This window comes from Micromonospora sp. NPDC047730 (assembly GCF_043204765.1).
In the GTDB taxonomy this organism is placed as follows: domain Bacteria; phylum Actinomycetota; class Actinomycetes; order Mycobacteriales; family Micromonosporaceae; genus Micromonospora.
The window spans coordinates 112,955-228,297 of the sequence record NZ_JBIDCU010000010.1; the positions used below are offsets into that span (position 1 = coordinate 112,955).

Annotated in this window: 85 protein-coding genes and 1 pseudogene (2 of these 86 running past the window's edge); 34 read left to right on the forward strand and 52 right to left on the reverse strand. The window is 72.4% G+C overall.

Annotation, left to right across the window (positions count from 1 at the left end; genetic code table 11):
- Positions 1-127 carry the start of a DUF2064 domain-containing protein gene (locus ACGF5G_RS22840; protein WP_393265824.1) on the reverse strand. Its footprint begins 548 nt before the window's first position, so the window shows 127 of its 675 coding nt (coding positions 1-127); its start codon is at positions 125-127; its stop codon lies off the left edge, out of view.
- The gene (locus tag ACGF5G_RS22845; protein ID WP_393265826.1) at positions 124-798 is read right to left on the reverse strand and encodes a glycosyltransferase family 2 protein; all 675 of its coding nucleotides are present in this window, start codon (positions 796-798) and stop codon (positions 124-126) included. Before ACGF5G_RS22845 ends, ACGF5G_RS22840 begins: the two co-directional genes overlap by 4 nt.
- Before the next feature lie 144 nt (positions 799-942).
- Between ACGF5G_RS22845 and ACGF5G_RS22850 the strand changes: the two genes are divergently transcribed.
- Positions 943-2,412 (forward strand): hypothetical protein, encoded by a 1,470-nt coding sequence (locus tag ACGF5G_RS22850; RefSeq protein WP_393265828.1) that lies wholly within the window; start codon positions 943-945, stop codon positions 2,410-2,412.
- Positions 2,413-2,509: 97 nt separating this feature from the next.
- Here the strand turns inward: ACGF5G_RS22850 and ACGF5G_RS22855 are convergent, their stop codons facing one another.
- Positions 2,510-3,571 (reverse strand): NAD-dependent epimerase/dehydratase family protein, encoded by a 1,062-nt coding sequence (locus ACGF5G_RS22855; protein ID WP_393265831.1) that lies wholly within the window; start codon positions 3,569-3,571, stop codon positions 2,510-2,512.
- 286 nt (positions 3,572-3,857) lie between these two features.
- Between ACGF5G_RS22855 and ACGF5G_RS22860 the strand changes: the two genes are divergently transcribed.
- The 4 genes from ACGF5G_RS22860 (at position 3,858) to ACGF5G_RS22875 (ending at position 6,997) form a co-directional block, all read left to right on the forward strand.
- Entirely contained in the window at positions 3,858-5,198 is a 1,341-nt protein-coding gene (locus ACGF5G_RS22860) for a molybdopterin-dependent oxidoreductase (protein WP_393265833.1), read from the forward strand.
- Positions 5,191-5,625: a hypothetical protein gene (locus ACGF5G_RS22865; protein WP_393265835.1), complete on the forward strand. Its 435-nt coding sequence runs from the start codon at positions 5,191-5,193 to the stop codon at positions 5,623-5,625. The genes ACGF5G_RS22860 and ACGF5G_RS22865 overlap by 8 nt, the downstream gene beginning before the upstream one ends.
- 293 nt (positions 5,626-5,918) lie before the next feature.
- Entirely contained in the window at positions 5,919-6,431 is a 513-nt protein-coding gene (locus ACGF5G_RS22870; protein ID WP_393266057.1) for an FBP domain-containing protein, read from the forward strand.
- Positions 6,431-6,997, forward strand: a complete 567-nt coding sequence (locus ACGF5G_RS22875) for a TetR family transcriptional regulator (protein WP_393265837.1) — start codon at positions 6,431-6,433, stop codon at positions 6,995-6,997. The genes ACGF5G_RS22870 and ACGF5G_RS22875 overlap by 1 nt, the downstream gene beginning before the upstream one ends.
- Before the next feature lie 124 nt (positions 6,998-7,121).
- On the opposite strand, the gene ACGF5G_RS22880 is transcribed toward ACGF5G_RS22875, so the two are convergent.
- From ACGF5G_RS22880 to ACGF5G_RS22940, 13 genes are all read right to left on the reverse strand, one after another.
- The gene (locus ACGF5G_RS22880) at positions 7,122-7,976 is read right to left on the reverse strand and encodes an SMP-30/gluconolactonase/LRE family protein (protein ID WP_393265840.1); all 855 of its coding nucleotides are present in this window, start codon (positions 7,974-7,976) and stop codon (positions 7,122-7,124) included.
- 78 nt (positions 7,977-8,054) lie between these two features.
- Complete coding sequence (locus ACGF5G_RS22885) at positions 8,055-8,993, reverse strand: GNAT family N-acetyltransferase (RefSeq protein ID WP_393265842.1); 939 nt, start codon at positions 8,991-8,993, stop codon at positions 8,055-8,057.
- Positions 8,990-9,829, reverse strand: coding sequence for a fumarylacetoacetate hydrolase family protein (locus tag ACGF5G_RS22890; RefSeq protein WP_393265845.1), 840 nt, complete (start codon positions 9,827-9,829; stop codon positions 8,990-8,992). The genes ACGF5G_RS22885 and ACGF5G_RS22890 overlap by 4 nt, the downstream gene beginning before the upstream one ends.
- A 74-nt stretch (positions 9,830-9,903) precedes the next feature.
- A complete protein-coding gene (locus tag ACGF5G_RS22895) occupies positions 9,904-10,992 on the reverse strand; it encodes a hydroxyacid dehydrogenase (RefSeq protein WP_393265846.1) in 1,089 nt (362 codons plus the stop codon).
- Entirely contained in the window at positions 10,976-11,983 is a 1,008-nt protein-coding gene (locus ACGF5G_RS22900) for a dihydrodipicolinate synthase family protein (protein WP_393265848.1), read from the reverse strand. The genes ACGF5G_RS22895 and ACGF5G_RS22900 overlap by 17 nt, the downstream gene beginning before the upstream one ends.
- A 2-nt stretch (positions 11,984-11,985) precedes the next feature.
- On the reverse strand, positions 11,986-13,008 hold the full coding sequence (locus ACGF5G_RS22905; protein WP_393265850.1) for an NAD-dependent epimerase/dehydratase family protein: 1,023 nt from the start codon (positions 13,006-13,008) through the stop codon (positions 11,986-11,988).
- Between the two features lie 8 nt (positions 13,009-13,016).
- A complete protein-coding gene (locus ACGF5G_RS22910; protein ID WP_393265851.1) occupies positions 13,017-13,919 on the reverse strand; it encodes a carbohydrate ABC transporter permease in 903 nt (300 codons plus the stop codon).
- On the reverse strand, positions 13,916-14,818 hold the full coding sequence (locus ACGF5G_RS22915) for a sugar ABC transporter permease (protein WP_357692896.1): 903 nt from the start codon (positions 14,816-14,818) through the stop codon (positions 13,916-13,918). Before ACGF5G_RS22915 ends, ACGF5G_RS22910 begins: the two co-directional genes overlap by 4 nt.
- 96 nt (positions 14,819-14,914) lie before the next feature.
- Positions 14,915-16,150, reverse strand: a complete 1,236-nt coding sequence (locus ACGF5G_RS22920; RefSeq protein WP_393265854.1) for an ABC transporter substrate-binding protein — start codon at positions 16,148-16,150, stop codon at positions 14,915-14,917.
- Positions 16,151-16,173: 23 nt separating this feature from the next.
- The gene (locus tag ACGF5G_RS22925; protein ID WP_393265856.1) at positions 16,174-17,436 is read right to left on the reverse strand and encodes a Gfo/Idh/MocA family protein; all 1,263 of its coding nucleotides are present in this window, start codon (positions 17,434-17,436) and stop codon (positions 16,174-16,176) included.
- 38 nt (positions 17,437-17,474) lie between these two features.
- The gene (locus tag ACGF5G_RS22930) at positions 17,475-19,658 is read right to left on the reverse strand and encodes a hypothetical protein (protein WP_393265859.1); all 2,184 of its coding nucleotides are present in this window, start codon (positions 19,656-19,658) and stop codon (positions 17,475-17,477) included.
- Between the two features lie 32 nt (positions 19,659-19,690).
- The gene (locus ACGF5G_RS22935) at positions 19,691-21,793 is read right to left on the reverse strand and encodes a hypothetical protein (RefSeq protein ID WP_393265860.1); all 2,103 of its coding nucleotides are present in this window, start codon (positions 21,791-21,793) and stop codon (positions 19,691-19,693) included.
- Between the two features lie 256 nt (positions 21,794-22,049).
- A complete protein-coding gene (locus ACGF5G_RS22940) occupies positions 22,050-22,865 on the reverse strand; it encodes an IclR family transcriptional regulator (protein ID WP_393265863.1) in 816 nt (271 codons plus the stop codon).
- A gap of 240 nt (positions 22,866-23,105) precedes the next feature.
- On the opposite strand from ACGF5G_RS22940, the gene ACGF5G_RS22945 reads away from it, so the two are divergent.
- The 4 genes from ACGF5G_RS22945 to ACGF5G_RS22960 are packed head-to-tail and all read left to right on the forward strand — an operon-like array spanning position 23,106 to position 27,335.
- Positions 23,106-24,488, forward strand: a complete 1,383-nt coding sequence (locus ACGF5G_RS22945) for an aspartate aminotransferase family protein (RefSeq protein WP_393265864.1) — start codon at positions 23,106-23,108, stop codon at positions 24,486-24,488.
- Positions 24,488-25,675 (forward strand): mandelate racemase/muconate lactonizing enzyme family protein, encoded by a 1,188-nt coding sequence (locus ACGF5G_RS22950; RefSeq protein WP_393266060.1) that lies wholly within the window; start codon positions 24,488-24,490, stop codon positions 25,673-25,675. The genes ACGF5G_RS22945 and ACGF5G_RS22950 overlap by 1 nt, the downstream gene beginning before the upstream one ends.
- Entirely contained in the window at positions 25,672-26,514 is an 843-nt protein-coding gene (locus tag ACGF5G_RS22955) for an amidohydrolase family protein (RefSeq protein ID WP_393265866.1), read from the forward strand. Before ACGF5G_RS22950 ends, ACGF5G_RS22955 begins: the two co-directional genes overlap by 4 nt.
- The gene (locus ACGF5G_RS22960; protein ID WP_393265868.1) at positions 26,511-27,335 is read left to right on the forward strand and encodes an SDR family NAD(P)-dependent oxidoreductase; all 825 of its coding nucleotides are present in this window, start codon (positions 26,511-26,513) and stop codon (positions 27,333-27,335) included. The genes ACGF5G_RS22955 and ACGF5G_RS22960 overlap by 4 nt, the downstream gene beginning before the upstream one ends.
- A gap of 79 nt (positions 27,336-27,414) precedes the next feature.
- On the opposite strand, the gene ACGF5G_RS22965 is transcribed toward ACGF5G_RS22960, so the two are convergent.
- Complete coding sequence (locus ACGF5G_RS22965) at positions 27,415-28,059, reverse strand: LuxR C-terminal-related transcriptional regulator (RefSeq protein WP_393266062.1); 645 nt, start codon at positions 28,057-28,059, stop codon at positions 27,415-27,417.
- Between the two features lie 41 nt (positions 28,060-28,100).
- Positions 28,101-29,441: a sensor domain-containing protein gene (locus ACGF5G_RS22970; RefSeq protein ID WP_393265871.1), complete on the reverse strand. Its 1,341-nt coding sequence runs from the start codon at positions 29,439-29,441 to the stop codon at positions 28,101-28,103.
- 311 nt (positions 29,442-29,752) lie between these two features.
- Between ACGF5G_RS22970 and ACGF5G_RS22975 the strand changes: the two genes are divergently transcribed.
- The 3 genes from ACGF5G_RS22975 to ACGF5G_RS22985 all read left to right on the forward strand — a co-directional run bounded on the left by ACGF5G_RS22975 (position 29,753) and on the right by ACGF5G_RS22985 (position 33,397).
- Positions 29,753-30,559, forward strand: a complete 807-nt coding sequence (locus tag ACGF5G_RS22975; RefSeq protein WP_393265874.1) for a hypothetical protein — start codon at positions 29,753-29,755, stop codon at positions 30,557-30,559.
- 331 nt (positions 30,560-30,890) lie between these two features.
- Entirely contained in the window at positions 30,891-32,156 is a 1,266-nt protein-coding gene (locus ACGF5G_RS22980) for a sensor histidine kinase (RefSeq protein ID WP_393265877.1), read from the forward strand.
- The gene (locus ACGF5G_RS22985) at positions 32,153-33,397 is read left to right on the forward strand and encodes a S8 family serine peptidase (protein WP_393265878.1); all 1,245 of its coding nucleotides are present in this window, start codon (positions 32,153-32,155) and stop codon (positions 33,395-33,397) included. The genes ACGF5G_RS22980 and ACGF5G_RS22985 overlap by 4 nt, the downstream gene beginning before the upstream one ends.
- A gap of 27 nt (positions 33,398-33,424) precedes the next feature.
- Here the strand turns inward: ACGF5G_RS22985 and ACGF5G_RS22990 are convergent, their stop codons facing one another.
- The 7 genes from ACGF5G_RS22990 to eccCa form a co-directional block, all read right to left on the reverse strand.
- Positions 33,425-33,829, reverse strand: a complete 405-nt coding sequence (locus ACGF5G_RS22990; protein WP_393265880.1) for a hypothetical protein — start codon at positions 33,827-33,829, stop codon at positions 33,425-33,427.
- Complete coding sequence (locus tag ACGF5G_RS22995; RefSeq protein ID WP_393265883.1) at positions 33,826-35,145, reverse strand: alpha/beta hydrolase; 1,320 nt, start codon at positions 35,143-35,145, stop codon at positions 33,826-33,828. The genes ACGF5G_RS22990 and ACGF5G_RS22995 overlap by 4 nt, the downstream gene beginning before the upstream one ends.
- A complete protein-coding gene (locus tag ACGF5G_RS23000; RefSeq protein ID WP_393265886.1) occupies positions 35,136-36,374 on the reverse strand; it encodes a WXG100 family type VII secretion target in 1,239 nt (412 codons plus the stop codon). The genes ACGF5G_RS22995 and ACGF5G_RS23000 overlap by 10 nt, the downstream gene beginning before the upstream one ends.
- A gap of 64 nt (positions 36,375-36,438) precedes the next feature.
- Complete coding sequence (locus ACGF5G_RS23005) at positions 36,439-36,762, reverse strand: hypothetical protein (RefSeq protein WP_393265888.1); 324 nt, start codon at positions 36,760-36,762, stop codon at positions 36,439-36,441.
- Positions 36,763-36,875: 113 nt separating this feature from the next.
- Positions 36,876-37,178: a WXG100 family type VII secretion target gene (locus tag ACGF5G_RS23010; RefSeq protein ID WP_350705957.1), complete on the reverse strand. Its 303-nt coding sequence runs from the start codon at positions 37,176-37,178 to the stop codon at positions 36,876-36,878.
- A 25-nt stretch (positions 37,179-37,203) separates the two neighbouring features.
- Positions 37,204-37,464: a WXG100 family type VII secretion target gene (locus ACGF5G_RS23015; RefSeq protein ID WP_393265891.1), complete on the reverse strand. Its 261-nt coding sequence runs from the start codon at positions 37,462-37,464 to the stop codon at positions 37,204-37,206.
- 268 nt (positions 37,465-37,732) lie between these two features.
- Positions 37,733-41,683 (reverse strand): type VII secretion protein EccCa, encoded by a 3,951-nt coding sequence (gene eccCa / locus ACGF5G_RS23020; RefSeq protein ID WP_393265893.1) that lies wholly within the window; start codon positions 41,681-41,683, stop codon positions 37,733-37,735.
- A gap of 188 nt (positions 41,684-41,871) precedes the next feature.
- Here eccCa and ACGF5G_RS23025 point away from each other — a divergent pair, with 188 nt between their 5' ends.
- Genes ACGF5G_RS23025 through eccD form a run of 5 tightly spaced genes read left to right on the forward strand, consistent with a single transcriptional unit; the run spans position 41,872 to position 47,927 of the window.
- Complete coding sequence (locus tag ACGF5G_RS23025) at positions 41,872-42,624, forward strand: WXG100 family type VII secretion target (RefSeq protein WP_393265895.1); 753 nt, start codon at positions 41,872-41,874, stop codon at positions 42,622-42,624.
- Positions 42,625-42,657: 33 nt separating this feature from the next.
- Complete coding sequence (locus tag ACGF5G_RS23030; RefSeq protein ID WP_393265898.1) at positions 42,658-43,776, forward strand: hypothetical protein; 1,119 nt, start codon at positions 42,658-42,660, stop codon at positions 43,774-43,776.
- A gap of 3 nt (positions 43,777-43,779) precedes the next feature.
- On the forward strand, positions 43,780-46,188 hold the full coding sequence (locus ACGF5G_RS23035; protein WP_393265901.1) for a WXG100 family type VII secretion target: 2,409 nt from the start codon (positions 43,780-43,782) through the stop codon (positions 46,186-46,188).
- Between the two features lie 57 nt (positions 46,189-46,245).
- Positions 46,246-46,548 (forward strand): YbaB/EbfC family nucleoid-associated protein, encoded by a 303-nt coding sequence (locus ACGF5G_RS23040; protein ID WP_357692936.1) that lies wholly within the window; start codon positions 46,246-46,248, stop codon positions 46,546-46,548.
- A gap of 29 nt (positions 46,549-46,577) precedes the next feature.
- On the forward strand, positions 46,578-47,927 hold the full coding sequence (gene eccD / locus ACGF5G_RS23045) for a type VII secretion integral membrane protein EccD (protein ID WP_393266065.1): 1,350 nt from the start codon (positions 46,578-46,580) through the stop codon (positions 47,925-47,927).
- Here the strand turns inward: eccD and ACGF5G_RS23050 are convergent.
- On the reverse strand, positions 47,924-48,949 hold the full coding sequence (locus ACGF5G_RS23050) for a type VII secretion protein EccE (RefSeq protein ID WP_393265904.1): 1,026 nt from the start codon (positions 48,947-48,949) through the stop codon (positions 47,924-47,926). The two genes, eccD and ACGF5G_RS23050, sit on opposite strands and share 4 nt — an antisense overlap.
- A gap of 179 nt (positions 48,950-49,128) precedes the next feature.
- Here ACGF5G_RS23050 and eccB point away from each other — a divergent pair, with 179 nt between their 5' ends.
- Entirely contained in the window at positions 49,129-50,571 is a 1,443-nt protein-coding gene (gene eccB, locus ACGF5G_RS23055) for a type VII secretion protein EccB (protein ID WP_393265906.1), read from the forward strand.
- Positions 50,572-50,600: 29 nt separating this feature from the next.
- A pseudogene (locus tag ACGF5G_RS23060) lies at positions 50,601-51,119 on the forward strand (response regulator); the annotation flags it as partial.
- Here ACGF5G_RS23060 and ACGF5G_RS23065 read toward each other — a convergent pair.
- The gene (locus ACGF5G_RS23065; RefSeq protein WP_393265909.1) at positions 51,094-53,187 is read right to left on the reverse strand and encodes a heavy metal translocating P-type ATPase; all 2,094 of its coding nucleotides are present in this window, start codon (positions 53,185-53,187) and stop codon (positions 51,094-51,096) included. The pseudogene ACGF5G_RS23060 and the gene ACGF5G_RS23065 sit on opposite strands and share 26 nt — an antisense overlap.
- Before the next feature lie 65 nt (positions 53,188-53,252).
- Between ACGF5G_RS23065 and ACGF5G_RS23070 the strand changes: the two genes are divergently transcribed.
- The gene (locus tag ACGF5G_RS23070; RefSeq protein ID WP_357458084.1) at positions 53,253-53,597 is read left to right on the forward strand and encodes a metalloregulator ArsR/SmtB family transcription factor; all 345 of its coding nucleotides are present in this window, start codon (positions 53,253-53,255) and stop codon (positions 53,595-53,597) included.
- A gap of 333 nt (positions 53,598-53,930) precedes the next feature.
- Here the strand turns inward: ACGF5G_RS23070 and ACGF5G_RS23075 are convergent, their stop codons facing one another.
- Positions 53,931-55,079 carry an RNA-guided endonuclease InsQ/TnpB family protein gene (locus ACGF5G_RS23075; RefSeq protein WP_393265912.1) on the reverse strand — a complete coding sequence of 383 codons (1,149 nt, stop codon included), beginning with the start codon at positions 55,077-55,079 and terminating at the stop codon, positions 53,931-53,933.
- A 24-nt stretch (positions 55,080-55,103) separates the two neighbouring features.
- Here ACGF5G_RS23075 and tnpA point away from each other — a divergent pair, with 24 nt between their 5' ends.
- A complete protein-coding gene (gene tnpA / locus ACGF5G_RS23080; RefSeq protein WP_393265914.1) occupies positions 55,104-55,535 on the forward strand; it encodes an IS200/IS605 family transposase in 432 nt (143 codons plus the stop codon).
- 38 nt (positions 55,536-55,573) lie between these two features.
- Here the strand turns inward: tnpA and ACGF5G_RS23085 are convergent, their stop codons facing one another.
- Positions 55,574-55,924, reverse strand: a complete 351-nt coding sequence (locus ACGF5G_RS23085) for a hypothetical protein (protein ID WP_393265916.1) — start codon at positions 55,922-55,924, stop codon at positions 55,574-55,576.
- 204 nt (positions 55,925-56,128) lie between these two features.
- The gene (locus tag ACGF5G_RS23090) at positions 56,129-56,500 is read right to left on the reverse strand and encodes a hypothetical protein (protein ID WP_393265918.1); all 372 of its coding nucleotides are present in this window, start codon (positions 56,498-56,500) and stop codon (positions 56,129-56,131) included.
- Positions 56,501-56,833: 333 nt separating this feature from the next.
- Between ACGF5G_RS23090 and ACGF5G_RS23095 the strand changes: the two genes are divergently transcribed.
- Positions 56,834-58,396: an alkaline phosphatase D family protein gene (locus ACGF5G_RS23095; RefSeq protein WP_393265920.1), complete on the forward strand. Its 1,563-nt coding sequence runs from the start codon at positions 56,834-56,836 to the stop codon at positions 58,394-58,396.
- Positions 58,397-58,569: 173 nt separating this feature from the next.
- Here the strand turns inward: ACGF5G_RS23095 and ACGF5G_RS23100 are convergent, their stop codons facing one another.
- The 4 genes from ACGF5G_RS23100 to ACGF5G_RS23115 all read right to left on the reverse strand — a co-directional run bounded on the left by ACGF5G_RS23100 (position 58,570) and on the right by ACGF5G_RS23115 (position 66,486).
- Positions 58,570-61,569, reverse strand: coding sequence for a family 16 glycoside hydrolase (locus tag ACGF5G_RS23100; protein WP_393265923.1), 3,000 nt, complete (start codon positions 61,567-61,569; stop codon positions 58,570-58,572).
- Between the two features lie 1,082 nt (positions 61,570-62,651).
- A complete protein-coding gene (locus ACGF5G_RS23105) occupies positions 62,652-62,810 on the reverse strand; it encodes a hypothetical protein (RefSeq protein WP_393265925.1) in 159 nt (52 codons plus the stop codon).
- Between the two features lie 200 nt (positions 62,811-63,010).
- Entirely contained in the window at positions 63,011-63,382 is a 372-nt protein-coding gene (locus tag ACGF5G_RS23110; RefSeq protein WP_393265928.1) for an ArsR/SmtB family transcription factor, read from the reverse strand.
- Positions 63,383-63,678: 296 nt separating this feature from the next.
- Positions 63,679-66,486, reverse strand: coding sequence for an ATP-binding protein (locus ACGF5G_RS23115; RefSeq protein WP_393265931.1), 2,808 nt, complete (start codon positions 66,484-66,486; stop codon positions 63,679-63,681).
- 169 nt (positions 66,487-66,655) lie between these two features.
- On the opposite strand from ACGF5G_RS23115, the gene ACGF5G_RS23120 reads away from it, so the two are divergent.
- On the forward strand, positions 66,656-67,246 hold the full coding sequence (locus ACGF5G_RS23120) for a dihydrofolate reductase family protein (RefSeq protein WP_393265933.1): 591 nt from the start codon (positions 66,656-66,658) through the stop codon (positions 67,244-67,246).
- Between the two features lie 33 nt (positions 67,247-67,279).
- A complete protein-coding gene (locus tag ACGF5G_RS23125) occupies positions 67,280-67,759 on the forward strand; it encodes a cupin domain-containing protein (protein ID WP_393265936.1) in 480 nt (159 codons plus the stop codon).
- 35 nt (positions 67,760-67,794) lie between these two features.
- Here ACGF5G_RS23125 and ACGF5G_RS23130 read toward each other — a convergent pair whose 3' ends face one another.
- The 3 genes from ACGF5G_RS23130 to ACGF5G_RS23140 all read right to left on the reverse strand — a co-directional run bounded on the left by ACGF5G_RS23130 (position 67,795) and on the right by ACGF5G_RS23140 (position 72,443).
- A complete protein-coding gene (locus ACGF5G_RS23130) occupies positions 67,795-70,056 on the reverse strand; it encodes a hypothetical protein (RefSeq protein ID WP_393265938.1) in 2,262 nt (753 codons plus the stop codon).
- Between the two features lie 159 nt (positions 70,057-70,215).
- On the reverse strand, positions 70,216-71,541 hold the full coding sequence (locus tag ACGF5G_RS23135; protein WP_393265941.1) for an alkaline phosphatase PhoX: 1,326 nt from the start codon (positions 71,539-71,541) through the stop codon (positions 70,216-70,218).
- A gap of 185 nt (positions 71,542-71,726) precedes the next feature.
- On the reverse strand, positions 71,727-72,443 hold the full coding sequence (locus tag ACGF5G_RS23140) for a TetR/AcrR family transcriptional regulator (protein WP_393265944.1): 717 nt from the start codon (positions 72,441-72,443) through the stop codon (positions 71,727-71,729).
- 113 nt (positions 72,444-72,556) lie between these two features.
- Between ACGF5G_RS23140 and ACGF5G_RS23145 the strand changes: the two genes are divergently transcribed.
- Entirely contained in the window at positions 72,557-73,540 is a 984-nt protein-coding gene (locus ACGF5G_RS23145) for an NAD(P)-dependent alcohol dehydrogenase (protein ID WP_393265946.1), read from the forward strand.
- A 118-nt stretch (positions 73,541-73,658) separates the two neighbouring features.
- Here the strand turns inward: ACGF5G_RS23145 and ACGF5G_RS23150 are convergent, their stop codons facing one another.
- The 5 genes from ACGF5G_RS23150 to ACGF5G_RS23170 all read right to left on the reverse strand — a co-directional run bounded on the left by ACGF5G_RS23150 (position 73,659) and on the right by ACGF5G_RS23170 (position 79,507).
- Positions 73,659-74,285: a response regulator gene (locus ACGF5G_RS23150; protein ID WP_393265949.1), complete on the reverse strand. Its 627-nt coding sequence runs from the start codon at positions 74,283-74,285 to the stop codon at positions 73,659-73,661.
- Positions 74,282-75,553: a sensor histidine kinase gene (locus tag ACGF5G_RS23155; RefSeq protein ID WP_393265951.1), complete on the reverse strand. Its 1,272-nt coding sequence runs from the start codon at positions 75,551-75,553 to the stop codon at positions 74,282-74,284. Before ACGF5G_RS23155 ends, ACGF5G_RS23150 begins: the two co-directional genes overlap by 4 nt.
- A gap of 9 nt (positions 75,554-75,562) precedes the next feature.
- Positions 75,563-76,006 (reverse strand): ABA4-like family protein, encoded by a 444-nt coding sequence (locus tag ACGF5G_RS23160; protein WP_393265954.1) that lies wholly within the window; start codon positions 76,004-76,006, stop codon positions 75,563-75,565.
- Positions 76,003-76,935 carry a hypothetical protein gene (locus ACGF5G_RS23165; protein WP_393265956.1) on the reverse strand — a complete coding sequence of 311 codons (933 nt, stop codon included), beginning with the start codon at positions 76,933-76,935 and terminating at the stop codon, positions 76,003-76,005. Before ACGF5G_RS23165 ends, ACGF5G_RS23160 begins: the two co-directional genes overlap by 4 nt.
- A gap of 172 nt (positions 76,936-77,107) precedes the next feature.
- Positions 77,108-79,507, reverse strand: coding sequence for a beta-galactosidase (locus ACGF5G_RS23170; RefSeq protein WP_393265959.1), 2,400 nt, complete (start codon positions 79,505-79,507; stop codon positions 77,108-77,110).
- A gap of 117 nt (positions 79,508-79,624) precedes the next feature.
- On the opposite strand from ACGF5G_RS23170, the gene ACGF5G_RS23175 reads away from it, so the two are divergent.
- From ACGF5G_RS23175 to ACGF5G_RS23195, 5 genes are read left to right on the forward strand one after another with little or no spacing between them, the layout of a single operon-like run.
- On the forward strand, positions 79,625-80,656 hold the full coding sequence (locus ACGF5G_RS23175) for a LacI family DNA-binding transcriptional regulator (RefSeq protein ID WP_393265962.1): 1,032 nt from the start codon (positions 79,625-79,627) through the stop codon (positions 80,654-80,656).
- Positions 80,653-82,326 (forward strand): ABC transporter substrate-binding protein, encoded by a 1,674-nt coding sequence (locus ACGF5G_RS23180; protein ID WP_393265965.1) that lies wholly within the window; start codon positions 80,653-80,655, stop codon positions 82,324-82,326. The genes ACGF5G_RS23175 and ACGF5G_RS23180 overlap by 4 nt, the downstream gene beginning before the upstream one ends.
- 60 nt (positions 82,327-82,386) lie before the next feature.
- On the forward strand, positions 82,387-83,382 hold the full coding sequence (locus tag ACGF5G_RS23185; RefSeq protein WP_363703593.1) for an ABC transporter permease: 996 nt from the start codon (positions 82,387-82,389) through the stop codon (positions 83,380-83,382).
- Positions 83,383-83,413: 31 nt separating this feature from the next.
- A complete protein-coding gene (locus ACGF5G_RS23190) occupies positions 83,414-84,343 on the forward strand; it encodes an ABC transporter permease (protein ID WP_393265968.1) in 930 nt (309 codons plus the stop codon).
- A 1-nt stretch (position 84,344) separates the two neighbouring features.
- A complete protein-coding gene (locus ACGF5G_RS23195) occupies positions 84,345-86,231 on the forward strand; it encodes an ABC transporter ATP-binding protein (protein ID WP_393265970.1) in 1,887 nt (628 codons plus the stop codon).
- A gap of 82 nt (positions 86,232-86,313) precedes the next feature.
- Here the strand turns inward: ACGF5G_RS23195 and ACGF5G_RS23200 are convergent, their stop codons facing one another.
- From ACGF5G_RS23200 to ACGF5G_RS23215, 4 genes are all read right to left on the reverse strand, one after another.
- Positions 86,314-87,852, reverse strand: a complete 1,539-nt coding sequence (locus ACGF5G_RS23200; protein ID WP_393265973.1) for an alpha-amylase family glycosyl hydrolase — start codon at positions 87,850-87,852, stop codon at positions 86,314-86,316.
- Positions 87,849-89,729: a xylan 1,4-beta-xylosidase gene (locus ACGF5G_RS23205; protein ID WP_393265975.1), complete on the reverse strand. Its 1,881-nt coding sequence runs from the start codon at positions 89,727-89,729 to the stop codon at positions 87,849-87,851. Before ACGF5G_RS23205 ends, ACGF5G_RS23200 begins: the two co-directional genes overlap by 4 nt.
- A 2-nt stretch (positions 89,730-89,731) precedes the next feature.
- Positions 89,732-91,588: a xylan 1,4-beta-xylosidase gene (locus tag ACGF5G_RS23210; RefSeq protein ID WP_393265977.1), complete on the reverse strand. Its 1,857-nt coding sequence runs from the start codon at positions 91,586-91,588 to the stop codon at positions 89,732-89,734.
- Between the two features lie 235 nt (positions 91,589-91,823).
- The gene (locus ACGF5G_RS23215; protein WP_393265980.1) at positions 91,824-94,271 is read right to left on the reverse strand and encodes a hypothetical protein; all 2,448 of its coding nucleotides are present in this window, start codon (positions 94,269-94,271) and stop codon (positions 91,824-91,826) included.
- 278 nt (positions 94,272-94,549) lie between these two features.
- Here ACGF5G_RS23215 and ACGF5G_RS23220 point away from each other — a divergent pair, with 278 nt between their 5' ends.
- Complete coding sequence (locus ACGF5G_RS23220) at positions 94,550-95,473, forward strand: ROK family protein (protein ID WP_393265983.1); 924 nt, start codon at positions 94,550-94,552, stop codon at positions 95,471-95,473.
- Positions 95,470-96,171 (forward strand): N-acetylmannosamine-6-phosphate 2-epimerase, encoded by a 702-nt coding sequence (locus tag ACGF5G_RS23225; protein ID WP_393265985.1) that lies wholly within the window; start codon positions 95,470-95,472, stop codon positions 96,169-96,171. The genes ACGF5G_RS23220 and ACGF5G_RS23225 overlap by 4 nt, the downstream gene beginning before the upstream one ends.
- A gap of 145 nt (positions 96,172-96,316) precedes the next feature.
- Here the strand turns inward: ACGF5G_RS23225 and ACGF5G_RS23230 are convergent, their stop codons facing one another.
- The 3 genes from ACGF5G_RS23230 to ACGF5G_RS23240 are packed head-to-tail and all read right to left on the reverse strand — an operon-like array spanning position 96,317 to position 99,418.
- Entirely contained in the window at positions 96,317-97,726 is a 1,410-nt protein-coding gene (locus tag ACGF5G_RS23230; RefSeq protein WP_393265988.1) for an ABC transporter substrate-binding protein, read from the reverse strand.
- A gap of 22 nt (positions 97,727-97,748) precedes the next feature.
- Positions 97,749-98,579 carry a carbohydrate ABC transporter permease gene (locus ACGF5G_RS23235; RefSeq protein WP_393265990.1) on the reverse strand — a complete coding sequence of 277 codons (831 nt, stop codon included), beginning with the start codon at positions 98,577-98,579 and terminating at the stop codon, positions 97,749-97,751.
- Positions 98,576-99,418: a carbohydrate ABC transporter permease gene (locus tag ACGF5G_RS23240; RefSeq protein ID WP_393265993.1), complete on the reverse strand. Its 843-nt coding sequence runs from the start codon at positions 99,416-99,418 to the stop codon at positions 98,576-98,578. The genes ACGF5G_RS23235 and ACGF5G_RS23240 overlap by 4 nt, the downstream gene beginning before the upstream one ends.
- Positions 99,419-99,637: 219 nt before the next feature.
- On the opposite strand from ACGF5G_RS23240, the gene ACGF5G_RS23245 reads away from it, so the two are divergent.
- The gene (locus ACGF5G_RS23245; RefSeq protein ID WP_393265995.1) at positions 99,638-99,847 is read left to right on the forward strand and encodes a hypothetical protein; all 210 of its coding nucleotides are present in this window, start codon (positions 99,638-99,640) and stop codon (positions 99,845-99,847) included.
- A 166-nt stretch (positions 99,848-100,013) separates the two neighbouring features.
- Here the strand turns inward: ACGF5G_RS23245 and ACGF5G_RS23250 are convergent, their stop codons facing one another.
- The 3 genes from ACGF5G_RS23250 to ACGF5G_RS23260 form a co-directional block, all read right to left on the reverse strand.
- Positions 100,014-100,496 (reverse strand): hypothetical protein, encoded by a 483-nt coding sequence (locus ACGF5G_RS23250; RefSeq protein ID WP_393265998.1) that lies wholly within the window; start codon positions 100,494-100,496, stop codon positions 100,014-100,016.
- Positions 100,497-101,051: 555 nt separating this feature from the next.
- Positions 101,052-102,920 (reverse strand): AMP-dependent synthetase/ligase, encoded by a 1,869-nt coding sequence (locus ACGF5G_RS23255; RefSeq protein WP_393266001.1) that lies wholly within the window; start codon positions 102,918-102,920, stop codon positions 101,052-101,054.
- Positions 102,921-102,958: 38 nt separating this feature from the next.
- Positions 102,959-104,143, reverse strand: a complete 1,185-nt coding sequence (locus tag ACGF5G_RS23260) for a hypothetical protein (protein ID WP_393266003.1) — start codon at positions 104,141-104,143, stop codon at positions 102,959-102,961.
- An 898-nt stretch (positions 104,144-105,041) separates the two neighbouring features.
- Between ACGF5G_RS23260 and ACGF5G_RS23265 the strand changes: the two genes are divergently transcribed.
- A protein-coding gene (locus ACGF5G_RS23265) for an amino acid adenylation domain-containing protein (RefSeq protein ID WP_393266006.1) crosses the window boundary here: on the forward strand, positions 105,042-115,343 show its 5' portion. The gene runs 3,864 nt beyond the window's last position; the window shows 10,302 of its 14,166 coding nt (coding positions 1-10,302); the start codon lies at positions 105,042-105,044; the stop codon falls past the right edge of the window.

Sequence of the window (115,343 nt, forward strand, 5' to 3'; positions counted from 1 at the left end):
CGTCCAGGGTGTCGCGCAGCGCGGCGGCGGCCAGCTGGGCGGCCTGGACCGGGGTCGCCGGTGGGCAGAGCCGGGTCTTGACCCTGCCCGGCACGGGGGCCTTGGCGACCACCAGCAGCACGGTCACCGGGGGCGCTCCACGGTGCGCAGCACGGCCGCGAAGTCCCGGGTGGCACGCAGGGTGCCGCGGAACGAGCCGGAGACCTTGGAGCGGGTGCCCGTGGCACGCGGGGCGTACGCGACGTCGAGTTCGTGGATGCGCCAGCCCGCGGCGGCGGCCCGGATCAGCAACTCCAGCGGGTAGCCGAAGGCCCGGTCGGTGACGCCGAGACCGAGCAACGCCTCCCGACGGGCCACCCGCATCGGGCTGAGGTCACGCAGCGGCACCCCCCGGTGCCGCAGCAGCGCGGCGACCAGCGCCGTTCCGGCCCGGGCGTGCCAGGGCCAGACCCCGACACGGACCGGCCGGCGACGGCCGACGGCCAGGTCGGCGCTCCCCCCGGCGACCGGGGCGACCAGGGCGGGCAGCTCCCGAGGGGAGAACGAGCCGTCGGCGTCCAGGACGCACACCAGTTCGGTCTCGGCGGCCTCGATCCCGGCGTGCACGGCCGCGCCGTACCCCCGACGGCGCTCATGGACCACCCGGGCGCCGTGCCGGGCGGCCACCTCGGCCGAGGCGTCTCGAGACCCGTTGTCCACCACGATCGCCCGGTATCCGGGCGGCAGCGCGGTCAGCACGGCGGGCAGCGCGGCGGCCTCGTCCAGGCACGGCAGCACCACGTCGATCGGTGTCGGCATACCCCCGACGCTAAGTCCGCGCGGGGCCACCCGTTCCGCGTTCGGCCTTACGGAACGCCTACCGAACAGGCACTTCTTACCATCCGGTGACGTACCGACGACTCGGCTGACAGGGGGCGGGGCAGACCGTACCGTCCGGTCGACATGAGACCCGGTGCCACACTTTCCCGCTCGCCCGTTTCCGACCGCGTCCCGGCGCGCGACGGGGGCGACCTGGTCGTGCTGGGCGTCGAGGCGGCGCTGCTGGCCACGGCCGTGGTGATCGGCGCGGTGCTGAACCATCGGGGTGTGGACCTGCACGCCGAGGCCGCGCCGCTCTACGCCACCTGGCGGCCGCACCTGGGCTGGGGCACCCCGGTCGCGCTGCTGGTGGCCGCGGCCGTGCTCGGGCCGGGGCTGCGGTGGGCCCGAGCGGCCCGGTGGGGCCCGCTGCTGTTCGCCGGCTACCTGGCGGCGGTGGCCTGGACGCTCGCCCTGGCGCTGGTGGACGGCTGGTCGGCCGGGCTCGCCCGGCGGCTCACTCCGCAGGCGGAGTACCTGCACGAGGTGCCGCGGGTCACCGATGTCGGGCGGATGCTGGTCGGTTTCACCGACCGGATCCTCGACTTCCAACCGGACTCGTGGTCCACCCACACGGCCGGCCATCCGCCGGGAGCCCTGCTGCTCTTCGTCGGGCTGGACCGGATCGGCCTTGGCGGCGGGACGGCGGCGGCGTTGGCCTGCGTCCTGGTCGGGGCGACCGTGGCGGTGTCCGTGCCGGTCACGCTGCGGGCGCTGGGCGCGGGCGAGGCGGGTCGGGCGGTGCTGCCGTTCCTGGTGCTGCTGCCGGGGGCGGTCTGGGTGGGCGCCTCCGCCGACGGTGTCTTCACCGGTGTGGTCGCCGCCGGTTTGGCCCTGCTGGCGGTACGCGGGCCCGCGATCGCGCTGGCCGGCGGGCTGCTGCTCGGCTTCGCGCTGTACCTGTCGTATGGCTTCGTGCTGGTTGCGCCACTGGCCCTCGCGGTGCTGGCGTTGCGGCCGGCGCGCCGGCGCGGCGCGATGTTCGCCGGTGCGGCCGGGGTGGCCGCGGTGGTGGTGGTGTTCACCGTCGCCGGCTTTCAGTGGTGGCGGGGGTACGACCTGGTGGTGGAGCGCTACTACCAGGGCTGGGCGGCCAACCGCCCGTACGGCTACTGGGTCTGGGCGAACCTGGCGGCCCTGCTGCTCGCCGCCGGACCGGTGGCCGGGCCGGCGCTGCGCCGCGCACTGCTCGCGGCTCGGGCGGGCCGAGGGGCGGTGACACGGGTCGGAAGTGGTCCGTCGGTCCCGTTGGCCAGCGGCCCGGAACCGGGTGGTTCGGCGGTGCGCGGCCTCGTGCGGCACCACCGGCTCGTCGCACTCGCGTGGCGGGCCCGCGAACCGACCATGCTGCTGCCGGCCGCCGCCGCGCTGGCGGTGGCCGCCGCCGACCTGTCCGGGATGAGCAAGGCCGAGGTGGAGCGGATCTGGCTGCCGTTCGCGGTCTGGCTGCTGGTCGCCGTCGCGCACCTGCCCGCGCCGGCCCGGCGTTGGTGGCTGGCGGGGCAGGCGCTGACCGCCCTCGCCGTGAACCACCTGCTGTTCACCGTCTCCTGACCGAACGCCGACCTCGTCGGGGAACGGGTGGGGCTGCGAGCCGGGACGGTCCGCCGGCGGAGTCGCCGGGCGGGCGGGCGGCGGGTGCGGTGGGTGGTCAGACCGCCACGGCGGCGGGCTCGCGCAGCGGGTCGGTGGCGAAGGCAGTCACCCCGTCGACGAAACCGACCCGGGCGGCATAGCCGAGCAGTTCGCGTGCGCGAGCGGGGTCGGCCACCACGTGCCGCACGTCCGCGGCCCGGGCCCCGCCGACCACCACCGGCGCCGGCCCACCCATCGCCGAGGCCAGGGTGGCGGCCAGGTCGCCGACGGTGTGCGGCTCGCCGGAGCAGACGTTCACCGGCACCAGGCCGTCCGGGGTCGGCGCGGTCAGGGCCAGCAGGTTCGCCCGCGCCACGTCGGTGACGTGCACGAAGTCGCGCCGCTGCCGGCCGTCCTCGTAGACGCGCGGCGGCCGGCCGTCCGCCAGCGCCGACCGGAAGATCGACGCGACCCCGGCGTACGGGGTGTCGCGGGGCATCCGGGGACCGTAGACGTTGTGGTAACGCAACGCCCACACCCCGCCCCCGGTCTGCCGACCCCAGGCAGCGGCGAGGTGCTCCTGCGCCAGCTTGCTGGCCGCGTACGTGCTGTGCGGCTCCAGCGGGGCATCCTCGGGCACGAGTGCCGGGGTGAGGGTGCCGGTGCACTCCGGGCAGGTGGGGTCGTACCGGCCGGCGGCCAGGTCGGCCGGGTGCCGCGGGGCGGGCCGGACGACGCCGTGCCGGGCACACACGTAGCGCCCCTCGCCGTACACCACCATCGAGCTGGCCAGCACCAGGCGGGACACTCCGGCCCGGTGCATCGCGGCGAGCAGCACCGCCGTGCCGTAGCCGTTGTGGCTGGCGTAGTCGGGGGCGTCCGACGGATCCAGCCCGTGCCCGACCATCGCCGCCTGGTGGCAGACGGCGTCGACCCCGCTCAACAGGTCGTCGAGGAGCCCTGGGTCCCGGATGTCCCCGACCACCGGGTCGTGCCGGCGCGACCATTCGGGTAGGGCGCCCCCGTGTGCCTGCGGCAGCAGCGCGTCCAGGCACACCACGTGGTGCCCCTCGGCGACGAGCAGGTCCGCGACCTGCGATCCGATGAATCCGGCGGCGCCGGTGACGAGTACGCGCATTCCCGTCACGCTAGGTCAGACCGGTGGCCCCGCGGGCCGGTTCCGGTCGGACGTCAGCCTTCCGTAAGGGCCCTCGGTGATGCGGACCGGCGGTGAGCTTCGGTAATGCGGCAAAGCCCGCCGGCGGGTGGTGCTGCCGGTTAGCGTGCTGCACGAGGGCCCGCCGCGCCGGGCTCGACGACTCGCCGCCAGGAGAAACGTGCCCGCCGACCCGCCGCCAGACCCGCCTCCGGGGCCCGACCCTGGCGGGCCGACGCGGGCGTCCGGCCGGCCCGAGCCCTCCGCCGTGCCACCCCGGCCGTCCGCCGGGACAACAGACAGCCAGGGGTACGCCTACCCGGCGCGGCTGTGGCGGGCGCTGGACCGGCACCGCCCACCGGGTGCCGAGGCGGCCGCCGACGCCTGGCGCAGCCCGGTACGCGGCCCGTGGCTGACCTCGGTGTTCGGTGCCGTCCTGCTCGCCGCTCTACCGCTGGTGATCATCACCGGGCTGTTGGACTGGATCGCCTACGGTCCCCGCCTCGGCCAGGCCTTCCCCCGCGACGTGGGCTGGCTGCACCCGCCCGTCTTCGACTGGCCGACCCGCCCGGCCTGGCTGTTCCGGGTCACCCAGGGCCTGCACGTGACACTCGGCATCGTGCTGGTGCCGGTGGTGCTGGCCAAACTCTGGTCGGTGGTGCCGAAGCTGTTCGACTGGCCGCCGGCTCGATCGACGGCGCAGGCGGTGGAGCGACTGTCGCTGTTGCTGCTGGTCGGCGGGATCCTCTTCGAGATGGCCACCGGCCTGCTCAACATCCAGTACGCCTACCTGTACGGGTTCGACTTCTACACCGCGCACTGGTACGGCGCCTGGGTCTTCACCGCCGCCCTGGTCACCCACGTGGCGATCAAGCTGCCCCGGATGGTCTCCGCGCTGCGCGGTCCGGGCTTCGCGCGTACCCCGTCGGCCGGGACCCGACCGGAGCCGCCGGACCCGGACGGTCTGGTTGCCCGGCGCCCTGGTGCGGCGACGATGAGCCGGCGCGGTGTTCTGGCCCTGACCGGGGGCGGCGCGCTGCTGCTCGCGGCGCTGACCGTCGGGCAGAGCCTGGACGGCGTGCTGCGCCGCACCGCGCTGCTGCTGCCTCGGGGCCGGCGGCACGGCGACGGGCCGAACGGCTTCCCGGTGAACCGCAGCGCTGCCGCAGCGGGCATCCAGTCCGCCGACACCGGGGCGAACTGGCGGCTCAGCGTGCGGGGCGGCGGCCGCAGCGTGGAGTTGGACCGGGACGTCCTGCTCGCGATGGCCCAGCACACCGCGGACCTGCCGATCGCCTGCGTCGAGGGCTGGTCGACGGCGCAGACCTGGACCGGGGTGCGGCTGCGCGACCTCGCCGCCCTGGTCGGCGTGCCCGGGTCCGCCCCGGCGCGGGTCCGGTCGCTGGAACGGAGCGGCCTGTTCCGTCAGGCCCGGTTGCAGCCCAACCAGGTACGCGACCCGGAATCGTTGCTCGCCCTGCGGGTCAACGGTGTCGATCTGTCCCTCGACCACGGCTACCCGGCGCGGATCATCGTGCCGGCACTACCTGGCGTGCACTGCACCAAGTGGGTCCGGGAGATCATCTTCGAGGAACGTGCCGATGGTTGAGTTCCGGCGCGGCTACGGCGCCGCGCCCTGGCACCTGCTGCTCCTGCTCGGCTGTTTCGCGGTGACGGGCTGGATCGCGTTGCGGCTGTCCGGGGAACCGGCCGCGGGCCGGATGCTGCTCTGGTTCCTCGGCGCGGTCATCGCCCACGACCTGTTCCTGTTCCCGGTCTACGCGTTGATCGACCGGGGGCTGCGCGCCGCCCCGGGGCACCGAGGCGCACCGTCGGCGCTGAACCACGTGCGGGTGCCCGCGCTTGCCGCCGGGCTGCTGCTGCTCGTCTACCTTCCCGGCATCCTCGGCCTCGGCGACGAGACGTACACAGCGGCGACCGGCCTGGCCCCGCGACCGCTGCTGGCCCGCTGGCTGGCGATCAGCGGGGCGCTCTTCGCCGCCAGCGCGGCGCTCTACGCGTTGCGGCGGCGCTGACCGTTCCGCAGGCCAGGCTTCGCCGACCTCTGGCGACTGGGCTCGCGACGCCAGGCCAGGCTTCGCCGGCGTCTGACGACTGGGCTCGCGACGCCCTGCGACCTCGGTGGTGCTCGGGGACGCGGCAGGTGGACGGGGACTCGGCGCGGGGGGTCGATGAGGCGGGCGCTCCGGCTGCTGGCGAAGGAGTTCGGACGGCGGATCGCACCGGAAATCGAGTGGACAGGGAACTTGTATCGAGTTACAAGTTGTAAGCATGTACAGATTTACTGGGAGGTGACGTCGTGCGGGTCATGAGCCGGGACGAGGTGCGCGGTGCGATCGCGAACCTGGACGCGGTCGAGAGCAAGGTGCGTCTGCCGGCCTGGTTCGACGAGGTCGCGTGGGGCAAGCTCGACTACCTCGGGTGGCGAGATCCCCGAGCGCCATTGCGGGCCTACCTGGTCACCGACATCGACGGCACGGCGTCGGGCGCCCTGCTCCGCCAGAGTCCGAGCCGGGCCGAACTCGGCGGGCGAGCGGTCATGTGCTCGCTGTGCCACTTCATGCGGCGCTTCAACGAGGTCGCCCTCTTCTCCGCGCCGCGCCCCTCCGCGGACAAGCGCCAGCGGCTGAGCACGCTCGGCATCCTCGTGTGCACCGACCTCGACTGCGCCACGAAGGTGCACAGCGCGCCCGTCCTCGGACCGCTCGACCCACCGGTTGACGAAATCATCCGGGCGCGCAGGGATGGGCTGCGGATGCGTACCGTCGCGTTCCTACGCTCGGTGTCGAGCACTCCGAGAACCGTACGAGGGAGGCGATGATGGCGTACCTGGCGCGTGCGGAGCGGCGCCGCTCGATCGTCGAGGCGGCGGCCGCCGTGGTCGAGCGCGACGGCCTGAGTGCGGTGACGGCGAGAATCGTGGCGGACGAACTTGGCGGGTCACCGGGCCAGATCCATCACCACTTCGCGTCAACCGACGAACTCGCCGCCGAGGCCTGGCGGCACTACGCCGCGCAGCAGATCGACGAGTACGAGCGCGACGTCGACGGCCTCGACGCGTACGACGCGCTCGTGCTCTTCTTCGCCGACCTCGTGAGCACCGACGGGGACGGGCACGCGCTGGCGCGGTGGGCCGAGGCGGGCGCACACGCGCAGCAGCGTCCCCTCGTCGCGAGGAGCTACGTCGAGACGCTCTCCCGGCTGACCGACGTCCTCGCCTCGGTCCTGGCCGGGGACTCCGAGGCCGCGCAGGCGCGAACGGCCGCCTGGCGGATCCTCATGCTCGGAGTCGGGCTCGCCGGGCTCACCCGCATCACCGAGGACTCACCCGTGCCGGCTCGTGACGTCATGCTGTCGGCGATCGGAGCAGAGACGGGCCGACGCTGAACCACACCCGTTCCTTGCCGGCGACCGTGACGCGCTGGTCGCCGACGAGCGCCCCCTGGCGATCAGCGGCGGGTGGTCACCTGTACCGCGAGACGTGGCGCGCGATCGGGGCTCGGCGCCGCTGTCAGCCCGCGAAGGTGTGCTCGGGGAACCCCGGCACCTCGGGTCGGATCCGGAACAGTGCCCCCGCCGGGGAACGGTCGTCTGCCGACAGGCCCTGGCGGGAGGTGGTGATGTAGAGGTCAGCGTGGTCGGGGCCGCCGAACGCGCACGCGGTGGGGCGCCGAACCGGCAGCTCCACGACGGCGGTGAGGCGGCCGTCCGGGGCGTACCGGTGGACGACGCCCCCATCCCACAGGGCGACCCAGACACCGCCCTCGACGTCGAGGCAGAGCCCGTCCGGCGTGCCCGCGTCGGGCGGCACCGCGACCATCGGCCGTCGGCCGTGCAGCTCGCCGGTGGCCAGGTCGAAGGCGAAGGCGTCCATCCGGTGGGTGGCCGAGTCGACATACCAGGCGGTCCCGCCGTCCCGGGTCCAGGCCAGGCCGTTGGAGACGGTGAGCCCGGTGAGCACCGTCTCGACGGCACCGCTCGGGCTGAGCCGGTGCAGCGCGGCCCGACCCGGCGCGGCGTCGTACGCCATCGAGCCGCAGTAGAAGCGCCCGAGCGGGTCACATCCGCCGTCGTTCATCCGGATCGACGGGTCCGACCAGAGCTCGGGCAGCAACTCCACCGAGTCGTCCCCGAGCAGCGCGAAGCCCCGCTCGACGGCGGCGACGAGGCCACCGCCGGATCGCGGGCGCAGGGCCGCGACCACCGGGGCGACGTGCCGGCGGCTGACCGCCCCGGTGACCGGGTCCAGCGCCAGGATGTCCCCGACCAGCATGTCGACCCAGCGCAGCCGCTGGTCGTCGGGGCACCACACCGGCCCTTCGCCGTGTCCCGCGACCGCCGGGGTGACCTGTTCCGCGACGACCATCGAACCTCCCTGGTATGCCGTACGTGGCGTGGGCTGCCCCATGTCACCGTCGCCGACGGGGTGCGGCTCGTCCGGTGTTCACAGGTAGTCGGCCGGCCAGTGGAAGGCCCCGGCCGCGCCGGTGATCGCGGCCAGGTGATCGGGCGCCGCGTGGATCGGCCGGACCATGCCGGTGGTGTCGGCCTCGGTCACCGGATCGGCCAGGAGACACGGTAGTGCCGCCTCGATCGCCGGGTCGGCCGGCAGCCGGGCCACACAGTGCCCTACGCCGCGTTCGGCGGCGGTGCGGGCGACGGCGCTGAACAGGGCGCGCAGGGCCTCCGGCCGGTCAGGCCAGGCAGCGGACTCGACCACTCGGACGCGCCCGGGAGACCACTGCGCGGCCAGGTAACCCGCCGTCCGGCCGCGGTGCCGGGCCACCAGCATCTCGGTGGGTGGGGCGTACCAGACGGGCACCCGGAGCCGCCAGTCGTCGGCGTCCCGCACGGTGCTCAGCGGCCGGTGGGCGTTGAACGACTCGTGCACCGGGGCGAGTTCCGCCCAGTCCACCGGGGACTGTGCCCGCACGGTCCAGTCCGGTGGCAGGGGGACGCCCGCCGCCGGTCGACCGCTCGGGTGGCGCAGGGTGAACGTGCGGTAGCCGCTGCTCAGGTAGACGCCCGGTGTGCCGGTGAACAGCAACGACCAGGCGCAGCCGTCCGCCGCCATCGCCGCGACGGCCAGGTCGAGCAGGCGGCGGATGTGACCCCGCCCGCGTGCCTGGACCCGGGTGGCGACGTTGGCGATCCCGCCGACCAGGTCGACGCCGCCGGCGGCGTCGCGTACCCGGCGGGGCAGGTAGTAGGCGGCGGCGACGACCGCTCCGGCCTCCACCGCGACGAACGTGCGTCGGAAGCGGTCGCGGTCGTGGGCGTAGAGCCCGGTCACGTGCGCGTCCGTGAACGCCTCGGCCCACGTGGCGTAGAGCGACGGTACGTCCGCCGGCGTGGCCGAACGGTACTCGACGGGGGCGGTCACGCCGACGCGAGCACGTTGCGCTGCCGGCCGAGCCCGTCGATCGCCACCTCCATCACGTCGCCGGCCGCCAGGTAGGGGAACCGGCCGGACAGCGCCACCCCCTGCGGGGTGCCGGTGTTGAGGACGTCGCCCGGTTCCAGCACGGTGAACTGGGACAGGTGCCAGATCAGGTACGCCACGTCGAAGATCATGTCGGCCGTGCGCGAGTCCTGCCGAGGCTCGCCGTTGACCCACGAACGCAGCCGCAGCGCCTGCGGGTCGCCCACCTCGTCCGGCGTGACCAGCCACGGGCCGAGCGGGTTGAAGGTCTCGCACGACTTGCCCTTGGACCACTGGCCGCCGGGATCCGCGAACTGGTAGTCCCGTTCGGACACGTCGTTGGTGACCGCGTACCCCGCCACGTGGGCCAGCGCCTCAGCCGGGGAGTCCAGGTAGCGAACGCGTCTCCCGATCACCACGGCCAGTTCCACCTCCCAGTCGGTCCTCGTCGAGCCACGCGGCACCAGCACCTGGTCGTACGGGCCCACCACGGTGTTCGGCGACTTGTGGAACAGGATCGGCTCGCCGGGCGGGGCGACTCCGGACTCGGCGGCGTGCGCGCTGTAGTTCTGCCCGATGCAGAGCACCGCCCCGGGCCGGGCGATCGGGGCGCCGATCCGCTCCCCGGTCACGTCGAGCAGCGGCAGCGGCCCCGCCGCTCGGACGCGCTCGACGGGGTCCGTGGCGAGGAACGCCGCGTCGATGTCGGCGGTGATCCCGCTCAGGTCGAAGTGGTTGGCGCCGTCGAACAGCACCGGCCGCTCGGCGCCGACCGGGCCGATTCGCATGAACTTCATGATTTCCTCTCTGCCGACAGCGGGCCGCGGGCGGGCCCGGGTCGATCGCGTACGGGTCGGGTGCGGGACCGGGGTCAGCCCGTGCGGGCCAGCATCTCGGGCGTCACCGCGTGGGCGAGGGGTCGACCGGTCACATGCCGGATGATCTCGTCGACGACGATCTCGCCCTGCCGTCGGCGACCCTGCACGGTACCGGCGGCCTGGTGCGGGGTGAGCAGCACGTTGGGCAGCGCCCGCAGCGGGTGGCCGGTGGGCAGCGGCTCCTCGTCGAAGACGTCCAGCGCGGCGTCGATCCGGCCGCGGGACAGCTCCGCGACGAGCGCCGCCTCGTCGACCAGCCAGGACCGGGCGGTGTTGACCAGCCCGGCGCCGTCGGGCAGCAGCGCCAGCTCGCGGGCACCGAGCAGGTGCCGGGTCTCCGGCAGGGTCGGCGCGTGCAGCGCGACGATCCGGCTGCCGGCGAGCAACTCGTCCAGGCCGACCAGCCGGGCGCCGAGCGCCGCGACGTCCGCCGCGGTCAGCGTCGGGTCGTACACGCTGACCTCCGCCCCCAGGGCCCGGACCAGCTCCAGGTACGCCCGCCCGGTGCGGGACGCGCCGACGACGCCGACCGGGCAGCCGAGGATCTCGTGCCGGGGTGGCGCCTGTTCCGCCCGGCTCCAGCTCGTGCCGCCGCGCAGCGCGTGGTCGAAGCGGGGCGTCTGGTGTAGCAGGGCCAGGGTGAACGCGAGCGCGACCTCGGCCACCGACCGGGCCATGCCCTGCCCCGCCTGGGTGACCGTGATGCCGCGGGCGAACACCTCGGGGGTCACGAACGGCTTGACCGACGCGCCGGTGTGCGCGATCAGCCGGAGCGCGGGGGAGCGGTCCAGCAGGGCCGCGTCGAGCCGAGGAACGCTCCAGGAGGTCACCAGCACCTCGGCCCGGGCCAGCAGCGGCGCCAGGTCGGTGCGGGTGAGTGCCGCGTGATCGTCGACCAGCGTGGCGTCGGTGACGGTGGTCAGCCGGTCACCGACCCGGTCGGGGAAGAACTGGGCGCGCAGTGTGGCCGGTACGGACACCACGGTGACCGGGCGGTGCCCGGCGGGGAGCGTGGTCACGGGCCGGCCGTCCGGCGCCTCGGGCCTGCCGGCCGCCCCGGGGGGCTCACCGGAGCCAGTCATCGCGACGCTCCGCGACGAAGTCGTCGTCCGTCAGCCACGGGTAGGCGATGGTCACCCGGGTCAGCTCCTCGGCCTGGCCGGGCGACAGCCCCTCGGCCGGGTCGAGGCACCACACCCCGTCGAGCAGCCCCTGCCGGCGCAGCACCTCGTGAACCCCGGCGATGCAGCCGTCGAAGTCGTTCGCCGCGTCGAACACCGCCGCGTTCGCGTCCGTGAGCGCCGCCGCGCGGGCGGTCAGCTCCGCCAGCGCCGCCGCGTCGCCCGAGCGGGCCGCCCGCACCCGGTCGAACATCGCCACCGCCGCCCGGGTCCACACCGCCCACTGGCCGAGCAACCCGCCGACGAACCGGCGGCCGGCGAACTCGCCGAGCAGGTCGCCGAGGATGTGGTCGTCGTTGCCGGTGTACAGGGCCACCTCCGCGCCCCGGTCGGCGGCGGCGATCCCGCGCACCGCCTCCAGCGTGCGGTACCTGTCGAACGGGGCCAGCTTCACCGCGACCACCGACGGCAGGTCGGCGAACGCCCGCCAGAACGCCGGGGACAGGCGCGGGCCGCCGATGGCCGGCTGGAGGTAGAAGCCGATCACCGGCAGCACCTCGCCGACCGCGCGCGCCCGCTGGAGCAGGTACGCCTCGTCGGCGCCCGGCACGACGGGGGACAGCAGCACGGCGTGGTAGCCCAGCCCGGCCGCCAGTTCGGCTTCGGCGACGGCCTGGACGGTGGGTCCGCACGCCCCGGCGACCTTCACCATCGGCCGGCCGGCCTCGGCGTCGACCGTCTCCGCGGCCATGGCGAGCACCGGCCGCAGCAGCCCGGCCTCCCGGACGGCGAACTGGGTGGTGTGCACGCCGACGGCGAGTCCGCCCGCCCCGGCGGCCAGGTAGTAGCGGGTCAGCGCTCGCTGCCGTCGCTCGTCGAGGCGACGGTCGGCGGTCAGCGCCAGCGGGTGCGCCGGGATGACGGTGCCTTCGCGCAGCAGTTCCAGGGACACGGTCAGAACCTCCCGTCGCGGACGGCGAACTTGGTGGGCTTGCCGGAGGTGGGCAGCCCGGCGGCCAGCCAGTCGGCCTGCCAGTCGATCAGGGTGCCCAGCGGGACGTCCGGGTAGCCGAACAGCGCGTGGCAGCGGGTGGCGTCGTTGAGCAGCGCCGTGGGCGCCTCGGTGCCGGCGTACGTCACCGGCTTGCCCAGGCGCGCGCCGAACCGGGCGGCGATCCGGCGCACCGGCGCGGTCTCCGGGCCGGTCAGGTTGAGGGTGCACACGTCGGCGGCGGCGTGCCGCAGCGCCCGCAGGGCGACCTCGTTGGCGTAGCCCTGCCACACCACGTTGACGTGGCCGGTGGTGACGTCGACCGGGCCGCCGGCCAGCACCGCCTGCCCGATGTCGGCGAGCACCCCGTAGCGCAGGTCGACGGCGTAGTTGAGCCGCAGCACCGCGACCGGGGTGCCCCGGGTCGCGGCGGCGTGCGCGAAGACCTGCTCGCGGCCGAGGCAACTCATCGCGTAGTCGCCGACCGGGCCGGTCGGGTCGGTCTCCACGCAGCCGCCGGAGGTCACCGGCACCATCGGGTAGACGTTGCCGGTGGAGAACGCGGCGATCCGGGCGGCCGGGTAGCGGCGGGCCACCGCGGCGGGCAGCACCGCGTTCACCATCCAGGCCAGGTAGGGGGCGGTGGCGGTGCCGAACTTCGCGCCCACCATGAAGATCACGTCGCGGGCGTCGGGCAGGCCGCCCAGGTCGCCGTCGCCCAGCAGGTCGAACGACACCGGCTCCACCCCGTCGGCGGCCAGCGCGTCGGCCGCCGCCCGGTCCGACCAGCGCGACACCGCGTACACCCGGTCGCCGGTGCGGCCGGCGGCGTCGAGCCCCCGGCGGGCCAGCCGGCACAGCGACGGGCCCATCTTGCCCCCGGCGCCGAGCACCACCAGGTCGCCGGAGTCGCCGGCCAGGTCGGCGACGAGCGCCGCCGACGGCCGGGCCAGCCGGTCCTCCAACTCGGACTCACTGTTGAACACTGGTCTTCTCATCCCTTGATTCCGGACATCGTGACGCCCTCGGTGAAGTACCGCTGGCCGACGAGGTAGGCGGCGAAGATCGGCACGAACGCGACGACCGAGCCGGCGAGCATGACGTTGAGCGGCACGTTCTCCTGCTGGAGGGAGGCGATGCCGACGGTGAGCGTGCGCATGTCCCCGCTCTGCCCGATGATCAGCGGCCAGAGCAGGTCGTTCCAGTGCCACAGGAAGACGAACACGCCGAGGGTGGCCAGGATCGGCTTGCACAGCGGCAGCACGATCCGCACGAACATCCGCCACTCCGACGCGCCGTCGATGCGCGCCGCCTCGAACAGTTCGTCCGGCAGGCCCTGGATGAACTGCCGCATGAGGAAGACCGCCTGCGCGTTCGCGAGCGTCGGCAGGATCAGCCCCCAGTAGGTGTCCACCCCGCCGACCTTCGCGATCAGGATGAAGGTCGGGATGAGGGTGACGTGGTAGGGCACCATCACCATCGCCAGGAACGACCAGAACATCGTCTCCCGGCCGGGAAAACGCTTCTTCGCGAACGCGTACCCGGCCATCGCGGCGAGCAGGAGCACCGCGACGACGCTGACCACCGAGTAGATCGTGGTGTTCAGCAGCCACCGCAGGATGTCCCGCGAGTCGAGCACGGTGGCGTACGCGTCGAGGTCGATCGGCCAGGGCAGCAGGCTGCCGGGGAACTCGACGGCAGCGGTCGGCTTCAGGCTCAACACGACCATCGCGTAGAACGGGAACAGGGTGACCACGCTGGCGACGGCGAGCAGCACGTACCGCAGCGCGGTGCCGGCCGGTCCGGGCTGCAACGCCCGGTACGACCGACGCCGCCGCTTCGCCGGCGGGGGTGGCGTGGTGGGCGCGGGCGTGGGGGCCGTGCTCGTGGCGGTCACTTGTTCCTCCCGAGGGCCAGCCGCTGCACCAGGGCGACGACCAGGGTCATCACGAACAGGGCCACCCCGATCGCGCTGGCGTAGCCGAGGTCGAAGTACTTGAAGCCCTGGTCGTACAGGGCCATGACGAGGGTGTAGCTGGCGCGGGCCGGGCCGCCGCCGGTCATCGCGTACACGAGGTCGAAGACCTGGAAGGAGGCGGTGGTCTCGATCACCAGCAGGAAGAACAGGACCGGCTTGAGCTGGGGCAGCACGATCCAGCGGAACCGCTGCCACGGGCCGGCGCCGTCGGTGAGCGCCGCCTCCTCCTGCTCTCTGGGCAGGTCCTGGAGCCGGGCCAGCACGATCAGCATGCCGTACCCGAAGTGTGACCACACGCCGACCAGCGCCAGCGCCGGCACCACCAGCGCGCTGGAGGCCAGCCACGAGTCGTCGGGCAGGCCGAGCCAGCCCATGATCCGCGACCACGGGCCGTCGGAGGAGAACACCCAGGAGAAGACGGTGGCGACCAGGACCAGGCTGGTGACCACGGGCAGGAAGAACACCGACCGGAAGAAGCCGACGCCGCGGAAGCCGCGCCGGACCAGCAGTGCCAGCCCGACCGACACGGCCACGGTCAGCGGCACGTACAGCAGGGTGTAGACGACGGTGACCCGCAGCGACTGCCAGAACACCGGGTCGTCGACCAGGTGGCGGGCGTTGTCCAGCCCGGTCCATTCGGCGTCGCCGCCGATCGTGTACTCCATGAAGCCGAGCACCAGCCCGGCGATGGCCGGGCCGAAGCGGAACGCCAGGAACAGCAGGAACGCGGGGAGGACGAAGAGCAGACCCCATCGTGCCTCGCGCCGGGCGATCACCCGCCGGGCCCTGCGGGCCGGCAGCTGAGCAGGTACGGCCATCTCGCCATCCTCTTCGCGGGTACGGACCGGCCGACGTGGCCGGTCGAGTGGTGCCCGGCCCGCCGCCGCGACGCGGCGACGGCGGGCCGGTGTGGGTCAGAGCAGCGCGTCGGCGGCCTTGGCCGCGTCGGCGAGGGCCTGCTCGGGGGTCTTCTTGCCGATCAGCGCGGCCTGGATCTCGGGGCCGAGCACGCCCATCACCTCGCGGCTCTTCTCGTTCAGCGAGCCGACGGTCATGCTCGGCAGGGTCTTCTCCAGCTCGCCGTTGACCGGGTCCTGGGCGTAGAGCGAGCCGGCGGACTTCTTCGTGGAGAAGTAGCCGCCCGCCGTGTCGTACGCGGTGGCCACGGACGGCTGGGTGGCGAAGGTGATCCACTCGCCGGCGGCCTTCTTGGCCTTGCTGCCCTTGAGCATCGACAGGCTGCCCACCGCGCCGTAGCCGACGCTCTTGACGTCGGTCAGCGGCGGGAAGATCTTGATGTTCTCCTTGCCCCAGAACGTCTCGACGTCGGCCGGGACGTGCTGCCAGGTGCAGGCCACCTTGTTCTTGGCGACGTTGGTCTGCTCGAAGGCGGGGATGTTGGTGAGCAGGTCCTTCTCCACGTAGCCGCCGTCGACGAGCTGCTTGAGGAAGGTCAGCGCCTTGACGCCCTCGGGGCCGTCGAACGCCACCGACTTGCCGTCGGCGCCGAACACGTCCCCGCCGGCCTGCCACAGCAGGGGGTAGAAGGACTGGTTCAGGGTGGCGTTCGGGTCGGCGTAGTAGTTGGTCACGTCGAAGCCCTTGGCCTTGAACGTCGGCGCGAGGGCGAGCAGGTCCGCCCAGGTCTTCGGGTACTCGGTGACGCCGGCGGCGGCGAACACCTTCGCGTTGCACATCAGCGGGTTGGCACTGGTCAGGATGGGCGCGCCGAGCATCTTGCCGTCCTGGGTGACCGCCTCGCGGAGGTTGTCCAGGTAGTCGGCCTTCGCGTCGGCCGGCAGGTACTCGTCGACCGGCTCGATCATCTTGCCGAACTTCCCGAGCTGGTCGGGGATCAGGTAGACCACGTCGGGGCCCTTGCCGCCGGCGATCGCGGTGGTCAGTGACTCCTCCCGCTTGGCCCACGGGAAGATCTCGACCTTCACGTCGACGTTCGGGTGGTCGGCCTCGAACGCGGCGACCTGCTTGTCCCAGAAGCCCCGGTGGGTGGCCTCGTCCGGGATCACCGGGTAGATCCACATGGTGACGTTCTGCTTGTCGCCGCCGGCGTCGGACCCGCCGCCGCACGCGGTGAGCAGTCCGGCCGCCAGCGCGGCGACCGCGACCGGCGCGAACCTACGAACTCGCATCTGTCCGTTCCTCTCTGAATGGTTCACTGCGCGGGCACGGTGACGACCGTGCCGGTGTGCCGGGCCGCCTCGGCGGCGAAGACCGCGAGGTGGCTGGCGAGGGTCTCGTCCAGTCCGGACCGGATGTGCCGGCCGTCGCCGGTGGCGACGGCGCGCACGAAGGCGTCCATCAGCCCGGTGTCGCCGCCGCCGTGGTCGTCGGCGGCGGTGGACCCGCCGACCGTGCCGGCGTCGAGGACCTCGATCCGGTCGGTGCGGAAGTCGTGCACCCGGACCCGTTCGCCGTCGCCGGAGAGCGAGCCGTGGGTGCCGAACAGTTGGGTCTGGCGGTGGGTCTGTTCGGTGAAGGCGGCCATGGTGAAGGTGGCGGTGACCCCGCCGGTCAGCTCCATCGCCACGACCTGGTGGTCGACGACGTCGTTGTCGCCGGCGTAGACGCAGCGTCCGTACGGGCCGGTGCGCAGCGCCTCGACCAGCGCGGCCTCGTCGGTGCCGTCGGTGACCACGCTGACCGGCCAGACTGGCCCGTGCTCGCGCAGCACCGGCAGGTACAGCTTCGGCGCCGAGTACGGGCAGTCCGGCTCGACCGGGCAGTCCAGGCACCGCTGCGCGGCGCCGGCCGGGGCCTGGTCGGGCCGGAAGTGGCGCAGCCCGCCGAAGCTGGCGACGCGTTCGATGCGCCGCCCGGTGACGTAGCCGAGCCAGTCCAGGTCGTGGCTGGACTTGGCCAGCAGCATCGGGGTGGCCAGGTCCTCCCGCCGCCACGGGCCGCGCACGTAGGAGTGGGCGTAGTGCCACCAGCCGACCGGTTCGAGGTGCTGGACGCTGACGATCTCGCCCAGCACCCCGCTGTCCACCACCCGCTTCACCAGGTCCGTGTAGGGGGTGTAGCGCAGCACGTGGCAGACGGCGAACAGCACCCCGGTGGCGCGGACCGCGTCGACGATCTCCCGGCACTGGTCCGCCGTCGGCGCGAGCGGCTTCTCCACCAGCAGGTGCCGGCCCGCCTTGGCGAACGCGACGGCCGGCTCCACGTGCATCCGGTCCTGGGTGGCCACGACGACCGCGTCGGCCGGCGCGTCCGCCGCCAGCAGGTCCCGCCAGTCGGCGTACGCCGCCGCGCCGGGGTGGGCGGCGGTGATCAGCCCCCGCTGGTGGGGGCGCGGGTCGGCGACCGCGACGAGCCGCGCGCGTGCGGGGTTGGCGGCCACCCACCGGGCGTACGTCTGTCCCCGGTTCCCGGCGCCCACCAGCGCCACCCGCACCGGCCGGTCCTGCTGTTCCACCTGTTCCTCGCTTTCTCTCGCGCTCGCCGTCGCCGCGCTCAGACCGTCAGGTTTCCGGCGTCGCGCACCCGGGGCGAGGCGGCGGGCAGTTCCCGGGCCACGCCCTCCTCGACGCACCCGGTGTGGTGCAGGTACGACCCCTCGCCGAAGCCGGCGTCGGCCAGCCGCAGCTTCCCGCCGGTGAACTGCGCCCCGACGGCGGAGTACCGGTTGGTGCCGGCGTCGACGCTGACGTGGGCGGTGCCGGCGTCGACGGTGCTGCTGCGGTAGCCGCCCAGTTCCCACCGCACGACGCCGGTGGCCGCGGCGCGGGACAGCAGCGCCTTCGCCGCGTTCGTCCCGCTGAACACCGCCCCGGATCCGACGCTGATCCGCTGGTCGGCGGCGCCGGCGAGGCGGATGCCGGTGTCGGTGAACGTGCCGCCGGAGAGGCGCAGGTCGGCGGACTTCACGGTGACCGGCGCGGCGTCGGGGGCGCCGACGAACGTCACGTCGGTCAGGTGCAGCCGCCCGGTGCCGCTGAAGGTGTGGCCGTCGACCCCCCGGAGGGTGGTGCGGACCAGGTGCACCGGGGTGGTGACGCTGGCCTGCACCACGTCGGTGCCGGCCGTGGCGAGGGTGAAGGAGCAGCCCTCGACGACGTTCGGCCGCTGCGACCGGGTGGACTGCTGGGAGATGATCAGCGTGTCGTCGGCGGAGCAGCCGCGCAGTTGCACGCCGTCGGCGTTGACCCACATCATCCCGGAGCCGGCCAGTCCGGTCTTGCGGATGACCTGCACGTCCTCCAGGGTCAGGTCGGTGACCTTCACCCGGGCCACGAACCAGGAGCAGACGTGCTTGCGCACGGTGATCCGCTTGGCCGCCGAGCCCCAGGCCGCTCCGGAGTTGGCGAAGGTCATCAGCCCGGAGTTGCCGGTGTAGACGAGGTCGTGCTCGTACTGGCCGTGGGTGACGAACGGACCCTGGTCGTCGCCGTCGCCGTGACAGTTGGTGACGTAGCAGTACGCCGAGGCGGTCCAGTCGTTGAGGTGCCGGGCGTTGGAGGTGCGGCAGTCCTCGACGTGCCCGTACAGGCAGTAGATCTGCTGGGTCAGGTAGCCCGCGCCGCCCCAGGTGACCGAGGTGGGGTTCTTCAGGGTGCACCGGGTGGTGTGGAAGTACGTGCACCAGCGGCGCATGATCACCGGCCAGAACGTGCCGGTGGCGTCGACGTCGGCGACGTCGCAGTGCACGGCGTACTCGTACGCGATCGGGTGGGAGCCGGTGTACTGGTCGGCGCCGTTGCCGGTGAACACCAGGTCGCGTACGTGCACCCGGCTGACCGGCTCGACCCGGGTCCAGGTGAGGGTGCGCCCGGGGGCCAGCTCCCAGCCGTTCTTGTAGTTGACCCGGATGTGGGTGCCGTCGACGATCTGGGTGACCTGGACGAGCTTCTGCAGCTCCTTCTCCCAGCGGCCGGCGAGCTGGTTGACCTCGACGGCGTACCACTGGCCGACGGCGAACGCACCGGAGTCGGCGACCTGGAAGGAGTCCCAGCCCTCCCGGACCGTCTCGGTCAGGGTGTGGGTGCGCACCTCGTCGGTGACCTTGCCACGGAAGAACAGCACGGCGGCGAACGGGTCGTCGCGGCCGGCGTCCTCGATCCCGTCGGTGGACATGGTGTGCCCGCCGAAGTCGAGCACGAGGTCGCTGCGGGTGAACCGGTGCCGCTTGACGAAGCGCAGGTCGGAGTGGGCCTCGATGCGGTGCACCGACGGGTCGTTCACCATGGCGTCCAGCGCGGCGTCGGCGGGGGTCTTGGCGTCGAAGACGCCGAAGTGCCGGAACTCGACGACGCCGTCGTGCAGCTGGAGCCAGCGGCCGGGCCCGGGCCGGTCGCCGTGCGGGTCGAGCACGGTGCCGCCGTTGCCCGCGGCGGTGCTGGCCGCGTTCCAGCGGACGAAACGGGCGCCGCCGTCGCCGGCGGCGTAGTGCCCGTCGACGTGCACGACCCGCCCGTCCTGCAGGGTGCCGGGATTCAGGGCGAGCAGGGCGGCGACGGTGCCGACGTGCAGGACCGCGTCGAGGCCGGGGGCCAGGGGGTTCGCCGTGCTGTCGGGCTCGGGGGCGGCGGACGCGGCGGTGGCGGGGGCGAGGGTGAGGGCGGCGCCGGCGAGGGCGAGCCCGCCGACCCCGGTGGCGCGCAGCAGGGTGCGGCGGGAGGTCGGTTCGGAACGGTCCATGGGGGTATCTCCTCTTGCAGGGGCCGAGGCGATCAGAGGGTGAGGTTGTCGCCGGTGGCGACGCGGGCGGAGTCGGCGGGCAGTTCGCGGGCGACCCCCTCCTCGACGCACCCGGTGTGCAGCAGGGTGGAGGCGGCGCCGAAGGCCGCGTCGGCGAGCGCCAGCCGCCCGCCGGAGAAGCGGGCGCCGACGGCCCGGTACCGGTTGACGCCGGTGTCGATGCGCACGTGCGCGGTCTCCGCGTCGGCCGCCGCGCTGCGGTAGTCGCCCAGCTCGATCCGGACCGCGCCGGTGCCGGCGGCCCGGGTCAGCAGCGCCCGGCGGGCGTTGCTGCCGGTGACCACCGCGCCGCCGTCGACGACGAGGCGCTGGTCGCGGACGGCCGACAGCTCGATGCCGGTGTCGGTCAGGGTGCCGCCGCGTACCACCACCTCGGCCGCGCCGATCAGCAGCGGCGCCGCGCCCGGCGCCCCGGTCAGCGTGCAGTCGGTGAAGTGGACGGGGCCGGCGCCGCGCATGATCGCGCCGTCCAGGCCGCGGAAGGTGGTTCGGACGAAGTGCACCGGGTTGCTCACCGGGGTCTGCACGATCACCGTGCCGGCGGGCTGGTCAAAGTCGCAGTCGGCGACGACCGTGGGCCGGCGGGAACGGGTCGAGCGCTGGGCGATGCTCAGCGTCCGCGCCGAGCAGCCGCGCAGCTGCGCGCCGTCGGCGTTGACCTGGAGCGTGCCGGCCGGGTCGAAGGTGGAGCGGGCGACGACCCGCACGTCCTCCAGGGTCAGGTCGGTGATCTTGGTGCCGGCGACGAACCAGGAGCAGACGTGCCGGCGGACGGTGATCCGCTTGGCGCTGATGCCCCACTGGCCACCGCTGTTGGCGATGTCCATCAGGCCGGAGTTGCCGGTGAAGACGAGGTCGTGCTCGTACTGGCCGTGGGTGGTGAACGGGTTGCCCCCGGCGTCGTCGCCGTCGCCGTGGCAGTTCTCCACGGTGCAGTACGCCGAGGCGGTGAGGTCGTTGAGGTGCCGGGCGTTGGAGCTGCGGCAGTCCACGACGTGCCCGTACAGGCAGTAGATCTGCTGGGTGAGGTAGCCGGCACCGCCGTACATCACGGTCGGCGGGTTCTTCAGGGTGCAGTCGGCGGTGGTGAAGTGGGTGCACCAGCGGCGCATGATCACCGGCCACCAGGTGCCGGTGGCGTCGATGCCGGAGACGTCGCAGCGCACCGCGTACTCGTAGGCGACCGGGTGGGAGCCGCTGTACTCGCGGTCGTCCGGCCCGGACCCGGGGTACTCGCCGGTGAAGGCGACGTGGCCGAGGAAGACCATGTTGCGCACGTGGGCGCGCTGGACCGGCTCGACCCGCCGCCAGGTGATCGTGCGTCCGGGCTCCAGCGCCCAGCCGTTGAGGTAGCCCACCCGGATGTGGCTGCCGTCGACGATCTGGGTGACCTGGACCATCTTCTGCAGTTCGCGCTCGTCGGCGCCGGTGAGGGCATTGCTGGTGGCGGTCCACCACTGGCCGACGGTGAAGCGCCCCGAGTCGGGCACCGGGAACACGTCGGTCAGCTCGGGCACGGTCTCGGTGAGGGTGTGGGTGATCGTCGTGTCGGTCACCGCACCCCGGAAGTAGAGCACCGCGCCGAACGGGTTGTCGTGGGTGTTGCGCTCGATGCCGTCGGTGTGCACCGTGTGCCCGGCGAAGTCCAGCTCGATGTCGCTTCGGCCGAAGGTGTGCCGCTTGACGAAGCGCAGGTCGGTGTGGGCCTCGATCCGATGGATCGCCGGGTCGGCGACCATCGCGTCCAGCGCGGCGTCGGCGGGGGTGTCCCGGCCGAAGATCCCGAACATCCGGAAGTCGCCGACCCCGTCGTGCACGGCCGACCACCGGCCGCGCCGGTCGCCACGCCCGCCCGGGTACGGGTCGTGCACGGTGCCGCCGTTGCCGGCGGCGGTGCTGGTGGGGTCCCAGCGCAGCAGCATGCCGCCGCCGTCGCCGGGGGTGTGGTAGCCGGCGACCCGTACCAGCGTGCGGGCCGTCAGCGCGGCGGGGGTGAGGTCGGCCAGGTCGGCGACAGTGTCGACGCGCAGGACCTGGTCGTGGGGGGTGGGAACGGACGTGCCAAGTAGACCCATGGAGAGCCTCAACCTTCGCGGTCCCGCCGGCCGGCGGGTGCGCCGGACGGCGGTGCTGGGGGGTCTGCGGCCGCCGTGAGGCGCCGCAGGACGGGGGGAAGGTCGGGCAAACGCGCGAGGCGCGCAGGCGGCGGAGCTGCTGACCGGAACGCCCGGTGCCGGGGCTGCGGCACGACGGGAGCCAGCTGGTTCGCCCGAGACGGTCGCGGCCGGGCCGCGACGCTGGCGGAACGTTAAACAGCAGGTGAACCCGCTGTCAAGGGGTCTGCTCCGCCGGGACGTGGCCGAGCCGGACGGAGATGGCGTCGGCGGCCTGGCGCACCTGTCGTCCCAGCTCCTGGTATCGCCAGCTGGGCAGGCCGAGCTTCAGCCCGGTCACGCTGATGGCTCCGCAGCACGCGCCGGTGTGGTCGCGCAGGGCGCTGCCGATGCAGAACACCCCCTCGGCGTCCTCCTCGTCGTCGAGGGCGTACCCGGCGCGGCGGACGTCGGCCAGGTGGGCCAGCAGGGAGTCCAGGTCGCAGATGGTGTGGTCGGTGCGCCGGGGCAGCCCGACGCGGCCGATCAGCTCGGCGACCTGCGGTGGGGTCATCTCGGCCAGCAGGGCCTTGCCCAGCCCGGTGCAGTGCGGCAGCTCGCGCGTGCCCATCCGCAACTCGATCTGGATCCGCTCGCCGTTGCTGACCTGGTCGACGACGACCGCGTGCGCCCCCTCGGGGACGGCCAGCCGGGAGCTGAGCCCGGTGTCGCGGGTCAGCCGGGTCAGCACCGGGCGGGCGATGTCGCGCAGCGAGAGCTGCTCCTGGGCGCGGACGCCGAGGCGCGCCAGGGACATCCCGAGCCGGTAGCGCCGATTCATCCCCTCGCCGTCGTCGGCGGCCAGGCCGTGGTGGCACAGGGTGTGCAGGGTGGCGAACGCGGCGCTCTTGGACAGGCCGCAGGCGCGGGCGACGTCGGTGACGCTGAGCCCGTCGCCCGGGGTGGCGGCGGACAGCGCCTCCAGCACCTCGGCCGCGCGGCTGACGCTGCGCACCAGGTAGCGGGAGCTGTCCCCGTCTTCGGTGGTGGTCATGGTCCTTCTTTCGGGCAGGGGGAAGCCGAACTGTTCGCCAAGGCCGAACAGCGTAACAAAGCTGTTCGAGATTTGGCATCCCGGCGTGTTGACCGTGGCGAACAAGCGTGCTTAGTATGCCGAACATCGTTTGGCAATGCCGAACAGTGTTCAGAAACTTCGAAATGTTCCTCCTGCGGCGGACACCCCGCGGCGCCGCGACCGGGCTGGGTCGCCGCGCCGCACCGATGAGGAGAAGGTGTGAATTCACGATCGGCCCCGACCGGTGCCACGCTCGCCGAGCGGGCGCGCCGGGTCATCCCCGGCGGCGTCAACAGCGGACAGCGCAGCATCCCCGGCCTCACCGAGCTGGTGATCGCCCGGGCCTCCGGAGCGCACTTCTGGGACGCCGACGGGCGCCAGTACACCGACTACCACGCGGCCTTCGGGCCACCCCTGCTCGGTCACAACGACCCCGACGTCAACGCCGCCGTCACCGAGGCCGGCAGGCGGCTGGACCTGTGCGGCGTGGCCGTCACCGACGGGGAGGTCCAGCTCGCCGAGACCCTCGCCGAGCTGGTGCCCAGCATCGAGAAGGTGCTGCTCACCAGCACCGGCAGCGAGGCCACCTTCCACGCCCTGCGGGTCGCCCGCGCCGCCACCGGCCGGCGCCTGGTGGTCAAGTTCCAGGGCTGCTACCACGGCTGGCACGACTCGGTCAGCCTCAACGTCATCTCCGCCCCGGACAAGGTGGGCGTGGCCGACCCGATCTCCACCGGCATCCTGCCCGAGGTCCTCGACGCCACCCTCGTGCTGCGCTTCAACGACGTGGCCGCCGTCCGGGCCGCCTTCTCCGCGCACGGCGACGACATCGCCGCCGTCATCGTCGAGCCGGTGCCGCACAACGTCGGCTGCCTCCTGCCCGACCAGGAGTTCCTGCGCACCCTGCGCGAGGAGTGCACCCGGGCCGGCAGCGTGCTCGTCTTCGACGAGGTGATCACCGGCTTCCGGCACGACCTCGGCGGCTGGCAGAAGATCAGCGGGATCACCCCGGACCTGACCACCCTCGGCAAGGCCATCGCCAACGGCTACCCGATCGGCGCCCTGGGCGGCCGGGCCGACCTGATGGACCTGTTCAGCACCCACCCCGGCGCGCCCGCGTTCTTCGCCGGCACCTACAACGGCCACCCGGCCGTGGTCGCCGCCGCCATCGCCACCCTCGGCAAGCTGCGCGCCGAGCCCGTGCACGAGCACGTCTACCGGCTCGGCGAACGGGCCCGCGCCGGCATCACCGAGGTCCTCGCCGACCTCGGCGTCCCCGCCGTGGTCACCGGCCACGGCTCCGTCTTCGTGACGTACTTCATGCCCGGCCCGGCGCCGCGCAGCTACGACGACCTGCTGCGCAACGATGCCGGCATGTTCATCGGCTACCGTCGGCGGATGCCCGAGCACGGCATCTTCGAGCTGCCGCTGAACCTCAAGCGCAACCACATCTCGTACGCCCACACCGACGCCGACATCGACCACCTCGTCGACGCCACCCGGGCGGCCGTCCGCGACACCCTCGCCGCCGGCGGGGTGACCGAGCTGGCCGGCACCGCCACCATGGGTGGCGCGACCCCCACCGGGGGAGGGCGGCGGTGATGCTGACCGTCGACAAGACGCGCCCGGTCGGCCCGGCCGGGCGGATCAGCCGGGTGGAGACCCTCACCCTCGGCACCGCCTGGCGGGACTTCTCCTACGTACGGGTGCACACCGACGCCGGGCTCTCCGGCGTCGGCGAGATCACCCACCCGTACCGGGCCCGGGAGACCTGCCAGCTCGCCGAGGCGATGGCCGGGCGGCACCTGATCGGCGCCGACCCGTTCGACGTCGAGGAGATCTGGCTGCGTATGTACCAGGGCGACTTCCTGCGCGGCGGCGACGTCGGCGGGATCGTCGTCTCCGGTGTCGACCAGGCCCTCTACGACATCATGGGCAAGGCCCTCGGCGTGCCCGCGTACCGGCTGACCGGCGGGGCCTGTCGCGACCGCGTCCGGGTCTACGCCAACGGCTGGTACACCGGCGACCGGGAGCCCGCCGCCTTCGCCGAACGGGCCGTCGCCACCGTCGCCAAGGGGTACACCGCGCTGAAGTTCGACCCGTTCGGCGCCGGTCTCGGCGAGCTGTCCCGCGCCGAGCTGCGCCGCTCGGTCGACATCGTCGCCGCCGTCCGCGACGCCGTCGGGCCCGAGACCGAGCTGTTCGTCGAGGGCCACGCCCGTTTCGCCATGCACACCGCCGCCCGGCTCGTCCGGGAGCTGGAGCCGTTCGACCTCGGCTGGTTCGAGGAACCGCTGCCGTGGACCCACATCGAGCGGTACGCCGAGCTGCGCGCCCGCGCCACCATGCCGATCTCCGGCGGCGAGCACTTCCACAACCGCTACGAGTACGCCCGGCTGTTCGCCACCAACGCGGTCGACATCATCCAACCCGACCTGTCCATGGCCGGCGGGTTCACCGAGGTGCGCAAGCTCGCCGCCATCGCCGACCAGCACGCCATGGTGGTCGCCCCGCACAACTCCAACTCGCCGCTGTGCACCACCGCCTCGGTGCATGCCGTCCTCGGGATACCGAACTTCAAGATCCTCGAGACGTTCGACGGCCTGTTGGAGGAGTACGTCTTCGACGCCGTGCGCGGTGCCCTGCCCGTGGTTGACGGGCACATCGACCTGCCCACCGCGCCCGGCCTCGGCGTCGAGCTGGTCGACGAGGTGTTCGTCGAGCACCCGCCGAGCCACGGCTTCTGGAACATGTTCGCCGAGGGTTGGGAGAAACGGGACCGCCGATGATCGTCGACGTGCACTCGCACCTGTTCGACTGCCCGGACCACGTCGGCGACCCGTTCGCCGCCGAGGCGGCCCGGGCGCACGGCGGCGAGGTCGACCTGACGGTGCGGTGGTCGGAGTACGCGGCCACCGCACCGGAGGACACGAAGACGATCGTGGTCGGCGGCAAGGCCCGCCGCTCCGGGCTCTGGGTCGACGACGCCGCCGTGGCCGCGTACGTCGCCGCCCAGCCCGACCGGCTGCTCGGCTACCTCGCACTGGACCCCACCCAGCCCGGCTGGCGCGACGAGCTGGAGCACGGGCACCGCGACCTCGGCCTGCGCGGCATCAAGCTGATGCCGATGTACGCCGGGTTCGACCCCGCCGACCCGGCCTACGACGACCTGTACACGTACGCCGTCCGGCACGGACTGCCACTGCTCGTGCACACCGGGACCACCTTCGTCTCCACCGCACCGCTGCGCTTCGCCCTGCCGGTGCACCTCGACGAGGTGGCGATCCGCCACCCGGAGCTGCGGATGGTGCTGGCCCACCTCGGCCACCCGTACGAGGGGGAGTGCATCGCGGTCATCCGCAAGCACCGGCACGTCTACGCCGACGTCTCCGCGCTGCACTACCGACCCTTCCAGCTCTGGCACAGCCTCCGGCTCGTCCAGGACTACGGGGTGTGGCACAAGCTGCTGTTCGGCAGCGACTATCCCTTCACCACCGTCGACGCCTCGATCGAGGGGCTGCGGGCGGTGGGTCGGGTGCCCGGCATCCCCGGCCTCGACCCGCTCGACACCGAGCAGATCGAGCAGCTGATCCACCGCCCGTCGCTCGACCTGCTGGGGTTGACATGACCGCTGTCCCGCCCTCCTTCGACCTGTCCGGCCGGCTGGCCGTGGTGACCGGTGCGGCGCGCGGGCTCGGGGCGGCCTTCGCCACCGGGCTCGCCGCCGCCGGCGCCGACGTCGTGGTCGTCGACCGGCCCGGCGTCGACCTCGGCGCGGTCGCCGCCGCGATCACCGACCGCGGCCGCGCCTGCCACCCGTACGCCTTCGACCTGGCCGACACCGAGGCGATCGCACCCTGGGTGGACGACCTGCGGCGCGCCCACGGGCCGGTGCACGTCCTGGTCAACAACGCCGGGGTGGCCCGGCTGGAGCACTTCAACGAGATCACCGTCGCCAACTGGCGGGAGGTGATGCGGGTGAACGTGGACGCCGTCTTCTTCCTCGCGCAACGGGTCGCCGAGCACATGATCGCCGACGGGGTGGCTGGCCGCATCGTCAACGTCTCCTCGAAGAACGGGCTGATGGCCGAGGCCGGACTGGCCCACTACAACGCCTCCAAGGGCGCCGTCGAGCTGCTCACCCGGTCGCTCGCCGCCGAGCTGGGGTCGCACGGCATCACCGCCAACACGATCGCTCCCGGGATGATCGCCACCCCGATCGACGGTGAGTTCTCCCTGGACCGGCAGGCGTTCGAGGCCGCCTGGGAGGAGCGGATCCCCCTGCGCGGCGGCTACGGTACGCCGGCCGACTGCGTCGGCGCGCTCCTGTTGCTCGCCTCCGAGGCCGGCCGTTACATCAACGGCACCCACCTGGTCGTCGACGGGGGAGTGCTCGCTGACCAGATGCCCCGACTGCGGTTCATGCCGCCGTACCGCAGCACCCTCTGAGGGCGCCGAGACGCTCGCGGGCCCGGCCGGCGTACGGGGTGGGGCAGGCCGCACCGAGGAGGGTGCGGACGGGCCACCGTCAGGCCCTGAGGTAGGCAAGGACAGCGAGCACCCGGCGGTGGTGGGCGTCGTCAGGCGGCAGGCCGAGCTTGGCGAAGACATTGCCGATGTGCTTTTCCACCGTGCTGGCGGAGACCACCAGCCGCTCGGCGATGGCCGTGTTGGAATGACCTTCGGCCATCAGCGCCAGGAGCTGCCGTTCCCGCGTGGTCAGCGCCCCCAGGGCGTCTTTCCGGCGCTGCCCGGCCAGCAACTGCGCAACGACCTGCGGGTCGAGCACCGTCGCGCCCCGGGCGACGCGATCCAGGGCATCCAGGAACTCCTCGACCCTGGCGATCCGGTTCTTCAGCAGGTACCCGACCGCACCGGAGCCGTCCGCGAGCAGATCGCCGGCGTAGGACGCCTCCACGTACTGGCTGAGCACCAGCATGGGGGCGCCGGGCAACTGTGAGCGGGCGGTGATCGCGGCGCGCAGGCCCTCGTCCGTGTAGGTCGGCGGCATCCGCACATCGACGATCGACACGTCCGGGCGGTGTCTGAGCACCGCCTCGACCAGGGCCGGGCCATCACCGATCGCGGCCACCACCTGGTGACCGTCCTCGGCGAGCAGGCGGACCAGGCCCTCGCGCAGCAGTACCGCGTCGTCGGCCAGGACGATCCGCAGCGGACCGCGGGCCGCGCGGCCCGGTGGTGGTTCGTGCGGGTTCAGCAGCACGGCAGTTCCGCGGTGATCGCCGTCGGGCCGCCGTAGGGACTGGTGACCCACAGCCGGCCGCCGACCGCGTGTAGCCGGTCTTCCAACCCGCACAGCCCGTGTCCCTTGTCCAGCGCGGCGCCGCCCACCCCGTCGTCCGTCACCCAGACCCGCAGGGTTCCCGCACTGTGGCGCAGTCCGATCGCACACCGGTCGGCGTGGCTGTGCTTGGCCACGTTGGTCAGGGCCTCGGCGATCACGAAATACGCGGCCGTCTCGACCGCAGCGGCCAGCCGGCCGTTCAGGGGGTCGGCATCGAGCTCGACCGGTACGGTCGAGCGCGCGGCCAGGGCGGTGAGCGCCGCGCGCAGGCCGCGGTCGACGAGGATCGGCGGGGCGATGCCACGCGACAGGGCCCGTAGCTCGTCCAGCGCCTCCTCGGTCTGGACGATCGCGTCGGCGAGCGCCGCGCGGACGGCCTCCGGCCTGCTGTCGAGGTGGTGCTGGGCGCGACCCAGTTCCATCGCCAGGCGGACCAGCCGCTGCTGGGGCCCGTCGTGGATGTCGCGTTCGAGCCGTCGCAGCGCGGTCGCCTCGGCCGTCACCGCGGCGACGGTCCGCGCGTGGGCGATGTCCCGCTCCTGCTCCAGGCCGCTGATCCGGCGGTGCGACGCGGACGCGTCAGACAGCAGCGTCTGCCCCAGTCCGGCCTGGGCGGCGACGCACGCCCGGGTCACCAGCGGCAGGGTGAACAGCAACAGCAGGCCGACCGCGGTCCCGAAGGCGAGCCGCTCGGTCGGCGACGTCAGTCCCAGGGTCAAGGCGATGTGGGACCGGGGGCTGCCCACGGTCAGGGTCGTGGGCCGCATCGGCCCGGCGGACGAGTAGGGGCTGCGCAGGGCGGAGGTGCCGGCACCGAGTCCGACGAACCACCACAGCACCGTCACCACTGAGGTGACCAGGGCGACAGGGAGCACCGCCACCGCGTGCGCCACGCCGAGCCACAGCCCCGGGCCGGAGGCGGTGGCTGTCTCCTTCGGTCTCCGCCGCTGGCCCACGCCCTTCACGCCGACGGCCGGGGAACGCACCTTGGCGATCCGCCACCGTTCCACGTCGGCGAACCACCGCACCAGCGCCAAACCGCCGGCCACGACCGGTGACCGGCCCGGCAACAGCAAGCCGACCGCTCCGATACACAGACCAGTGAGCACCAGCAACAGGCCAGCCGCGGCGGTCACCGGCGCGGTGAGCAGGTACAGCGACTCCACGACCGTGCGATGCCCCATCCGGAAGACGAACCTGACACCCGACCGCCACCGACGCCAGACCGCGGAGGGGAACGACGCGGTCATAGCCCCAGCCTATTCCCCACCATCGAGCGCACGCCGATCCGCCTTCAGGTCGACCATCTTCCCGATGGAGGTGACCCGGTGCCGGTCTGGCTGTGGTCCTCGAAGACCAGGACGCAGAGCACCGGTGTGGGGCCGTCCCGCCCTGCCCGGAGAGGTGGGGCAGGCCCCACCCCCAAGTGTCCGGCGTGCCCCCGTGACCGGGCGACCGCCGGTGCGAAATGGTGATCGCAATGAATCGAGCCGAAGGAATCTCCTTGCGTAGTCCCGCATACCCGTCGCGATCCGTAGGCGTCTCCGGTCGCACCCTCGCTGTGCTCGTCGCCCTCGCTGTGGCGCTCGTCGCCGCGTTCGTCGTCGCCCCGCGCACGCTGGCGGCGAGCGGGTCGGGCGGCGGCTTCGCCGAGAGGCGCGACCTCGTCGAAGCCCTGGGCGAAGAATTCGTCAAGTATTGGCGTTCCGGCGAACGGGACCTTTCCCCGGGTTTGCAGAGGGTTGTCGATTACTGGTTCCGTTACCACCTGGCCAAGGCCGTGATCGCTGCGATCTTGCTGATCGTGCTCGTCGCACTCGGCCTGCTTCTCTGGAAGGCATTCCTGAGGGCCGGCGGTATCGGGGCGGGAAGGAGGGCCGCCCTCGCGTCCGGCGGCGTCCTTGTCACGATGCTCGCGCTGTTCTCGTTGGCGATGGTGATGGCCAACGTGCAGGGTGCGGTAGCGCCCTACGCCTCGCTGTTGCCGATGCTGGCGTCCGGCGGAACCGACGGAGAGCTCGCCGATACGCTCGATCAGGTCAGGCAGCGACTGGCGGACTCCCTGAGCGCGGGTGATCGGACCCCACCGGCCCTCGAGGTGATGATCAGCGACTTTTCTCGATATCACGTGGCGATGGCCGTGGTTGCTGGGATCGTGGCGGCCGTCCTCGTCGGCACGAGCGTGGTGTCGTGGAGGAGGTTTGCGAGAACAGGGCCGTCCGACAGGCGAACGAGGCGTGTGTTGGGGTCCTTCGGGGTTCTCTCGGCGTTGTTGTCGCTGGTCGTGATCGTTGTCATTGTGGCGAACACGACCACCGCGGCGGACCCGGCGCCGGCGCTCCTGGCCTTCTTCGACGGCGGATGGTGATGCACCTCGTGGGCGATCAGCCGCACGCTCTTCCGCGAGGAGTGGAGATTCGGGTGTGCTGGCCGGGTGGTTCGGCTGGTGTCGGAGTTCTGCCACTACACGGCTCAACTGCCCTTGGCTGGGGGGCGAACGCGGCTCGCTGATCTCGTCCGATCACGGGCCCGGGCGCCATTCGAGGTCGGCCCGGATCAATGCGCGGCCAACTCTTGCCCCGAAGGTCAAATGTCGGGAAAACTGGCCATGATCCTCGTGGGCCAGTCGCGACGCGCGGTCCGTGATGTGGACAAGGAGCTGACACGTGGGCATTGGTCGGCGCAGCGCGGGAGGGTCCGTGACAGTCGACAGTGTCGCCATGCCGGCCATGGTGTTCACGCTGCTGACCCGCGCCGCCGTGGCGGGGGTCGCATTCCCGCGCCGGCCTCCGATGTGGACGCCGGCGGCCGTCGCGGAGGGTTTCGGCCCGGTCGACGGCACCGCCGCTGCCGTGCTGCATCGCCAGACCTCGCGTTGCCTGCTGCTCGGTGCTCTGGCATACCGGGTGTGCGTCCTGCCCGTCGCCATGGGCCTGCTCGTGGTGCGCGGGGAGCCGGTGGCACTGGTTGCTCTGCTGCCGATCGCGGCCCTGCTGCTGGCCGCCAACGTCGCGGCGATCGTCACGGTCCACCGGCGGTCGACGGTGGACCTCGAACGGGTACGCGGGGCCGTGCTGGTCGACCTCGCCGTGGCGTACGGGGTGAACGTGGTGGGAAGTGCGGTGGTGCCCCACACCGAGGTGTTCTGGTCGTACCTGGCCGGTGCCGTGGTTCTGGTGACCGGCGCGTACGGGCTGGTCGGTGGCGTGCTCGCGGTGCTGCTGTCGATGCCGGTCCAGTTGGCGACGGCCGCGTTCGGCGCCGCCGCGGACAGGGAAGCGCTCGCCGGCCGGGCCGGGTGGCTCGGATTGGCGGTGGTGGTCGCGTTGGCGGCGCTCGTGATCTGTGGGCTGAGTCTGCACCTGACCATGTCGTACGGGATTCAAGCCGGTCGGGAGGCCGAGCAGGCCCGGTGGCTGCGGTCGCTGCACGACACGGTGTTGCAGACCCTGGAGGCGATCGCCCTGCACAGCGCGGCGGATGAGACGGCGTCAGCGGTGCAGCTCGCCCAGGTGCGGGCCACCGCCCGGGTCCAGGCCGCTCGGCTGCGCAGGACGCTCGACGATCCCGGTGGCGGCAGAGACAACCCGCTCGCCGACGGGTTGGCCGAACTGGTGGAGGAACTCGCGGGGCGCGGGCTGCGGGTGGAGTTGGCGGTGGCCGCCGGCGCCGGCAGCCGGATGTCCGGCCCGTACCGGGATGCGGTCCTCGGTGGGGTGCGGGAGGCTCTGGGCAACGTGGCCAAGCACGCCGGGATCAGTGACGCGGTGGTCCGCGCCGACGAGGAGAGCAGCGACCTGGTCGTGGTGGTCCGTGACCACGGCTGTGGCTTCGATGTCGCCGGCCGACCCGGGTTCGGCATCCGGGAATCGATCGTGGGCCGGTTGCGCGAGGTCGGCGGCAAGGCGACCGTGGAGTCCTGGCCCGGTCGCGGCACCCGGGTGACCCTGCGGGTGCCGGCATGATCCGGTTGGGCGGTCCCAGGCGCGGCGTCGGCACGGCGGCCAGGCCGGGGTCGGCTGGCTCGCGACCCGCTCTCGGCGCGCTGGCGGGCGTCGTCGGCGCGCTGGTCGGGGCGCTGCCGGTAGCCGCACCGGCCAGCTACGGGGCGCCGGCCGGCTGCGCCAGCCCGGTGGGAGTGCACACCGCCGGCACCCCGTGGGCGATGGAACTGCTCGGGCCGCGTCGGGTGTGGCCTCTGAGCACGGGTTCCGGGGTCCGGGTCGCGGTGCTCGGCACCGGCGTCGACGCCCGTAACGCACAGTTTCGCCCAGGTCAGGTCGAGGAAGGTCGGGACGTCCTGGCCAACCGCGACGGGGCCACCGACGACTGTGACGGCCGAGGTACCTTCGCCGCCGGCCTGATCGCCGCCCGGCCACACGACAAGACCACCTTCGCCGGTCTGGCTCCCGGCGTGTCCGTGCTCCCGGTTCGCTACACCCAGACCACCAGGCAGGGCGACGGGGCCGTCGACCCCGGCCGGCTCGCCGCCGCCATCGACTTCGCGGTCACCGCCCGCGCCCGAGTGATCTACGTGGTACTGCCGGCGACCAGGAACAGCGCCCAGTTGCGGGACGCCACCGCACGGGCGATCGCGGCCGACATCGTGGTGGTGTCGCCGGCCGCCTCCGGCGCGCGGAACCAGGGTGCGACCAGCTACCCGACCGCCCTGCCCGGGGTGCTGGCGGTCGGTGCCTTCGGGCCGGACGGCGCGGTGGCCTCTACCGAATCCGGTGACCACATCGGGGTGGCCGCCCCGGGAAGACAACTGGTGAGCCTCTCCGCCGGGGCGGACGGTCGGCTGGGACACTCACCCACGGTCGACGATCCGGCCTACGCGGCGGCGTACGTGGCGGGCACGGCCGCGTTGCTGCGGTCCTACCGGCCGGAACTCAGCGCCGCCGAGGTGGTGCGGCGGATCGAGTCGACCGCGCACCGGACCGCGGTTGACGGGCAACACCCGCAGCTCGGCTGGGGAATGGTGGACCCGTACCGGGCGGTGGCCGCCGAGGGTGTCGAGGATCCGCCGGGAGCCGTGGGCGCGAGCGCGCAGCCGGTCGCCGCGGCCCGTGCGAACCCTGGTCCCCGCGTGGATCCGTTGGTGCTGCCGCTGGCGTCGGCGGGACTCGGGGCGGCGCTGCTGCTCGGGATCGGCACGGCCGTGGCGCGTCGAGGCCGGGCCCGCGGTTGGCGTCCCGGCGGCTGACCGGCCCCACCCGTGGTGCGGCTGGCGCTACGGCATCTCGGTCGGTACGCAGCGGCTGGAGCCGCCGACCACCACGTCGCCGGTGCCGTCCCGGGAGATGTGTACGCCGAGGTTCGCCCCGTCCCGCTGGAACTGGTAGGCCACCTCGGACTCGCCGCTGCGGTCGGTGGCTCGCCAACCGTCCGCGCTCAGCTCCGGCACCACCTCGGTCAACAGGATCTCGACGGCGCCGGGCGGGACGGGAACCCGGAGGTTGTATTCCCAGCGCACCGACTCGCTCGGTACGCCGGCCGGCCGGAACGGGTCGCAGTCGAGCTGCTCGTCGCGGCTGATCCGGGCGTCGGCGCCGAACCGCGCGGCGACCGCGTGCAGCACGGCCCGCAGCGGCCCCGCCACGGCGGCCAGCGGCTCGTAGTCGATCGGGCTGGTCATGGCGTCGACGGTACCGTCACCACCGGGCCGCCGGTGAACACCTGGTACATGTTCCACCACGCGTCACTGTGGTAGGTCAGCACGTCGGAGTGCGCGGAGGTGCCCTCCAGCGGTCGGCCGTCGGGGTAGTTGCCGGTCTCCAGCCGGACCACACCGGGGAACTCGTCGGGGTCGGCCCCGTGCCCCCAGTTGAAGATGTTGATGTCCCGGACCCAGGCGATCGGGTCGCCCGGGGCGGTCATCGAGTAGCGCTGCACATCGGGCTGGGCGGGGCGCAGGTCCTCCGGGCCGTCCACGCGGTGACCCATGCCCGCCGACTCGATGTGCAGGACGCGGTTGGCGTCCAACCCGTGCTGCTCGGCGGTGCCGACCACGGCGCCGCCGTACGAGTGGCCGGCGAAGGTGACCTGCACGTCGTTGCCGGCCGCGGCGGAGCCGGCGATCTCGGCACGCAGCTCACGGGAGAAGTCGGCGAGCCGGGGACCGAGGTCGTCGGCGTAGCTGGCCGACGGGGCCTGCGGGAACAGGTTGGAGGGCAGGTCGCCGTCCATCCAGGTGACCATGGCCAGGTCCCGCCGGGGGGCGGCGTCGACGAAACCGGCCGCCGCGTCGCGGTACCGCTCGAAGTTGGCCAGCTCGGAGAAGGTGCCCGGAACGAACACGGCGACGTTGCGGGTGCCGGCGTCGATGTCGCCGACCAGCTCGACCATCGATCCGTCACCGGACGGGTCGAACGAGAGGATCTTGCGGTGCTCGGCGATGACGTTCTCGTACAGTTCGATGCGCGCCTGCGACCGGGTGATGGTCTCCTGTAGACGGTGGTCGACGACCGGGTCCCCGGTGAGCTGGGCCTGATAGCCGGCGAGGCGCTGCCGTTCGGCGGCCAACTCGGCGGTGATCGCCGACCGGTTGGCCGCGATCCGGGTGCCGAACGGGGCAGTGCCGGCGGGCGCGGCGGCCCCGGCGGCGGCCAGGGTGGTGCCACCGGCCAGACCGCCCAGTAGCTGTCGGAATGCCTGGCTGACCTGGGTGTCGCCCTGCCGGTAGTTGGTCACCGCGGCGGTCACCCCGGTGGCCAACCGCCGGGTCTGCGTCGCCGCCGACTCCAGCTCGGTGCTGCTGAGCTGCAGGCTGTTGCCGTGTGCCTGCATGGCGCGTTGGGACTGCGGCACCAACCCGAACGCCTGGCCGTCGATGGCTTGCGCGGTGAGCTGCCCGCGGATGGTGTTCAACCGGTCGGCGCTTCCGGTGAGCTCGGTCGCCGCGGCGTCCAGTGCGGTCGGGACGGCTCGGAATCCGGCGCTGGTCACCTCCATGACCGGTTCCCAGGCTGGTCCGACTCAGGCTCCTCGCCGATCACCGCCGGCGTCACCACCGACTGCTCGCCCCACACGTCTTCGGTCTCGACCAGCCAGGGTGGGATGCGTCGGCCGCCGGCGGCGTCGCCCGCGCCCATCGGGGCGAAGGGCATCGCCGGCATGAAGCCGCCGGCCATGCCCTTCGCCGCGGCTACCCCGGCGGCGGCCCCGGCGGCTCCGGCGAGCCCGCTCGCCGTCGGGCCGCCGGCCTGACCGGCCAAGGACTGGTTCGCCACCGGCGACATGTCGACGCCGCCTCCGCCGCCACCCACACCGCCACCCACACCGCCACCCGCGCCGCCGGCGGAGATCCGGGCGCCGCTGCCGGCGGCCCTGTCGTTGGCCGTGGCCGCGGGGGCGGTGTCCTTCTTCTCGTCCTTCGGCTTGGCCCCCAGCCCAGGCGGCACGGTGGCGAACCGCCCGCCGAGCGCGGCGGCGGCCGCGGCCAACCCGGCGGTGAACATCGTGCCGAACAGCGGCCGGGGTTGGGTAGCCGGTGGTGTCGCGTCCGGGTCGACGGGTGCCTTGTCCGGGTCGACCGGTGTCTCGGCCGGTACGGACGGCAGGCCGCCGCCGGTCTGCGGATCCAGCGGTGGGGCTGGCGTGACCGGCGGTGGCTCCTCGATCGGTGTGCCGGTGGCCGGCCGGGACGCGGCGCTCGGGGTGACCGGCATCGCGTCCTCGGTGGTGACGTACTCGGTGGCGAGGGTGGACATCACCTGCACCGCCTGCTGGTGGGCCGCGTTCGAGGCGGCCTGTGCCCGCTGCTGGGCCTGGACCTCGGCGACCGCCTCGGCCTGGTGCTGGCGCAGCGTTTCGACCGTGCTGGCCGGAGTGTCCGCGGGTACGACCAGGGGCGTGGTCGCGGCGGCGACCACGGAGGGGGCGAGATCGGGTACGGCGACCGGGGCGGGCATCGACTTCTGGGCCGTCGTGAGCGCCTCGGCGGAGGAGTAGGCCAGGTCACGCACCGTGAAGGCGGTGCTGGCCACCTGCCGGATACCCGAGGTCAGATCATTGATCATTAACTTGTACTGTCGGGCGGCGCCGCCGTCCCACCACTGCTCGAACTCGCGGAGCTGGCGCTCGATGTCGCCGGCGCGCTCGTGCAGCGCGGTGCCGGCGGCTCCCCAGCCCTCCGCCGCCTCGGTCACCGACTTCGGTTCGCCGGCGTGCAGCATTCGCATGAGTTCGTGATGGCTGTACTGGCTGAAGTCGCTACGTGCCCGACCGTGTCCACGCGGCATCGTGTCAGTCCCTTCCGTGTGCCCGGAAGGACGTGGCGACGCCGATGTCGTAGTCGGCGTACCCGTCCGCGATCATGCGGGTCACGTCGTTGGCGAAGGCGATCGCCTCCCGCACGGTGTGCAGCAGTTCGTGCATCTGTTCGGCGGCGGCCCGGTGCCGCTCGGCCAGCGACGCCGCCTCGCCGAAATCGCCGAGCCGGACCGGCCGGATGCGCAACTGGCCGAGGCCGTCCGTCGGTCTGCGCATCGCCTCCAGTTGGTCCTCCAGCTCGCGGGCGAACGCCAGCAGCGATTCGAGGTGGACCCGGAACGACTCCTCGTGGGACATCGTCGCGCTCTCCTGTCTCGGAGCTCGGCTGAGAACAACGCCGGCCAGCGGGGCGGCGGCGTCGGGTGGAGGCGGATTCCGCCCCACCCCACGCCGCCGCTGATCGCACCGGCTCAGGCGAAGAAGCTGGTGTTCCTGTTCTCCAGCGCCAACTGGGTGTCGTGCGCCTCGTTCACCTTGCCGGAGAACTGACCGATCACCGCGATGATGTCGGCCAGGGCCGCGCGCAGCCGCGTCTCGGACTGCTCCGCGGCCTGACCGGCGGCACTGCCGGAGGCGTACCAGGTCTGCTTGATCGGGGCCAGGCTGCTCTGCAGCTGTTCCACGTGGCCGTTCAACGCCTGGGCCTTCACCTGCAGCGAGTCGGCGGCGGCCCGCAGCGCGCCAAATTCCACATTGATTACATCGGCGGTCATCTCACATCACCCCTTTCCGGGCAGGTTAGGCACCGGCCAGCCGGCTGAGTACGGGGCTGCCCTCGCCCACGGCGCCGGTGAGGCCCCGCAGGGAGTCGGCGGCCGCCGTGTCACCGGTGTTGTAGTTGCGGAAACTCTCGTTGACCAGACCGGACATGGTCTGCAGCTCCCGTGACGCAACCCGCATGCTCTCCTGCAGCCGGCCTTGCAGCTGCCAGAAAGCGGTGGCCTGGTTACCGGCGTACCGGCTCAGTACCGACACGAGTTCGCTCTCGAGTTGTGCCATGCTCCGAGCCGTGTTGGTGGCGGCTTCGTCGAACCCGCTGACCGCTCGCGTCATCGCGGCGGCATCACTCTGGTATCCGGGACTGGCCACGTCGGGTCACCTCCTCTTGGCAGGGTCGCGCGCCGACTCGCGGCGCCGTACACGCTGGGGATGCTATGCATCCGTCACCCTTGGTAGTACGGCACAAGTACCCGTCGCCGACACGGCACTATTACCCACAGGGACCCGGCGGCCGGGGCCGCCGGGTCCCTGCGTCGACCGGTTCGGATCAGGCCGGGTCGGTCTGCGCCCAGGCGAGCTGCACCAGCGACACCCCGGTCCGCCGGTCCACCAACTGCCCACGTCCGGGCGGCTGTTTGCTGGGCTTGACGTCGCCCAGCAGCGCGCCCTCGTCGCGGGAACCGGAGAGCAGCAGGCCCGGTGTGCCCAGGTCGCGTAGCCGCTGCACGACCGGCTCGAACAGGCTTCGGCTGGCGCCGCCGGACCGGCGGGTGAGCACCAGATGCAGGCCGACGTCCTTGGCCTGGGGCAGGAAGTCCAGCAGGGGCGCGAGTGGGTTGCGGCTCGGTGACACCACCAGGTCGTAGTCGTCGACGAGGACGAACAGCTCGGGGCCGCTCCACCAGCTGCGCTCGCGCAACTCGGTGGCGGTCACCTCCGGACCGGGCAGGCGTCGCCGCAGTCCCTCCGCGGCCTCGGCGACGAGCTGCTCGAGCACCGGCTCACTGCCGGCGTAGCCGAGCAGGTGCGGGCCGGCGAGGGCGTCCACCAGCCCGCGCCGGTAGTCGGCGACGATGACCGCGGCCTCGGCCACCGGATAGCGGGCCGCGATCTGCTGGGCGAGCACCCGCAGCAGCCCGGTCTTGCCGGACTCCACGTCGCCGAAGGCGATGAAGTGCGGGTCGGCGTCGAAGTCCACGTAGGCCGGTCCCAGGTCCGCCTCGGCCAGCCCGATCGGGATCCGCCGGTCACCGGGAACCGGCCCGGGCAGGTCGGCGGCCGGCACCAGCCTGGGCAGCAACCGCACCTGCGGAGCGCGTGGGCCGTGCCAGCTCGCGTCCACCTGCTTGACCAGGTCGCTCGCGCCGTCGGGCAGGTCGCTGACCGTGTTGCGGCCGTCGATGCGCGGCAGCCCGCCGAGGAAGTGCAGCTTGTCGGCGGTGAGCCCGCGTCCCGGAGCCCCCTTCGGCACGTCGGCCGCAGCCCGCCGGTCGTACGCCGAGTCGGCCGGGTCGCCGAGGCGCAGCTCGACGTGGGTGCCGATCAGGTCGCGCAGGGCCGGTCGGATCTCCATCGCCCGGTTGGCCGACAGTACGACGTGCAGGCCGAACCCGAGGCCGCGGGCGGCGAGCGTGGTGACCGACTCGTCCAGCGGCTCGAACTCCTGGCGCAGGGTCATCCAGCCGTCGACGACGAGGAACACGTCGCCGAACGTCCGCCCGTCCGGGCTGGGCGGTGGGCGGCGCCGGAAGTCGGAGATCGAGTCGATGCCGTGCGCGGCGAACGACTGCTCCCGCTCGGACAGCAGGCCGGTCAGCTCGGCGACGATCCGGCGGACCCGTTCGGTGTCCATCCGGTTGGCGTAGCCGCTGACATGCGGCAGGCCGGCGAGGGTGGCCAGGCCGCCGCCACCGAAGTCGAGCAGGAAGAACTGCGCCTCGGTCGGGGTGTGGGTGAGTGCCAGCGCGGTCACCAGGGTACGCAGCAGGGTGCTCTTGCCGCTCTGCGGTGCGCCGAGCACGAGCGCGTGCCCGGCCGCCCCGGACAGCTCCGCCCACAGCAGGTCCCGACGCTGCTCGAACGGCTTGTCCACGATGGCCAGTGGCACGGTGAGCTGCCCGTTGCCGGCCCAGCCCACCGGGGTCAGACCACGCTGCGGATCGACGCCCAGCGGCGGCAGCAGCTGGTCCAGGGCGGGCGGTTCGGCCAGCGGCGGCAGCCAGATCTGGTGCGCGGCGGGCCCGTTGCCGAGCAGCCGGCCGACCATGGCGCTCAGCACGGTCTCGCCCTTGGTCGCCGCAGTGTCGGGGCCGTTCGCCGGTGCCGGTGCGCGTACCGGCTCGGCCAGCGCCAGCGGGGCGAGCCCGAACGGCAGCACCCGCCGCTCGTACGGGATCTCCTCGGCCACGGCGGCGGTCTGCTCGGGCGGCAGTTCGCCGGAGACGTACGCGGCCTTGAACCGTTGCAGGGTGGTGGTGTCCCACTTCAGGTACGCCGAGCCCGGTACCGGCGGCAGCTCGTACGCGTCGGACACCCCGAGCACCGCCCGGCTCTCCGCCGCGGAGAAGGTGCGCAGCCCGATCCGGTAGCTCAGGTGGCTGTCCAGGCCGCGTAGCCGCCCCTCCTCGAGCCGTTGCGAGGCGAGCATCAGGTGCACGCCGAGACTGCGGCCGAGCCGACCGATCATCACGAACAGGTCGATGAACTCGGGCCGGCTGGACAGCAGCTCGCTGAACTCGTCGATGATCACCAGCAGCGAGGGCAGCGGTTGCAGCGGCGTGCCCTCGGTTCGGGCCCGCTCGTAGTCGCGTACCGAGGCGTAGTTCCCGGCGGCCCGCAGTAGTTCCTGGCGGCGGACCAGCTCGCCGCGGAGCGCGTCGGCCATCCGGTCGACCAGGGTCAGGTCGGCCGCCAGGTTGGTGATCACCGCGCAGGTGTGCGGCAGGCCGGTCATGCCGGCGAAGGTGGCGCCACCCTTGAAGTCGATCAACGCGAGGTTGAGCGTCTCCGAGGAGTGGGTCGCGGCGAGCCCGGTGACCAGGGTGCGCAGCAGCTCGCTCTTGCCGGACCCGGTGGCCCCGATGACCAGCCCGTGCGGGCCCATGCCCCCCTCGGCCGACTCCTTGAGGTCCAGGTCGACCGGGCGCCCGTCGGGATCCACCCCGATCGGGATGCGCAGCCGATCCCGGGCCGACCGGGGGCGCCAGGTGACCGTCGGGTCGAGCCGGCGCGGGTCGCCGATGCCGAGCAGGTCGGCCAGGCCGAAGGTGGTGGACAGCGGTTGCTCGCTGGCCGCCGCCGTGCCGGTGTGCAGCGCGGTGAGCTGCCGCGCGACCACCTCGGCGCCGGCGACGCTGAGCCGGTCGGGCACACCGACCAGCGAGACGCCGTCCGGGGTGCGCATGCCGAGCCGACCTTCGGAGATCACCAGATCGAGCGCGTCAGCGCCACCACCGGACCCGCCGCCGATCTCCAGCAGGGTGGTGCCGGCCAGGCCGTCGGGTGGGGCCAGCCCGGCATCGGGCAGCGTGCCGGCCCCGTCGAGCACGATCAGCAGGTGCGGTGCCTCGGGCCGGGCGCCGGGTCTGAACGGGCCGCGGGCCGCCGGGTCGGCCGGATCGTCGGCCAGTAGCGCGGCCAACTCACTGAGGGTGGGCGCGACCAACCGGGTCGGTCCACTCGCGTCGGCCCGGCCCGGATGCACCGCGTGGGGCAGCCACTTCAGCCAGTCCCAGCCGTCCTGCCGGTCCGGCCCGACGCAGGCGGCGACGCGCAGGTTGTCCGGGGAGTGGAAGGTGACCAGGTGGGCCAGCAGGGCCCGGGCGAGGGCCAGGATCTCGGGGCGGTCGCCGGCCAGGGTGACCCGCTGGAAGGAACGTAGGGACACCGCCACCGGCAGCCCGCCGACGGTCGCGTAGGTGCGGATGAAGTGCCGCAGCGAGGTGGACGCCACCGGATCGAGGTCCTCCAGCGGGGCGGTCTGCGGCGCCCGCAGCGCGGTGGCCAGCCGCTGCGGCCCGGTGCCGACCCGGACCCGGCCGAAGTCGGGATCGGTGCGGGCCCGTTCCCAGAGCCGCTCGGTGCCGGCGAACGACCACAGGTCGGCCGGGTCGGGCAGCGCCGCCAGGGCCGTCTCCCGTTGGCGGACCGCCACCTCACGGACCTGGCCGCGCAGGCCGCCGAGGTAGCGCAGGTAGTCGCGTCGCTCGTCGTTGATCTGCGCCTTCTTCGAGGCGCCGCCACGGGACAGGCTCATGATCAGCATGCCGGCCATGGCGCTGATGTACAGGGCGCCGAAAACCCAGGTCATCGCCCCGCCGGACCGCCCGATGTAGACGAACGACATGGCGCCCATGCCGAGCATCATCGGCAGCATGAACATCAGTTGCATGCCGGCCTGGCCGGACCCGCGGGGCAGGGCGGGCGGGGACTGCAGCATGATCTCGCCGCGTGGTGGTTCGGGCAGTACAGCCCGGCGGCGGAAGGTGTCGGCGGACATCCGGCGGTGCCTCCTCGGCCCGAAGGATCAGGACCCGTGGTCACTTTGACAGAGCAGGTAGTGGGTAGTTTTGCCGTTTAAGGGCTCGCGCGCACCAACCTACGATGACCCGCAACGATCCGGGAACCGCCTCAGCGCGGCCGAGTTGCCCGGCCCGGCGTGGGCGATCTGGCGGGAAGGTGCGAACGATGACGACAGGCTCGTCGTACAACGTGCGGCCGGATGCCGTACGTGGAGTGGTCGGCAACGTCGTCGGCATTCTGCTCCAGGCGTACAGCACGGTGATGGAGTTGGAGCGGCTCACCCTCGCGCCGACGTCGTTCGCGAAGCTGGGCTCGCCGGTCGCGTCGGCGAACATCGCGATGCAGGGGCAGGTCGTCGGCACCATGCGGACGCTGCTGCAACTGCTGCAGGAGATCAACGACCTGGTGCACCGCAGCGCCAACGACTACGACGACGCGGACCGGGCGGTCGCCGCCGCGTTGGGCGGGGCGCCCTCCGGCACCGGTGCGGCGCCCAGCGCCGCCCTCGCCGGCTACGCGATAAACGACAGCGCGGGCGCGGCGGGGGAGCCCGGGTCGGTCGGCAACATCCTGGACTACCTGGGCCGGGCGGGGCTCGGTGAGCTTTCGGCCCGGCCCCTGACCGAGGTGACCTTCCGCGACGCGCGGGACTTCGCCGACTGGCTCGACCGTAGCCCGGCCAACCAGGAACGGGTCGGCCTGTTGGCGGTCTACTCCGGCAGTGGGCGGGACGTGTCCGGTCTGGTGCACCCCGGCGACGTGGTGGTCGTTCAGCCCGTCGTCGGTGACGGTGGCCCGGTCATCGGTGTCGCCGGCGCGGGCGGCCAGCTCTACAACCACGGAGCGGTCGGCTCGGCGGCGGAGTTCGGACGCGTCCGGGTCTACCGTCCGATGACGGATGCGACCTCGCTGTGGTGAACCCCGACGGCCTGAAGCCGAGAGAGGTGCGTCGTGTTTGACATCCCCAACTCGGGCGCGATGGACGCCGCCGCCGGCGGTCGCGGGCCCGGCACCGTCGCACTGCCCACGATCGTGGGCGGTAACCCGCAAGCCATCCTTGCCCACTCCGCGGCGTTGACCGCGCGGGTGGCCCGGCTGGTCACTCTGTTGGCCGACCTGGAGCGGGCCCGCGAGCAACTGCGTGAGGTGTGGTCCGCCGGGTCGGCGAGCGACTCCGTGGTGCAGAAGCTGAACAAGTCCTTCGCCAGCTTCCAGCAGATCATCGAGACCGTGTACGCCGGCGTTCGGGAACTCGAGGGTGCCGCCGCGCAGTTGACCACCGCGCAGACGGCCTACCGGGCAGTGGTCAGCGCGGTCAACCCGACGGTGGCCGCGCTGATGTCCAATCCGTACACCCGGGCGGCCGGCCGGGCCCTGGCGGTCAGCACCACCGGGATCCTCAAGGCGTTCCTCACCGGTATCGGTGGCATCCTCACCGCCATCGGGGTGACCAACCTCGGCCAGATCCTGACCGGTCTGGCCACCATCGTCGGCCAGGTCGAGCAGTTGTTCTCGAAGAACAACGACGGCGGCTCGGTGCCCGCTCCGGCGCTGCCGGCCGGGAGCGCGGGCAACCCCGTGCTCGCGCCACCACCGATGGCCAGCGTCGCCACCGGCGCGGGACAGGTGGCCCTGGGCGGCAGCTACGGCACCAGCGGCTACGGCATGCCGTCGTTCACCGGCGCGGGCTACCCGGCCGGCGGTTCGATGAGCAACTACCTGCCGCCGGCGCTCGGCACCGACCAGTGGATCGCGGTCCAACCCGGTCAGCCCTCGCTCCCCAACGGTGCGGCGCCGGTGACGATGACCCCACAGGGTCCGGTGCAGACCCTGCCGATCCCACCGGCCGCGCCGGTTGACGGGCCGGCGTCGTCCGCCCCGTCCGGGCCCGACGACGACGGCGACGACGACGTGACGATCACGGCCAGCAAGGGCGACATGACGTTGACCGTCGAGGTGCCGGTGGACACCGGACGCGCGTTCGACATCGAGGTCACCGCCAGCTCCGGTGGGCAGAGCGTCAACGCCGACATCAGCGTCGGCGCCGACGGCTCGATCAAGGTGGACTGACCGATGACCGGCGTCTCTCCCGCTCTGGTCGGCCACACCGTCAATCTGTCGGGCGCGCTGTCCTGGCTGCTCTCCCGGTACGCCACGGTGCTCGCCGAATACCGCCGGCAGATGACCGGCGACCCGGCCGGGCTGCGGGCCGTGGCCCACTCCTATCTGGCGATCGCCGACCAGGCGGCGGGCGTCTCCGGCGAGCTGGTCCGGCGCCGGACCGGGCTCTCGGCGCAGTGGCACGGCTCGGCGTACGACGCGTTCGGCGCCGCCGCCGGCCGGGTCACCACCGGGCTGGACGGCACCGAGGCGCGGCTGCGCCGGCACGCCGCCGCGCTGGAACGCGCAGCCGGCGGCCTGGAGGCCGCCGCGAGCACCGCCGACACGGTCATCGCCCGGTTCCGAGCCAACGCCCAGCTGCTGGTGGCCGCCGCCGGGGCGGTGCCGAGCAGCCAGGTCTCCGTTCTGCTCGGGCACGCCCGGAACATCGGTGAGCAGGCGTTGGGTGCGATGCGCGGGGTGTGGGACCGGCTTGGCGTGGTGCTGGCGCAGGTCGCCACCGAGCTCGGCGGGTCGCACCCGGTCGGGGCCGCCGGTCCGGCCGCCGCGGCCGGCGCCGACGGACGTCTGGCGGGAGAGAAGGTGCGGGCCGCGCTCGCCGGCGACGCCTCGCCAACGCAGTTCCGCCAGAGCATGGCGCAACTCGCCGTGATCACCGACCGGGTACGCGCCGGCCAACCACCGTCCGCCGCGGACAAGGCCTTCCTGACCTCGTTCTACGGCGCGCTCGGCGACCGGGTGTTCGACCTCCCGGGCTACGTCAACGCCACGGAGCACCGCTACCAGACCAGTCTGTTCGGCATTTTCGGCGAGACCGCCCCGGGCTTCGCCCCCGCCGACCGGCAGGAGATGCTGCGGACCGTCGGCAACGGCATCCTCACCCTGTCGCAGGACCCGGCCGACCTGCCTGCCGCGGTCCGCGACCTCGTGCACACCCCGGCGGCCACCGAGACCAACATCGGCACCAACTCGTTCGGCTTCACGCACGAGGTGCCGGCGACGCCGGGCCGCGCACCGTTGACCGGGGTGCTCGGCGAGACGGTCTACACCAACCGGCTCGACGTGCCCCGCTACGCCCAGTGGGAGGCGCTGTCGCAGCTGACCGGCGCGGCCGACCGGGATCTCGTCGCCGGAGCCGACTACTCCGCCGCGGTGACCCGTCGGGTCGGCGAGATGGCCGACGTCACCCAGCGGCTGGACGACCTCTCCCGGCACAGCCCCGACCAGCCCGGGTACTACGTGTCGACCGACGACGCGGTGCTCTGGGACAAGCCCCGGGTGGATGCGACGATGACCACGCTGCTCGACGTGTCCACCCGGAACCACGTCGCCGACGCGGCGCTGGCCAGCGACGGCGAGACACTGCGCCGACTGGCCGGCTTCGGGTGGGCGGACGACGGCAGCACCGCGGGCCGGGTCGTCGACTGGATCGGCGCCGGAACCGCCGATCCCGCCGAGCACGACCTGGCCCGCGGTGCCTACGTCAACCTCACGCAGACGATGACCGACCCGGCGTCGTACCCGCAGACCCTGGCCGCGATGCGGGAGAACCCGCACTTCGCCGAGGCGGTCGCCCGAGCCACCGTGCCGAACCTGGATCTGTACGCCCAGCCGCTCGACGGGTTGGACACCGATCCGGCGGCGCAGCGCCTGGGCAGCACCGACGCCCGGCACATGCTGATGCTCGGTCAGGTCACCCAGGACGGTCGTGACGAGATCAGCGCGGCGGCGGACCTGTACCAGGAGTACCTGCTGCGCCAGGCCGACGCCGGCACGATCCCGATGGAACAGGCGGGCCGGTACGCCGGCAACGTCGACGGCCTGACCAACGCCGCGGCCGCCAACGCGATCTGGTACGCCAACGTGCAGGACGCCGAGCAGGCCACCCGTACGGCGCAGGAGGCGTACGCCCGGCAGGTGGCGATCGCCAACGCGGTCAAGGACGTGGTCGGGTTCGGTGTCGGCAAGTTGCCGGAGGTCGGCGGGTTCGCCGGCTTCGCCTTCGGGCAGGCGGCCGACGTCGTCACCGGTGCCCTGCAGGCACCCGCCCCGGTGCATCCACAGAGCGTGCCCACCGACGTGTTCCACCACCCGCAGTTCACCGGCAACGGGACCGTCTACACGGCGGCCGGCGACCTCGCCAGTTTCGAGCTACGCAACGGCGGATCGGCCCCGACCGTACCGGTTGGCGCGCTGCATGGCGCGGCCGCGGAGGAGGCCGTACGGTGGGCCCGGGCCGACCCGGGCCGGGCCGACTACATGGACGCCTACACCACCGCCGCGCAGTACGTGTATCTCGCAAACCTTGCGACTCATACCCGTGAGTCGATCCAATACGACGTGCAGGGGCGGCGGCCGTAGTCCACTGGCGGGCCACGGCACGGGCGGGTAGCGGTGACACCGGAGGGAAGACGACAGATGGAACCGGCGATCGAGGATCTGCTCGCCCAGGTGCGTGAGCAGCAACAGCGGATCGAGGAGATCCAGCGCTCGGTGGCGACGATGGAGCTGACCGCGTACGCGGGCAACGGCGACGTCACCGTGAAGCTCAAGGGTGACGGCCGGTTCACCGAGGTGACCATCGACCCGCAGGTGCTGCGCCGCTACGACGCGCACACCCTCGGTCAACTCGTGCTGGAGGCGGTGAACGACGGCCTGGCCAAGCTGGCGGCGGCCAACGAGGCGAGGTACGCTCCGCTGCTCGGCGAGGCGCAGCAGTGACCACTGCGGTTGCCCCTCGACGGGTCACCGTGGTAGCTCCCCACGCCCGTCTCGACGTGTCGTTGCCGATCCAGAGCACGGTGGCGGAGCTGCTTCCGCAACTGGTCCGGCTGCTGGCGACCAACGCCGACCGGGCCGATCGGGCCGGCGGGGTCGGCTGGGAGCTGCGTCGTTTCGGCGCGCCGCCGTTGGACGGTGCGGTCACCGTCAGCGGCGCCGGGGTGCGCGACGGCGAGGTGCTCTACCTGGACACGGTCGACCGACGGGCCACCCCGATGCTCTTCGACGACGTGGTGGACGCCATCGCGAGCGCCGCCGCGGACCGGCCCGGAGTGTGGCGGGCGGCGGCGTCCCGAAAGGTCGGCGGTGCGGTCGCCACGCTGGCCTTCACCGCGGTCGCGGTCGCGGTCGGCTTCAGCGGGCTCGCCGCGTCGACCGTCGCGCTGCTCTCCGGCATCCTGGCCCTGATACTGCTGCTCGCCAGCGGAGCGTTGTCGCGGGCGTTCGGCGAGCGAGGTCTGGGTGCGGCGGTGGCCGCCGGTGGCGTACCGGCCGCGATGATCGGCGGGCTGGCGGCGATCGGTGGCCTGGGCACGGCGATGGAGCTGACCGCGAGTCGACTGGCGCTGGCCGGCGCGGCGGCCACTCTCTACACGGCGGTGGCCGCCGTGGTGGTGGCGGAGCAGCGGTTCGCCGCCGCCGCGGTGGCTGCCGCGGTGGGTAGTCTCGGCGCGCTCGCCGACCTGCTCACCGCCTCCTCGCCCGCTTCGGTCGCGGCGGTCACCTGTTGCGTGGCCGTGGTGGCCAGTCCGGCGCTGCCGATGCTCGCGCTTCGGCTCGGCCGGCTGCCGCTGCCCGGGGTCCCCACCGACATGGAGGCGTTCCGCGGGGACGAGCGGCCCACGCTCGGGCCCGAGGTGGTCGCGGACACCGAGGCCGCCGAACGGATCCTGACCGGTCTGCTCTGCGGCTTGGCGGTCATCGTGGCCGGTTGCGCCGGGATACTCCTGTGGAGCGGTGGTCGCTGGGCGTGGGCGCTGGCCGGTCTGGCCGGCGTAGCGCTGTTGCTCCGCGCCCGAGCCTACGTCGGCGTCGGCCAGCGGGCCGCCCTGTTGCTGGCCGGTGCCGCGTCGGTGCTCGGCCTGACGGCACGGGCCAGCCTGGCCGGCGGGCCCGGAACGCGGTTGCTCCTCGCCGGGCTGCTCCTGGTGACCGGAGTGGTCTGCGGGACGTACGCGGTCCGGGCCGCCGCCAAGACACCGTCGCCGTACTGGGGCCGGCTGCTCGACGTGGTCGAGTTCCTGGCGCTGCTCAGTCTGGTGCCGGTGGCGGGCGCGGTGCTCGACATCTACGGCGCGGCACGCGCATGGGGCGGCTAACCCACTGGCAGGCCAGCCAGCGGCAGCGTGGCCCAGGCCGCCTCGGCATGCGCCCCGTCCAGTGGGACCAGATCCCGGTCGAAGCCGGCGGTGGCCTTCCCGACCGCCTCGGCGACCGCCTCCCGGGCTGGTCCGGCGGGCACCCCGAGCCGGATCAGCGCCGTGCTGCGGGTGCCGCCGCCGCGTTGCCGGTCCCACCGTACCGACACGGCACTGACCAGCGCCGGTGTGGCGGCGTGCCGGCGAAGCAGCGCGGCTGTCTCGCTCAGGCTCCGGGCGGCTCGGCGTGGCCGGAAGCAGACCTGGTGCAGCATGCCCAGCGACCAGTAGTGCCAGGTCTCGGTGCCCGGATCGTCCGCGCGCCGCGGATCGACACCGAGCACGGCGGCCCACGCGTCGCGCAGTTGACCGCCGTCGAGCGCGGTGACCTGGTGCCCGCCGGCGCGCAGCTCGGCGGCGAGCCGCAGCGCGGCGGTGCCCGCGGCACGTACCGCGCCGATTCGGCCGCCACCGCGGGCCCGTACCGCCCGGGTGGCCGTCTCGGGGTCGAGCCGGATGGCGATCCAGCGCGCCGCGTTGCCGGTGCCGGGCGAGGTCCAGTCGACCAGTTGCGCGCCGGCCAGCGGCAGATCGGGGTCGTCGTAGCGGGACAGCAGCCGGCGCAGCAGGTCGTCGAGGTCACCGTCGGGTTCGACGCGCAGCAGCGCGCTCCACGAAGTGCCGTCACCGGCCAACCCGATCCGGTTACCCGCCCGGTCCGCGTCGGTCCGGGTCCGCAGGCCGGGCAGGGCCGGCAGGGCATTTCCGGCGCGGCGCCGGAACCGGTGCCGGACCACCACCCAGTCGGACAGCCACCGGCCGCGCCAGCGCACCCCGGTAGCGAGCACCACGCCCGCCGCCACCCCGGTGAGCGTGCCGCCGGCCGCGTCGGACGGCCCGCCGGCCGCGACCGCACCCAGCACCGCGGTCTGCCAGAGCATCAGCCGGCCGACGCCGAGCCCGCGCAGTGTGCGCGGTCCCACCGGTGGTACGGGCATCGGCGGCGCACTCCGCTGCTGTGTGGAATCGAGGGGCGGTGCGGTGGCCGGTGCGGCTGGCGGCATGGCTCGGCTCCTTGGGCTCGATCTCGTCGGCGATCCGTACCTTCTATCCGTAGTTCTAGTGCACCGGGCGTGCACCGCACCATGGCGGGGACGAACTGATGTGGACACAGCGGGACCAACTACAGGCGTACCAGTTCCTTCGCCGCCGGCTCGTCTCGGCGCTGCAGGTCGGTGACGCCAACCACCCGGTGTCGCCGAGTCGCCGTCTGGTCATCGGGTGCGCGCTCGGCGCGGCGGTCGCCCTGTTGGTGACCGCCGGCTTCGGTGTGTACGGCTTTCTGCGGCCCGGGGCGAACACCGACTGGCGCAAGCCCGGCCAGGTGGTGCTCGACAAGGACACCGGAGCTGCGTACGTGATGGGCACCGACGGGCTGCTGCACCCGATGCTCAACTACGCCTCCGCGCGGCTGCTCGCGGGCGGTGACGGCACCGCCACCAGCCGGGTGTCGAGCAAGTCGCTGGCGCGTGCCCCGCGCGGCGTCCCGCTCGGGATACCCGGCGCGCCGCCGTCGTTGCCGGGCCGGGATCGGCTGACGACGGGGCCGTTCACCGTCTGTGCGCAGACCGCCGACGGCCGGCCGGCGGGCACCGCGCCGGTCACCACGGCGCTGGCCGGGGTTCCGCCGGTGGGCGTCGAGGTGGACGCGGCGACCGCGTTGCTGGTCGCCGGCCCGGACGGCACCGAGCACGCGTTGGTGGCCGGTCGCCGGCACCGGATCACCGACCCGGCCACGGCGGTAGCCCTCGGCTACGACGCGGTACGCCCGCTGCCGGTCAGCGCGGCCTGGCTGAGCGCGGTGATCGCTGGCCCGGACCTGCGACTGATCACGGTGGCGGGGGTAGGCGCCGCGGGGCCCCGGATCGGCGACCGGAGCACCCGGGTCGGCCAGGTGCTCGCCGCCACGACCGTCGGCACCGAACCCCGCTACTACCTGGTCCACGCCGACGGACTGCTGCCGATCGGGCAGACCGAGGCGGCGCTGGTGCTCGGCAATCCGGCCAACCGCGCGGCGTACCCGGGTGGCGCGGCGCGCGAGATTCCGGTGACGCCGGCCGACGTGGCGCAGTCGCGGCCGGTGGCCGGTAAGGCCGCCGACTATCCGGCCCGACTCGCCCCGCCCGCCGAGGCGCCCCAGGAAGGGGCCGCGGTGTGCGCGACGGTGGACGGCGATCGGGCGGTGGTCAGGCTGGGCGCCACCACCGGCGTGCCGGCCGGGGCGGAGCCGTTGGCAGCCGGCGGTGGCACGCGGGCCGACAGAGTGTTCGTACCGGCCGGCCGGGCCGCGGTGGTGCGCGAGCGACCGACGCCGCAGGCCGCCCTCGGCACCGTCTTCCTCCTCACCGACCAGGGCGTACGGTATCCGGTTCCGGACGGCGACGCGCTCAAGGCGCTCGGGTACGGGACGGTTCGGCCCACGCCGGTGCCACCGACCGTGCTGGCGCTGTTCCCCGTCGGCCCCGTGCTGGACCCGGCCGCCGCCCGACGGCCAGCCACGCCGGGCGTCACCACCCCGGCCGCCGGCGCGGGGGAGCCCCGGTGACCGGCGTGCCGACGATCGAGGTGTCGGTGGTGGAGGACCACCCCCTCTATCGGGCCGCGCTGGTCCGGGCGCTCGGGGACGCACCGGATGTCCAGGTCAGGGTGACCGCCAAGTCGGTGGAGGAGTTCGCGGCGTACCGGCAGCCCGGCGGGGGAGTGGCGATCCTCGATCTGCGGCTGCCGGGGGTACGCGACGCGGCGGCGGTGGTCGCGGTCACCGGGATGGGCCACCGGGTGCTGGTGGTGTCCGCGCACGGTGACCAGTCCGACGTGCTCGGGGCGATCGCCGCCGGGGCCCGTGGCTACCTGACCAAGGACGCCGACGCCGACGAGATCCTCCGGGCGGTACGGGAGATCGCCGCCGGCAACACCTACGTGTCGCCGACCCTGGCCTCGATCCTGCTGGACTCGTCCCGGGGACGGCAGCCGCTGTACCGGGTGCCGTTGTCCGACCGGGAACGTCAGGTGCTGTCGCTGCTGGCAGCCGGCGAACGGGACCAGGACATCGCGGAGGCGTTGGCGATCAGCGTCCGTACCGTCCGATCCCACCTCGACCGGATCCGGGAGAAGACGGGGCGCCGTCGGCGGCCGGAGCTGACCCGGCTGGCCATCGAGGAGGGTATCGCCGCACCGGCACAGAACCGCTGACGGTGCGAGCTGCCCGCTTCCAGGCGGCGCGGCGGAGCAGGCGGAGCCCGTTGAGGCCGACGATGATGGTGGAGCCTTCGTGGCCGGCCACGCCGAGCGGCAGGGGCAGGGTGCCGATGAGGTCCCAGGCGACCAGGACGGCGATGAAGGTTCCGGCGATGGCGAGGTTCGCGAGGACGAGCCGGCGGGCGCGGCGGGCCAGTTGGATGACGGCGGGCAGGGTGGCGAGTTCGTCGCGGGTGATGACGGTGTCGGCGGTGTCGAGCGCGAGGTCGGCGCCGGTGCGTCCCATGGCGATGCCGGCGTGGGCGGCGGCCAGGGCGGGGGCGTCGTTGACGCCGTCGCCCACCAGGATCACGCGGTCGCCGTGGTTTTCCAGTTCGCGCACCGCGGTGACCTTGTCCTGGGGGAGCAGGCCGGCGCGAACGTCGGTGATGCCGACCTCGCCGGCGAGCCGTCGGGCGGCGCGTTCGTTGTCGCCGGTCAGGAGCAGCGGGCGCGCCCCGGTCACAACGGTGAGTTGCGCGACCGTTGCGGCGGCGTCTGCGCGGAGCTTGTCGGCGAGGCCCAACACGCCGACCGGTTCGCCATCGACCTGGACCACGACCGCTGTTCGACCCGCCTGCTCCAGCTCGTCGACGATGGCGCGTAGTGGGTCGTCATGGCTCTTGAGGAGTCCGACGGGGCTGCCGACGTCGACCTGGTAGCCATCGACGTGGGCGGTGACGCCGCGCCCGGGAGTCGAGGTGAAGGCGTCCGACGGGGGTAGCGGGAGCTGCGCATCGCGGGCGGCTGCGACCACAGCGCGGGCGAGGGGATGCTCAGACGAGCTTTCGGCAGCGGCGGTCAGGGCCAGCAGTTGGTCTTCGGTGAGGCTGGCGTGGGGCAGGAGCCGGATGTCGGTCAGGTGCGGGGTGCCTTCGGTGAGGGTGCCGGTCTTGTCGAAAGCGATCCGCGTGGCGGTGGCGAGTTGTTCCATCACCACGGCGGACTTGACCAGCACGCCGTGCCGGCCGGCGTTGGCGATCGCGGACAGCAGCGGCGGCATGGTGGCCAGCACCACCGCGCACGGGGAGGCGACGATCATGAAGGTCATTGCGCGCAGCAGCGTCGGTTGGAGCTCGGCACCCAGCGCCAACGGGATCACGAACAGGGCGATCGTGGCGGCGACCATGCCCACGGAGTAGCGCTGTTCGATCTTTTCGATGAACAGCTGCACGCGGGCTTTCGTCGCGCTGGCCTCGGCGACCATGGCGACGATCCGGGCGATGACCGTGTCGCCGGCCGGACGGGTCACGCGGACGCGGAGCGCACCCGTGCCGTTGAGGGTGCCGGCGAACACCTCGTCACCGGGATGCTTGTCCACGGGCAGCGGCTCGCCGGTAATGGTGGCCTGGTCGACCTCGCTCGCGCCGTGGGTGACGTCGCCGTCGGCGCCGATCCGCTCGCCGGGGCGAACCAGGATGACGTCTCCCACCTGCAGGTCGGCGGCTTCGACGGTCTCCTGACCGGTCGCGGTGAGGCGGGTGGCTGTGTCGGGCGCGAGGTCGAGCAGGCCGCTGACGGAGTCCTCTGTGCGTTTGGTGGCGACAGCTTCCAGCGCGCCGGAGATGGCGAAGATGACGATGAGCAACGCCCCGTCGAGAACCTGCCCGATGGACGCCGCGCCGACCGCCGCCAGGACCATCAGCAGGTCAACGTCGAGCTTGCGCTCGCGCAGCGCCCGCAGGGCCGCCCAGCCCGGCTCCCACCCGCCAGCGACGTAGCAGGCCAGGTACAACGCCCACCACGCCCAGCTCGGAGCGGGGGACAGTTGGGTCAGCAGACCCAGCCCGAACAGGCCGGTCGCTGCGACAGCCGAGCGGACCTCCGGCAGCGACCACAGGGCAGTCCGCCGCTGGCCAGCTCGACGCGTCGGGACCGGATGCACGGGCTGGGCGGTAGACGGGTTCTCAACGCTCGTCGTCACCCAGGCATCTTATGTGCGCAGTTACGCAGATACGCAAGCAGTGGGATGGTCGGTATGCTCAGGCCATGCACACGTCGCTGCCCGACTTCGACATGCCCAACGAGGAGCAGGTGCATCTGGCGGCCGAGACGTTCCGGCTCCTGGCCGACCCCACCCGGATCAAGGTCCTCTGGGCGCTCTTGCAGGGCGAATCGTCCGTCGCCTGCCTCGCTGAACTGGCCGGAGCGGCCCCCACGGCAGTCAGTCAGCACCTGGCCAAGCTCCGCCTCGCCGGGCTGGTCAAGGGACGTCGCGAGGGAACGTTCGTCTACTACTCCGCCGCCGACGAGCACGTTCGGCGGCTACTTCGGCAGGCCCTGTTCCACGCCGACCACATCGACCGCAACCTGTCCGAAGCGCCGACCGCGTAGCCGAGTAGCCACGCGAGTAGCCGAGGCGGTGGCTTCCGCCGGATGGCTTCGGACGCCGGCGAACCGCTCTACCTGCACAAGACCAGCTTGACGAAGCCCGGTCGGTCGAGGTCGAGGCGAACCGAGCCAGGAGGCGAGGGGGCTCGGCTGGCTCGGTCAGCGGCGATAGGTCAGCTCGAAGTCGAGCCGCCAGTCGACACCGTTCTCGGACGTCTCCCATTGCCCGTCGATGGTGTCGCCATCCGGGCTGAGCGTGCAGGTGAAGCGTTGGGTCAGCTTCTCGGCCTTGAAGGGGCCGAGCTTGCAGATCGTGTTCGATGCTGGCTGTATCGGTCACGCCGCGTTCGGCAGGCTGACTGCTGCCCAGTCCGTAGCACCGCGTGTGGCGATGTTGCGGGCTGCGTTCACGTCGGCGTGCTCAGCGAAGCCGCAGGACGTGCATCGGAAGGTGGATTGGTTGGGGCGGTTGGCTTTGGTGGTGTGCCCGCAGGTGGAGCAGCCCTGCGAGGTGTACGCCGGGTCGACGTGGACGAGGGCCAGCCCGACCCGGGCTGCTTTGTAGGCGATGAACTGGCCGAGTTGGTGGAACGCCCACGTGTGCAGTGTGACCCGCTGGGGCCGTCGGAGCCGTACCCGGTCGCGGATGCCCGTGAGGTTCTCCAGGGCGATGCCGCGGTCGGTGCGTTCGGCCTCGGTCACGATCTGCTTGGCGATGCGATGGTTGGTGTCGGCCGCGAACCGGGCTTCCTTGCGGCGGCGGGCCTTCAACAGCCGTTTGGCCGATTTGGTGCCGATGCGCTGGAGTTTGGCCCGTAGCCGCTGGTTACGGTGACGCACCCGGTTCAAACCCTTGCCGCAGTGCCGGGTCCCGTCGTTGGTGGTGGCGATGTTCGCGATGCCCAGGTCGACGCCGAGGAACCCGTCAGGCTCCTTCACCTCAACATCAGGGATGTCGCAGGTGGCGTACAGGTACCACTTGCCGTCACGGTGCACCAGATCGGATTCGCCCTTGCGGTGGGCGGACAGCACCGCGTACTGCTGCGCGGAGCAGCCGAATCGGATACCGGCCTGCCGCCCCGCGATGGTCCAGATGGAGACCGTGCGGGAGCGCATCTGCCAGGACAGACAGCGGTCGTCGAACGGCTGCGCGGCGTCCCGACGGAATCCGATCGGCTTCGCCTCGGCGTTGCGGCGGCGTTTCGACCCGGGCTTACCGAGATTACCGGCACGAATGTTGGCGTTCAGGGTGGCGTACGCGCCGGCGACCTTACGGGCAACATGGATCGCCGGCTGAGCCGACAAGCCCAGGGCCTTCAAGCGGCCGTAGGTAAGCCGCTGGAGCGCCTGCTTCGCGTGGATTCGCCGCTGGAACGCCTCCATCGAGGCGAAATTGGCGGCCTTGTTGCACAGGCTCAGCGTGTTCCGCAACGCCGCCTCCTGGCCAGCGTTGGGGAACAGGCGGACCTGCACAACAATTTTCACGTCCACAATCTAGCATTCTTGTCTATGTCACCCCGATGGACCCCAGATCCGAATGTCCGCCGCGGTCGGAGCGTCGTGCACAACCTGCACGTGCATCTTGTCTTCGTCACCAAGTATCGGCGGGACGTGCTCGATGACGCCATGCTCACCCGGTGCGGGCACATCATGGCTGACGTGTGCGCCAAGCTCGGTGCGGAACTGCGGGAGTTCAACGGCGAAGACGACCACGTCCACCTCCTCGTCCACTACCCGCCGAAGCTACCGATATCGACCCTGGTCAACAGGCTCAAGGGCGTCTCCGCGCACTACCTTCGGCAGGAGTTCACCGGCCGGATCAACCGGCACATCATGCACGGCCACCTGTGGTCGCCGTCGTACTTCGCTGGATCGTGCGGTGGGGCACCCATAGCCGTCATCCGCGAGTACATCGAGAACCAGAAACGTCCAGGCTCGTGACGCGATTCCTCCTGGCCCTGAAGGACCGGGATTCCTCGCTAGGCCACGTTGAAGCCGGGGGCGTCCCGCGTCAGCCGCCAGACGCCGTCGGCGAAGGACATCCGGTAGACCCGATGCACGCCGCGCGCGTCGGTGTACAGCATGGTGAACTCCTCGCCCGCGTCGTCGAGCCCGATCAGCGACGTCGTGGGCAACGGGTTGTTCTCTCGCCAGGCTTGCGGTGCGCTGGCCGGCGGCGGCTCGGCGTCGGAGAACTGCCGCAGGAACTTGCCGTCCTCGACCCAGGAGAAGTTCGTCCACCCGGCACCGAGGCCGTGGACCTTCGGCTGCACCGTCCACCGGCCGACGAGCGCGTCGAGTCGCGCGAGCGCGGGATGCCGCTCCGTCATGTCCGTGCCTCCTTCTCTTGGCGACAGCCCTCACGGTAACCGCGAAGGCGCCAGAGCTTCAGCTCCGCGCAGTCCGCCCGGCCGGCCCGGCCGGGCCCCAGCTGTTGGTCGATGGACAGCGGCATGTACCGCCACCAGGGTGCCGAGGGCGTCACCACGACGGTGACGCCCTCGGTCAGCGGATGCATGGTGTTGCTTGCGGTGCTACGGCTTGCAGCTTTGGTATGCCTTCCGGAAGCCGGATTCGCTCGCCGCGTCCTGCACCGCAACGAACTCGCCGTCACCGAACCCCCACCCGGCCGGCGCGCCCGTCGAGGAGTCCGTCACCCACAGGTCGCGGCCGTCGTCGCAACGGAATCCCCCGACGACGTGGACGCCGCCAGCACGGTCGACACATCCGCGTTCGGCCTCCGCTTGTTCGATCTTCTGACCTGGTTTGAAGAGGTCGCTGCACGCAAGCAGGGCGGGCGTGTTCGGTGCCGACGCAGGAGAGGTGCTGCTGTCTCCGTCTTCGCCGCATCCGGTCAGGACGAGCAGTACGACAGCGGCGGCGGTAAGTGTGGGCGTGCGGATCATGGCGGGCACCATACAGAAATCGGCCGAGGATCGCTGGCCCTCTCGGCGCGCCCCACTAGCCGAACGGCGGACCCGAATCCCGTCCGAGGGCAGGTCTTCGCGGCTTGGAGCGATTCCTCGATCCTCCAGCGGCGACCGACCACCGACACGAGAACGTTGCGCGACCGTTGTCGGCTGTCACCGCTTGGCGAGCGACGTGACCAGAAATCCCCACATCAGAATGCGTTCCGTTCACCACTCGTTCCCGGGAGCGTCAGGCCGGGCCGTTGGGATGTCGAGGAACAGATGCCCGACCTGTCCGGAAGGCAACGCCTCATGTCACAATCCCCACTCATGCTGCCCCGACGTCGCTTTCTCGCTCTGGGCGGTATCGCCGCGGGCGCGGCGGTCCTCGCCGCCGAGCCGGCTTCCGCGACGTCCACCGCCTCGGACAGCCGGGTCGCCCTGCCAGGCTACGTGTTCACGCTCGGTGTGGCGTCCGGCGACCCGACGTCCGACGGTGTTGTGCTCTGGACCCGCCTGGCACCGGACCCGCTCGCCCTCGACGGGCTCGGCGGGATGCCTGATCGCCCCGTCCTGGTGCGGTGGGAGATGGCGGAGGACGAGAACTTCCACCGGGTGGTGCGTCGCGGCGTCGAACGCGCCACGGCCGACTGGGGGTACTCGGTGCACGCCGAGGTGCACGGCCTGCGGCCGGACCGCGGGTACTGGTACCGGTTCCGGATCGCCGACCAGGTCAGCCCGGTGGGCCGTACCCGCACCGCACCGCGCCCCGGGACCGCGCTCCAGTCGCTGAGCTTCGCGTTCGCGAGCTGCCAGGCCTACACCGATGGCTACTTCACCGCGTTCGAGCACATGGCCCGCGAGAACATGGACCTCGTCGTCCATCTCGGCGACTACATCTATGAGGGCGGCGGCGCCGGCTCGATCGGCCGCGCCCACTACCCGGCCGTCGAGACGTTCTCCCTGACCGACTACCGGATCCGGTACGCCCAGTACAAGCTCGACCCGTCGTTGCAGGCCGCGCACGCCGCCGCGCCCTGGGTGGTGGCGCCGGACGACCACGACGTGGAGAACAACTGGGCCGGCGACCACTCCCAGCCGGACACCGAGCCGGACCAGGACCCAGCCGTGTTCCGGCTCCGCCGGGCCGCCGCGTACCAGGCGTACTACGAGAACCTTCCCCTGCGGGCGTCGTCGATGCCGCAGGGCCCGGAGATGCAGGTCTACCGGCGCCTGCGGTTCGGCGACCTGCTGCAGCTCGACGTGCTCGACACCCGGCGGTTCCGTGACCGGCAGCTCACCGACGCGTCGCTGCGCTGGGACCCGAAGCGGCAGATGCTCGGCGCCGAGCAGGAGGCATGGCTGCTGGCCGGGCTCGCCGCGTCCACCGCACGGTGGAACGTGCTCGGCAACCAGATCTTCGCCATGGAGGCCGACCACACCGCAGGCCCGGACGAGCGGTACGGCATGGACACCTGGGACGGGTACGCCGCCGCACGCCAGCGGCTCTTCGACGGCGTGGCGGAGCGGAACGTCGAGAACTTCCTCGTCGTCACCGGTGACGCCCACCGCAGCGTGGCCGCCGATCTCAAGCTGGACTTCTCCGACCCGGGGTCGCGGACGATCGGCACCGAGTTCCTCGGCACGTCGATCAGCTCGGGCGGCAACGGGACCGACCACGACAGCCTCGGCGTGACCTGGCTGGCCGAGAACCCGCACATGAAGTTCCACAACTCCCAGCGTGGGTACCAGATGTGCCACCTGGGCCGTGACGAGATGCGCACCGACTACCGGGTGGTGCCGTTCGTCAACGCGCCGGGCGCGCCGGTGTCGACGCGGGCGAGCGTCTACGTGCAGAGCGGACGGCCCGGGGTGGCGCACGTGTCCGCGTGACGGTGTGATCCGAGCGTGGCGGGCCGGGCCGACGGCTCGGGGTCGTCGGACCGGCCTGCCGCTGGGCTTCAACGCGAACGGCGACCCGCGCCGTCGAGGTGGCTGCTGCGGCCGCCAGGCGGGCGGCCGGGCCGGCGAACCGGTCCCGGCCGTCCGCATTCTGGCCGCTGGAACTACAGGTCGAGCGGCTCGATCCAGATGTTGCGGTATTGGACGGGGTTGCCGTGGTCCTGCAACCGGATCGCGCCCGTCGCCGGGCCCTCCGGCCGGTTGCCACCTGTCGGTCCGAGAATCTCGACGTCGTCGTGCACCGTGACGCCGTTCCACACGACGGTGACGCGCGCGTTCTGGACCTTGTTGCCGGCCGCGTCGTAGCGGGCCTGCCGGTAGACGATGTCGTACGTCTGCCAGGTCTGGGGCGGCAGCGCCGCGTTCACGTCGGGGGCCTTCTGGTTGTAGATGGCCGCTGCGTCGTTGTTCTTCGGCGGGTCGATGCCGAACGAGTCCAGCACCTGGATCTCGTAGCGGTCCTGTAGGTACACGCCGCTGTTGGCGCGCGCCTGGCCGGTCACGTCCGGCGGGTACAGCGGCAGGTTGAACTCGACGTGCAGGCGGAAGTCGCCGAAGGCCTGCAAGGTGCGCAGGTCCCCGTTGCGCACCGTCATGGCGCCGTCGGCAACCGTCCATCCGGGTTCGCGCCCGTCGCTGTGTTGCCACTCGGTGAGCTCGCCGCCGTTGAACAGCGTGATGCGCTCGCCGTGCGGCCGGACGGCGAGCACGTCGAGGTTCACGTGCCCGGAGTCCGCGGCCTCCTTGCGGTACTCGACCAGGTTGCGCCCCTTGTCCAGGCGCACGGTGGTGGTGACGGTGCCCCACTCCTTCCAGGTCACCGTGGAGGGAAAGACCGTCTGCTCCACCCGTTCACCGTTGACGTACAGGCTCAGCTGCTTCTCGCCGGAGTAGGGGTTCGGGCCGTTGCTGTAGCGCATCGCCAGGTCGTACGTCCCGCTCTCCCGCACGTCCGCGGAGATGCTGGTCGACGAGCCGTTCTGGGCGAACCCGGCAGCGAAGCCGGCGCCGGAGTAGGCGGCGTGGTCGGTCGCCATGGCGACAGCGACCGTGCGGCCCTCCTCGGCCTCGAAGAAGGTCTGTGGCTGCACCACGCGTCCCGGGATCTCGTTGAGCGTGTACCAGGCCTCAGTGTTCCACAGCTCCTCGCCGCCGGCGGAGGAGAACGGACGCGGGGAGCGCACGTGCACCACGCGGTCCTCCTTCAGGCCCGGGATCCGCAGCTTGACGGTGCGACCGTCGGCCGACAGCTCGGCCTTGGCCACCCTGAGCGTCTCCAGCTCGAGCTTGGGCCCGCCGTACTGGCTCGTCGCGCCGTAGCGCCACTGCGTCACCTGGTACGCGTCGGCGAGCTTCTGCGCGGTCTCGGCCGACAGCGGCTTGGTGTACTCCAGCTCGAACCCGACATGCGACGCGCGCATCTGCTTGACCTCGAAGACCGAGGTGCCGTTGGGCGTGAGCTTCTGCAGGCCGTACGTCAGCTTGCCCTCCTGACCCCAGTTGCCGCCGGCGCCCAGGCCTCCCACGTAGAGCGCGCCCTCGGGGCCGAGGGTGACCTCGTTGATGCCGGACTCCAGTCCCTGCGTGTGCCGGAACACCGCACCCTGGTACTGCCCCTCGACCTTCTCGAGGAACACTCGCTGCAGGCCGCCGTAGGTCACGTCGCCGACGACCAGTTGCCCCGCGTACGGGCCCTGCTTCAGCAGTACGGGAGTGGAGGGCGAGTTTCCGATCTCGTTCTGCGGAAGCCAGACGACGGGACGCGTCACCGGCTTGTCGTCGAACCGACCCGTGGGCGTCGTGTAGTGGTTGTAGAACGCTCCCTGCTGGATTTCGACCAGCTTGGACGCCGGCAGCCAGCCCCCCTGGTTGTCTGTGACGAAGACCTCCCCGCGTGGACCCCAACCGATCCCGTTCGGAGTGCGCAGCCCCCCGGCGACATACGTGATCTCGCCCGTCGCGGCGTTCACCTTGATCGAGGTGCCGCGGTCCGGCGCGGGCTGGGGCACGGTGGTGGCGCCGCCATAGTTGATGGCAACCGACAGGTTGAGATAGAAGTACCCGTCCCGGTGGAGCAGGCCGAACGCGAACTCGTGGAAGTTGCGGCCCCACGGCCAGGTCGCAACCGTCCGGTGGTCATCCGCGACGCCGTCGCCGTCGGTGTCGCGCAGGGCCGTCAGCTCGTGCTTCTGGCTGACGTAGACGGTCCCGTCGACCACCGCCACCCCCTGGGGTTCGCGCAGTCCCGCCGCGAACTTGCGGTAGGTCACCTGCTCCGGGCCGCTCTTCCCGGTGACGCCCTCGACCACGTAGACCTCGCCGGTCGTGTTGTCGGTGCCGCCCCAGGTGGAGATGACCAGGTCCCCGTCGGGCATGAAGTCCATGCCGGTGACCTGCGGCTGGAAGCCCTCGGGGCGCAGGTCGGTGAGGGTGTACCCCGGGTGCACCCGGTCGAGGGGCAGGCCGTCGCCGGCCGAGTCGGTTGCCCCCTCGCAGTACTTCCAGCCAGGGGCGGTGACGCGTACGACGCCTGCGTCGGTGCTCAGCGCGGAGGTCGGCACGAGTTCGAAGCCGTCGGCGCCGGGGCGCCGCCACTCGAGCCGCAACACCTGCCCGCCGCCGTTGTCGAAGAACTCGACGAGCAACGGGTGCAGGCCGGCGCTCAAGTTGATCGATCCCTCTCGGGAGGTCTCGCCGTGCAGGCCGTCGTGGTCGACGACGAGCTGGTCGCCGATCGTCAGGCGTGACCCGTCGTCGCTGGTGAGCCGGAACGTGTAGTCACCGTCGGTGGGCACGGCGAGGTTGGCGATCACGTGGCTGATGAACCGGTCGGACAGGCCGAACTCGTCCGTAGCGGTCCAGTTGATCTGCGGCATGAGCTTGTCGACGTTCGGCGTCTGCGCGGGCTTCAGGGTGCACAGCGCCGACAGCGGGACACCCATGTCGTACGAGCGCAGGGTGACGCCGGGTTCCTGCGGCGGGAGATCGGCGGTGGCGGGTGCGGCGGTGGCCGGAGTGACGGGGGCCGCGGCGAGCAGGGTCGCCACCGCGGCAGCTGCGGCCGCGAGCGCGGCTCGACGCCGCCGTTGTTTCGGTGCGGTCATGGTTCCTCCTGGTGGGTGCGGCTCCCCTGCGGGAAGAGCGGTCAACTTTCTCCCCTGGGCCGGTCGATGCGCTCCCGCGAGACAGAAGATCGATGGGTGACGTTAGCACTTTCCATCGATTTATCGGAACTTTTGAATGGAGGATGTGAAAGTCGGCCTCAGGCGTGATCGTCGGGTCGTGGTTGCGGCTCAACGGGGTGGTCATGATCTGGGTGCCGCAGAGTTGCCGCAGGGCCGCGCGCAAAAGCGCGGCCCCACTCGTGCAACGGAACTTTCCCGGCGTCCCGGACGCCGACAGGAGGTCCACACCCACCGCCGCCGAAACGGTCTTTCGGGATCAAGGCACCGCACAAGCGCGGCGCCAGCTGCCCGCGCTCGGCCCGCTGGCGGCCTCCGGCGGGCACCGGCCGCTCGCGGCTAACGGGGCTCCGGCTACGCCCCGGGAGCCATGATCGCGGCCTCTATGCGCAGTCCGATGCCTGTGAGGACAAGGAGCCCGGCGAGGAAGTGCGGCTCGGCCATTCCTGAGTCGCTGGAGATCGTGAGCACGGAGATCAGCAGGCCCGACAGCAGTGCGGTAGTGCCTACCACTCGCGTGGTGGCAGCCCGCCGAGATCGAAGGTCCATGGCGGGACCGTACCGGGAAGTTCGGGCTGATCCTCGTCGCGTTCGGCTGAGGAAGAACGCGCCGACCGCGTCGGCGGAGGTGCCGAAGATCGCCACGGCGCCGGCCGGACGGGAGCCACGGACGGCGGCGGCGACCACGCCGGTGCCGCGGGCGGCACGCAGGGCGGGCCGGGTGTTGAGCCGGGCGTCGTCTTCACGTTCCTGCCGCGACGGATGGGCGCCGTCGGGGGCGGGTGCTGGGTCATGGCCCCGCCGGGCGGGTCACGTCTGTTCGGACGCCCGTACTGACCGCGCGGGGGCGGTACCCCTCGTGCCCGCACCATGCCCGAGGGTGGCCGGTGAGGTGTGTGTCGGGAGTCTTCGGTGGGGCGGTAGGGAATCCGGAAAACGATCAGTCGAGAACCGCGAGCGGTGCCGGCCCGCCTTTCAGCGGGTGCCGGCACCGCTCGCGTCTGTCACCGCTTGGCCTGGTGTTTGGCCATCTGGGGCTGTTCGCCCCTGCCGACTTTCCGCAGTGCCTCGCGCAGCTGCTCCTCGGTCATCTTGGAGTTACCCTCGATGCCCGCGTTGTGCGCCTGCTGACGGAGTTCGTGCAGCCGTTCCCGGTCACCCATGTCGGCCTCCCCGTGGTGCGTGGCGCGGGCGGCTCCGCGCGCCACTCCGCTCGTCGTCTTCCCGGGCCGGCCGTGCGCAAACGGCCTCAGTCGGTGCCCTGCCCGCCGGGATGCTCCGGTGCCTTGCGACGGCACTGCGGGTGATGCCCACCGGATCGTCCTGCCAGCGTTCTACGACGGCACGGTCCTCGACAGTGCCGTCAGCGGGCCTTCTTCGTCGCCCGCTTGCGGGGCGGCGTCAACAGGTCGGCTATCGCCGCGATCGCGGACGGCACCAGGCGGTAGTACGCCCAGACGCCGCGCTTCTCGCGCTCGAGCAGGCCGGCCTCGGTGAGGATCCGAAGGTGATGACTCACGGTCGGCTGGGAGAGATCAAGCGGCGCGGTGAGGTCGCTGACGGACGCCTCGCCCTCCGGAGCGGACTGGATCAGGCTGAGCAGTCGCAGTCGGGCCGGGTCGGCGAACGCCTTCAGCACTCCCGCGAGCCGCTCGGCATCGGCACGCTTGATCGGCTCACCAGCAAGCGGCGAGACAGCAGGCATGGCAGTTTTCGCAGTTCCCACGCCTTCCATCGTTCCACCAACACCATCGATAGGCTGGTGGAATCGCGATCAGTACCCCGATGGCGGTCGCGAGACCGGTTGGGAGGGAAGCTGGGGGCGGGGCAGCGAGCGTGCCGTCCTGGAGCCGCGCGAAAGGGCCGCTGCTGCCGGGCTGGCCGAACCCCTGGACGGGGCGGCCATCCGGCCGGACCCGGACGTCGGCGTCCGCGTCGTCGGGGCGGAGCAGCCCGAGCTGATCGGCCTGTTCGACTCGCCACCGCCTGGCCGATCTCGTCGGCGGCGAATCGCCGGCGCCGGCGCCGTGCTCACCGGCGGGTCAGCTCGGCCAGTTCCGCACGCCCCTCAGCCACGCGGGCGGGGAGCAACAGCAGGGTGCAGGCGCGTTCGAACCGGGCGCCGTTGCGCTCCCAGGCCTCGACCGAGGCGGCCAGCACGTCCTCGTCGTGGTGCAGCCGCCCCGCCGCACGGGTGAGGCAGGCCACCGCCCAGTCGTTCTCCGCGCACACCGCTGCCGCCGTGGCGAGGCGTTCGGCCGCGTCCGGCAGTCCGGCGACGACGGCGAGTTCGGCCGCGGCGGCCCGCGCGTACGGCTCGTACCTGCTCTGCGGGTAGTCGCCGAAGGCGCGCTCGGTCAGCGCCGCCGCCTCGCCCAGCCGACCGGTGTGCACGGCGACGCGCGCGTCCACGAAGGCGAGGAACGGGACCAGGCTGGGCAGGTGCTCGGCGTCGGCGAGGCCGGTGACCTGAAGCGCGCGGCCCCGCCACCGGCTGAAGCTCTCGCCGTCGCCGAGCAGACCGTGCGCGAGCGCGGCCGCCAGGATGACCGGCGACAGCCAGGGCGCGGGCGGGCTGCCCGCCCGTTCCCAACCGGCCCACATCGCGCCGGCATGTCGCACCGCCGCCGCGAACTGCCCGGTGAGGGCGAGAGCCGGGATCAGCTTGCTCGCCGAGGCGTACGGGTGGTTGCTCACCAGGTCGTCCTGCTGCACGCGGTGGGCCGCGGCCAGCGCGGCCCGCAGGTCTCCGGCCGCGATCGCGTAGGTCGCCGCCATGTGCAGCGCGTCGACGATCTCCGGACCGGCGTACGGGTCGTCGCGCGGCAGCGTGGGCAGCAGGGCGATTCGCTCACCAGCCACCCGATGCGCCTCGCGCAGCCGTCGGGCCTTGGTGGCGGCCGCGCTCACCGCCTCCAGGCCGGCGCTGACCAGCACAGGGTCGCCGACGGCCCGGGCGGCCGCGACCGCGGCCGCGGCGAGGTCCGGATCCGGGTCGCGCCATTGCCCGCCAGCGGCCCATGCCGTCGCCAGCGCGAGGCAGGCCGCCACCGCCGGCCGGTGCGGTGCCCCGTCGGCGGACGCCTCGTTGAGCAGGTCGCGTAGCCGCTGCTGGGGTATCTCGGCGGCCGGCTCCGAGCTGAACCGGTTGGCCAACTCCACCGCCCGGGCCAGCGCGACGGCCCGGGCGTCGCCGTCGCCGGCCGCGCCGGCCCGTTCGGCCGCGGCCAGCAACTGTCGGAAGGCCCGTGGGCTGGAGTTGGTGACGATCACGACGCAGTCGGCCGCGCTGCGCAGGTCCCGCGCGGCGGCGTCCGGGGAGGGAGCGTGGGCGGCCGCGCGCTCGAAATGGCGGGCGGCTTCCAGCAGAAACCGGTGCGCGTACGCGAGGCGCCCGAGTGCGCGGGCCAGTTGGTGGGCGAGCGGGCTCGGCCCCGGCGGGCAGTTCGCCAGGGCGGCCCGGAGGTCGTCGGCGACGGCGTGGAAGTCGTCCCGCCAGTCGCCGACCGGCCGGCCCGCCGACGGGGCCTGCGGCCGGTCCCCCGTTCGCGGGTGCCCACGCGGCCGGTCGGCCAGCCGCCGCTCCAGGCCCGCCGCCGTCGCCGCGGCCCAACGCAGGTGCCGCTCGCGCAGCGCCGGCTCCTCGCCGGCCCCGGCGAGCCGCTCGGCGGCGAAAGCCCGGACGATCTCCAGCAGCCGCCACCTGCTCACCGCCCCCCGCTGGTGGACGACGAGGCTCTTTTCCACCAGCCGGCCGAGCAGGTCGGCGACCGCACTGTGCTCGGCGGTCTGGCTGACCGCCGCCGTAGCGGCCAGGTCGAAGCTCCCGACGAATACCGCCAGGCGCCGGAACAGGGCACGTTCCTCGTCGTCCAGCAGGTCGTGGCTCCAGCCGATCACCGCGCGCAGCGAGCGATGCCGCCCGTCGGCCCCGCGCCCGCCGGCCAGCAGGCGCAGCACGTCGTCCAGGGCGGCCAGCAGGCCCGCCGCGCCCAGCGACGCGCTGCGAGCGGCGGCCAACTCGATCGCCAGCGGCATCCCGTCGAGCCGGGTGCAGAGTTCGGCGACGAGCGCCGGGTCCGCGCTGAAGTCCGGGTCGACCGCCCGGGCCCGGTCGTGGAACAGGGCCACCGCGTCGGTCGCCGGCGGCAGCGGGGCCACCGGGACGACCTGTTCGCCGGGTACGGCGAGCCGCTCCCGACTGGTGGCCAGGACGGTCGTGTCCGGGCAGGCCGAGAGGATCCGCTCGACGAAGCCGGCCACCGGGTCGAGCAGGTGCTCGCAGTTGTCCAGCACGAGCAGGGTGCGGCCTTGGCCGAGGCGCTCCGCGATCGCGGCCAGCAGCGGCTGCTGCGCCCGTTCGGTGACCCCGAGCGCGGTCGCCACGGCCTGGGCCACGAAGTCGTCCCGGACCGGTACGAGATCGACGAACGCCGTGCCGAGCGGGAACGACCGCGCCGCCGCCGCGGCCACCACGCACGCCAGCCGGGTCTTGCCGACCCCGCCCGGGCCGACCAGGGTCACCAGCCGGTGGTGTTGGAGGGCGGCGAGGATCGTGTCCCGCTCGGGACCGCGCCCGACGAACGCCGTACGCGGGTCGGGTAGCCCGGCGAGCGGGCCGGTCGGCGCGGCGCCGCCCGGCGGCGGCTCGGCGAGTGCCGCGAGGTCGAACCGGTCGGCGACGCCGTACTTGCGCAGCAGCGACGACACGTGGCTCTCCACCGTGCGTACCGAGATGAACAGCCTCTCGGCGATCTCGGCGTTCGACAGGCGGAGCCTCAGCAGGGCGAGTACCTCCGCCTCGCGCTTGGACGGTCGGTCGATTGCGGTCGAGGACACGCGCCATTGTCCCGCACACCCGGGCACGGGGGCGTCCGTGCCGGCTTTCGGTACCCGAATCCGTGGCCGCCACGGATGTCCGGCGGCCCGGGCCGGGCGCACGCTGGTCCCCGGAAACAGCGAGCCGGTGCCGAGAGGCCCGGCCGGAACGAGCGGAAGGACCGGAACAATGACTGACACGAGCGCCGCGCCCATGAGGAAGGTGATCGCCTCGACGTACCTCTCCCTCGACGGGGTCATCGCGAACCCGCACCTGTGGATGCTTTCGTACATGACCGAGGAGGGGCAGCGGTACGCCCTGGAGCAACTGTTCGGCAGCGACGCCCTGCTGCTGGGGCGCGCCACGTACGAGGGGTTCGCCCAGGCCTGGCCGAGCATGCCGCGCGACGAGGCCGGCTTCGCCGATCGGATGAACAGCCTGCCGAAGTATGTCGTCTCGACGACCCTGCAACGCCTCGACTGGCACAACTCCACCATCATCGCCGGTGACGTCGCCAAGGAGGTCGCGGAGCTCAAGCGGCAGCCCGGCAAGGACATCCTGATGTACGGGTGCGGCCGGCTCGCCCGCACCCTGCTCGACAACGACCTGCTCGACGAACTGCGGTTCTGGCTGCACCCGGTCTTCGTGGGCGACGGGCGGGTGGAGAACGGGGACCTGCTGTTCCGCGACGGCGGTGCGGCGAACCTGAGACTCGTCGGACAGACCGAGCTCAGCTCGGGCGTCGTCATCTTGCGCTACCAGCCGGCGGAGAAGCGGTAGCGCCGTCCGGAACCACCGGTTGAAGGAGAGCACATGACGTACCCCCCACCGCGGTACCTCGGCGCCACGGGTGAGGTCAGCGCGACGTACCGCACGGCCGACGCCGCACCAGAGTTGCGCTACGCCAACGGCGGCTCGGCGCACTACCTGGCTACCGGCGCCACGACGAACGGTCAGTTCGGCCTCTACCGCTGGGACATGGGCCCGACACCGAGCGGCCCGGCCCCGCACTTCCACCGCTCCATCTCCGAGTCGTTCTACATCCTCGCCGGCTCGGTACGGATCTACGACGGCAGCCGCTGGATCGACACCGAGCCGGGCGATTTCGTCCACGTGCCGGAGGGCGGGGTGCACGCGTTCCGCAACGAGTCCGGCTCGCCCGCGTCGATGTTGCTGCACTTCGCGCCGGGCGCCCCCCGGGAGGGCTACTTCGAGGGGCTGCCCGGGCTGGCGGCGCTGAGTGAGGAGGAACAGACCGAGTTCTTCCTGCGCCACGACACCTACTGGATCTGAAAGGAGAGAGTTCCACGATGCACCCGAAACTCCGTTCACGGGGATGTTGGTAGCGAGGGACTGCTGCTGGCCGATCGATCGGTGAGGTCACGTACGGCCGCCTGGTATTGCGGTTGCGTGTGGTACGGCCAGTGGCGCTCGACGGGCGGTGGCACGGTGTCGGCCGGGTCGATGGTCACGGCGTGGGGGTCGCGGAGCCGCAGGTCCACCGATTCGGCTGCCGGGGTGTCGCATGGCGGCTCTGTGCCCCCGCGGTCGAAGATGGGTCCACCGATCGGGTCGGTGTCCCGCCAGAGGTTGCGCCACCGCCAGTCGAGTCGCTCGCCCAGGTCGCACAGCGCCTGCTGACCGAGGTAGGCCGGGTAGAGGCGGGCGTAGATGCGGCGCAGTGGGGAGCCGTGGGTCAGCAGGGAGACCCTGGGCAGGGCGGTCGGCGGCAGTTGCAGGACGGTGGCTGCGGCCAGGACCGAACCGTGGCTGTGTCCGGAGATGACCACGGGGCCCTGCGCGGCGAGCGCGGCGACCCGCTTGGTCAGTTCGGGTACTGCCCGGGCGGCGTAGCAGGGGGGCGCGAAGGGGTGGACGGTGCGGGGCCAGAAGGTGCCCAGGTCCCACAGGACCGCCACGAGGCGTCGGGTCTCGGCCGACCGGTACGAGCGGAAGCCGAGGACCATGAGGCTGATCACGAGCAGGCTGATGACCCAGATCGCCACGTCGGTGACGTGAGCGACGAGCAGGCCGGTTCCGTCGCGTTGGCCGCTGAGCTTTGCCGCAAGCTGGGTGGGACCGATCCCGATCAGGTCCAGCGCGATGGTGGCCAGGCCCAGCGAGGAGATCAGGAAGAACGTGACCAGTATCGGGGCCAGTTCCTCGGTCACGTGCGACTTGGCGACGGTCTCCCGCACGAGGCGTAGCCGGGGCGCCGCGTCGAGGGGCACCTGCGGGTAGTCCTGTGCGACGACGCGCTCGGCCAGGGCCCGCCGCCGGCGGCGACTGAGCAGGAGCGTAGCTGTGGTGATTCCGGTGATGATCAGCAGCGCGGTGAGTCCGGCGAGGGCGGCCCACCAGTACGCGACGGGCGGCTCCAGGGGGCCGAGGACGGGTGGGTTCGGCCGGACCGGATTGGGCATGTGACCGCGGTCGAGGTAGTCGGCGACCCGGAAGACCAGGGTGGCGGTGAAGGCTGCGGCGACGCTGACCGACAATGCCGCCACGACGGGCGTGCCGAGTCCGCGTACGAACGGGCGGGTCCCGGTCGGCTGCGTCCACTGGCGTGCGAACGTGACGACGGCGATCGCCACGAGCAGGATGCCCTGTGCCGCGACCAGGCCGCCGGTGCTGCCCTCGTAGCCCGGCAACTGCCTGATCACGGGCTGGGCCGTGCGGGTGAGGGCGGCGTAGCCGAGGCTCAGGACGGTCACCCCGGCGATGGCTGCCCACAGCGGGCGCAGGAGGCGACGGGCCTGCGCGGGGCTGGTCGGCACGGGCAGGCAGAGCAGCACCGCGCAGAACGCCACCAGGGCCGCGGCGGCGGCAAACAGCAGCAGACCCAGCCGATTTCGCCCGCCGTCCGGCAGGGAGGCGAGCAGGCTGGCGTCGAGCGTGCCGGCGCTGATCCCGACGTGGATCTGGCGAAGCCAGGCGGTGACGCGCTCGTCGTCCCAGAACCCGCGGGTGGTGAGGCTCTCGGTCATCTCCGAGGCCGGTGGCTCGGCCGAGGCCGGGCCGAAGCCCTCGAACGCCCGGGCGGAGCGCGCGCCGATCGCCCAGACCAGGCGGAGTGCGAGCAGTGGGATGAGCGACAGCACGGCCAGGCGCGGGCCCATCGGCAGCGTGGCGAGCCAGGACAGATAGGGCCGGCCGGCCCGGCACTCGACGTACGGCACGCACTGCCAGCCGACGAGGTTCAGCGTGACGCCGATGATCGAGAGCGTGAAGGCGGCGGTGAGGGTGCCGGCGAGCAGGCGGCACAGCGCGCCGAGCAGACCGAACCGGTCGGTTGGCGTCGGGCGCAGCCAGATCGCGAGGTTGCTCAGCATGAACGGCAACAGCAGCAGCATGGACGCCGTGCGCACCGCGGCGCCGGCCGTCAGCGTGCCCCAGCGGTACGCCTCGACGGCGACCCCGGCGGTGGCGCCGCCGGCCGCGCCGACTCCCGGCCGGGGCCGATAGAACCCCGCGTGCCGATCCCCGGCGACGCGCACCACGATCGGGTGGTCGAGGATCTTCTCCGCCGACGCGCCGGACACCCCGTGCACGCGCAGCTCAACGGTCTCGTGTCCGGGTGCTGTGCCCACGCCGTTCAGGGTCACAAAAAGTGACGCCGCCCGCTGCCGAACATCGATCACCGGAAGGTGGTGGCCGCGATTCCGGGCTTGGGAGATCCGTGCGGGGTTGTCCGGATGTTCCCGGACAACCCCCGTGCGGCTACCCGCCCTTCCGGCGCGATCAGCGCATCAGAGCGAACCGTTGCGCCAGGGGCCCGTGATGGCGAACGTGATACCGGGGCTCTGCGCGTTGACGAACATCCAGTTGCCGTTCTTCGGATCGAAGGTCGACCCGGCCCACTCGGAACCGGCGTAGTCGCCGGGGGCGACCGACTTGCCGGGGATCCCGCCAGCCGGGATCACGACCTGGTTCAGCGCGAACGGGAAGATCTCGCCGTCGGTGGTCAGGCCGTGCAGGTATTCGCCCTCGCTGCCGTCCTCGCAGAGCACGATGCCACCGCGCGGGCTGACGCAGATGTTGTCGGGGTTGTTCAACACGCTGGCATCCGGCGACGCGAAGAGCACTCGCATCGTCTCGGCCTGCGGGTCGTACTCGAAGACCTGGCCCTGGCCCTTCGGCCCGCCGCTGGTGGACACGATGTAGACCCGGTCGTTGCCGTACCAGGCGCCCTCGAGCCGCTTGAACACGGCGGCACCGAGTGCGGCGCCCTGCACCGCGGGGCGGGTCTCGCCCGGGGCGTAGTCGGGGTTGGGCACCGTGACCCAGGAGGTCCGGTACTCCACGCCGGTGCCGTCGGCGTAGGTCGAGTAGGACGATCCGTCCGGGGTCCGCACGACGAGCATCTGCAGTTCGCCGCCGGCGGACAGTTCGCCCGCCTTGTTGGGCAGGTAGCGGTAGAACCCGGACGGGGTGGCGTCCTCGGTCAGGTACACGATCCCGGTCCTCGGGTCGACCGCGACCGCCTCGTGGCTGAACCGCCCCATCGCCCTGATGGGACGGGGGTCACCCTTGCGGTCGTAGGGGACCTCGAAGACGTACCCGTGGCGAGTGCCGTCCGGGGCGATCTCGGTGGTCTCCTCGCAGGTCAGCCAGGTGCCCCAGGGTGTCGGCCCGCCGGCGCAGTTGCGGATCGTGCCGGACAGGCTGCCCCAGGACTCGAGGAACTTGCCCTGGTCCGGGTCGAACACCAGGTTGGAGGTGCCGCCACCAGCCGCCGGGTTGTACGCCGGTGTGGTGAACGCACCGGTGTAGCTGCCCCGCTCGTGGTTGCGGACCAGCGCGATCTTGCCGTCCGGGCGGCGGAACGCGGCCATCCCGTCGTGCGAACCCGGGGTTGCCACGCCGTCCGACATCAGGTCGCCGGTCCAGCCGTAGCTGATGTACTCGAAGCCCTTGGGCAGGGCCAGCAACTCCAGCCCGGTGGTGTGGTCCCTGGTCGGGTAGAGCGGACCGTAGTCGGGGCTGGACGGGCGCTTGCTCATCGGTGCCGCGCCGGCGGTGCGCGCACCGAGAGCCTCCAGGGGACCGAGCGCGGCGAGTGCGGCTGCGGTCACGAGGCTACGCTTGAGAAGGCCGCGACGGGCCAGACCCGGATCGATGTGCTCTGTCATGGATGTTCTCTCCCTCTCAGGTCAAGTCGCGAGCACGCTATCGACGGCGGGTCACGCCCACGCCCAACAAGTCGAGAACCATGCGTGAATTGCTGGCCCTGCCAGCCGAGCCAGAACCGCTGACCGTCTCACCGGGGTCGGCGCGACGACGTCCAGCCCTGCTGGTGCAGCCGTTCGATGCCGTCCAGCAGCAGGTCCAGCGCGAACTCGAACTCGAACTGGTCGTCGCAGCCCTGCCCCACGACCGACGCGTCGTCGTGGGATGCCGCCCCGGCGATCTCGGCCAGGTGCGGGAATCGGGCCGCGACCTCCGGTGGTAGGGCCGCCGGCGGGTCCGGGTCGGTGATGCCGGACCGGCCGGCGCGCCGGGACGCGTCGAACAGTTCCTGGCTGAAGCCCAGGATCCGGCTGCCCATCGCGTGCATCACGTGGTGGGCGAGGTCGGCGGAGAACCCGCCGGCCCGCAACGTCCCGACCACGGAGTCGAGGTAGGCGAGGATGGCCGGCGTCGCCATGTTCCGCGACTCCATCGCGAGCGGCGCCCAGGGGTGGCGCCGCAGCACCTGCCGCGCCGAGAGGATGCGCCCGCGGAGCACGCGCTTCCAGTCGGTGCCGGGCACCGGCGGATCGATTTCGCCGACGACCACGTCGATCATGCCGTCGAGCAGTTCGTCTTTGTTGGCCACGTGCTTGTAGAGGGCCATCGGCACGACGCCCAGATCTTGGGCGAGGTTGCGCATGCTGAGGGACTCGATCCCGGCCTCGTCGGCGAGCGCGACGGCGGCGCGCAGGACGCGGGTCCTGCTCAGCGGCGTCCGGCGCAGCGTGTCAGCCTGCTCAGCCATCTCGGTCCTCGTCTTCCGGCGACGGTTGAAACCATAACCGCCTTGACGGGTGTACGGCGTACACCTACGCTGCTTCCATAAGGTGTACGCCGTACACCGGGAGGGGAGGGAAGATGAAGGCGATCGTCCAGGACCGATACGGCCCGCCGGAGACGCTCACGCTCGCGGACGTCGACGCGCCGGTGCCGGCCGCCGACGAGGTGCTCGTGCGGGTCGAGGCTGCCGCGCTCAACGCGTACGACTGGCATGTCATGCGTGGCGATCCACGGATGGCGCGGTTGGCCATGGGCCGACCGGGGCCCCGGGCGCGCATCCGTGGCCGCGACTTCGCCGGCCGGGTCGAGGCCGTTGGCGCCCACGTTCGACAGGTGCGCCCGGGTGACGCCGTCTTCGGTGACCTCGGCGACGCCAACGGCGCGTTCGCCGAGTACGTGTGCGTGCCCGAGACCCTGGTCGCGCCGAAGCCGGCGAACCTGACGCCGCAGCAGGCAGCCGCCCTGCCGCTGGCCGGTGTCACCGCGCTCATGGGACTGTGCGACGTCGGGCAGGTCGAGCCCGGCCACCGCGTTCTCATCAACGGCGCCTCCGGCGGCGTCGGCACCCTGGCCGTCCAACTGGCCAAGGCGCTCGGCGCGACCGTGACCGGGGTGTGCAGCACCCGCAATGCCGACCTGGTCCGCTCCCTCGGTGCCGACCACGTCGTCGACTACACCCGCGACGACTTCACCCGCGACGCTCGCCGCCACGAGGTCGTGTTCGACCTGGTCGGCAACCGCTCACTCACCGCGCTCCGGCGGGCGCTGACCCCGACCGGGACGCTGGTGCTCTCCGGCGGCGGCGTGTACCGCGGCGGCAGTCTCGTCGGACCGGTCTGGCTCCTCGCGCGCGGGCGGCTGCTGGCACCCTTCGTTCGACACCGCATCGTCACCCTCACCACGGCACCCAGCCGGCAGCACCTCGACACGCTCCGCGCCCACGCCGAGACCGGCCGCCTCACCCCGGTCATCGACCGGACCTATCCGCTCCACGAGGTGCCCCGAGCCATCCGGTACCTCGAAGGTGAACACGCGCGGGCGAAAGTGGTCATCACCATCTGACTCGATGGCTGGTGAGTCGCTTCAGGTTGTGACCCTCACCAGGGAATGAGGTCGTCCACGCCGTAGTGGGCCCTCGGGCCGCAGGCGTCGCATGCAGGTCAGGCGCGCCGGCCCTGACTCAGGCGTCGCGGGCGAACAGGGCCAGGCGTACCCGGTTGGGGCTGCCGGTCTTGGTCATCAGGCTGGTGATGTGGGTCTTGACCGTGGTGACGCCGATGTGGAGCCGTTCGGCGATCTCCGTGTTGGAGAAACCTTCGGCGACCAGGTTCAGCACGTCCTGCTCCCGGGTGGTCAGCCCGTCGACCGGCCGAGGCGTCTCGGCGCGGGCGTGCACCGCGCGTTGCACGAGGCGCCGCAGCACCTCCTGGCTGAACGGGCTGTCCCCGGCGGCGGCCCGGCGGACGCCGTCCAGCAGGTCGGCCGGGGGTGCGTCCTTGAGCAGGAATCCGCAGGCGCCAGCGGTCAGGGCCGGGTAGAGGTGGTCGTCGTCGCCGAACGTGGTCAGTACCACGACGCGGGTGGCGGGGCGGTCGGCGAGGATGCGGCTGGTCGCGGTGATCCCGTCGACGCCGGGCATGCGCAGGTCCATGACGACGACGTCGGGTATGAGCCGCGCGGCGAGGAGGATCGCGTCGCGGCCGTTGTCGGCCTCGCCGACGACCTCGATGTCGGTCTGGGCGTCGCAGAGCATGCGCAGACCCGCGCGGATGAGGTGCTGGTCGTCGACCAGCAGGACGCGGATCATGCCGGCTCCGCCGCGCGCGGCCCCGCCGGGGCCTCGCGTTCGTGCGGCACCGACGAGGCCGGCGTGGCGGCGGGGGAGTGGAGAGCGGGCGCCGGCGCGGTGGCTGCGGCCGGGAGGATGGTACGCACCCGCCAACCCGCGCCCGCCGGCCCGGCCTCCAGTTGGCCGCCGAGGACCTCGACGCGTTCGCGCATGCCGGTGATGCCGTGGCCACCGATGGAGGGCACCGGCGCCGGCACCCACCCGCCACCGTCGTCCGACACCTCCCAGTGGACGGCCCCGTCGACCACGCCGACCGACAGCCGGGCCAGCGCGGACGTGCCGGCGTGCTTGGCCACGTTGGTCAGCGCCTCCTGGGTCAGGCGCAACACCGCCAGACCCCGAACCGCGTCGAGCGAACCGATCGCCGGGTCGATGTCGGCCTCCACGGTGACGCCCGCCTGGCGGGCCCGGTCGACGGCCGCACCGAGGGCGGCCGGAAGCGCCGACGGCTCGATCGCGGTCAGGGCCGCATCGCCGCGTACGCCCTCGGGGTCGCGCAGGACCGCGACCAGCCGGCGCAGGTCGGCCAGGGCCGCGCTCCCCGTGCCGTGCACGTCGTCGAACACCTCGTGCACCCGCGGGTCCAGATCGGTCAGCACATGCCGCGCGACGCCGACCCGCAGCACCATCGACGCCACGTGGTGCGCGACCACGTCGTGCAGTTCCCGGGCGATGGCGCTGCGTTCGTCGGCGCGCGCGGCGCGGCTCTCCGACTCGCGCCGGCGCTGCTCCGCCGCCGCCCGTTCCTGCGCCTGCCGGGCGAGCTCCCGGGTGGTCCGGATGACCAGGCCGAGCAGCAGCGGCACGCCGACCTCCACCAGCAGCCCGAAGACGCCGGAGAGGACCCGCAGGAACGGGTCGCCGATCGAGTCGGTCAGGTCGACCACGGTCAGCAGCCCGGCGGCCAGCCAGATGGTCCGCGGTCGGCGCGCCCGCATGGTCAGCTCGAGCAACGCCCAGCTGGCGCCCACCTGGTTGATCACAACGTCGTCGATCAGGCCGATCGCCACCGCCAGCAGCGCCGTCTGCACCACCAGGTTCACCACGGGCCGGCGGTGCAGCACCGGCGCGACGGCGAACGCGGCCACGGCCAGGACCCACTGCATGGCGGGCGTGTTTCCGCTGGCCGGGTTGCCGAGGAGCAGGTAGCCGACGCCGCTCAGGTCGAGTAGCAGCATCCGCACGAGCGTGTCGCGCGCGTCGAACAGCCGCCCCACCCACCTCACGGCGTCAGCCTAGGCGCTGCGGCTCGGGGCGGGAACATTGCTCGTCCACCTGGTCCGGATGCCCAGGTAGGCGGCCAGGCCGAGCGGCCCGAGCAGGATCGTCAGCACCAGCACCGGCGCCATGACCAGTGACGGGACGCCGCGTTCCCGGCTGTCGAGCCACGCCCACCGGCCGACGAACAGGTCGAATGCGATCATGTGCGCCCAGGCCGCCGCCGCGCCGTCGTCGGTGCCCAGCAGGTCGCGTATGCCGGTCAGGGTCGGGGACGCGACGGCCGGCAGCACCTCGGCGAGCGCCGGGATCACCAGGATCGCGTAGATCGCCAGGACCGGCGCCACGATCAGCGGCGACCTGACGACCCGGCCGGTCACGGACCAGTGCGGCAGCAGGATCATCAGCGCCCAGAACGGCGCGGCCACCGCGAACGTCAGGGTGAACAGCGTCCCGGTCATGCGGCCAGCACCAGCTCCGGTCGGCGCCGACGGGCCGCCACCACGCCGGCGCTGGCCACGGCGGTGGCCACCACCAGGGCCGCCGCGGCGGTCAGGGTGAGCGCGTCCGGCCGCAGCAGCGGCTGCCCGCGCAGCGCCTGCCAGGTGAGCAGGAGCGTGAGCGCGCCGTACGCGCCGCCGGCGACGACCAGCAGCCGCGCCCGGGTGCGCTCGTCGAGTCGCGTGTCGGCGAACCGGGCCAGCAGCATGGCCAGGATCGGCAGCGCCTGCAAGGCGTGCAGCCCCACGAAGTGCCCGATCCGCAGGTCCCCACCGGTGGTGCTCCACCCGACCAGCGGCAGCCCCGGCCCGCCGTCCGGCACGGCCACGCTGTGCGCCCCGGCGACCCCCTCGATGCTCTGGGCCTGGTCGGGCAGCGCCATCGGTATCGCCACCAGCATGCCGAGCAGCGTAAGGCCGAGTGCCCACCCGATCGCGGTTTTGCCGGCCCGGTTCGAGATCGGCTGCCGGAGCAGCACGATCCCGATGACGACGTGGGCGGCGAACAGCACCATGATCGTCACACCCATCAGCTGCCACAGGGTGGCGTTCAGCGGACTGGTCTCGTTGAAGTGGCTGGTTGTGCCGCGCAGCACCTGCCCGACGATGATCGCCATCTCCACCACGCCCATGGCGACGACGACGGTGGCCGCCCACTCCGCGATCCGGCTGCGGCGCGGCAGCAGGGAGAGCATCCAGGCCAGGGTGGTGCCGTAGAGCACGAAGGACACCGAGAACTTGAACGGCTTGAGCCAGATCGGCACGCCGGTGAGGACCCGCGGATCGGCGACGATGCCGACCGCGGAGACGACGGCGAGGACGGCCATCGCCCAGACGAAGATCATCAGTGGGCGGTTCCATCGTGTGGCCCGACGAAGTGTGGTTGTCATACCTGCAGATGCTGGTGCGAGGCCTGGCTGACTTCGCCCGACCTCAAGCCCGGGTTGCGGCCGACGGTCGGAGCGCGTCTCCTCCCTGGGGAGGAGACGCGCCTCCCGAGCCTCCGGCCCATCCCGGCAGCCCGTTCGGTGACGACGTGGCGGCTGCCGTCGAGCGCCGCCGTCAGCCCACGCCGATGCGGACCGGCTCGCCGTCGGGTCCGCCGGGCAGCCGGACGACCACCCGCCCGTCCGCCGCCGTCACGATGCCCCGGCTCGCGTGGACCGGCCGGTCGGTGGTCAGCACCACCTCGTCGTCGCCCTGCGTCGGGCGCAGCAGCACCTCGTCGCCGTGCTGGGCGACCAGGTCGCAGGTCGTTTCCACCAGCGTCGCGGCGCCGACCCTGATTCCGTACGGCAGGACCAGCCCGGTCCGCGCGGGCACCCGCAGCCGTCGGCCGGCCAGCACCGGCTCACCGTGCCAGCCCAGCGCGACGGTCACCGCCGACGGGGCCACGTTGACCAGGTGCAACAGCCGCTGCCCGGCGCGGTCCACGGTCGAGGTGAGCACCAGCCCGGGGCCGTCCGGGTCGGGGGCGAGTCGGGGACGCACCCCGAGCCGGTCCAGGGCGGTACGCCAGAAGCCCAGGTCGCAGGGGACGTCGGCGGTGACCACCAGGGCCCGGCCGGCGCCGACGCTGACCTCCACCGCGCACGGCTCGCCGGAGCCCACCTCGGTCAGCAGCGGCTCGGCGGTCGCGCCGGCGAGCCGTTGGGCGTAGCCGACCCGGACCTCGGCCGTCCAGCCGACCCCGACGACCGAGGGGAAGTAGTGCGGTCCGCCGTCGGACCGTCCGGTGACGGTGAGCCCGAGCGCGTCGGCCAGCAGGGTGCACGGGGTGCCGTCGTGGTCCCGGTCCGGCAGCACCCCGTGCAGCAGCAGCCGGCCGCCGCGGCGCAGGTGCGCGACCAGCCGCTGCTGGACGTCTCGGCCGAGGGTGGCGGCGCTGGCCAGGGCGATCACCGGCGGAGTGGTCGCCGGGTCGGCCGACTGGAGGTCGACGGCGGGGAACGAGAAGCCGGCGAGCAGCAACGCCCGGGCCAGCACGTCGCGCGGGCCCATGCCGCGGAACCGTTCCAGGTCGGCGACCTGCTCGGCGCGGGACGCCGAGGCCGGGTGGTGGTACTCGGTCAGGTAGTGGTCGGGCACGAAGCCGAGCGCCAGCCCGTCGTGCTCCTCGTCGGAGTCGGCCAGCAGGTCGGCGATCCCGCCGATGGCGTGCAGCGCGCGCCGGGCCGCGTCGAAGGTCGGGTTGAGTCGCCCCTCGGGGTCGACCGGCGCGGCGAACCCGTGCCGCTCTCCGGTGAACGCGATCCGGTCGTTTCCGTCGCCCACCGGCTGGGCCAGCGGCGGGTTGTAGCCGCCGGCGAAGAGGTAGAGGTTGAGCAGCCGGTTGCCCTGGGCCACGCAGAGCCGGGCCTTCAGCTCGACCGCCTCCGGCGGGTAGAGGGTGGACAGGTCCTGCCCGTAGTCGCCGTTGCCGGCCTCGAACTCCAGCGAGGTCAGTGGCTGGTCGGCGTCGTGCACGGCGGCCAGGAAGGCGTTGCCGACGTACAGGTCGGCGACGTTGGTGACGGTCAGGTCGCCCAGGTAGTAGTCGGAGCCGGAGGTGAGCTGCGGCTGGCCCCGGTAGGCCTCGAAGAGCTGGCTGATTCCGATCGGGAAGGTGCGCCCGCGCCCGCCGCCGGTGCCGTGGACGTTGACCAGGAAGGGCACCCCGGTCACTCCGTGCCGCTCGGCGGAGGCGCGCAGCGCCGCGACGTAGCGCCGGTAGCGGTCGCGCATGTAGCGACCCAGGGCGTCGTGCACCGCCAGGGACCACGGCTCGGCCGGCGTCCGCAACGCCGCCGACCAGGCAATCGGGTCGCCCGGGTCGACGCCGGTCCGCTCGGCGGCGCCGTCCTTGCCGTATCGGTCGACCGCCCACCGGCGCAGGTCCTCGCAGACCCCGTCGGTCAGGTCGGGGGAGTTCGTCACCCAGGAGAGCATCCCGATCTCGTTGTCCAACTGGACCGCGACCACCGGCCCGCCCCGGTCGGCGAGCCGCTCGGCGATTACCGGCATCACCTCGGCGTACCAGCCGTCGGCGGCGGCGAGGAACTCCGGCGCCAGGTAGTCGATGGTGCGGGTGTCGATCGGCGCGCCGTCCCAGGTGGTCGGCAGCAGGTGCGGGTGCTCGTCGTACAGCCGGTAGGGGATGCCCTCGTTCTTGACCTCGGCCATGATGAACGGGCCGGGCCGGACGATCGCCCGCAGGCCCCGCGCGTTGGCCAGGTCCAGGAAGCCGCCGAGGTCGCGCTGTTCGTGGGTGCGGCCGGTGAGGTCCACTGTGCCGTCCGGTAGTTCGTGCCAGAGCCACGGCACGTAGGTCGCCACGGTGTCGCCGCCGCACTCGCGGAGCCGGTCGAGCCGGTCTGTCCACTGGGCTCGGGGCAGCCGGAAGTAGTGCACCTCCCCGGCGAGCAGCAGTCGGGGTCGACCGTCGACGACGATCCTGCGGTCGTGGAGAAGAACTCGCGACATGAGTTTCCCTCTTCCTCTCGCCGGACTTCCCAGGCGTCCACTTGTGATCTGGCTCGCACCTGCTTATGGTGCCTGAAACCGGTTTCTGTTAACCGCACGTTACGGATCGAGGGGGCCATGGGCAACAGTCGGGTCACGGTTCGGGAGATCGCCCGGTTGGCCGGCGTCTCCGTCGCCACGGTGTCCCGGGTCTGGAACGGCACCGGCCAGGTGTCGGAGGAGATGCGCCGGCGCGTCCTCGAAGCCATCGAGGAGCACGGATACCGACCGGACCACCTCGGGCGAGCGTTGGCCGCCGGCCGGCACGGCGCGCTCGGCCTGGTCTTCCCCGGTCTGTCCGGCCCCTACTTCACCGAGCTGATCCAGGGCTTCGAGTCGGAGGCGGTGCCGGCCCGGGCCAGCGTGCACATCCTCTGCACGCACATGCGTGAGGACTCCGACGCGCAGGTGCTGGAGATGGCCCGCCGGGTCGACGGAATCGCGGTCATCGGTGGCACCATCTCCGAACCGGTCCTGCTCCGGCTCGCCGAGATGGTCCAGGTCGTCGTGCTGGCCGGCCGGGGGACGGGGACGGTTCCCTCGGTCAGCGTCGACAACGCGCCCGCCATGACCCGGCTGACCCGGCACCTGCTCCTCGACCACGGCCTGCGCGACCTGGCCTTCGTCGGCAACCCGGACGGGTCGCCCGACATCAGCGAGCGGTGGGCCGGTTTCCTCGCCGCCCACCGGGAGCTGGCGCTCACCCCGCCCGCCGAGCCGGTCCGGGTCGCCATGCAGCAGCCCGACGGCGTCCTCGCCGCCGAGCAGCTGCTGCGTGACGGGGCCGCGCCGCAGGCGGTCGTCTGCGCCAACGACGAGATCGCTCTCGGCGTCCTCGTCGGCGCCCTCGGCCGGGGCCTGCGGGTGCCCGAGGACCTCGTGATCACCGGGTTCGACGACGCGCCCATGGCCGCGCTCGTCTCGCCCCCGCTCACCACCGTCCGGCAGCCGGTGCGGGACCTGGCCGCGGAGGCCGCCCGGCTGATCCTGAACGCCGTCGAGGCCCCGGGCGCGGCGGCTCCCGACAGCATCGTCCTCCCCACCGAGCTCGTCGTGCGCCGCAGCTGCGGCTGCCCGACGGGCGCCCCCCTTGGAGGTATCGGTCAATGAAGAGATCGAAGCTCGCCCGGATCGCCGCGATCGCGGCCGCCGTCACCCTCGCGGCCAGCGGCTGCACCGGCACCGAACAGAAGTCCGGCCCCGGCACCGACGGGCGGGTCGCGTTCCTCGACTACGGTGACTTCGGCGGCGGCAGCAACCCGCAGGCCAACTACAACCCGTACCTGGAGGCCAGCCGGCTCGGCGCCACCGAGTACGTCTTCGAGCAGCTGATCACCTACGACAACTACGGGTGCCAGGCCAAGCCCTGGCTCGCCACCGAATGGAAGTGGACCGACCCGCAGACGCTCGTCTGGAAGCTGCGCGACGGGGTGAAGTGGAACGACGGCAAACCGTTCTCCGCCGACGACGTCACCTTCACCTACGACATGCTCAAGGCGCACAAGGCGCTGGACGTCAAGGGCATCTGGCGGTACCTCAGCGCGGTCGAGGCGACCGACCCGGACACCGTCACCATGCGGTTCACCCAGCCCGGCGCGGCGGCGTTCACGCTGTTCAGCGAGATCAAGGTCGTGCCGAAGCACGTCTGGTCCACCGTCGGCGAACCGGTGACCTTCACCAACGCCGAGCGGCCGGTCGGCACCGGACCGTTCACCGTCAAGGCGTTCAACCCGCAGCAGTTGACGCTCGGCCGCAACGCCGACTACTGGCAGGCCGACAAGGTCAAGGTCGACGAGCTGCGGTTCCACAAGGCCGACGGGGGCGGGCAGATCGACCAACTCAAGCTCAGCCGAGGCGAGTACGACACCAACGCCATGTTCGTGCCGGACGTCAGGAAGGCGTACGTCGACCGGGACCCGGAGCACAACAAGTACTGGTACCCCTCCGGCAGCTCGATCAGCGTGTACATGAACCTCACCAGGGCGCCGTTCAACGACACCGCCTTCCGCAAGGCCCTGGTGCCCGCGTTCAACCGGCAGGAGATCGTCGACAAGGCGCAGCTCGGCTACGTCAAGCCGGCGAGCCAGACCGGTCTCGTGATGCCCGGCCAGGCCGACTGGCTGCCCAAGGACATCCCTAACCAGGGCGTGGTCGGCTACGACGCGGCCAAGGCCGACGCCGACCTGACCGCCGCCGGCTATCCCCGCAACGGCGACGGCAAGCGCGTCGGCAAGGACGGCAAGCCGATCTCCTTCAGCTTCCGGGTGCCCGGCTCCTGGACCGACTGGGTGCAGGCGCAGCGGATCATCGTGGCGAACCTGACCGCGCTCGGCTTCGCCGTCCGGGCCGAGACCCCCACCCCCGAGGCGTACGAGAACGACCGCGCGATCGGCAACTACGACATGCTGCTCGGCGTGCACGGCGGCAGCTGCAACATGTTCCGCAACTTCCAGGAGCCGCTGGCCAGCGACCAGTCCGCGCCGGTGGGCAAGAAGGCGGTCAGCAACTTCGTCCGCTGGAACGACCCGCGCACCGACGAACTCATCGACAGGCTGCGCACCGCCACCGACGAGGCGGCGCAGAAGGCCGCGGTCGCCGACCTGACCAAGGTGATGACCGAGCAGGTGCCGATGATCCCGCTCTGGTACGGCGCCAAGTGGTTCCAGTACCGCACCGCGAAGGCGACCGGCTGGCCCAACGAACAGAACCCGTACGCCGCGCCCAGTGACAACCTGCTGATCATCACCAACCTGCAGCCCGCCGGGACCGACGCCAAGTAGCCGATGGCCGGCCGGCGCCCCGCGCGCCGGCCGGCCCGTCCCCGAGAAGGGATGGCTCCCGTGGCCTACTTCGCCAGACGCTTCGCTTTCTTCCTCGGCACCCTGTGGGCCGCCGTCACCCTCAACTTCCTGATCCCCCGACTGCAGCCCGGGGACCCGGCCGAGGCCATCGTGTCCCGGCTGGCCGGGCAGAGCGAGAGCGTCGACCCGGCCCAACTGCAGGCCATCCGGATCATGTTGGGCACCCCCGACGGCAATCTCTTCGAGCAGTACCTGCAGTACCTCGGCGCGGTGGTGCAGGGCGACTTCGGGGTGTCGTACACCTACTTCCCCTACAGCGTGACCCACATGATCGGGCAGGCGCTGCCGTGGACCGTGATCCTCGTCGGGGTCACCCAGATCATCTCGTTCGTCGTCGGCACACTGCTGGGCACCTGGGCCGCGTACCGCCGCAACAGCCGCGTCGACTCGGTCATCACCCTCGGTTCGACGTTCCTCGGGACGCTGCCGTTCTTCTGGCTCGCCCTGCTGCTCATCTACGTGTTCGCGATCACCCTGCGCTGGTTCCCCGAGCGCGGCGGGTACGGCGGCGGCAGCTCACCCGGTTGGAGCTGGATCTTCATCTCCGACGCCTTCCAGCACAGCGTGCTGCCCGCCGTGGCGCTGCTCATCACCGGCCCGATCGGCTGGATCATCGGCATGCGCAACAACATGGTGCAGAGCCTGGGCGAGGACCACACCCGCCTCGCCGTCGCCCGTGGCCTGCCCCGGCGACGCATCGCCATCACCTACGGTGCGCGCATCGCGATCCTGCCCAACGTCACCGGCTTCGCCATCGCGCTGGGCAGCGTACTCGGCGGCACCGTGCTGGTCGAGACGGTCTTCAACTATCCCGGCATGGGCCGGCTGCTCCTCGAGTCGGTGTCCAGCCGGGACTACCCGCTGATGCAGGCGATCTTCCTGTTCACCACGATCGGTGTGCTGGTGGCGAACTTCCTGGCCGACCTGCTGTACGGCTTCCTCGACCCACGGGTGCGAAAGGTGGAGTCGGCATGAGAATCGCCCGCGACGAGCGGGGTGAGGTCGCGTGAGCACGCCGGCCCCCGCCGTACCCGCCCGGGGCACGGACACCGAAGGCGTCCAGGCCGCCGCCACCGAACTCGCCCGCCACAGCCGGCTGCCCGGCTGGTTCGTCATCCTCTGGCGCAACCGCAAGTGCCGCATCGGGCTGCTGATGCTGACCGCGTTCATCGCGGTCGCGGTCTTCGCGCCGCTCGTCGCGCCGTACGACCCGCGCGACGACGCCTTCCCCACCTCGCTCGGCCCGACCGGCAGCCACTGGCTCGGCACCACCGCCCAGGGCGAGGACGTCCTGTCCCAACTGGTCGTCGGCGCCCGCACCTCGCTCGTCGTCGGCCTCGCGGCCGGTGCCCTGTCCACCCTGATCGGGCTGGTCATCGGGTTGACCGCCGGCTACCTGCGGGGCTGGGTCGACGAGGTGCTGTCCTTCCTGATCAACCTCGGGCTGGTCGTGCCCGCGCTGCCGCTGATGGTGACGCTCGCCGCGTACGCCCCGGTCCGCGGGCTGTGGCTGATCATCTTCGTGATCAGCGTGACCGGCTGGGCGTACGGCGCCCGGATCAAGCGGTCCCAGATCATCACGCTGCGCACCCGCGACTACATCACCGCGGCCCGGTTCGCCGGCGACGGCACCGCGCGCATCATCGCCCGGGAGATCGTGCCGAACATGACCTCGCTGATCGTGGTCGGCTTCATGGGCGCGGCGCTCGGCGCGATCGGCGGCGAGGCGGGCCTGGCCTTCCTCGGGCTCGGCGACCCGCAGACGGTCAGCTGGGGCACCATGCTCAACCAGGCGAGCCTCGGCGGCGCCCTGCTCACCGGCCAGTGGGCCTGGCTGGTCGCCCCCGGCCTGGCCCTGTCCCTGCTGATCACCTCCTTCACGCTGATCAACTTCGGCATCGACGCGCTGAGCAACCCCCACCTGCGGGAGGACTGACATGACCCTGCTCGAGGTGGACCACCTCACCGTCACGTACACCCCCCGCGACCTGCCGGCGAACCGGGCCGTGCACGACGTCTCGTTCACCGTCGCCGAGGGCGAGTTCGTCGGCCTGCTCGGCGAGTCCGGCTGCGGCAAGTCGACGCTCGGCAACGCCGTGCTGCGGCTGCTCTCCCCGCCGGCCCGCATCACCGGTGGCCGGGTCACCTTCGACGGCGTCGACCTGACCACCGCCGGAGAGGAGCAGTTGCGGGAGCTGCGCTGGGTGGACCTGTCCACCGTCTTCCAGAGCAGCATGAACTCGCTCAACCCGGTGATCCGGGTCCAGGCGCAGTTCGCCGACACCTTCGCCGCGCACAAGGTGCCCGGCGACGTCACCGAACGGGCCATCGAGCTGCTCGAGCTGGTGGCCCTGGACCGGCGGGTGCTCCGGGCGTACCCGCACGAGCTCTCCGGCGGCATGAAACAGCGCGTGGCGCTGGCCCTCGCGCTCGCGTTGCGTCCCAAGCTGGTGCTGCTCGACGAGCCCACCACCGGGCTGGACGTGGTGGTGCAGCGCGAGATCCTCACCCGGCTGGCCGAGCTGCGCCGCGAGCTCGGCTTCGCGGTGCTGTTCATCAGCCACGACCTGGGCACCGTCCTCGACATGGCCGACCGGGTGATGGTGATGTACGGCGGCGAGATCGTGGAGGACCGGCGGGCCGCCGACATGCTCCACGAGCCACGGCACCCCTACACGCGCGGCCTGCTCGGCTCGTACGCCGACCCCCGGCTGCCGGACGTGCGGGTCACCTACATTCCCGGCCGGCCACCGGACCTGTCCCGGCCGCACACCGGCTGCCTCTTCGCCCCGCGCTGCCCGCACGCCGAGGACGCCTGCCGGGCGACGCACCCGCAGCTGCTCCCCGACCACGGCGGGCTGGTCCGCTGCCTGGTCGCCCAGGAGGACCGGCTGCCGGTCGTCACCCTCGGCTCCGCCGCCACCCTCGACAGCCACTTCCCGGCCGCCGGCACCCTGACCCGGCAGGCCGACACTCCCGCGGGCGAGGGCGACGCGGTGCTGTCCGTGGAGAACGTGAGCAAGCGCTACCCGAGCCGGCGCGGGTTGCGCACCAGCACCGTCGAGGCCGTCCGCGAGGTGTCCTTCGCGCTGCGCCCCGGCGCGGTGACCGCCCTGGTCGGGCAGAGCGGCAGCGGCAAGTCGACGATCGCCCGGATCATCACCGGGGTGGAACGCCCCAGCGCCGGCGAGGTGCGGTTCACCGGCGGCTCCGGAAACGGGATCCGGGTGGACCGGCTGCGCGGCCGGGCCCTGCGTGACTACCGGCGGCACGTGCAGATGGTCTTCCAGGACCCGTTCAGCGCGCTGAACCCGACCCGCACGGTGGCGTACGCCCTGTCCCGGCCGCTGGTCAACTTCGCCGGGCTGCGCGGCGACGCCGTCCGGGAGCGCGCGGCCCAGCTGCTGGAGCGGGTGGGGCTCGCCCCGGCCGGGCAGTTCCTCGACAAGCTGCCGCACCAGCTCTCCGGCGGGCAGCGGCAGCGGGTGGTGACCGCCCGGGCCCTCGCCCCCGACCCGCAGGTGCTGATCGCCGACGAGCCGATCTCCATGCTGGACGTGTCGATCCGCGCCGAGATCCTGGAGCTGCTCGGCGAGCTGGTCCGAGAGCGGCGGCTGGCGATGCTCTACATCACCCACGACCTGCTCAGCGCCCGGCTGCTCGCCGACGAGGTGCTGGTGCTCCACCAGGGGATCCTGGTGGAGCGCGGCCCGACCCGCGAGGTGATCGGCGCCCCCCGGGACGACTACACCAGGTTGCTGCTCGACTCGATCCCCAACCCGTTCGCGGAAGCCACCGGCAGGGAGAGCACGCCGTCGGCCTGACATCAGGGCGCCCGCCATTGCCCGGCGGCCCCCGGGCCCCGGCCGGCCTCCCCACGGTGACGGGGGAGGGGAGGCCGGCCGGTCAGGCCAGCCAGGCGGTCGAGCGGGCCGGCAGCTTGTCGGCCCCCGCCGCGCCGCTGGCGAGTAGGACCCGGTCCCCGTAGGGCCGCCAGTCGACCGGCCCGTCACCGAGGTTCACCAGGCAGGTCGGCCCGCCGGCGCCGCGCCGGAAGGCGAGACAGCCGGCCGGCGCCTCGCGCCAGGACAGCCGCGCCGGTCGACCCCGCCAGCAGGTACCGCGCAGCGGCAGCGCCGCCCGGGCCAGGGTCAGCGTCGACGTCCGGTCGTGGCGTTGGCGGGCCACCGAGCGAGCTCCCCAGCCCGACGGCTGGGGCAGCCACGGCGTGGACCCGGCCGGGCCGAAACCGTACGGCGCCGGGCCTGCGGTCCACGGCAGCGGCACCCGGGCGCCGTCGCGTCCCCGGTCCACGCCGCCGGAGCGGCGGAACACCGGGTCGCGGATCGCGTCGTCGGGCAGCGCGACGTCGGGCAGGCCGAGTTCGTCCCCGGCGTACAGGTAGACCGCGCCGGGCAGTGCCAGCATCATCAGCAGCACCGCCCGCGCGCCGTCCGGTCCCCACCGGTCGGCCGCTCGCCGTACGTCGTGGCTGCCGTGCACCCACGTGGGCAGCCGACCGTGCCGGGTGGTGGCACCCAGGAGCGCCTCGACGCCCTCGCGCCACGGCTGCGGCCGCAACGGCCAGTAGAGCGGGTCCATCGCGAACGCCTGCCCCAGCTCGTCGGGGCGCAGGTAGGGCGAGAGCACCTCCGGCCCGCCCCAGGTCTCCGCCACGCCGAGCCGGTCACCCGGGTAGGACGCCAGCTCCCGCGCCCACCGGCGGTAGATCTCGTGCACCTCGTCCCGGTCGCTGTACGGCGCCGGGTCACCGGGCTGCCAGCCGGGCGGCAGCTCCGGGTAGTCGGGGTCCTTCCACAGCGAGCCGGCCGCGTCGAAGCGGACGCCGTCGACCCCGCGGTCCAGCCAGAACCGCAGCGTGGCCAGCGCGTCGGCGGCCACCTCCGGGTGCTCGTGGCGCAGATCGGGCTGATCGGTGTCGAACAGGTGCAGGTACCACTCGCCGTCGCCGAACGGCGTCCACGCCGAGCCGCCGAAGATGGACCGCCAGTTGTTCGGCGGCTCAGCACCGGCCGGGCCGCGGCCGGGCCGGACGTGGAACCGGGCCCGCTCCGGCGAGCCGGGGCCGGCGGCGCGGGCGGTGACGAACCACGGATGGGCCGAGGAGACGTGGTTGAGCACCAGGTCGACCAGCACCCGCAGGCCGAGCCGGTGCGCGTCGGTGACGAGGCGGTCCACGTCCGCGAGGGTGCCGAGCCGGGGGTCGACATCGCGGTGGTCGGTGACGTCGTACCCGGCGTCGCGGTCGGGGCTGGGATAGAACGGGGTGACCCAGACGGCGTCCACGCCGAGCGCGGCCAGGTAGGGCAGCCGGGAACGCAGACCGGGCAGGTCCCCGAGGCCGTCGCCGTCGGCGTCGGCGAAGGAACGCAGATACACCTCGTAGGTGACGGCTTCCCGCCACCATGGTCCGGTGTGGGTCATCGCGGGGTCAGCTCCACCAGGGCGAGGGACGGCAGGGGCAGGGTCAGCGGCAGCCGCAGGCAGCCGCCGTCCGGCGCGACGGTGACCGGCGGTCCCGCACCGGCGAGGGTGTCGGCAGCCCGCAGCCCGGCCCACTGCTCCTCGGTGGGCCAGCCGTCGACGCCGAGCCGGCGCGCGGTCGCGGCGAGGTTCGACGTCCGCTCGTCCAGCCGGCGGTGCCGGAGTTCGTACCCGGCTGCGGGCAGCCCGTCGATGCGCAGCCGCACCGTACGGCTCAGCCGGCGGCGCTGGTCGGGCCGGCCCAGCACGCCCTGGTCCAGCGTGCCGTTCCAGAGCACCACGGCGACCCGCCCGCTGTCCGGGTCGACGGACGGCCAGGCCCGCACCAGCGTTCCCGCGCCGTCCCCGTCGAGCCGGGCGGCGAGCTGCACGGGCGCGAGCTGTTCCAGCATCCACAGTGCCCAGAACCGGGGCTTGGCCAGGTTGCCTACCGACAGCAGCCCGAACCCGCCGTGCAGCAGCGCGGGCGGACGGCCCAGTTCCTCGAAGTGGTCGCTCGCCACCCAGCAGGCCAGCGCCGCGACCCGGCCGGCCGCCTCCTGCATCCCGGTGGCCACGAAGGCGGCCGAGAGCACCGAGTCGTTGACCGGCGCGAAGTGGGTGGGCGAGGGGCCCCACTCCGTCCAGAGCAGTGGGGTGCCGGCCCGACCGTGCCGCTCCAGGGCCGGTCGCAGGTCCAGCGGCGGGCTGCCGTAGACATGGGTGGAGAGGAAATCCAGCGGCGCGCCCGAGGCGTCGACGTGGTCGAGGAACGGCTCTATCCATCTCGTCGCGGCGGTCGCCGGCCCGCCGACCGGCAGGCCGGGGCAGGCCTCGCGCACCGCCCTGGCCGTCACGTCGTACATCCGCAGGTAGTCCTCGCGGGTGCCGGTCCAGAAGCAGTCCAGGTCCGGTTCGTTCCACACCTCGACCGCCCACCGCCGCAGCTCTGCGTCGCCGACTCGGGCCCGCAGGTGCCGGATGAGGCCGCCGACCAACGCCGCCCACCGGTCCCAGTCGCGGGGCGGGCTGGACACGCCCGCCGCGGTGACCTCGCGGGACGGGTCGCGGGCCAGCGCCCGCGGCACGAACGACAGCTCCAGCACCGGCCGTAGGCCGGTCGGGGCGAGTGCGTCGAGCACGGCGTCGACGCCGGTGAAGTCGTGCACCGCGCGGCCGTCGACCTCCTGGTAGACGCCCAGGTCGTCGCCGAGGATGCCGTGCGCGCGGACCCGTTCGACGCTCAGCTCGCGGCGCACCCGGCCGAGCGCGGCGGCCAGCCCGGCCCCCATCTCCTCGCCGCCCACCCGGTCGGTGTAGAGCAGCAGGCTCAGGTGCTCCGAGCCGACCATGTCCCGCCACGGGCGGGGCACCGGCCCGACCGGGCGGGCGGCGTCGACGGTCACCCCGACCACCGCGTCACCGCCGTCGCGGGCCGTGACCGGCGCCGATCCCGGCCCCAGCGGACCGTCGCCGGGCCGGTCCGGGTCGAGCACCGGGCGCACCGCGTACCGTACGCGCCGCCCGGGCTCGACGGTCGTGTCGGCGTACGGCGGGCCGGGCACCGCGAGCAGGTCACCGCCGCGATGGTCGACCACCCGGTACGGGCCGTCGCCGTCGGCCCGGTGCACCAGGTAGCCGGCGGCGCCGGGCACCGGATCCCAGTCGACGTCGACCTGCCCGCGACCTGCCCGTACCCGGATGCCGTGACCGTGTCCCCGCGCCGGCAGGCCCGGGGGCTCGCGGCCCGCCCGAAGGCCGGCGGACGTGGAGCCGCCGGCCGTGGGCGTGGCCGCGCCGGACGTCGTGACGTCGGGCGGCGGAGGGTTCGGCCGCACGGTCAGCCTCCGGCCACCTCGACGAGCACCGCGCCCGGCTGTGGCAGGTGCAGCTCCACCACCGCCGCCGTGCCCTCGACGGCGGTGGCGACCTCCTCGACCGGTAGCACGTCGACGGCGCGCAGCGTGTCCCACTGCTCCCCGACCGGCCACTCGGTGACGCCGAGCTGCTCGGCCAGGGTGGTGATGTCGCCGTGCTCGCGGTCGAGCCGGGTGGCGGTCACGGTCCGGCCGGCCGCGTCGTCGACGACCAGGCGGATCTGGCGGGCGAGCGCCCGGTCGCCGTCGCGCTTGGACTGGTCCAGCGTGGACGACCACACCAGGATGGCCAGGCTGCCGTCCGCGCGCCGGCTGGCCCAGGTCTGGACGAGGCCGTCGGCGCCGTCCCCACCGGCGCGCACCGGCAGCTCGGTCTCGCCGAGCCGGCTGAGCATTCGCAGCGCGTGGTAGCGGGGCTTGGCGATCCCGCCGACGGTGATCAGGCCGAAGCCGCCGTGCAACAGCCGCGGCGGGCGGCCCAACTCCTCGAAGTGGTCGCTGGCCACCCAGTAGGACAGGGCGTCCACCCGGCCCGCTGCCGAGCGCATGCCGGTGAGCAGGAACGTCGCCGCGGACGTGCCGTCGTTGACCGGGTGGAAGTGGGTGGGCGTCACGCCCCACTCGGTCCACAGGATTCGGGCGTGCCCGAAGCCGAGCCGCTCCAGGGTGGGGCGCAGGTCCAGCGGCGGGCTGCCGTAGGTGTGCGTGGAGACGAAGTCGACCGGAGCGCCGGAGCGCCGTACGTGCTCCAGCAGCGCGTCGACCCAGCCGGCGGCGGCGGACGACGGGCCACCGACGAGGATCCGGGGGTCGACGTCCTTGACCGCCTTGGCGGTCACGTCGTAGAGCCGCATCCACTCCTCGCTGGTGCCCGACCAGAACACCTCGAGGTTGGCCTCGTTCCACACCTCGAAGTCCCAGCCCAGCACCTCGTCGCCGTACCGGTCGAGCAGGTGCGCGACGAGGGCGCGGACCAACTCGCCCCAGCGGTCCCAGTCCTTCGGCGGGGAGATGACCCCGCGGTACTCGAAGACCGTCCGCTCCGGGTCGCTGGCCAGGTCGCGAGGCATGAAGCCGATCTCGACGACCGGTCGCAGCCCGATGGACAGGAGCAGGTCGTAGACCCGGTCGACGCCGGAGAAGTCGATCACCGGCTCGCCGTCCACCTCCCGGTAGACGCCGAGGTCGTCGTGGAGGATCGAGTGCGCGCGAACCGTCTCGACGCCGATCTCGTCGCGGATGCGGCGCAGCGCGGCGAGCAGCTCGCCGCCGATCTCCCGGCCGCCGGAGGTGTCCGTGCAGAGCAGCTGGGACAGCCGCTCGCTACCGATCATCGGCTGCCACGGCCGGGCCAGCGCGGCGCCGTCCGCGGCCGCGTCGACCTGGAGGACGACGGTCGGGGCGACGTCGGTGCCGGGCAGCGACGCGCAGGTCACCCGCGCCCCGAGCGGGCCGGTGACGGTGACCTCGGGGACGGCGGCGACCGCGTAGGCGTACGGCTGGCCGGGCTCGCCGGTGGTGTCGACGTACCAGGTGTCGGGGATGGCGAGGACGTCACCGCCGAGGTGATCGATCGGGGTCAGCTCGCCGTCGGCGGCGCCGTCGCGCACCGGCGCGCGGTGTACCAGGTAACCCACCGCGCCGGGCACCGGGGACCACGAGAGACGGACGTGGTGGACCCCGGCGACCGCCGCCAGACCGTCCGGCGGGGCGAGGACGGGCGTGCCGTCCGTCGTGCCCGTCTCGTCGCTGCGCAACGCGATCCGTGACTCCCAGTCGGATCGGGCGTCTGCCGGCTGGTGGTCGCTGATGCTCGTCACCGGGGCACCTCCTGTCGTCGTGTGGTCCGGTCCGAGCACTGTAACCGGTTTCTGTGTCCGTCGCTTCCCTCCGCCCGCACCCATCCGGACTCTGGTCGGGTTCGATCCGTCGGACGCGCCCCTGGTGCTCCGCTGCGGTGAGCAGGACGAGCCCCGCCTTCCGCACCTGGCCGGGGCGCGCCGCGGCCGGCGCTCCGGATGGCATCCGGAGCGCCGGCCGCGGGACCACGCGAGGTCAGAGCTTCGCGCACTCCCCCTGCACGGGGCCGGTCACCTCGTTCGGCTGGCCGTCGTCCTGCGGCGCCGGATCGTTGCCGGTGCAGCGCAGGGGGCCCTCGATCACGTTGCCCGCCAGAACCGACGGCCCTCGTCCGTCGACCACGGTCACCGGCCCCGCCACCGACGAGTCGACCAGCCTGAAGTCACCGGTGGTGCCGGTGGCGGAGAGCGGCCCGACCACCGAGCTGTCCCGTACGGTCACGCCGGCGGCCCGCTGGGCCACGACCGGTCCCTCGACGGTGCTGTCCCGGACCACCAGCGCCGCCCCTTCGCCCACCGACACCTGCCCGGACACCGTGGCATCCCGCAGGCAGGTGGTCCCCGTCGTGACCTCGAGCGGCCCCGCGTAGCTGCCACTGACGACGCGGCTGCACACCGCGGGAAGCGCGAAGTTCCACCGGTACAGGCGGGACACCCGGCCGTAGTAGAGGTTGCCGTCGCCGCCCTTGGTGAGGAAGGCCACCCGGCCGGCGGCCAGCTCGACGGCGTTCCACGTCGCCGGGTCGATCCGCCAGAGGCTGTCGGACACCGACGCGTAGAAGAAGCCGTCGGCGGCGAGGACGAGACCCCGCTCGTGGCCGTACATCGTCGTCTCGTTCGGGAAGAGCCGCTCCGACCTGGTGACCGTGCGGGTCGTCGGATCGAAGGTGAACAGCGTGCCGTCGGACAGGCCCCAGATGGTGCCGGCCGGGTCGACGACCAGCGCGTTCACTGCCGAGCCGCCGGGCGCGGGAACCGCGCGCTCGACCACCTGCCGGGTCTGCGGATCGAACACGAACAGTTCGGCCTCGGTGGCGGTCGGCTCGATGCCGTACCCGCCGTTGACGGAGGTGCCGCCGTAGAGCAGTCCGTCGTGCTCGACCAGGCTGACGACGCTCTGCTGCGGCACGATGTCCCGGTAGGTCTGCACGGCACCGGTCGACGGCGTCCAGAAGCTCAGGGCGCCGCCGAGGCGACCCGCGCGGGGGATGCTGCCGACGGCGACCGTCTCACCCAGGTCGACGAAGGCCTGCGCCCGCTGCTGCTCGTCGCCCAGGACGGCCCTGGGAGCCGGGTTGGACCCGTACGCCCACGGCCTGGTGGTGTCGTAGGAGAGCAGGTTGCCGTCCGGGTAGCGACCGTAGAGCAGGTGGTCGCCGCGGGTTCCGAAACCCTCCACCTGCCCGGCGCCGGACAGCAGGGTCATGGAGTCGTCGGCCGGGTCGAAGCGCGCCATGCCGGGTGGGGACAGGAACCCGCCGATGTAGACCGATCCGTCCGGCCCGGTCCCCATCGCCTGGATCGGGTTGGGGGCGCCCTCCAGGTCCTGCTCGCCGATGTACCGGGTCAGCCGAGTCTGCGGGTTCCACAGGTAGACGCGGCCGTAGTAGTACGTCATCGACAGGGTCGGTCCGGGCCACGCCGGGTCGGCCAGGTCGACCCATTCCCAACTGCCCGGCAGCGCGTTCGGCTTCCAGCCGACCGGCGTGTAGGTGTGGGTCTGGAGGTCGTACCGGACGATGCCGTCGGCCACCATGCGGAAGTAGACGTACCGGCCCGTGGCATCGGTTTCGGAGACCATCCGACCGGAGATCGCGGGGACGATGTTCACGACGACCCCGTCGCTGAGGCGGTAGACGAGCAGGTCACTGGAGTGGTCGAGCCGGATGAACAGGTATCCCCCGGCGAGGGTGAGGTCGTAGACGGCCTCCTCGTCCGCGTACTGGGCGGGCAGCGTGATCGGCCGCACCTCGCCGGTGGCGCGGTCGAAGCGGGCCAGCTTCGCGTTCGGCTTGGTGCCGAAGTAGACGTACCGGTCGTCGATCGCGAGCGCCTGGCCGTAGGTCTCCCCGGGAACGATCTGACCGTGATCGGTGAACCGCTTCGTGGCGGGGTCGTAGGAGAAGAGCTTTCCGCTGGGGTACGTCCCGCCGTAGACGACACCGTCCGGCGCCGCGGCCATCCGCCAGATCTGCTCGTCCGGGTACGGCACGCCCAGGGACGTGACCGAGGTGTCCCCGGGGGACCAGGTGTAGACGGCGCCGTTGGTCATGCCGAAGTAGACGGCACCTTGCGGCCTGGCGAAGGTGACCGCCCAGCTACCGGTACCGGAGGGCAGTCGCTGGCCGAAGACCACCTTCCCCGACCGGATGTCCGTGACCTGGAACATCGCCGTGACCTCGCTGTTGCCGGCGGTCACCCAGTAGGCCTGTGGGCGCCCCTGCTGGTCGACGCCCTGCGCCTGGTACTGCGAGAGCACCCGCGAATTGATGGCGTGGCCCAGGTCCTGTTCCGCGCCGACGATCGGGGCGGGAGCCGGCGGCGGGGCGGCGTTCACCGCGCCGCCGGCGGTGGCGACGAGCAAGCCGGCGAGCAGCCCGCCGGCGGTGAGCAGGGCGGCGGACCGCAGTCCTGTCCGTTTCATCGGTCTCCTTCACTGATCGATGGAGTGTGGCTCGATTGTTGCGGCCGGGGCCGTAACTTGCCCAGAGTCGCCCCGGACCAAGAACCTCGACCAGCGCCGGCGGCGACGCGACGCCCTGGCGGACGCGGACGGATTGCAGCGGGCGGGCGGCGGGCACCCGATCCCGGTACACGCCTCTGATCCGCCGTAGCGTAACTTGCGGTCTGGGCCGAAACCAGGCCTGCGAGAGTTCGACCAGGACTACACGACAATCACCGGTCACCCCGAGAAACGGAACCATGATCGACAGCTTCGCCACGGGGAACGCGGACGTCGCGTATCTCGGCATCGACATCGGGGGCACGAAGACGATCGCCCTGCTGCTCACCCCCGACGGGCGGGTGGCCGCCCGGGTCCAGGCCCCCACACCCGCCCGACACGGGCCGGCGATGGTGCTCGACACGGCCGCCGAACTGGCCGGGCGGCTCCTGGACGGCGGCCGGGTCGCGGGCATCGGGGTGGGTGCCGCCGGCACGCTGGATCCGGCCACCGGCACCGTCCGGTACGCCACGGACAGCCTGCCCGGCTGGGCCGGCACCAGGATCGCCGACGAGTTGGGCGCCCGACTGGGCCGCCGGGTGCACGTCGACAACGACGTGAACGCCGCCGCGCTCGCGGAAGCGTGGACGGGCGCGGGGCGCGGCCGGGAGCACCTGCTCCTGCTCGCCGTCGGGACCGGCCTCGGCGGGGCTCTGGTCTGGCGCGGCGGCCTCGAACGCGGCGCCCGGGGGGCGGCGGGCGAGGTCGCCCACCTGCCGGTTCCCGGCGCGGGGCAGCTGCGCTGCGGCTGTGGGCACCGGGGGCACCTGGAGGCCGTGGCGTCCGGCAGCGGGATCGCCGCCGCCTACGCCCTGGCCGCCGGTGAGCAGGTGAGCGGGCGGGAGGTCGCCGCCCGGGCCGCAGCCGGCGAAGCCGCCGCCCAGCGCGTGCTGGATCATGCCGGCGAGACGCTGGGCGCGGCCCTGGCCGGACTCGTCGCGTTGCTCGACCCGGCGGCGGTCGTCCTGGCCGGCGGCGCGGCGCCGGCGGTGCTGTCCGCGGCGACCCGCGCCTACCAGGCGGAAGTGCTCCCGGCCTGGTCCCACGTACCGCTGCTGCCGTCGGCGCTCGGTGACAACGCCGTGGCGATCGGCGCGGCCCGAATGGCGATGGAGGACAGGTGACGGTCTTCGACGTCATGCGGGGTGGTCTGGTGGTGTCCTGCCAGCCGCTGCCCGACGAGCCCGACGACCCGATGCGGGACGCCTACGTGCAGGCCCGGGTGGCCGCCTCGGCCGCGGCGGGCGGTGCGGTGGCGATCCGCGCCAACGGGCCGGACGACATCGCGGCGATCCGCGCCGCCGTCGACGTGCCCGTGATCGGCCTGGTCAAACACGGCACCACCGGAGTGATGATCACCCCGACCCCGGCACACGCGGTGCGGGCCGCCACGGCCGGGGCGCACGTCGTGGCCGTCGACGCCACCGACCGGCCCCGCCCGGACGCGGGCAGCTTCGCCGACACGGTACGCGCGGTGCACTCGCGTACCGCCGCCCTGGTGCTGGCCGACATCTCCACCCTGGCCGAGGGCCTGGCCGCGGTCGACGCCGGTGCCGACGCGGTGGCCACGACACTCTCCGGCTACACGCCGACCAGCCCGCCGACGGAGGGCCCCGACCTACGACTCGTCGCCCAGCTCGCCGAGCGGCTGGAGGTGCCGGTGATAGCGGAGGGTCGCTACCGCACGGCGCAGCAGGTCCGGCAAGCCTTTGCGGCCGGGGCCCACGCCGTCGTCATGGGCAACGCCGTCACCTCACCACTGTGGATCACGCGGCGTCTGGTCGAGGCGACGCCCCCTGCGTCCGAGCGCCGTGGGCGGTAACGCAGCCGGGTGACGGCAGCAGGTGTGCCGCCCCGGCGAGGCACCGGCGTCCCCCGCCGCGCAGGCGACCGGCACCGAGAAAGGGCCAGCGCCGTCGGAGCTGGCCCTTTCTCCGTGACCGGACCGGCCGGTGGTGACGCGATGATCAGCTGACCGACTTGTTGTAACTGTCGATGGCACCCTGCACGCTCGTCGCGGCGTCCTTCATGGCCTGTTCGGCCGGCTTGCTACCGACGATCGCCGCCTCCAGGCCGTCCTCGGACGCCTTGCGGGCCTGCGGCATCACGCCCAGCAGGCACCCGGCCGAAGCGACCGACGGCGGCAGCGCGTGCAGCTGGTCGACCGCGGTGCGGAACTGGGGGAACTTCGCCATCCAGTCCTTGTCGATCTGCTCGTCGAGCGCCTTGGCGTTGATCGGCACGTACCCGGTGCTGGTGTGCCACTTGGCCTGCTGGGCCGGGGTGGAGGCGAACTTCACGAACTCCCACGCGGCGCGCTTCTCCTTCGCGCCGTGACCGACGCCGTTGATCCACAGGGAGGCGCCACCGATGATCGGTCCACCCGTGGACGAACTGCTCACCTTCGGGTACGGGGCCGTGAGGACGGTGAACCTGCCCTTCGCGGCGTCGACGTAGCCGCGCAACACGCTGGTGGACTCCAGGTGCATGGCGACCGTGCCCGCCTTGAACGCCGCCTGGGCGTCGTCGGTCTTGCGGCCGGTGTTCGTCGCGTAGCCGCCCTTCACCAGGTCCGTCCACCACTGCGCGACACGCACGGCCGTCTCCTGGTCGAACTGCACCTTCGAGGCCAGGCCCGTACGCCCGTTGCCGTTGTCGCAGTACTCCTTGCCGTCGGTGGCGAGCAACTGCTCCAGCAGCCACCCGTAGATGGCGGCGCCGAAGCCGTACTGGACCGTCCTGCCACTGGCGTCCTTGACGGTCAGCTTCTTCGCCAGGTCGCCGATCTCGGTGAGGTTGCTCGGTGGCTTCGTCGGGTCGAGGCCGACGCGCTCGAACGCCTCCTTGTTGAGGTAGAGCAGGGGCGTCGAGGAGTTGAACGGCATCGACCACATCTTGCCGTCGACGGAGTAGTAGCTGGCGATGTTCGGCTCGATGTCGGCCGCGTTGAAGCCGTCCTTCTCGATGAACTTGTGCATCGGCACGACCTGCTTGGAGTCGACCATGAAGCGGCTGCCGATGTCGTAGATCTGCACCAGGGCCGGTGTGCTCTTCTGCTGGACCGAGGCCTTGTACTTCGCGATCGTCTCGTCGTAGCTTCCCTGGAAGACCGCCTTGACCTCGACCTTGCCCCCGCTCTGCGCGTTGAAGTCGGCGACGAGCTGGTCGACGGCGGTGGCGTTGGCCCCCTTCATCGCATGCCAGAACTCGATCGTGGTCTTCTCCGTGGCCTTCTCCAGCACCTCGGCACCGGGGGCGTCGAGCGCGTCACTGCCGCTGTCGGTGCCGGATCCGGAGTCGCCGCAGGCCGTGAGCGCGGCGGCGGCCACGAGGGCGACGAGCGCCGCTGTGGTCCGGCGGAGCCGAGGTCTTCTCATTGGTTCTCTCCTTCTCGAAGGTTCAACGCAGCGCGCCGGCGGTCAGGCCGCGGACGATGTGGCGCTGACCGAGAATCACGACGGCCAGCGTGGGGAGCAGGGAGAGCGCGACGCCGGCGAGGACGAGACCCGGCTGCGCCGCCTCGGCGTCGTTGAGCTGGGAGATGCCGATCTGAAGCGTCTGGAATTCGGTGTCGCGGATCAGGATCAGCGGCCAGAAGTACTGGTTCCACGCCGAGAGGAAGACGTAGACCCCGACCGCCGCGATCGAGGGCTTGGAGAGGGGCACGACGACCCGCCACAACAGGCGCCAGTGACCGCACCCGTCGATCACTGCGGCGTCCCGCAGCTCGGTCGGGAACTGCAGGAACGCCTGACGCAGCAGGAACGTGCCGAACGCCGAGGCGAGGAAGGGCAGCACCAGGCCGAGGTACGTCAGCCCACCCCGCGTCAGGCCCCAGCCGGAGATGGCCAGGTAGTTGGGAATGATGATCGCTTCCCACGGCACCATGAGGGTGGCGAGGAACAGGCCGAAGGTCGCCGCCTTCGCGGGCAGGCGAAGAAACGCGAAGGCGTACGCGGCGAAGATGCTGGTGACGACCTGTGCCACCGTGATGACCCCGGCCTGGACGGCGGAGTTCACGTAGAAACGGCCGAGCGGCACCGAGCCGAACACGTCCCTGATGTTCTGCCAGTGCAGCTCCTGCGGCACCAGCGCGGGCGGGTAGGTCGCCAGGTCACCGGGGCCCATGACGGCGCCGACGAAGCCGTAGTAGACCGGGAACAGAACGGGGATCGCGGCCAGGCCGAGCACGACGTAGACGGCGGCCTGCCCGAGGCTGGGCTTCTTCATCGGTAGTGGACCCGCCGTTCGAGGATGCCGAATTGGACGGCCGTGCAGCCGAGCATGATGACCAGCAGTACGACGGCCTGCGCGCTGGCCGCGCCGAAGTCGGCGGAACCGAAGGCGAACGCCTTCTCGTAGATCGAGTAGACCAGCGTCGTCGTGGCCTGGTCCGGTCCGCCCTTGGTCAGGATGTGGATCTGCCCGAAGCTCTGCAACGCGTGGATCGTGGACACCACGACGAGGAAGAACAGTTGCGGGGAGAGCAGCGGCACGGTTATCCGCGACGCCAGCCGCCAACCGGTCGCGCCATCCAGCCGCGCCGCCTCGACCACCTCCGGCGAGATGGCCGATACCCCGGCGGAGAGCACGAGGATGTTGTAACCGAAGTTCATCCACACCGTGGCGACGCAGACGGCGGGCAGCGCGATCGACGGGTCGGTGAGCCAGTTGACCCGGTCGATCCCGAGGTATCCGAGCAGGCCGTTCGCCACTCCGATCGCCGGGTTGTAGATGACGGCGAAGACAACCGATGCGGTCGCCACCGAGAACGCGAACGGCAGCGCGAACGCGGTGCGCAGCACCCGTACCCCGCGTATGCGCGCCTCCAGCAGCAGCACCACGAAGAGCGCGCCCAGGACGGCCGGCACCACGGAGAACAGCGTGAACAGCGCCGTCGTGGCCAGCACCTTGCCGAACTCCCCGGACAGCATCTCCCGGTAGTGCTCCCCGCCGACGTACTCGGACGGGGCGCCGAAGATGTCGTTTCCGTGCACGGACAGATAGAGGGTTCGCCCGAGCGGCCAGAACACGAACAGGGCGAAGATCGCCACCGAAGGCAGCAGCATCAGCCACGCGAGACCGGGTTCGCCGAAGCGTGCGAGCTGCGTTCGACGGGAGGTGGAACGCGTGGATCCGGCGGTCAGGGAGCGGTCGCCCGGTGGCGTGCTGACGGTGCGAGGGGGAGACACCGCAGCACAGTACCAACATCATCGAAAGATGGAAATCAGTCGCTGCACCTGCCCCATGAACCTCACCCGGTTGACCGGCCGGATCCTATCCTCTTCATGATCGTATGCGCTGGTCTTGGCGTGCTCGCCGCGAGCGGATGGAACGGTGACGGAGGCAGGTTCCAGCCGATCGCGGCGGTGCTCGCCATCGTGCTGTTCGCGTGCTTCCTGATCCTGTTTGCGGTCTTCCGGGTCGGGTGGCTGATGCGAGGACACGAGTTGTGGCGCGAGGAGCGGCGACGCTCAAGAGGCGACGACGGCGATTGAGCGTGGTCAGGCAGGCCGAGGCTCGTGCCCGATCCGTCCCCGACGCAGCGGTCCTTCGCCCGGCCTTCGGCGACCCCCGCGTGTGGCCGCCGTCCGGGCACCCTGCGTGTGCACTCCGGGCTCCGTTGGCCTGTGTGGTGAAGGGGATTTGCCTAACCCGGCGGACCTATACGGCCACGGCACGAGACAGGTGGGGCGCCATGTGGCGGAGGATCAGCCGAGCTGGCTCGTGATATTCGAGAACGACGTCGGGCTGCGTGTCGGCATCCGGGGTCCCGTCACCTGCCTGGCCGTGACCGACGACCCGTCGGGGTGCCGGTGACGCGCCAGCGGTCACGTCGATGTTCACGCGCTGCACGTCAGCGTCGGTCTGCGCGAACGGTTCGCTGGTGATCACGGCAAGCGTCGACTCAGGCTCTCCGGATTCGGACGGCAAGCCGGCGACGGACGGATTCGGCTTCGAAACCACGCAGCGGCATGTCAGACCGCGAGCGTGCAGCGCCCGCGTGAGCTGACCGACGAAGGTGAGGTGCGAATCGGGGCATGTGACGGCCACACGCAAACTCCTGCCGACCGTCGCGGCTGCGATCGCATCGGCGACGGCGGACAGCACCTCCCGCTCTCGGGCGACCGCAGAAAGATCATGCACAATTGGCCCCTTCCACCCGGAGTGCCGCTCCAGCGCGTGATGAAGATCCCGCCCGGTAGGCAGGGCTGGCCCCGGCTACGTGGCCGGCGCGACTTCCACCCCTGCCAGCACAAGCGCAACGAACGTGGGCACCTGTTACACCGTCCCAACCAGACTGGCCGTTCCGGTGAGCCGTACAGTCCGAAGTGCGGCAACCGACTCAACCGCCGGCGCCACGGTCCGACCGATTGGATCTTGTGTGTCGCCCCCTCACGGAGATCGCTGCCGCGCCTCAGTCGCCTTCCGCCCACGCAAGACGCTCGGCGGGGAGACCCCAGCCGAGCGTCTGCGGAAATACTCGTCGCCTGATCAACACGACCAAGCGGTGCGACGACCCCGAGAAACCGCCCTCCACACCGACCCTTCTTCGCGACCGGATCGGCCGGTGGTGAAGCGATGGTCGGCTGACCGACCTGTGGTGACTGTCGAAGGCGCCCCGCACGCGCGTCGCGACGTCCTTCATGGCCTGGTCAGCCGGCGTGCTGCCCGGTCCCGGTCAGGACTGTCTCGTACGTTTCACCGGCCGTCGGCGTAGAGCGCCTCTATGTCGGTGGCGTAGCGGTCGGCGATGACGCGGCGGCGGAGTTTGAGGGTGGGGGTGAGCTCGCCGGACTCGGGGGTCCAGGGGGATGGGAGGACTCTGAAAGCCTTGACCTGCTCGGGCCGGGCGAGCTTGGCGTTCGCTGCCGCGACCGCCGCCGCTATCTCCGAACTGACCCTCTCGTCCTCGAACAGGGCGGCGACGTCCGACGGGTCGGCGTTGTGACGGACGGCCCAGGCGGCGAGGGCTTCGGGGTCGAGGGCGACGAGGGCGGTGATGTGGGAGCGGCGGTCACCGACGGCCATGGCGTGTCCGACGAGCGGGTGCAGGCGCAGCAGGTTCTCCACGCGGGTCGGCGGGACGTTCTTGCCGGTGGAGGTGATGATGAGTTCCTTCTTGCGGTCGGTGATGGTGAGGTAGCCGTCGTCGTCCAGGGTGCCCACGTCGCCGGTGGCGAACCAGCCGTCGGCGTCCGTCAGCGGCTCCACCTCGCCGTCGTCGCCGAGGTAGCCGAGGCAGATCAGCGGACCGCGCACGAGGATCTCGCCGTCGGCGGCTAGTCGAAGCTCCATGCCGGGGTTGGGCCGCCCGACCGTGCCGGGTCGGAAGGCCTCGGGGAGGTTGACCGTCGCGGTCGCGGTGGTCTCGGTCATCCCCCAGACCTCGAGGACGTCGATGCCCAGCCCGGCGAGGGAGAACAGAATGTCGACCGGGATGGGCGCGGCGCCGCTGGTGGCCCATTGCAGCCGGTCCAGGCCGAGCTTGGCGCGGATCGGGCTGAGCACCCTCGCGTCGAGAGCCGCCAGTTGCGCCGCCAGGTCGGGCGGGATGGGGCGGCCGGCGGCGCGATGCTCGAAGGCCGTCCGGGCGGCCGTGCTCGCGGTTTCGTAGGCCGCGCGGATCGGGGCGTCGGCGGCCGCCAGTTGCGCCTGCACTCCAGCGGCGATCTTCTCCCACACCCTCGGTACGCCGAAGAACTGGACTGGACGGACCGCACGCAGCGCGGCGGTGAGCTGCGACTGGTCGGGGCAGGCGGTGACGTGTGCGCCGCGGTAGACGGGTTGGTAGATGCTCAGCATCCGCTCGGCGATGTGCGCGAGTGGAAGGTAGGCGACGGTGTGTGGGTGTGGGGTGACGCTGACCGCCTCCTCCAGGACGGCGGCCTGGTAGATGACGTTGTGGTGGCTCAGCACCACGCCCTTGGGGTCACCGGTGGCTCCCGAGGTGTAGAGCAGGGTCACCGGGTCCTCCGGCCGGATGGCGCTCCACGTGCGCCGGAACGCGGCGGGGTCGGCGCGGTGCGCCCGGTCCCCCGTTGCCGCGACCTGATGGAGGGTGACGACCCCCCGCTCGTCGGCAAGGGCGTCCACGACGACGACCAGCCGCAGGTCGGGCAGGTCCCCCAGCAGGTCCGTCCACTTGTCGAGCATGGCGGCGTTCTCGACGACGAGGGCGCGAGCCCGGCTGTGCCGGGCGACGTGGCGTAGCTGTTCCGGGCTCGACGTCGGGTAGACGCTGCATGGCACCGCGCCGGCGTGTACGGCCGCGAGGTCGGCCAGCCAGTGCTCCGGCCGATTGCCCATCATGAGCAGCAGCCGGTCACCCGGTTGCACGCCCAGGGCCGAGAAGCCCCGGGCCAGTACGGTCACCCGCTGGTAGAGCTCGGCCCAGGTGAGGGTCTCCTCCCGCCCAAGGCAGCTGAGCGCGGGGCGGTCACCGAAGGCGTCGGCGTTGCGGTGCACCAGCGCCGGCACGGTCAGACCACCGGCGGCGGCCGCGCATCGAGCAGCGGTCGCCGCCGTGTCCGGGGTGGCCCGGACGTCGACACGGGTTCCAGGGACCATGTGATGGCTCCGGTCAGTAGTGTCCGATGGAAGGGTGATCAGCTCGCCGGGGTGCCGACGAGATACTGGTGCGCATCGGTGACGTGCTGGGCCAGGTAACGCATGAACGGCGTGCCTCCGGTGCCGGTCTCGACCGGGTTGGCCGAAGAGTTCTGCTGCTGGCCACGGATGTACGTTCCCGCGTACTCCATGTGCTGACGGCGGAACTCCGTGGCCCCCTCGATGCAGCGGTCGTAGGCGGCGACGAGCGCCGCGTCGTCGGCGTGCTCCAGGACGAAGGTGCGCACCGACGTCCGCTTGCCGAACTCCTCGATCAGCGCGCGATGGGACGGCGGCATGTAGTCGCGGAGCTGGATCAGGTGCGCGCCGAGGGTGTCCTGGCTGTAGTCCATGCCCAGCACCGCGTCCAGCGCCGGGATGATGGAGCTCTGCGCGCCGGTCTCGCCACGGAACTTCTGTCCCTGGTCGCCGTAGGCGGTGACGCCTTCGTACACCACACCGTCGGGCAGTGCGGGGTTGTCCATCCACCCGAAGATGAACTGGCGTACCCGGTGGTAGTAGACGTACGGGTCGCACTTCTCCGGCATCCGCCGCAGGATGGCGATCATGTTCTCCAGCGTCTGGCCGACGGTGTCGAGGTGCGTGGCAACGGCCGCCACGTCACCGGCCGCCGCGGCGTCCTGCGCCAGCGCGGCTGCGCAGATGCCCGGGCCCGCCGACGCCTCGATGGCCACGTGCACGAGGACGAACCAGTCCTCGTCGAGCCCGCCGCGGAAGTTCTCCAGCCGTACGATGTTGCCGAGTGCGATCGGGCCGTCCGGATCCAGCCGGCGCCAGTTGTAGAGCGCGTGCGAGGCGTAGGACAGCACGGGCGGGCGGCCCAGCTTCGTCGCCGTCTCGTACCACGGTTTGGCCACGCAGGCCGGCAGTCGGTGGCGGGGTTCCTCGCCGCCGAAGACGTAGGCGTGTCCGAGATAGGAGAGCAGGAGCATCGCCCGGTTGAGCTCGTTGCGGTCGAGGTCGGCGATGTCGAGCTCGGGCAGCCGTTCGATCCACTCGTGCACCCGGCCGGCGCTGAGCACCTTCGGGAGCTCGACGGCCAGGTCCTCCCATGCCTGATAGGCCTCCGGTAGCCGCCGCACGGGATCCTCGGTCGGCAGGAAGCCGCGCTCGGTGTCCACGCCGTGCCGCGCAAGCAGATCGGATGCTGTTTCGTTCTGCACTGATCCTCCTCAAAGCCCTGTCCGGAAGGGTGTCGTGGTGTGGGAGCGGTGTCGCGGGCCGCGGCGGGCGGGGCAGGACCAGAATGCGGTCGCCGGTCAGCCGGTCGCATCATCCGACGTGGATGACGAAGTGCGGCCGAAACACCCGGTAATCCTGCGGGGCGCCACGCTTAACGGGTCGCAACAGCCGACGGCGCCATAGACGCAGGAGGATGTGTGGGCACAACCCTAGGTGTGCCTCGGGTCTGCGTCAAGCATGGATGGACGTCTCAGTGAGTTGCTCGAAATAAACGCGTCCCGATGTGTCATTAGGCCTTGACGCTCCATAGTGACGTCGGTTGTACTGCTCTCCAGAACATTGGCGGTCCTCGCATGATCATGATCATCTGACCGCCTGCCAGGCAGCGAAACGGGGGACGTTGTTCGTGATCAACATGGCTGTTGCAGCCCGGTGCGTGCCCCAGGGGGGCTGGCGCCGGGCTTTTCATGTCGCACCGGCGTCGCCGCGATCGGCGCGAACTGTGTGTGAGTCCGGTGCGACGGATGCGCGCTGAGCCGTGTTGGCCTGCGCAAACTCTGCGTCGAGGCGGCCTGCGGGAAGTTGCTGGGGGCTGTCGGCTGTGCGTGGCGTCGTCCGCAACCGACGTCAGGTCCACCTGCTCTGATCTGTCGCGTCGGCCTGCGGGATTTCTTGCCCGCGGGCTCTGACCACTGATTCTGCATTCTTCACGCAGCGTTAACGGCCGGTTATGTGACCGGCGCAGGAATGTTCTCCGCTTGTCGACGAAATTGCTGAATAACCCCGAGCTTCGCAGGTCGTGGGGCTGCTGCCCTGCATGCCTGCCGCATGGCAATTACCCACGGTTCGAAGATTTACGGGGGTAGATTAGTGCTTCGTATGGAGGATTCGGCCGCAGCCAGCCGGCCGGCGACCAGCCTTCCGCTGTCCTCGGCCCAGTCCGGGATCTGGTTCGCCCAACGACTGGAGCCGGAAAGCGCAATCTACCGAGCCAGCGAGTACCTGGAGCTGCACGGCGCCGTGGATCCCGAGATCTTCGAGCGGGCGCTGCGTACCGTGGTGGGCGAGGCGGACGCGCTGCACGTGCGCTTCGCCGAGACCGCCGACGGGCCGAGACAATCGGTGGACGGGTGTCCGCAGTGGACACTGCATCGGATCGACGTGAGCAACGCCGCTGATCCGCGCGCGGCGGCCGAGGAATGGATGCGGGCCGACCTGACCCGGCCGGTCGACCTCACCCGCGGGCCGCTGTTCACCCAGGCGCTGTTCGCCGTCGCGCCTGACCGGTGGTTCTGGTACCACGCCTACCACCACATCCTCATCGACGGTGCCGGCGGCGCACTGCTCGAACGACGGGTCGCGGAGGTCTACACCGCGCTCGCCGAGGGGCGGCCGGTGCCGCCCTCGCCGTTCGGTTCGGTGCTCGAACTGCACCGTGAACAGCGGGAGTACGAAGAGTCCGACGCCTACCTGGCCGATCGCAGGTTCTGGTTGGAGCAACTCGCCGACACACCGCCGCCGCTGGCGATGACCTCGCGCAAGCTGCACCGCTCGGCGGAGTTCGTGCGTCACCGCGACCGGCTCTCCCCGCCGGGACAGGCCGCTCTGGACCGGGCGGCGGAGACGGCGGGCGTCGGCGCGGCCCGCATCGTGATCGCGGCCATCGGCGCCTACCTGCACCGGCTGACCGGCACCCGTAGCGTGGTGCTGGGATTTCCGGTGGCCGTGCGGCGCGGCGGCGCCGGCCGTACGACGCCGGGCATGCTCGCCAACGTGCTGCCGCTACGACTGGAGATCACTCCGTCGATGGGAGTGGCGGACCTCGTCGCACAGGCCCGGATCCGCATCCGCGAGGTGCTCGCGCGCCAGCGCTTCCGTGGTGAGGAGCTGCGCCGTGAACTGGCGCTGCCGACCGGGCACCACCGGTACTTCGGGCCGATGGTCAACGTCATCCCCCTCGGGCCGGACCTGCGCTTCGGCGCGGCCACCAGCACGGCGTACAACATGTCCCGGCGGCTCATCGAGGACCTGGTCGTCACCGTCTACGACCGCGACGACGGACGCCCGATCGAGGTCGAGTGCGACGCCAACCCGGCGCTGTACGACGAGGCGACGCTCGCGGTCCGGCACCGGCAACTGATCGGTTTCCTGGAGCGGTTCGCCGCCGCCGTCGCCGACCCGCAGCAGCACGGCACGCCCGTCGGCGACGTGCCGCTGCTCGACGACGCCGAGCGGCACGAGACCCTGGTGAGCCGTAACCACACCCACCGCCCCGCGCCACCGCGGACGTTCCCCGAACTCTTCGCGGACGCGGTGGACAGGTTCGGTGACCGGCCCGCAGTCGAGTACGAGGGCACGCGGCTGACCTACCGGCAACTGGCCGAGCGGACCGACCGGCTCGCCGGCCTCCTGACCGCCAAGGGCATCGGCGCCGAGGACGTCGTCGCCGTCGTCACGCCCCGGTCGGCGGAGTTCGTCGTCGCGGTCCTCGGCGTGATGAAGGCCGGCGCCGCCTACCTGCCGATCGACCCGCAGTACCCGGCGGCGCGGATCCAGTACCTGTTCCGTGACGCGAAACCCGCCGCGGTCATCACCGCCGCGGCCACCACCGGTCCGGTGGGCGACCTGGCCGACCGTGTCGGCGTGCCACACGTGGCGCTCACCGACGGCCTGCTCGCCGCCGCTCCCGGCGCACCGGCACCCACGCCGCCCGGCGTCGCTCACTCGGCGTACGTCATCTACACCTCCGGCTCGACCGGCCTGCCCAAGGGCGTGGTCGTCTCGCACGCCGGGCTGGCCAGCCTGGCCGGCGCGTTCATCGAGCGGCTGGTCGTCACGCCGGGCGACCGGGTGCTCCAGTTCGCCTCGCCGAGCTTCGACGCCGTCGTACCCGAGATGTGCATGGGCCTGCTGGCCGGGGCGACGTTCGTCCTGGCGCCGCAGGAGCGGCTGCGGCCGGGTGCACCGTTGACGTCCCTGCTCGCCGACGGCGGCATCACGCACGTCATCCTGCCGCCGTCGGCGCTGACCGTGATGCGCCCGACCGAGGTCCCCGGCCGCGTCACCATCCTGGTGGCGGGGGAGGCGTGCCCGCCGGACCTGGCCGCCCGCTGGGCGCCCGGCCGGCGCATGGTCAACGGGTACGGCCCGACCGAGACCACGGTCTGCGCCACGATGAGCGAGCCGATGAGCGCCGCCGCGCCCATCGGTGCCCCGATCTGGAACGCCGCGGTCTACGTCCTGGACGCCCGGCTGCGGCCGGTGCCCGACGGCGTCCCCGGCGAGCTGTACGTCAGCGGCATCGGCCTGGCCCGCGGTTACCTGGGCCGCCACGGCCTGACCGCGGAGCGCTTCGTCGCCGACCCGTTCGCGGGTGCGGCGGAACAGGCCGCCCTCGCGGGCGAGGTGGGACGAGGCTCGCGGATGTACCGCACCGGCGACCTGGCGCAGTGGCGCCCCGACGGGACACTGGAATTTCTCGGCCGGGTCGACGACCAGGTGAAGGTGCGCGGCCACCGGATCGAGCTCGGCGAGATCGAGGCGGCCCTCAGCCGGCTGGACGGAGTGGGGCAGGCCGCCGTCGCGCTTCAGCCGGGCAGCGCCGGCCCCCGTCTCGTCGGCTACCTACGCGCGGCCGACGGCCGCCCGCTGGACACCGACGCGCTGCGCGCCGCGCTCGCCGAGGAACTTCCCACCCACCTCGTGCCGGCCGTACTCGTGGAGCTGGACAGCTTCCCGGTGACGCCCAGCGGAAAGGTCGATCGCAAGGCCCTTCCGGCGCCGTACGCGGACCGCCCGGCCTCGGCGGCGGCCACCCCCGGCACGGAACGGGAGGCGGCCCTGTGCGCGGTCTTCGCCGACGTGCTGCAGGTGCCCGAGGTCGGCGTCGACAGCGACTTCTTCCGGCTCGGCGGGCACTCGTTGCTTGCCGCGCAGCTCGTCCGGCGGATCAGCGAGGAGTTCGGTGTCGATGTCGGCATCGACGCGGTCTTCAACGCGCCGACCGTACGCGGACTCGCCGCGCGTTTGGACGGCCGGCCCGCTCGAAAGCCGGTCGCGGCGCTGCGCGGTGCCGGCGTCGTCTCGTCCGCGCAACGACGGCTCTGGTTCATCTACCAGCTCGACGGGCCGAGCGCCGCGTACAACATTCCTCTGCTGGTGCGGTTGCGCGGTCGGCTCGACGTCGCCGCCCTGCGCGCTGCGGTCACCGACGTGGCGGAGCGACACGAGCCGCTGCGGACGATCTTCCCGGACGAGGGTGGCGAGCCGCGGATGCGGGTGCTGCCGGCCTCCGCGGTCGCGCTGCCCGAGGCGGTGGCCGTGCCCGACGGCGAGCTGACCGCCACCCTGGCCGAGGCCGCCGCCCACCCCTTCGACCTGGCGACGGAGCCGCCGCTGCGACCGCGCCTGTTCACGGTCGCCGACGACGACCACCTGCTGCTGGTGCTGCTGCACCACATCGCCGCGGACGCCGGGTCGATCGGGCCCTTCGTCACCGATCTGGCGTACGCCTACCGGGCGCGGGTGAGCGGCACGGTGCCGTCGTGGCCGCCGCTCCCGGTGCGCTACATCGACTTCGCAGCCTGGCAACACGAGATCCTCGGCGACGTGGCCGACCCGGCCAGCATCGCGGCCCGGGATGCCGGCTACTGGCGCAAGGCCCTCGCCGGGCTGCCCGAACAGATCGACCTGCCCGGTGCCCGCACGCTGCCCGCCGAACCCACCGGTCGCGCCGCCACCGCGATGGTCCACCTGGATCCGGCGGCGCACGGCGACCTGCGCGTTCTGGGCCGCGCCGAGGGCGCCACGCAGTTCATGGTGTTGCAGGCCGGTCTTGCGGCGCTGCTGACCCGTCTCGGCTCCGGCACCGACATCCCCGTCGGCATCCCGGTCGCCGGGCGCACGGAGGACGCCGTCGCCGGTCTGGTCGGGCTCTTCGTCAACACCGTGGTGCTGCGAGCGGACACCGCGGGCAACCCGACGTTCCGCGAGCTGCTCCGGCGGGTCCGCGACACCGGTCGGGACGCCCTGGCGCACCAGCGGCTGCCGTTCGAGACGCTCGTCAGCGTGCTCAACCCGGCCCGGGTGGCCGGTGGGCACCCGCTGTTCCGGGTCATGCTCGCCCTGGACAGCTCCTCGGCGGCGTCGCCGGACCTGCCGGACGTCACCGCCGAGGTGTCGGTGATCGACGCCGGCGTGGCCAAGTACGACCTGTCCCTGAACGCGCGGGAGCTGCCCGAGGGCGGGATCACGATCGGCGTCGAGTACAGCCTCGACCTGTTCGAACCCGGCGCGGCCGAGGCGCTCGCCGACCGGCTGGTGCGGCTGCTCGTCGCCGCGGCGTCCGCACCGGACCGCCCGATCGGCGCGCTGTCGCTTCTCGCGCCGGCCGAGCACGAGCGCCTGGTGCACACCTGGAACGACACCGGCCGCCCGGCAGAGCTCACCGACGTCGTCGAGGCGGTGCGTGCGCACGCGCGGAGCGGGCCCGACACGGTGGCGGTGGAGGACGCGGCGGGACCGGTGACCTACCGCGAACTGGTAGGCCGGGCCGACGCGGTGACCGGACAACTGCTCGCTGCGGGTACCCCTGCCGAGGGGCGGGTCGCGGTCCTCGCGCCCCGTGGAACCGGCGTGATCACCGCACTGCTCGGCGCTCTCGGCGCGGGTGCTGCGTACGTGCCGCTCGACCCGGCCGCACCCGAGGCCCGCAACGCCGCCCTGCTCGCCGACACCGGCGCCGGAACCGTGCTCGCCGACCCGACGCTGAGCGAGTACGCCGAGCGCGTGGTGGCACTGTCCGGACGCGACGTGCGGGTGCTGAACCTCGACGGTCGGACCGCCGGCGGCCCCGCGAACGCGGTGCCCCGGCCTGATCTCGGTCTCGCCTATGTCCTCTTCACCTCCGGCTCCACGGGCCGCCCGAAGGGTGCGATGGTGCACCGGGCCGGCATGGCCAACCATCTGGAGGCGAAAGTCGAGGAGCTCGGGCTGACCGGGCAGGACATCGTGATCCAGAACGCCCCGCTCACCTTCGACATCTCGATCTGGCAGATGCTCGCGCCGCTGGTCGTCGGCGGCCGGGTGCACGTGCCGGACCAGGACACCGTCACCGACCCGGTCGCGCTGTTCCGGCTCGCCGCGCACGAGGCGGTGACGGTGCTGGAGGTCGTGCCCTCCGTACTGCGGGTCGCGCTCGACGCCTGGGACGACGGCGACCCGGCGCCGCCACTGCCGGCGCTGCGCGCGCTCATGGTGACCGGCGAGGAACTCGCCTACGACCTCTGCGACCGGTGGTTTGCCCGGTACCCGGCCATCGACCTGGTCAACGCGTACGGTCCCACCGAGTGCGCCGACGACGTGACGCACGCGCGGCTCACCTCGGCGTCGCTCAACGGACACGCTTCGGTGCCGATCGGCACCGCGATTCGCAACACTCGGCTGTACGTGTTGGGGCCGAGCCTCGACGTCCTGCCCGCCGGGATCCCCGGTGACCTCTACGTCGGCGGCGTCGGCGTCGGCCGGGGATACCTCGGCGACCCGGCGACCACGGCACGCACGTTCATCGCCGACCCGTTCGCGCCGCAACCCGGCGGCCGGCTCTACCGCACCGGCGATCGGGCCCGCTACCGGGCCGACGGCGCGCTGGAGTTCCTCGGCCGCGACGACTTCCAGGTCAAGATCCGCGGCCAGCGGGTCGAGCTCGGTGAGGTGGAGAGTCACCTGCGCGCGCTGCCGGAGGTCACCGACGCCGTGGTGACGGTGGTCCGCGACGCCGACGGGCGCGACCGCCTGGCCGGTTACCTGGTCGGTCCCGGTGACTACGGGCAGGTTCGCAAAGAGCTGTCCAGGGAACTGCCGGAGCACATGGTCCCGAGCGTGTTCGTCACGCTCGACGCGTTGCCGCTGACCGCCAACGGCAAGCTCGACCGGGCGGCACTGCCGGTGCCCGTCGTGGCCGGGACCAGCGGGCGGTCCGGTCGCGGGCCGGTGGAGGAGATCATCGCCGGAGTCTTCGCCGACGTCCTCGGGATCTCCCGGGTCGGCGTCGACGACAGCTTCTTCGAGCTGGGCGGGCACTCCCTGCTGGCCACCCGCGTGATGAGCCGGCTGCGGCAGGTACTGGGCGTGGAGCTGCCGGTGCGGGCGCTGTTCGACGCGCCGACCGCCGCCGCCCTGGCCGGCCGGACCGCGACCGCCCGCGACCGGGCCCGGCCCGCGCTGACCGCCCGGCCCCGCCCCGACGTGGTGCCGCTGTCGTACGCGCAGCGCCGGCTGTGGTTCCTCAACCGGCTCGAAGGAGCCAAGGCCACGTACAACATCCCGTTCGTGGTCCGGATCGACGGCGCTCTCGACCGGGCCGCGCTGCGGGCGGCGCTCGCCGACCTCGTGGTTCGCCACGAGAGCCTGCGGACGCTCTACCCCGAGGTCGACGGGGCACCCCGGCAGGTGGTGCTGCCGCCCGGCGCCGGTGTGCCGGACCTGCCCGTGCGCGACTGCGCACCGGAACGGGTCACGGCCGAGGTCGCGGAACTGGCCGGCGCGGGCTTCGACCTCACCGCCGAACCGCCGGTGCGGGCCTGGCTGCTGGCCACCGGCACCGACCGGCACGTCCTCGTCCTGGTGCTGCACCACATCGCCGGGGACGGTTGGTCCACCGGGCCGCTGGCCCGGGACCTCTCCACCGCGTACGCGGCGCGCCGCTCCGGCCTCGCGCCACGGTGGACGCCGCTGCCGGCGCAGTACGCCGACTACGCGCTCTGGCAGCGCGAGTGGCTCGGCAGCGAGCAGGACCCGGACAGCCCGATCGCCCGGCAGATGGCGTACTGGACGCGGGCCCTCGCGGACCTGCCCGAGGAGTTGGCCCTGCCGGTCGACCGGCCCCGGCCGGCGGTGCCGTCGGAGCGGGCGGGCCTGCTCCGCTTCGCCCTCGACGCGCAACTGCACGCCGACGTCGCCGCGCTCGCCAGGTCGACCGGTACGACGGTCTTCATGGTGCTGCACGCGGCGCTCGCCGCACTGTTCACGCGGCTCGGCGCGGGCACCGACGTGCCGATCGGCGGGTCGGTCGCCGGCCGCACCGACGAGGCCCTCGACGACCTGATCGGGTTCTTCGTCAACACCCTCGTCCTGCGCACCGACACCGGCGGCGACCCGGCCTTCACCGAGTTGCTGGCCCGCGTCCGCGAGACCGACCTGGCCGCCTACGAGCACCAGGACCTGCCGTTCGAACGCCTCGTGGAGATGCTCAACCCGGCCCGGACCCTGTCGCGCCACCCGCTGGTGCAGGTGAAGCTGATCCTCCAGAACGTGGTGCGGTCCAGCTTCGAGCTGGCCGGTCTCGACGTCGAGCTCGACCCGGTCGATCCGGAGATGGCGAAGTTCGACCTGCTGCTGACCGCCGTGGAGCGGGCCGCGCCGGATGGCACCCCGCTCGGCATCGACGGCGCGGCGAGCTATGCCGCCGACCTGTTCGACGAGGCAACCGTCGAGCTGCTGCTGGAGCGCTACCTGCGGCTCCTGCGCGCGTTCGTGGCCGACCCGGCGACCCGGATCGGGTCGGCGCCGTTGCTGTCGAACGAGGAACGCCGCGCCGCGCTGGCAGCGGCGGCCGGTCCGCGGCAGCCGGTGAACGGCGAGACTCTCGTCGACCTGTTCGCCGCCCAGGTGGCGCGCACGCCCGACGCCCCGGCGGTGCACTGCGGCACCGAGAGCTTGACGTACGCGGCGCTGGACGAGCGGGCCGGGCGGCTGGCCCATGCCCTCGTGGCGCGGGGAGCCGGACCGGAGCGCGTCGTGGCGATGGCTGTGCCCCGCTCGGCCGAGCAGGTCGTGGCGGTGCTCGCGGTGCTGCGCAGCGGCGCGGCGTACCTGCCGCTGGACGCCGCGCTGCCGGCCGGGCGGGCGGCGGCCGTGCTCACCGAGGCGGCGCCGTGCCTGCTGCTCACCACCGGCGAGGTGGCCGACCGATGGGCAGCCGACGTCCCCACGCTGATCCTCGGTGGCGACGACGCCGACGGCGGCGACGCGCCCTGGCCGGCCGGGCCGCCCGGCGACCGGCACGCCGCGTACGTCATCTACACCTCCGGCTCGACCGGACGACCCAAGGGCGTCGTCGTGGAGCACCGCTCCGTCGTGGACTACGCCAGGCGCGCCGCCGGGTCGTACCCGGGAATCGACGGCGTGAGCCTGCTGCACTCACCGATCGCCTTCGACCTGGTCGCCACGACGCTCTACGGCTCGCTGCTGGCCGGCGGCTGCCTGCACGTGGCCGACCTGGACGACACCACCGTGCCGCCGACCGGCCGGTACACGTTCCTCAAGGCCACCCCGAGCCACCTGCCGCTGCTGGCCACCCTGCCGGAGGCCTGCTCGCCCACCGCGACGCTGATGCTCGGCGGCGAGGCGCTCACCGGTGAGCTGCTGCGGCAGTGGCGGGAACGGCACCCGGACGTCACCGTCGTGAATCACTACGGACCGACCGAGGCAACCATCGGCTGCCTGGACCACCACATCCCGCCCGGCGTCACGCCCGGGCCGGGACCGGTGCCGATCGGCCGCCCGATGGCCAACACCGGCGCCTACGTTCTCGACGCGTTCCTCAACCCGGTGCCCGACGGCGTCGCCGGTGAGCTGTACATCGGCGGGACCGGCCTCGCTCGCGGCTACCTGCGGCGACCCGGCCTGACCGCCGAACGCTTCGTTCCCGACCCGTTCACGCCCGGCGAACGGATGTACCGCACGGGCGACCTGGTGCGACGCGGTGCCGACGGGACCGTCGAATACCTGGGCCGCACCGACGACCAGGTCAAGGTGCGCGGGTTCCGGATCGAACCCGGTGAGGTGTCCGCCGTGCTCACCGCGCATCCGGCGGTGTCGGCCGCCGCCGTGGTCGTGCGCGAGGACCAGGCGGGGGAGAAGCGGCTCGTCGGCTACGCCGTGACGGCGGTCGATCCCGAGCAGCTGCGCGCGCACCTGGCCGAACGGCTGCCCGAGTACCTCGTGCCAGCCGTCGTCGTGCCGGTCGACGCCCTGCCGCTGACCGCCAACGGCAAGCTGGACCGCCGGGCGCTACCCGCGCCGGTCGCCACCGGCCGGGCCCACCGGCGCCGACCGCGCAGCCCCCAGGAGGAGATCCTGTGCGGGCTCTTCGCCGAGCTGCTCGACGTCGCCGACGTCGGCATCGACGAGAACTTCTTCGACCTCGGCGGGCACTCGTTGCTGGCGATGCGACTGCTCAGCCGGATCCGCTCGGTGTTCCGGGCGGAGCTGTCGATCCGGGCGATCTTCGACGCGCCGACGGTGGTGGCGCTCGCCGAACGGCTCAAGGCCGCCGGTGGCCGCACCCGCCCCGCCGTGACGGCCGCCGAGCGGCCCGAGGTCGTGCCGTTGTCCTACGCACAGCGCCGGCTGTGGTTCCTCAACCGGCTCGAAGGGCCGAACGCGACGTACAACATCCCGCTGGTGCTGCGCCTCACCGGAGCCCTGGACCGGCTCTCCCTGACCGCGGCGCTGGCCGACGTGGTGGCCCGGCACGAGAGCCTGCGTACCGTCCTGCCGGAGGTCGACGGCCTTCCCCGGCAGGTGGTCCTGTCGCCGGCCGCGGCCGCCACCGAGCTGGCCGTGCGCGACTGCACCGACGAGGAACTCGCGGCAACCGTCGCGGGGCTGGTGAACCGCGGCTTCGACCTGACCACCGACCTCCCGCTGCGTGCCACGCTGCTCGTCCTCGGCCCGCGGGAACACGTGCTCGTCGTGGTCGTGCACCACGTGGCCGGCGACGGCTGGTCCCTTGGGCCGTTCGGCCGCGACCTGGCGCACGCGTACCGGGCCCGGCGGGCCGGTGGCGTGCCGACCTGGGCGTCGCTGCCGGTCCAGTACGCGGACTACGCGCTGTGGCAGCACCGGTGGCTGGGCGACGAGGACGACCCGGGAAGCCCGCTCGCGCAGCAACTGGCCTACTGGACGATCGCGCTCGCCGGAGCTCCCCAGGAGCTGTCTCTGCCGACCGACCGGGTACCGCCGGCCGTACCGACCCACCGCGGTGACTCGGTGCCGTTCGCCCTCTCGCCGCAGGTCCACCGCGGCCTCCTGGCCCTGGCGCGGTCGACGGGGACGAGTGTGTTCATGGTGGTGCAGGCGGCGCTGGCGGCGTTGCTGACCCGGTTGGGTGCGGGGTCG

What these genes read in the sequence shown, in the direction of transcription:
- ACGF5G_RS22845 (WP_393265826.1), bottom strand. Translation starts at nt 798, where the DNA reads ATGCCGACACCGATCGACGTGGTGCTGCCGTGCCTGGACGAGGCCGCC.
- ACGF5G_RS22850 (WP_393265828.1), top strand. Translation starts at nt 943, where the DNA reads ATGAGACCCGGTGCCACACTTTCCCGCTCGCCCGTTTCCGACCGCGTC.
- ACGF5G_RS22855 (WP_393265831.1), bottom strand. Translation starts at nt 3,571, where the DNA reads ATGCGCGTACTCGTCACCGGCGCCGCCGGATTCATCGGATCGCAGGTC.
- ACGF5G_RS22865 (WP_393265835.1), top strand. Translation starts at nt 5,191, where the DNA reads ATGGTTGAGTTCCGGCGCGGCTACGGCGCCGCGCCCTGGCACCTGCTG.
- ACGF5G_RS22870 (WP_393266057.1), top strand. Translation starts at nt 5,919, where the DNA reads ATGAGCCGGGACGAGGTGCGCGGTGCGATCGCGAACCTGGACGCGGTC.
- ACGF5G_RS22875 (WP_393265837.1), top strand. Translation starts at nt 6,431, where the DNA reads ATGGCGTACCTGGCGCGTGCGGAGCGGCGCCGCTCGATCGTCGAGGCG.
- ACGF5G_RS22880 (WP_393265840.1), bottom strand. Translation starts at nt 7,976, where the DNA reads ATGGTCGTCGCGGAACAGGTCACCCCGGCGGTCGCGGGACACGGCGAA.
- ACGF5G_RS22890 (WP_393265845.1), bottom strand. Translation starts at nt 9,829, where the DNA reads ATGAAGTTCATGCGAATCGGCCCGGTCGGCGCCGAGCGGCCGGTGCTG.
- ACGF5G_RS22895 (WP_393265846.1), bottom strand. Translation starts at nt 10,992, where the DNA reads ATGACTGGCTCCGGTGAGCCCCCCGGGGCGGCCGGCAGGCCCGAGGCG.
- ACGF5G_RS22915 (WP_357692896.1), bottom strand. Translation starts at nt 14,818, where the DNA reads ATGGCCGTACCTGCTCAGCTGCCGGCCCGCAGGGCCCGGCGGGTGATC.
- ACGF5G_RS22920 (WP_393265854.1), bottom strand. Translation starts at nt 16,150, where the DNA reads ATGCGAGTTCGTAGGTTCGCGCCGGTCGCGGTCGCCGCGCTGGCGGCC.
- ACGF5G_RS22930 (WP_393265859.1), bottom strand. Translation starts at nt 19,658, where the DNA reads ATGGACCGTTCCGAACCGACCTCCCGCCGCACCCTGCTGCGCGCCACC.
- ACGF5G_RS22935 (WP_393265860.1), bottom strand. Translation starts at nt 21,793, where the DNA reads ATGGGTCTACTTGGCACGTCCGTTCCCACCCCCCACGACCAGGTCCTG.
- ACGF5G_RS22940 (WP_393265863.1), bottom strand. Translation starts at nt 22,865, where the DNA reads ATGACCACCACCGAAGACGGGGACAGCTCCCGCTACCTGGTGCGCAGC.
- ACGF5G_RS22950 (WP_393266060.1), top strand. Translation starts at nt 24,488, where the DNA reads ATGCTGACCGTCGACAAGACGCGCCCGGTCGGCCCGGCCGGGCGGATC.
- ACGF5G_RS22955 (WP_393265866.1), top strand. Translation starts at nt 25,672, where the DNA reads ATGATCGTCGACGTGCACTCGCACCTGTTCGACTGCCCGGACCACGTC.
- ACGF5G_RS22960 (WP_393265868.1), top strand. Translation starts at nt 26,511, where the DNA reads ATGACCGCTGTCCCGCCCTCCTTCGACCTGTCCGGCCGGCTGGCCGTG.
- ACGF5G_RS22970 (WP_393265871.1), bottom strand. Translation starts at nt 29,441, where the DNA reads ATGACCGCGTCGTTCCCCTCCGCGGTCTGGCGTCGGTGGCGGTCGGGT.
- ACGF5G_RS22985 (WP_393265878.1), top strand. Translation starts at nt 32,153, where the DNA reads ATGATCCGGTTGGGCGGTCCCAGGCGCGGCGTCGGCACGGCGGCCAGG.
- ACGF5G_RS22990 (WP_393265880.1), bottom strand. Translation starts at nt 33,829, where the DNA reads ATGACCAGCCCGATCGACTACGAGCCGCTGGCCGCCGTGGCGGGGCCG.
- ACGF5G_RS22995 (WP_393265883.1), bottom strand. Translation starts at nt 35,145, where the DNA reads ATGGAGGTGACCAGCGCCGGATTCCGAGCCGTCCCGACCGCACTGGAC.
- ACGF5G_RS23000 (WP_393265886.1), bottom strand. Translation starts at nt 36,374, where the DNA reads ATGCGAATGCTGCACGCCGGCGAACCGAAGTCGGTGACCGAGGCGGCG.
- ACGF5G_RS23005 (WP_393265888.1), bottom strand. Translation starts at nt 36,762, where the DNA reads ATGTCCCACGAGGAGTCGTTCCGGGTCCACCTCGAATCGCTGCTGGCG.
- ACGF5G_RS23010 (WP_350705957.1), bottom strand. Translation starts at nt 37,178, where the DNA reads ATGACCGCCGATGTAATCAATGTGGAATTTGGCGCGCTGCGGGCCGCC.
- ACGF5G_RS23015 (WP_393265891.1), bottom strand. Translation starts at nt 37,464, where the DNA reads ATGGCACAACTCGAGAGCGAACTCGTGTCGGTACTGAGCCGGTACGCC.
- eccCa (WP_393265893.1), bottom strand. Translation starts at nt 41,683, where the DNA reads ATGTCCGCCGACACCTTCCGCCGCCGGGCTGTACTGCCCGAACCACCA.
- ACGF5G_RS23025 (WP_393265895.1), top strand. Translation starts at nt 41,872, where the DNA reads ATGACGACAGGCTCGTCGTACAACGTGCGGCCGGATGCCGTACGTGGA.
- ACGF5G_RS23035 (WP_393265901.1), top strand. Translation starts at nt 43,780, where the DNA reads ATGACCGGCGTCTCTCCCGCTCTGGTCGGCCACACCGTCAATCTGTCG.
- ACGF5G_RS23040 (WP_357692936.1), top strand. Translation starts at nt 46,246, where the DNA reads ATGGAACCGGCGATCGAGGATCTGCTCGCCCAGGTGCGTGAGCAGCAA.
- eccB (WP_393265906.1), top strand. Translation starts at nt 49,129, where the DNA reads ATGTGGACACAGCGGGACCAACTACAGGCGTACCAGTTCCTTCGCCGC.
- ACGF5G_RS23070 (WP_357458084.1), top strand. Translation starts at nt 53,253, where the DNA reads ATGCACACGTCGCTGCCCGACTTCGACATGCCCAACGAGGAGCAGGTG.
- tnpA (WP_393265914.1), top strand. Translation starts at nt 55,104, where the DNA reads ATGTCACCCCGATGGACCCCAGATCCGAATGTCCGCCGCGGTCGGAGC.
- ACGF5G_RS23085 (WP_393265916.1), bottom strand. Translation starts at nt 55,924, where the DNA reads ATGACGGAGCGGCATCCCGCGCTCGCGCGACTCGACGCGCTCGTCGGC.
- ACGF5G_RS23090 (WP_393265918.1), bottom strand. Translation starts at nt 56,500, where the DNA reads ATGATCCGCACGCCCACACTTACCGCCGCCGCTGTCGTACTGCTCGTC.
- ACGF5G_RS23095 (WP_393265920.1), top strand. Translation starts at nt 56,834, where the DNA reads ATGCTGCCCCGACGTCGCTTTCTCGCTCTGGGCGGTATCGCCGCGGGC.
- ACGF5G_RS23100 (WP_393265923.1), bottom strand. Translation starts at nt 61,569, where the DNA reads ATGACCGCACCGAAACAACGGCGGCGTCGAGCCGCGCTCGCGGCCGCA.
- ACGF5G_RS23105 (WP_393265925.1), bottom strand. Translation starts at nt 62,810, where the DNA reads ATGGGTGACCGGGAACGGCTGCACGAACTCCGTCAGCAGGCGCACAAC.
- ACGF5G_RS23110 (WP_393265928.1), bottom strand. Translation starts at nt 63,382, where the DNA reads ATGGAAGGCGTGGGAACTGCGAAAACTGCCATGCCTGCTGTCTCGCCG.
- ACGF5G_RS23120 (WP_393265933.1), top strand. Translation starts at nt 66,656, where the DNA reads ATGACTGACACGAGCGCCGCGCCCATGAGGAAGGTGATCGCCTCGACG.
- ACGF5G_RS23125 (WP_393265936.1), top strand. Translation starts at nt 67,280, where the DNA reads ATGACGTACCCCCCACCGCGGTACCTCGGCGCCACGGGTGAGGTCAGC.
- ACGF5G_RS23140 (WP_393265944.1), bottom strand. Translation starts at nt 72,443, where the DNA reads ATGGCTGAGCAGGCTGACACGCTGCGCCGGACGCCGCTGAGCAGGACC.
- ACGF5G_RS23145 (WP_393265946.1), top strand. Translation starts at nt 72,557, where the DNA reads ATGAAGGCGATCGTCCAGGACCGATACGGCCCGCCGGAGACGCTCACG.
- ACGF5G_RS23150 (WP_393265949.1), bottom strand. Translation starts at nt 74,285, where the DNA reads ATGATCCGCGTCCTGCTGGTCGACGACCAGCACCTCATCCGCGCGGGT.
- ACGF5G_RS23160 (WP_393265954.1), bottom strand. Translation starts at nt 76,006, where the DNA reads ATGACCGGGACGCTGTTCACCCTGACGTTCGCGGTGGCCGCGCCGTTC.
- ACGF5G_RS23165 (WP_393265956.1), bottom strand. Translation starts at nt 76,935, where the DNA reads ATGACAACCACACTTCGTCGGGCCACACGATGGAACCGCCCACTGATG.
- ACGF5G_RS23170 (WP_393265959.1), bottom strand. Translation starts at nt 79,507, where the DNA reads ATGTCGCGAGTTCTTCTCCACGACCGCAGGATCGTCGTCGACGGTCGA.
- ACGF5G_RS23175 (WP_393265962.1), top strand. Translation starts at nt 79,625, where the DNA reads ATGGGCAACAGTCGGGTCACGGTTCGGGAGATCGCCCGGTTGGCCGGC.
- ACGF5G_RS23180 (WP_393265965.1), top strand. Translation starts at nt 80,653, where the DNA reads ATGAAGAGATCGAAGCTCGCCCGGATCGCCGCGATCGCGGCCGCCGTC.
- ACGF5G_RS23195 (WP_393265970.1), top strand. Translation starts at nt 84,345, where the DNA reads ATGACCCTGCTCGAGGTGGACCACCTCACCGTCACGTACACCCCCCGC.
- ACGF5G_RS23200 (WP_393265973.1), bottom strand. Translation starts at nt 87,852, where the DNA reads ATGACCCACACCGGACCATGGTGGCGGGAAGCCGTCACCTACGAGGTG.
- ACGF5G_RS23215 (WP_393265980.1), bottom strand. Translation starts at nt 94,271, where the DNA reads ATGAAACGGACAGGACTGCGGTCCGCCGCCCTGCTCACCGCCGGCGGG.
- ACGF5G_RS23220 (WP_393265983.1), top strand. Translation starts at nt 94,550, where the DNA reads ATGATCGACAGCTTCGCCACGGGGAACGCGGACGTCGCGTATCTCGGC.
- ACGF5G_RS23230 (WP_393265988.1), bottom strand. Translation starts at nt 97,726, where the DNA reads ATGAGAAGACCTCGGCTCCGCCGGACCACAGCGGCGCTCGTCGCCCTC.
- ACGF5G_RS23235 (WP_393265990.1), bottom strand. Translation starts at nt 98,579, where the DNA reads ATGAAGAAGCCCAGCCTCGGGCAGGCCGCCGTCTACGTCGTGCTCGGC.
- ACGF5G_RS23240 (WP_393265993.1), bottom strand. Translation starts at nt 99,418, where the DNA reads ATGCTGCTGCCTTCGGTGGCGATCTTCGCCCTGTTCGTGTTCTGGCCG.
- ACGF5G_RS23245 (WP_393265995.1), top strand. Translation starts at nt 99,638, where the DNA reads ATGATCGTATGCGCTGGTCTTGGCGTGCTCGCCGCGAGCGGATGGAAC.
- ACGF5G_RS23255 (WP_393266001.1), bottom strand. Translation starts at nt 102,920, where the DNA reads ATGGTCCCTGGAACCCGTGTCGACGTCCGGGCCACCCCGGACACGGCG.